The 115,343-nt window shown below is 51.5% G+C and carries 113 protein-coding genes and 1 other annotated feature (2 of these 114 running past the window's edge); of the genes, 21 read left to right on the forward strand and 92 right to left on the reverse strand.

Annotated elements, in window-relative coordinates; genetic code table 11:
- Nucleotides 1–1,250, reverse strand: partial view of a tagaturonate epimerase family protein gene (locus DVH26_RS26720; RefSeq protein WP_239627333.1) — the 5' portion only. It extends 250 nt beyond the left edge of the window; the window shows 1,250 of its 1,500 coding nt (coding positions 1–1,250); its start codon is at nucleotides 1,248–1,250; its stop codon lies off the left edge, out of view.
- A 230-nt stretch (nucleotides 1,251–1,480) separates the two neighbouring features.
- Between DVH26_RS26720 and DVH26_RS26725 the strand changes: the two genes are divergently transcribed.
- Entirely contained in the window at nucleotides 1,481–2,329 is an 849-nt protein-coding gene (locus DVH26_RS26725; RefSeq protein ID WP_239627336.1) for a helix-turn-helix domain-containing protein, read from the forward strand.
- A 2-nt stretch (nucleotides 2,330–2,331) separates the two neighbouring features.
- Here DVH26_RS26725 and DVH26_RS26730 read toward each other — a convergent pair whose 3' ends face one another.
- The gene (locus tag DVH26_RS26730; protein ID WP_239627338.1) at nucleotides 2,332–3,456 is read right to left on the reverse strand and encodes an AbrB family transcriptional regulator; all 1,125 of its coding nucleotides are present in this window, start codon (nucleotides 3,454–3,456) and stop codon (nucleotides 2,332–2,334) included.
- 135 nt (nucleotides 3,457–3,591) lie between these two features.
- On the opposite strand from DVH26_RS26730, the gene DVH26_RS26735 reads away from it, so the two are divergent.
- Nucleotides 3,592–4,092, forward strand: a complete 501-nt coding sequence (locus tag DVH26_RS26735; RefSeq protein ID WP_239627341.1) for a hypothetical protein — start codon at nucleotides 3,592–3,594, stop codon at nucleotides 4,090–4,092.
- Here DVH26_RS26735 and DVH26_RS26740 read toward each other — a convergent pair.
- The 4 genes from DVH26_RS26740 to DVH26_RS26755 form a co-directional block, all read right to left on the reverse strand.
- Complete coding sequence (locus tag DVH26_RS26740) at nucleotides 4,077–4,454, reverse strand: PH domain-containing protein (protein ID WP_239627344.1); 378 nt, start codon at nucleotides 4,452–4,454, stop codon at nucleotides 4,077–4,079. The two genes, DVH26_RS26735 and DVH26_RS26740, sit on opposite strands and share 16 nt — an antisense overlap.
- 32 nt (nucleotides 4,455–4,486) lie before the next feature.
- Entirely contained in the window at nucleotides 4,487–4,708 is a 222-nt protein-coding gene (locus DVH26_RS26745; protein ID WP_239627346.1) for a hypothetical protein, read from the reverse strand.
- Nucleotides 4,709–4,742: 34 nt separating this feature from the next.
- Entirely contained in the window at nucleotides 4,743–5,486 is a 744-nt protein-coding gene (locus DVH26_RS26750; protein WP_239627349.1) for a peptidylprolyl isomerase, read from the reverse strand.
- A 250-nt stretch (nucleotides 5,487–5,736) separates the two neighbouring features.
- Nucleotides 5,737–7,023, reverse strand: a complete 1,287-nt coding sequence (locus DVH26_RS26755; protein ID WP_239627350.1) for a Gfo/Idh/MocA family protein — start codon at nucleotides 7,021–7,023, stop codon at nucleotides 5,737–5,739.
- Nucleotides 7,024–7,161: 138 nt separating this feature from the next.
- Here DVH26_RS26755 and DVH26_RS26760 point away from each other — a divergent pair, with 138 nt between their 5' ends.
- Nucleotides 7,162–8,040, forward strand: a complete 879-nt coding sequence (locus DVH26_RS26760) for a helix-turn-helix transcriptional regulator (RefSeq protein WP_239627351.1) — start codon at nucleotides 7,162–7,164, stop codon at nucleotides 8,038–8,040.
- A gap of 90 nt (nucleotides 8,041–8,130) precedes the next feature.
- Here DVH26_RS26760 and DVH26_RS26765 read toward each other — a convergent pair whose 3' ends face one another.
- The 5 genes from DVH26_RS26765 to ppdK form a co-directional block, all read right to left on the reverse strand.
- A complete protein-coding gene (locus DVH26_RS26765) occupies nucleotides 8,131–9,246 on the reverse strand; it encodes an aminopeptidase (RefSeq protein ID WP_239627352.1) in 1,116 nt (371 codons plus the stop codon).
- A gap of 114 nt (nucleotides 9,247–9,360) precedes the next feature.
- Nucleotides 9,361–9,660 carry a hypothetical protein gene (locus DVH26_RS26770; protein WP_239627353.1) on the reverse strand — a complete coding sequence of 100 codons (300 nt, stop codon included), beginning with the start codon at nucleotides 9,658–9,660 and terminating at the stop codon, nucleotides 9,361–9,363.
- Nucleotides 9,657–9,860: a helix-turn-helix transcriptional regulator gene (locus DVH26_RS26775; RefSeq protein WP_239627355.1), complete on the reverse strand. Its 204-nt coding sequence runs from the start codon at nucleotides 9,858–9,860 to the stop codon at nucleotides 9,657–9,659. The genes DVH26_RS26770 and DVH26_RS26775 overlap by 4 nt, the downstream gene beginning before the upstream one ends.
- Nucleotides 9,861–10,060: 200 nt before the next feature.
- Entirely contained in the window at nucleotides 10,061–10,504 is a 444-nt protein-coding gene (gene ndk / locus DVH26_RS26780) for a nucleoside-diphosphate kinase (RefSeq protein ID WP_239627358.1), read from the reverse strand.
- A gap of 100 nt (nucleotides 10,505–10,604) precedes the next feature.
- Nucleotides 10,605–13,295, reverse strand: coding sequence for a pyruvate, phosphate dikinase (ppdK, locus tag DVH26_RS26785; protein WP_239627360.1), 2,691 nt, complete (start codon nucleotides 13,293–13,295; stop codon nucleotides 10,605–10,607).
- 290 nt (nucleotides 13,296–13,585) lie between these two features.
- Between ppdK and DVH26_RS26790 the strand changes: the two genes are divergently transcribed.
- Nucleotides 13,586–14,305: a glycosyltransferase family 2 protein gene (locus DVH26_RS26790; protein WP_239627363.1), complete on the forward strand. Its 720-nt coding sequence runs from the start codon at nucleotides 13,586–13,588 to the stop codon at nucleotides 14,303–14,305.
- A 119-nt stretch (nucleotides 14,306–14,424) separates the two neighbouring features.
- On the opposite strand, the gene DVH26_RS26795 is transcribed toward DVH26_RS26790, so the two are convergent.
- On the reverse strand, nucleotides 14,425–16,260 hold the full coding sequence (locus DVH26_RS26795; RefSeq protein WP_239627365.1) for an ABC transporter substrate-binding protein: 1,836 nt from the start codon (nucleotides 16,258–16,260) through the stop codon (nucleotides 14,425–14,427).
- Nucleotides 16,261–16,367: 107 nt separating this feature from the next.
- On the opposite strand from DVH26_RS26795, the gene DVH26_RS26800 reads away from it, so the two are divergent.
- Nucleotides 16,368–16,517, forward strand: a complete 150-nt coding sequence (locus DVH26_RS26800; protein WP_239627367.1) for a hypothetical protein — start codon at nucleotides 16,368–16,370, stop codon at nucleotides 16,515–16,517.
- 273 nt (nucleotides 16,518–16,790) lie between these two features.
- On the opposite strand, the gene DVH26_RS26805 is transcribed toward DVH26_RS26800, so the two are convergent.
- From DVH26_RS26805 to DVH26_RS26835, 7 genes are all read right to left on the reverse strand, one after another.
- Entirely contained in the window at nucleotides 16,791–17,345 is a 555-nt protein-coding gene (locus DVH26_RS26805) for a DJ-1/PfpI family protein (protein ID WP_239627369.1), read from the reverse strand.
- A 116-nt stretch (nucleotides 17,346–17,461) separates the two neighbouring features.
- Nucleotides 17,462–18,058: a class I SAM-dependent methyltransferase gene (locus tag DVH26_RS26810; RefSeq protein ID WP_239627372.1), complete on the reverse strand. Its 597-nt coding sequence runs from the start codon at nucleotides 18,056–18,058 to the stop codon at nucleotides 17,462–17,464.
- Between the two features lie 50 nt (nucleotides 18,059–18,108).
- On the reverse strand, nucleotides 18,109–18,672 hold the full coding sequence (locus DVH26_RS26815; RefSeq protein WP_239627374.1) for an NADPH-dependent FMN reductase: 564 nt from the start codon (nucleotides 18,670–18,672) through the stop codon (nucleotides 18,109–18,111).
- A gap of 72 nt (nucleotides 18,673–18,744) precedes the next feature.
- Nucleotides 18,745–19,152, reverse strand: a complete 408-nt coding sequence (locus tag DVH26_RS26820) for a DoxX family protein (RefSeq protein WP_239627377.1) — start codon at nucleotides 19,150–19,152, stop codon at nucleotides 18,745–18,747.
- A gap of 64 nt (nucleotides 19,153–19,216) precedes the next feature.
- The gene (locus DVH26_RS26825; RefSeq protein WP_239627379.1) at nucleotides 19,217–19,441 is read right to left on the reverse strand and encodes a DUF896 domain-containing protein; all 225 of its coding nucleotides are present in this window, start codon (nucleotides 19,439–19,441) and stop codon (nucleotides 19,217–19,219) included.
- Nucleotides 19,442–19,663: 222 nt separating this feature from the next.
- Complete coding sequence (locus tag DVH26_RS26830) at nucleotides 19,664–20,272, reverse strand: histidine phosphatase family protein (RefSeq protein ID WP_239627382.1); 609 nt, start codon at nucleotides 20,270–20,272, stop codon at nucleotides 19,664–19,666.
- Between the two features lie 50 nt (nucleotides 20,273–20,322).
- Nucleotides 20,323–21,021, reverse strand: coding sequence for an HAD family hydrolase (locus DVH26_RS26835; protein ID WP_239627384.1), 699 nt, complete (start codon nucleotides 21,019–21,021; stop codon nucleotides 20,323–20,325).
- A gap of 123 nt (nucleotides 21,022–21,144) precedes the next feature.
- On the opposite strand from DVH26_RS26835, the gene DVH26_RS26840 reads away from it, so the two are divergent.
- Nucleotides 21,145–21,342, forward strand: a complete 198-nt coding sequence (locus tag DVH26_RS26840) for a hypothetical protein (RefSeq protein ID WP_239627387.1) — start codon at nucleotides 21,145–21,147, stop codon at nucleotides 21,340–21,342.
- Between the two features lie 17 nt (nucleotides 21,343–21,359).
- On the opposite strand, the gene DVH26_RS26845 is transcribed toward DVH26_RS26840, so the two are convergent.
- From DVH26_RS26845 to DVH26_RS26870, 6 genes are all read right to left on the reverse strand, one after another.
- Complete coding sequence (locus tag DVH26_RS26845) at nucleotides 21,360–21,797, reverse strand: NUDIX hydrolase (protein ID WP_239627389.1); 438 nt, start codon at nucleotides 21,795–21,797, stop codon at nucleotides 21,360–21,362.
- 126 nt (nucleotides 21,798–21,923) lie between these two features.
- Nucleotides 21,924–23,195 (reverse strand): ATP-binding protein, encoded by a 1,272-nt coding sequence (locus DVH26_RS26850; protein WP_239627392.1) that lies wholly within the window; start codon nucleotides 23,193–23,195, stop codon nucleotides 21,924–21,926.
- 110 nt (nucleotides 23,196–23,305) lie between these two features.
- The gene (locus DVH26_RS26855) at nucleotides 23,306–23,698 is read right to left on the reverse strand and encodes an MmcQ/YjbR family DNA-binding protein (protein WP_239627395.1); all 393 of its coding nucleotides are present in this window, start codon (nucleotides 23,696–23,698) and stop codon (nucleotides 23,306–23,308) included.
- Between the two features lie 57 nt (nucleotides 23,699–23,755).
- Complete coding sequence (locus DVH26_RS26860; RefSeq protein WP_239627397.1) at nucleotides 23,756–24,301, reverse strand: hypothetical protein; 546 nt, start codon at nucleotides 24,299–24,301, stop codon at nucleotides 23,756–23,758.
- Between the two features lie 35 nt (nucleotides 24,302–24,336).
- Entirely contained in the window at nucleotides 24,337–25,122 is a 786-nt protein-coding gene (locus DVH26_RS26865; RefSeq protein WP_239627400.1) for a DUF3891 family protein, read from the reverse strand.
- A gap of 140 nt (nucleotides 25,123–25,262) precedes the next feature.
- Nucleotides 25,263–25,697, reverse strand: coding sequence for an NUDIX domain-containing protein (locus DVH26_RS26870; protein WP_239627402.1), 435 nt, complete (start codon nucleotides 25,695–25,697; stop codon nucleotides 25,263–25,265).
- A 213-nt stretch (nucleotides 25,698–25,910) separates the two neighbouring features.
- Between DVH26_RS26870 and DVH26_RS26875 the strand changes: the two genes are divergently transcribed.
- Entirely contained in the window at nucleotides 25,911–26,369 is a 459-nt protein-coding gene (locus DVH26_RS26875) for a GNAT family N-acetyltransferase (protein ID WP_239627404.1), read from the forward strand.
- A gap of 88 nt (nucleotides 26,370–26,457) precedes the next feature.
- On the opposite strand, the gene DVH26_RS26880 is transcribed toward DVH26_RS26875, so the two are convergent.
- The 11 genes from DVH26_RS26880 to DVH26_RS26930 all read right to left on the reverse strand — a co-directional run bounded on the left by DVH26_RS26880 (nucleotide 26,458) and on the right by DVH26_RS26930 (nucleotide 34,269).
- A complete protein-coding gene (locus DVH26_RS26880; protein ID WP_239627407.1) occupies nucleotides 26,458–27,261 on the reverse strand; it encodes a phosphotransferase family protein in 804 nt (267 codons plus the stop codon).
- A gap of 81 nt (nucleotides 27,262–27,342) precedes the next feature.
- Nucleotides 27,343–27,828, reverse strand: a complete 486-nt coding sequence (gene coaD / locus DVH26_RS26885; protein ID WP_239627410.1) for a pantetheine-phosphate adenylyltransferase — start codon at nucleotides 27,826–27,828, stop codon at nucleotides 27,343–27,345.
- A 22-nt stretch (nucleotides 27,829–27,850) separates the two neighbouring features.
- The gene (locus DVH26_RS26890; protein WP_239627413.1) at nucleotides 27,851–28,315 is read right to left on the reverse strand and encodes a GNAT family N-acetyltransferase; all 465 of its coding nucleotides are present in this window, start codon (nucleotides 28,313–28,315) and stop codon (nucleotides 27,851–27,853) included.
- A 9-nt stretch (nucleotides 28,316–28,324) separates the two neighbouring features.
- Nucleotides 28,325–28,744, reverse strand: a complete 420-nt coding sequence (locus DVH26_RS26895; RefSeq protein WP_239627415.1) for a protease complex subunit PrcB family protein — start codon at nucleotides 28,742–28,744, stop codon at nucleotides 28,325–28,327.
- A 12-nt stretch (nucleotides 28,745–28,756) separates the two neighbouring features.
- Nucleotides 28,757–29,236 carry a GNAT family N-acetyltransferase gene (locus DVH26_RS26900; protein ID WP_239627418.1) on the reverse strand — a complete coding sequence of 160 codons (480 nt, stop codon included), beginning with the start codon at nucleotides 29,234–29,236 and terminating at the stop codon, nucleotides 28,757–28,759.
- A gap of 14 nt (nucleotides 29,237–29,250) precedes the next feature.
- Complete coding sequence (locus tag DVH26_RS26905; RefSeq protein WP_239627420.1) at nucleotides 29,251–29,421, reverse strand: hypothetical protein; 171 nt, start codon at nucleotides 29,419–29,421, stop codon at nucleotides 29,251–29,253.
- Between the two features lie 596 nt (nucleotides 29,422–30,017).
- Nucleotides 30,018–30,770 (reverse strand): CAP domain-containing protein, encoded by a 753-nt coding sequence (locus DVH26_RS26910; RefSeq protein ID WP_239627422.1) that lies wholly within the window; start codon nucleotides 30,768–30,770, stop codon nucleotides 30,018–30,020.
- A 101-nt stretch (nucleotides 30,771–30,871) separates the two neighbouring features.
- Nucleotides 30,872–31,249 carry a VOC family protein gene (locus DVH26_RS26915; protein ID WP_239627425.1) on the reverse strand — a complete coding sequence of 126 codons (378 nt, stop codon included), beginning with the start codon at nucleotides 31,247–31,249 and terminating at the stop codon, nucleotides 30,872–30,874.
- A gap of 207 nt (nucleotides 31,250–31,456) precedes the next feature.
- Entirely contained in the window at nucleotides 31,457–32,026 is a 570-nt protein-coding gene (locus tag DVH26_RS26920) for a histidine phosphatase family protein (protein WP_239627429.1), read from the reverse strand.
- 358 nt (nucleotides 32,027–32,384) lie between these two features.
- Nucleotides 32,385–33,245: a GNAT family N-acetyltransferase gene (locus tag DVH26_RS26925; RefSeq protein WP_239627431.1), complete on the reverse strand. Its 861-nt coding sequence runs from the start codon at nucleotides 33,243–33,245 to the stop codon at nucleotides 32,385–32,387.
- 253 nt (nucleotides 33,246–33,498) lie between these two features.
- Nucleotides 33,499–34,269 carry a DeoR/GlpR family DNA-binding transcription regulator gene (locus tag DVH26_RS26930; RefSeq protein WP_239627434.1) on the reverse strand — a complete coding sequence of 257 codons (771 nt, stop codon included), beginning with the start codon at nucleotides 34,267–34,269 and terminating at the stop codon, nucleotides 33,499–33,501.
- 328 nt (nucleotides 34,270–34,597) lie between these two features.
- Here DVH26_RS26930 and DVH26_RS26935 point away from each other — a divergent pair, with 328 nt between their 5' ends.
- Nucleotides 34,598–35,485 (forward strand): sugar phosphate isomerase/epimerase family protein, encoded by an 888-nt coding sequence (locus DVH26_RS26935; protein WP_239627437.1) that lies wholly within the window; start codon nucleotides 34,598–34,600, stop codon nucleotides 35,483–35,485.
- A gap of 99 nt (nucleotides 35,486–35,584) precedes the next feature.
- Here the strand turns inward: DVH26_RS26935 and DVH26_RS26940 are convergent, their stop codons facing one another.
- Together DVH26_RS26940 and DVH26_RS26945 are read right to left on the reverse strand one after the other, a co-directional pair.
- The gene (locus DVH26_RS26940; RefSeq protein WP_239627440.1) at nucleotides 35,585–36,508 is read right to left on the reverse strand and encodes a pectinesterase family protein; all 924 of its coding nucleotides are present in this window, start codon (nucleotides 36,506–36,508) and stop codon (nucleotides 35,585–35,587) included.
- A 205-nt stretch (nucleotides 36,509–36,713) separates the two neighbouring features.
- Nucleotides 36,714–38,600 carry a heparinase II/III domain-containing protein gene (locus DVH26_RS26945; protein WP_239627442.1) on the reverse strand — a complete coding sequence of 629 codons (1,887 nt, stop codon included), beginning with the start codon at nucleotides 38,598–38,600 and terminating at the stop codon, nucleotides 36,714–36,716.
- 321 nt (nucleotides 38,601–38,921) lie between these two features.
- Between DVH26_RS26945 and DVH26_RS26950 the strand changes: the two genes are divergently transcribed.
- From DVH26_RS26950 to DVH26_RS26965, 4 genes are all read left to right on the forward strand, one after another.
- Nucleotides 38,922–39,881, forward strand: a complete 960-nt coding sequence (locus DVH26_RS26950) for an ABC transporter permease (RefSeq protein WP_379454679.1) — start codon at nucleotides 38,922–38,924, stop codon at nucleotides 39,879–39,881.
- Nucleotides 39,882–39,911: 30 nt separating this feature from the next.
- On the forward strand, nucleotides 39,912–40,784 hold the full coding sequence (locus tag DVH26_RS26955; RefSeq protein ID WP_239627445.1) for a carbohydrate ABC transporter permease: 873 nt from the start codon (nucleotides 39,912–39,914) through the stop codon (nucleotides 40,782–40,784).
- 111 nt (nucleotides 40,785–40,895) lie between these two features.
- Nucleotides 40,896–42,416 carry an extracellular solute-binding protein gene (locus DVH26_RS26960; RefSeq protein ID WP_239627447.1) on the forward strand — a complete coding sequence of 507 codons (1,521 nt, stop codon included), beginning with the start codon at nucleotides 40,896–40,898 and terminating at the stop codon, nucleotides 42,414–42,416.
- 178 nt (nucleotides 42,417–42,594) lie between these two features.
- On the forward strand, nucleotides 42,595–44,931 hold the full coding sequence (locus tag DVH26_RS26965) for a helix-turn-helix domain-containing protein (protein ID WP_239627450.1): 2,337 nt from the start codon (nucleotides 42,595–42,597) through the stop codon (nucleotides 44,929–44,931).
- Between the two features lie 76 nt (nucleotides 44,932–45,007).
- On the opposite strand, the gene DVH26_RS26970 is transcribed toward DVH26_RS26965, so the two are convergent.
- Together DVH26_RS26970 and DVH26_RS26975 are read right to left on the reverse strand one after the other, a co-directional pair.
- Entirely contained in the window at nucleotides 45,008–46,159 is a 1,152-nt protein-coding gene (locus DVH26_RS26970) for a DUF2087 domain-containing protein (RefSeq protein ID WP_239627453.1), read from the reverse strand.
- A gap of 256 nt (nucleotides 46,160–46,415) precedes the next feature.
- Entirely contained in the window at nucleotides 46,416–48,440 is a 2,025-nt protein-coding gene (locus tag DVH26_RS26975) for a heparinase II/III domain-containing protein (protein ID WP_239627456.1), read from the reverse strand.
- Nucleotides 48,441–48,693: 253 nt separating this feature from the next.
- On the opposite strand from DVH26_RS26975, the gene DVH26_RS26980 reads away from it, so the two are divergent.
- Nucleotides 48,694–49,311, forward strand: coding sequence for an MmyB family transcriptional regulator (locus DVH26_RS26980; RefSeq protein WP_239627459.1), 618 nt, complete (start codon nucleotides 48,694–48,696; stop codon nucleotides 49,309–49,311).
- Between the two features lie 6 nt (nucleotides 49,312–49,317).
- Here the strand turns inward: DVH26_RS26980 and DVH26_RS26985 are convergent, their stop codons facing one another.
- From DVH26_RS26985 to DVH26_RS26995, 3 genes are all read right to left on the reverse strand, one after another.
- Nucleotides 49,318–50,370, reverse strand: coding sequence for a Gfo/Idh/MocA family protein (locus DVH26_RS26985; protein ID WP_239627462.1), 1,053 nt, complete (start codon nucleotides 50,368–50,370; stop codon nucleotides 49,318–49,320).
- A 379-nt stretch (nucleotides 50,371–50,749) separates the two neighbouring features.
- Nucleotides 50,750–52,534: an ABC transporter ATP-binding protein gene (locus DVH26_RS26990; RefSeq protein ID WP_239627464.1), complete on the reverse strand. Its 1,785-nt coding sequence runs from the start codon at nucleotides 52,532–52,534 to the stop codon at nucleotides 50,750–50,752.
- Nucleotides 52,531–54,282, reverse strand: coding sequence for an ABC transporter ATP-binding protein (locus tag DVH26_RS26995; RefSeq protein WP_239627467.1), 1,752 nt, complete (start codon nucleotides 54,280–54,282; stop codon nucleotides 52,531–52,533). The genes DVH26_RS26990 and DVH26_RS26995 overlap by 4 nt, the downstream gene beginning before the upstream one ends.
- A gap of 253 nt (nucleotides 54,283–54,535) precedes the next feature.
- On the opposite strand from DVH26_RS26995, the gene DVH26_RS27000 reads away from it, so the two are divergent.
- A complete protein-coding gene (locus tag DVH26_RS27000) occupies nucleotides 54,536–56,164 on the forward strand; it encodes an LTA synthase family protein (RefSeq protein WP_239627469.1) in 1,629 nt (542 codons plus the stop codon).
- Nucleotides 56,165–56,384: 220 nt separating this feature from the next.
- Here the strand turns inward: DVH26_RS27000 and DVH26_RS27005 are convergent, their stop codons facing one another.
- A complete protein-coding gene (locus DVH26_RS27005) occupies nucleotides 56,385–57,287 on the reverse strand; it encodes an AraC family transcriptional regulator (RefSeq protein WP_239627471.1) in 903 nt (300 codons plus the stop codon).
- Between the two features lie 191 nt (nucleotides 57,288–57,478).
- On the opposite strand from DVH26_RS27005, the gene DVH26_RS27010 reads away from it, so the two are divergent.
- Both DVH26_RS27010 and DVH26_RS27015 read left to right on the forward strand, forming a co-directional pair.
- Nucleotides 57,479–58,558, forward strand: a complete 1,080-nt coding sequence (locus tag DVH26_RS27010) for a Gfo/Idh/MocA family protein (protein WP_239635495.1) — start codon at nucleotides 57,479–57,481, stop codon at nucleotides 58,556–58,558.
- 34 nt (nucleotides 58,559–58,592) lie between these two features.
- Nucleotides 58,593–59,441, forward strand: a complete 849-nt coding sequence (locus tag DVH26_RS27015; protein WP_239627473.1) for a sugar phosphate isomerase/epimerase family protein — start codon at nucleotides 58,593–58,595, stop codon at nucleotides 59,439–59,441.
- A gap of 120 nt (nucleotides 59,442–59,561) precedes the next feature.
- Here DVH26_RS27015 and DVH26_RS27020 read toward each other — a convergent pair whose 3' ends face one another.
- From DVH26_RS27020 to DVH26_RS27045, 6 genes are all read right to left on the reverse strand, one after another.
- Nucleotides 59,562–60,197 carry an SGNH/GDSL hydrolase family protein gene (locus tag DVH26_RS27020; RefSeq protein ID WP_239627476.1) on the reverse strand — a complete coding sequence of 212 codons (636 nt, stop codon included), beginning with the start codon at nucleotides 60,195–60,197 and terminating at the stop codon, nucleotides 59,562–59,564.
- Nucleotides 60,198–60,438: 241 nt separating this feature from the next.
- The gene (locus DVH26_RS27025; protein ID WP_239627479.1) at nucleotides 60,439–62,544 is read right to left on the reverse strand and encodes a glycoside hydrolase family 31 protein; all 2,106 of its coding nucleotides are present in this window, start codon (nucleotides 62,542–62,544) and stop codon (nucleotides 60,439–60,441) included.
- A gap of 58 nt (nucleotides 62,545–62,602) precedes the next feature.
- On the reverse strand, nucleotides 62,603–63,625 hold the full coding sequence (locus tag DVH26_RS27030; protein ID WP_239627481.1) for a response regulator: 1,023 nt from the start codon (nucleotides 63,623–63,625) through the stop codon (nucleotides 62,603–62,605).
- 425 nt (nucleotides 63,626–64,050) lie between these two features.
- Nucleotides 64,051–65,304: a DUF445 domain-containing protein gene (locus tag DVH26_RS27035; protein ID WP_239627482.1), complete on the reverse strand. Its 1,254-nt coding sequence runs from the start codon at nucleotides 65,302–65,304 to the stop codon at nucleotides 64,051–64,053.
- A gap of 197 nt (nucleotides 65,305–65,501) precedes the next feature.
- Complete coding sequence (locus DVH26_RS27040; protein ID WP_345774014.1) at nucleotides 65,502–66,464, reverse strand: bile acid:sodium symporter family protein; 963 nt, start codon at nucleotides 66,462–66,464, stop codon at nucleotides 65,502–65,504.
- Between the two features lie 124 nt (nucleotides 66,465–66,588).
- Complete coding sequence (locus DVH26_RS27045) at nucleotides 66,589–67,203, reverse strand: fumarylacetoacetate hydrolase family protein (protein WP_239627483.1); 615 nt, start codon at nucleotides 67,201–67,203, stop codon at nucleotides 66,589–66,591.
- 135 nt (nucleotides 67,204–67,338) lie between these two features.
- Here DVH26_RS27045 and mraY point away from each other — a divergent pair, with 135 nt between their 5' ends.
- Nucleotides 67,339–68,286, forward strand: coding sequence for a phospho-N-acetylmuramoyl-pentapeptide-transferase (mraY, locus tag DVH26_RS27050; protein WP_239627484.1), 948 nt, complete (start codon nucleotides 67,339–67,341; stop codon nucleotides 68,284–68,286).
- A 60-nt stretch (nucleotides 68,287–68,346) separates the two neighbouring features.
- Here the strand turns inward: mraY and DVH26_RS27055 are convergent, their stop codons facing one another.
- The 6 genes from DVH26_RS27055 to DVH26_RS37180 form a co-directional block, all read right to left on the reverse strand.
- Nucleotides 68,347–68,859, reverse strand: a complete 513-nt coding sequence (locus DVH26_RS27055) for an adenine phosphoribosyltransferase (RefSeq protein WP_239627485.1) — start codon at nucleotides 68,857–68,859, stop codon at nucleotides 68,347–68,349.
- A complete protein-coding gene (gene recJ, locus DVH26_RS27060) occupies nucleotides 68,856–71,300 on the reverse strand; it encodes a single-stranded-DNA-specific exonuclease RecJ (protein WP_239627487.1) in 2,445 nt (814 codons plus the stop codon). The genes DVH26_RS27055 and recJ overlap by 4 nt, the downstream gene beginning before the upstream one ends.
- A gap of 96 nt (nucleotides 71,301–71,396) precedes the next feature.
- A complete protein-coding gene (locus DVH26_RS27065; RefSeq protein WP_239627491.1) occupies nucleotides 71,397–72,350 on the reverse strand; it encodes a cation diffusion facilitator family transporter in 954 nt (317 codons plus the stop codon).
- A gap of 63 nt (nucleotides 72,351–72,413) precedes the next feature.
- Nucleotides 72,414–73,325 carry a protein translocase subunit SecF gene (gene secF, locus DVH26_RS27070; protein WP_239627493.1) on the reverse strand — a complete coding sequence of 304 codons (912 nt, stop codon included), beginning with the start codon at nucleotides 73,323–73,325 and terminating at the stop codon, nucleotides 72,414–72,416.
- Nucleotides 73,315–74,541, reverse strand: a complete 1,227-nt coding sequence (gene secD, locus DVH26_RS27075) for a protein translocase subunit SecD (protein ID WP_239627496.1) — start codon at nucleotides 74,539–74,541, stop codon at nucleotides 73,315–73,317. The genes secF and secD overlap by 11 nt, the downstream gene beginning before the upstream one ends.
- Before the next feature lie 121 nt (nucleotides 74,542–74,662).
- Entirely contained in the window at nucleotides 74,663–75,193 is a 531-nt protein-coding gene (locus tag DVH26_RS37180) for a post-transcriptional regulator (RefSeq protein ID WP_345774015.1), read from the reverse strand.
- A 158-nt stretch (nucleotides 75,194–75,351) separates the two neighbouring features.
- On the opposite strand from DVH26_RS37180, the gene spoVB reads away from it, so the two are divergent.
- On the forward strand, nucleotides 75,352–76,920 hold the full coding sequence (gene spoVB, locus DVH26_RS27085; RefSeq protein ID WP_239627498.1) for a stage V sporulation protein B: 1,569 nt from the start codon (nucleotides 75,352–75,354) through the stop codon (nucleotides 76,918–76,920).
- On the opposite strand, the gene DVH26_RS27090 is transcribed toward spoVB, so the two are convergent.
- A complete protein-coding gene (locus DVH26_RS27090) occupies nucleotides 76,921–77,601 on the reverse strand; it encodes a DUF421 domain-containing protein (RefSeq protein WP_239627501.1) in 681 nt (226 codons plus the stop codon). It lies immediately after the preceding gene.
- 117 nt (nucleotides 77,602–77,718) lie between these two features.
- On the reverse strand, nucleotides 77,719–79,041 hold the full coding sequence (locus tag DVH26_RS27095; RefSeq protein WP_239627503.1) for an SLC13 family permease: 1,323 nt from the start codon (nucleotides 79,039–79,041) through the stop codon (nucleotides 77,719–77,721).
- A 188-nt stretch (nucleotides 79,042–79,229) separates the two neighbouring features.
- Between DVH26_RS27095 and DVH26_RS27100 the strand changes: the two genes are divergently transcribed.
- Nucleotides 79,230–79,589 carry a TIGR04086 family membrane protein gene (locus DVH26_RS27100; protein WP_239627506.1) on the forward strand — a complete coding sequence of 120 codons (360 nt, stop codon included), beginning with the start codon at nucleotides 79,230–79,232 and terminating at the stop codon, nucleotides 79,587–79,589.
- Between the two features lie 89 nt (nucleotides 79,590–79,678).
- On the opposite strand, the gene yajC is transcribed toward DVH26_RS27100, so the two are convergent.
- The 14 genes from yajC to DVH26_RS27170 form a co-directional block, all read right to left on the reverse strand.
- Nucleotides 79,679–80,002: a preprotein translocase subunit YajC gene (yajC, locus tag DVH26_RS27105; RefSeq protein WP_239627508.1), complete on the reverse strand. Its 324-nt coding sequence runs from the start codon at nucleotides 80,000–80,002 to the stop codon at nucleotides 79,679–79,681.
- A gap of 41 nt (nucleotides 80,003–80,043) precedes the next feature.
- Complete coding sequence (gene tgt / locus DVH26_RS27110; protein WP_239627510.1) at nucleotides 80,044–81,186, reverse strand: tRNA guanosine(34) transglycosylase Tgt; 1,143 nt, start codon at nucleotides 81,184–81,186, stop codon at nucleotides 80,044–80,046.
- Between the two features lie 22 nt (nucleotides 81,187–81,208).
- Nucleotides 81,209–82,252, reverse strand: a complete 1,044-nt coding sequence (gene queA / locus DVH26_RS27115; protein ID WP_239627513.1) for a tRNA preQ1(34) S-adenosylmethionine ribosyltransferase-isomerase QueA — start codon at nucleotides 82,250–82,252, stop codon at nucleotides 81,209–81,211.
- Nucleotides 82,253–82,259: 7 nt separating this feature from the next.
- Complete coding sequence (locus DVH26_RS27120) at nucleotides 82,260–84,389, reverse strand: SpoIID/LytB domain-containing protein (RefSeq protein WP_239627515.1); 2,130 nt, start codon at nucleotides 84,387–84,389, stop codon at nucleotides 82,260–82,262.
- 56 nt (nucleotides 84,390–84,445) lie between these two features.
- Nucleotides 84,446–85,450, reverse strand: a complete 1,005-nt coding sequence (gene ruvB / locus DVH26_RS27125; protein ID WP_239627518.1) for a Holliday junction branch migration DNA helicase RuvB — start codon at nucleotides 85,448–85,450, stop codon at nucleotides 84,446–84,448.
- Between the two features lie 52 nt (nucleotides 85,451–85,502).
- A complete protein-coding gene (ruvA, locus tag DVH26_RS27130) occupies nucleotides 85,503–86,141 on the reverse strand; it encodes a Holliday junction branch migration protein RuvA (protein ID WP_239627521.1) in 639 nt (212 codons plus the stop codon).
- A complete protein-coding gene (gene ruvC / locus DVH26_RS27135) occupies nucleotides 86,138–86,641 on the reverse strand; it encodes a crossover junction endodeoxyribonuclease RuvC (protein ID WP_239627524.1) in 504 nt (167 codons plus the stop codon). Before ruvC ends, ruvA begins: the two co-directional genes overlap by 4 nt.
- A 181-nt stretch (nucleotides 86,642–86,822) precedes the next feature.
- On the reverse strand, nucleotides 86,823–87,482 hold the full coding sequence (locus DVH26_RS27140) for a BofC C-terminal domain-containing protein (RefSeq protein ID WP_239627526.1): 660 nt from the start codon (nucleotides 87,480–87,482) through the stop codon (nucleotides 86,823–86,825).
- Between the two features lie 255 nt (nucleotides 87,483–87,737).
- Nucleotides 87,738–89,624 carry a chondroitinase-B domain-containing protein gene (locus DVH26_RS27145; protein ID WP_239627529.1) on the reverse strand — a complete coding sequence of 629 codons (1,887 nt, stop codon included), beginning with the start codon at nucleotides 89,622–89,624 and terminating at the stop codon, nucleotides 87,738–87,740.
- Between the two features lie 221 nt (nucleotides 89,625–89,845).
- Nucleotides 89,846–91,660: a LysM peptidoglycan-binding domain-containing protein gene (locus tag DVH26_RS27150; protein WP_239627531.1), complete on the reverse strand. Its 1,815-nt coding sequence runs from the start codon at nucleotides 91,658–91,660 to the stop codon at nucleotides 89,846–89,848.
- Between the two features lie 319 nt (nucleotides 91,661–91,979).
- On the reverse strand, nucleotides 91,980–92,867 hold the full coding sequence (pheA, locus tag DVH26_RS27155; protein WP_239627533.1) for a prephenate dehydratase: 888 nt from the start codon (nucleotides 92,865–92,867) through the stop codon (nucleotides 91,980–91,982).
- Nucleotides 92,864–93,838 (reverse strand): homoserine kinase, encoded by a 975-nt coding sequence (thrB, locus tag DVH26_RS27160; RefSeq protein WP_239627535.1) that lies wholly within the window; start codon nucleotides 93,836–93,838, stop codon nucleotides 92,864–92,866. The genes pheA and thrB overlap by 4 nt, the downstream gene beginning before the upstream one ends.
- 91 nt (nucleotides 93,839–93,929) lie before the next feature.
- Nucleotides 93,930–95,216, reverse strand: coding sequence for a homoserine dehydrogenase (locus DVH26_RS27165; RefSeq protein WP_239627537.1), 1,287 nt, complete (start codon nucleotides 95,214–95,216; stop codon nucleotides 93,930–93,932).
- Nucleotides 95,217–95,291: 75 nt separating this feature from the next.
- A complete protein-coding gene (locus DVH26_RS27170; protein WP_239635498.1) occupies nucleotides 95,292–95,762 on the reverse strand; it encodes an ACT domain-containing protein in 471 nt (156 codons plus the stop codon).
- 221 nt (nucleotides 95,763–95,983) lie between these two features.
- Between DVH26_RS27170 and DVH26_RS27175 the strand changes: the two genes are divergently transcribed.
- Complete coding sequence (locus tag DVH26_RS27175) at nucleotides 95,984–96,487, forward strand: NUDIX domain-containing protein (protein WP_239627539.1); 504 nt, start codon at nucleotides 95,984–95,986, stop codon at nucleotides 96,485–96,487.
- A 79-nt stretch (nucleotides 96,488–96,566) separates the two neighbouring features.
- Here the strand turns inward: DVH26_RS27175 and DVH26_RS27180 are convergent, their stop codons facing one another.
- From DVH26_RS27180 to DVH26_RS27270, 19 genes are all read right to left on the reverse strand, one after another.
- Nucleotides 96,567–97,619 (reverse strand): anthranilate phosphoribosyltransferase, encoded by a 1,053-nt coding sequence (locus DVH26_RS27180; RefSeq protein WP_239627541.1) that lies wholly within the window; start codon nucleotides 97,617–97,619, stop codon nucleotides 96,567–96,569.
- A 77-nt stretch (nucleotides 97,620–97,696) separates the two neighbouring features.
- Complete coding sequence (locus DVH26_RS27185) at nucleotides 97,697–98,929, reverse strand: MFS transporter (RefSeq protein ID WP_239627543.1); 1,233 nt, start codon at nucleotides 98,927–98,929, stop codon at nucleotides 97,697–97,699.
- Nucleotides 98,930–99,252: 323 nt separating this feature from the next.
- Nucleotides 99,253–100,554, reverse strand: coding sequence for a GTPase ObgE (obgE, locus tag DVH26_RS27190; RefSeq protein ID WP_239627545.1), 1,302 nt, complete (start codon nucleotides 100,552–100,554; stop codon nucleotides 99,253–99,255).
- Between the two features lie 13 nt (nucleotides 100,555–100,567).
- Nucleotides 100,568–101,194, reverse strand: a complete 627-nt coding sequence (locus tag DVH26_RS27195) for a Spo0B domain-containing protein (protein ID WP_239627548.1) — start codon at nucleotides 101,192–101,194, stop codon at nucleotides 100,568–100,570.
- 162 nt (nucleotides 101,195–101,356) lie between these two features.
- Nucleotides 101,357–101,668, reverse strand: a complete 312-nt coding sequence (gene rpmA, locus DVH26_RS27200; protein ID WP_028547689.1) for a 50S ribosomal protein L27 — start codon at nucleotides 101,666–101,668, stop codon at nucleotides 101,357–101,359.
- A 21-nt stretch (nucleotides 101,669–101,689) separates the two neighbouring features.
- Nucleotides 101,690–102,019 carry a ribosomal-processing cysteine protease Prp gene (locus tag DVH26_RS27205; RefSeq protein ID WP_239627550.1) on the reverse strand — a complete coding sequence of 110 codons (330 nt, stop codon included), beginning with the start codon at nucleotides 102,017–102,019 and terminating at the stop codon, nucleotides 101,690–101,692.
- 11 nt (nucleotides 102,020–102,030) lie between these two features.
- Entirely contained in the window at nucleotides 102,031–102,342 is a 312-nt protein-coding gene (gene rplU, locus DVH26_RS27210) for a 50S ribosomal protein L21 (protein ID WP_239627552.1), read from the reverse strand.
- Nucleotides 102,343–102,356: 14 nt separating this feature from the next.
- Nucleotides 102,357–102,442, reverse strand: a sequence feature (ribosomal protein L21 leader region).
- 68 nt (nucleotides 102,443–102,510) lie between these two features.
- Nucleotides 102,511–103,752: an Rne/Rng family ribonuclease gene (locus DVH26_RS27215; protein ID WP_239627554.1), complete on the reverse strand. Its 1,242-nt coding sequence runs from the start codon at nucleotides 103,750–103,752 to the stop codon at nucleotides 102,511–102,513.
- Between the two features lie 24 nt (nucleotides 103,753–103,776).
- Complete coding sequence (locus DVH26_RS27220) at nucleotides 103,777–104,661, reverse strand: M50 family metallopeptidase (protein ID WP_239627556.1); 885 nt, start codon at nucleotides 104,659–104,661, stop codon at nucleotides 103,777–103,779.
- Nucleotides 104,654–105,529, reverse strand: a complete 876-nt coding sequence (locus tag DVH26_RS27225) for a M23 family metallopeptidase (protein ID WP_239627558.1) — start codon at nucleotides 105,527–105,529, stop codon at nucleotides 104,654–104,656. Before DVH26_RS27225 ends, DVH26_RS27220 begins: the two co-directional genes overlap by 8 nt.
- Before the next feature lie 269 nt (nucleotides 105,530–105,798).
- On the reverse strand, nucleotides 105,799–106,944 hold the full coding sequence (locus tag DVH26_RS27230) for an FtsW/RodA/SpoVE family cell cycle protein (RefSeq protein WP_239627561.1): 1,146 nt from the start codon (nucleotides 106,942–106,944) through the stop codon (nucleotides 105,799–105,801).
- Between the two features lie 9 nt (nucleotides 106,945–106,953).
- Nucleotides 106,954–107,748 carry a septum site-determining protein MinD gene (gene minD, locus DVH26_RS27235; protein ID WP_239627563.1) on the reverse strand — a complete coding sequence of 265 codons (795 nt, stop codon included), beginning with the start codon at nucleotides 107,746–107,748 and terminating at the stop codon, nucleotides 106,954–106,956.
- Between the two features lie 18 nt (nucleotides 107,749–107,766).
- A complete protein-coding gene (locus tag DVH26_RS27240) occupies nucleotides 107,767–108,417 on the reverse strand; it encodes a septum site-determining protein MinC (RefSeq protein ID WP_239627565.1) in 651 nt (216 codons plus the stop codon).
- A 70-nt stretch (nucleotides 108,418–108,487) separates the two neighbouring features.
- The gene (gene mreD, locus DVH26_RS27245) at nucleotides 108,488–109,015 is read right to left on the reverse strand and encodes a rod shape-determining protein MreD (protein ID WP_239627567.1); all 528 of its coding nucleotides are present in this window, start codon (nucleotides 109,013–109,015) and stop codon (nucleotides 108,488–108,490) included.
- Between the two features lie 4 nt (nucleotides 109,016–109,019).
- On the reverse strand, nucleotides 109,020–109,880 hold the full coding sequence (gene mreC / locus DVH26_RS27250; protein WP_239627569.1) for a rod shape-determining protein MreC: 861 nt from the start codon (nucleotides 109,878–109,880) through the stop codon (nucleotides 109,020–109,022).
- Nucleotides 109,881–109,915: 35 nt separating this feature from the next.
- The gene (locus DVH26_RS27255) at nucleotides 109,916–110,950 is read right to left on the reverse strand and encodes a rod shape-determining protein (protein ID WP_239627572.1); all 1,035 of its coding nucleotides are present in this window, start codon (nucleotides 110,948–110,950) and stop codon (nucleotides 109,916–109,918) included.
- Nucleotides 110,951–111,268: 318 nt separating this feature from the next.
- Complete coding sequence (gene radC / locus DVH26_RS27260) at nucleotides 111,269–111,958, reverse strand: RadC family protein (RefSeq protein WP_239627574.1); 690 nt, start codon at nucleotides 111,956–111,958, stop codon at nucleotides 111,269–111,271.
- A 56-nt stretch (nucleotides 111,959–112,014) separates the two neighbouring features.
- Nucleotides 112,015–112,620, reverse strand: coding sequence for a Maf family protein (locus tag DVH26_RS27265; RefSeq protein WP_239627576.1), 606 nt, complete (start codon nucleotides 112,618–112,620; stop codon nucleotides 112,015–112,017).
- 62 nt (nucleotides 112,621–112,682) lie between these two features.
- A complete protein-coding gene (locus tag DVH26_RS27270; RefSeq protein ID WP_239627577.1) occupies nucleotides 112,683–112,925 on the reverse strand; it encodes a DUF4321 domain-containing protein in 243 nt (80 codons plus the stop codon).
- A gap of 136 nt (nucleotides 112,926–113,061) precedes the next feature.
- Here DVH26_RS27270 and DVH26_RS27275 point away from each other — a divergent pair, with 136 nt between their 5' ends.
- A complete protein-coding gene (locus DVH26_RS27275) occupies nucleotides 113,062–114,357 on the forward strand; it encodes an N-acetylmuramoyl-L-alanine amidase (RefSeq protein WP_239627579.1) in 1,296 nt (431 codons plus the stop codon).
- Between the two features lie 94 nt (nucleotides 114,358–114,451).
- Here the strand turns inward: DVH26_RS27275 and DVH26_RS27280 are convergent, their stop codons facing one another.
- Nucleotides 114,452–115,343, reverse strand: the 3' portion of a protein-coding gene (locus DVH26_RS27280; RefSeq protein WP_239627581.1) for an SPOR domain-containing protein. It continues 488 nt past the right edge of the window; only the last 892 of its 1,380 coding nucleotides appear in the window; the start codon falls outside the window, past its right edge; it ends in the stop codon at nucleotides 114,452–114,454.

A 115,343-nucleotide genomic window follows, 5' to 3' on the forward strand; every position in this document is an offset into this window, starting at 1 on the left:
GTGACATGGTAGTAAACCGTAGCTTCTTCAAAATGCTCCAACGCATACGCATGCATTTTGCGGTACAGACCCGGATTTACTTTGGCAACCGTTCTTACCGCTTCGAGCCAGTTCGTTCCGGCTGTTTTCACGTGGAAGCGGCCCTTCGTATATTTGCCGATAATCGGGAATACGCTGAACTTGTCGCTTCCGGAGTGAATGCTGAGCTTGTAGCCGAAATCGTCCGCAATCGCGGCGTGGATAATGAGCTCTTGCTCGAACTGCGCGATGTCTCCGATGTAGTCGATCCCCTTCTGGAACTCGCCGATGAAACGAGGTGCCATGCTGTAGATCGTCAAACCGCGGGCATACAGCTCTTTGGCAACGAGGAAGTGGGATTCCGGAGCTGTAGGCGTAGCCGTCTCGTCGATGGAAATTTCAAAATCGATTTCACGGCCGGCGGTTTTAATATATTTGTTGTAAATGTGCTCCATGAAGTTGATGGCCGGTCCGTAGATCAGCACGTTTTTCGCCAATGTTTCTTGGTCGAACGTAATGGAAGTGCCGGCTACCTCGAACGTTTGGTTCAAGTAGCGGGACTCATAATGATTGCGGATGTCTGCGGATAGCGCGTTATATTTGGCAGCCTGCTCGGCAGCAGTCAAGCCTTCGATAGTGTTATCGATATATTCGGAGCAATCGAGCGTCAGCATCGTGAAGCCAAGTCCGAGCGCCAGCTCGATGTCCGCTTCCACCTTCAGATGGTCGCCGTCTGCGCCGAAGCCGTCTTTGTAGCCTTCCTGGAATACGGCGAAGCACGCTGCATCGACCACTTGCTTGTAATCGCGGCCTGTCAGGTTCAGCTCGCGGATACTTTGTTGGGCCAGAATCGGACGAACGTTTCTTCCGCGGATCGTCTGGATATGTCCTGGGGAAGCGATACCGAGACGGTCGCCGAGACCGATCGTCGCCACTTGCGTTCCGAATGCGCGCGGCACGGTGTAATCGAAATATTTATTTAAAACCAAACGGTTTTCATGCGTCAGCGGGCATGCTTTGATACCGCCTTCAACAGAGCCTTGCAGCTCGTCGAACAAAGAGCCTTCGCCCACGGCCAAGATCAGCTTCGTCTGCTTGTCCTTCACCATAATGAGCTTCACATTGCCTGATTCCGCCAATGAATGCGGATACACTTTAACTCCTTCGGAAGAACCGAGGCCGCTTACGCTGCCTTCTTTCACAGCTTGGGCGATCGCTTGAAACTTGCTCATGAAAAAAGCCTCCTTATATAGGAACAATTTAATATACTGATCATAGCGCAAAATCATATTAGTTTCTTTACGGATTTTGCTTGATTTCCTATTTTCTATGCGTATCTTGCTATGAAAAAGGTTCAATCTCTGTTACAATCAAGGCAAGTTGGACTCTGCCGCTCTCCTTTGAAGGAAGTGCAGCAGATGTTGTAGACGAAATCAAACAGGCAGGATGTGACGCAATCTCCATGAGCGAGACGGTTTCCCTCACCTACGGTGCGGAAGAAGGAGACTTTTATATACAGCATATTAAACGGACGGAGCCGTTCGAGAGGACGAATCATTTTCACGGCACGTACGAAATTTATTATTTGATGTCGGGACAGCGGGCGTATTTCATCAAGGACCGCTCTTACATGATCTCGCCCGGAGATCTGGTATTCATCAACAAGCATGATGTTCATAAAACTACCGATATCGGACAGCCCGGTCACGAAAGAATCGTCATTAATTTCAGCGATACGTTCGTTGGAACGGATCACCCTCTCTACCATCCTTCGGTATTCGGAGTGTTTCAGCAGCCCGCTCATGTGCTCAGCTTGAATTTGCAGGACCAGATTTTCGTGCAGACCATCATGAACAAGATGACCCGAGAGCTTAATGACAAGCAAACCGGCTTTGAAACGTACGTGAAGCTGCTGCTCGTCGAGCTGCTCCTGTTCTCAAGCCGTTACGCCGAGCGCATTGAAAGCGTGCCTTTCGAGCATGCCAGCCCTCTGCACAAAAAAATATCCGAGATCGTCCAGCACATCAACATCCATTATCAGGAGCCAATGACGCTGTCCGGCATCTCGGAGCTATTTTTCATGAGTCCGTATTATATGAGCCGTGCATTCAAGGAAATTACCGGCTTCTCGTTCATCGAGTACGTCAATATGACGCGCATTCGCGAAGCGCAAAAGCTGCTGAGGGAGACGAGCTACAAAATTATCGATATCGCCGATGCCGTCGGCTTCGAGAATATCGCCCATTTCGGCCGCATGTTCAAAAAGCTCACGAAAATGACGCCTCACGAATACCGCAAGCACCAGCGCTAAAATCAGCCGCGGCTAGGCCGCGAGCTCGCTCCGCCGCTGAAGCGGCGGAATCCCCAGCGCAGCATGTAAGGGACGATGAACAAAATAAACAAAATGCGAAACATTTGATACGCGACCACCATCGATACATCCGCTCCCACCATCGAAGCCGTAACCGCCATCTCCGTCATTCCTCCAGGAGACGTGCTCAAAAAAGCAGTCAGCAGCGACATCGGATGCACCTTGCTGAACAAGTACGACAGGCCGAGCGAAAAAGCGACGACCGCAATGCTTCCCGCGATAGAATAGGGCAGCAGCTTTTTCCAGTTGGACAGGCTGCTCAGCTTAATGCCAAGCCCCATGTAAATGCCCAGACTCCATTGCGCCAGCAAGGTGAATAACGGAGGCAAATGCGGCGGCTCGTACCCCGCGACGGTAATAATTCCCGCAGCCAGGATCGGCCCGAGAAAAAACGGCGTCGGAAACCGCAGCCGGACGGCGATCCATGCCGATGCCAGCACGATAACGACGATTAAGCCGAAAAACACCGGCCTTGCCGCTATGACCGCTCCCCAATCGACCAGGGAGGAGAACAAGCCGGTGCTTGTACTTGAGCTGCCCGTAGGGGGCACGCCGGCGGCGGCGGTTACCGCTCCGCCCGCAAGGCCATGGACGGCCAAAAACGGGACGGCGAAGATGACCGTAAGCAGGCGGATCGTCTGCATAAAGGCGACGACCGCCGTCTCCGCTCCCTCGATTTCTTCGCTCAGCACCACCATTTGCGACAGACCGCCGGGGATGCTTCCTATCGCGCTGCTGGCCATGCTGACCCCGGTATAGCGGGCCGTCAGAAACGCTGCGCCTAGACTGAAGGCAACCGTCAGGATGGTTGCGATAAGCATCGACGGCAGCTGCGACGAGATTTGTCTCGCGCTCTCCATCGTGAACGAGAGCCCCATGCCGTAGCCGAGCAGCGCTAAGCCGGCGTTGCGCATCCCTGCCGGCCACGTCAGGCGCCGCTTGGTGAACGACGTCCACAGCAGCACAGCCGTGAGCGGCCCGAGCATCCAGCTGAGCGGGACGTGCAACAGCGTGAACAGCACGCCGCCTGCAAATGTGACGAGGATCGTTTCCAGGATCCGTTTCATGTTGCATTCCTCTTTTCCGAACTGGCTTTAGATTCATTATAGCATCAACGGACGACTGTAATCGTTAAAAGCGAGTTAAAAATGAGCAGCACCTCGCCTGAACTTGGCGAGCGTGCTGCTTTGTGATGTGCGAGCGTGAAGCGGCCGCAGCAGAGGCTGGCGCGGCTAATACCGGCCACGGTAAAGCGGGTTTTCCGCTTTACAGGCGTGGGCTGCGCCTCCGGCGCTTCTGTAACGCGGTTTTTCCGCGTTATCGTTGCAGCTAGGACGGCTGGCGCGGCTAATACCGGCCACGTAAAGCGGATTTTCCGCTTTACAGGCGTGGGCTGCGCCTCCGGCGCTTCTATAACGCGGTTTTTCCGAGTTATCGTTGCAGCTAGGACGGCTGGCGCGGCTAAAACAGGCCACGTAAAGCGGATTTTCCGCTTTACAGGCGTGGGCTGCGCCTCCGCCGCTTCTGTAACGCGGTTTTTCCGCGTTATCGTAGCTGCTCGGACGGCTGGCGCGGCTAAAACAGGCCACGTAAAGCGGGTTTTCCGCTTTACGGGCGCGGGCTGCGCCTCCGCCGCTTCTCTAACGCGGTTGTTCCGCGTTACTCCTCCGCTCCTGCACTATGCGTGCTACCTCACCGCATAGGATGCGAGCACCGCTTGAACCTCGTAGATGTTCAAGCTTTTGTTGAATCTCTTCTGCAGCGGCGCAGCGCTGCCGGAAATATAAATCTTCAATTCGGCGTCCAGATCGAAATGCCCCGCCGTCTCCACGCTGAAATGCGTAATCGATTTGTACGGAACCGAGTGATACTCCACTTTTTTGCCGGTTAATCCTTGCTTATCGACCAAGATCAGCCGTTTGTCCGTGAATATAAACATGTCGCGGATCAGTTTATAAGCCTTTTCCACTCGCTCGCCGTTCGCCAATATATGAGCATACTCCTTCTGGACTTCCGCCAAGCTGACCTCGGAAGCGTTCCCCATCAAACCGTCAAACAATCCCATAACCCGAATCCCCTCCTACCAAGAATCAAGAACTAGTCTTTAATCCCGGGCATGCGCTCTTCCAGTCTGCGAATCAGCTCCCCATACACATCCTTGAGCTCGGCGATAGTCATAAGCTCTGGCACGGAAGCCCTCTCCTCGGCAGAATGCTGCTGCAGTACGCCGTCCATGCCGTTATAATTGAACAACAAATCCTTGTACGTTTGATCCAGCTTCTCCAATATGACACCGATTAGTGTTGAATATTGCTCCACCTTACCCTTACCTCCTGACCGGGACTCTATTTGTTTATTCCGGTTTCCCTTCCATAATGTCAATAGAGAGAATGACGACCTCCTCGGTCGGCGAACTTTTCTCTCCCGCAAACTTGCTGCTGGTAACCGGCGTACCTGCGATGTTCAGAACGGTGTCCATCCCGTCCGTCACTTTTCCGAAAATCGTATAATTCGGCATCTGATTCAAATAGCTGCTATCCTCGCCGGTACAGATGAAAAACTGGCTGCCGTTCGTATTCGGCCCCGAATTCGCCATAGCCACAATTCCAGGCTCATACTTGTAGGGAGAATTCAGCTCATCCTCAAACCGGTACCCCGGACCGCCGCTGCCAGAGCCAGTCGGATCGCCGGTTTGTACCATGAACGATTGAATGATACGGTGAAACACAACATCGTCATAAAACCCTTCCCTCGCCAAAAACACAAAATTGTTCACCGTAACCGGGGCTGATTGCGGGAACAGCTCCATCGTAAAATCTCCCTTGTTCGTATGTATAACGGCCTGGTACGCGGCTGCGGCGTTAATGGTCATCTCCGGCGGTTTAGCATATGTCTTCGATTTGGCGGCTGCTTCCCTATCCTTCGCCGGTTCCGCTGACTTCGATTCCACCGGTGCCATTGTTTCCGAGCTGCTTGAAGATGGCACAGAAACACTTCCTCCTCCCTGCAATTTGGCAGCTGTCTGATCATCCGATACGCTCACCCAGTGGATCATACCGGCCAAGACAAGAAAAACAACGATCAAGCTTTGACCCATAAACACGCACTCCTTAAACTATGTAAGATTGATGATTAAGCCGGGTAAGCAACATTGCTCACAGATAAAACAGAAATCGCATGAATCAACGCAAATCAACGCAATTCCATTCCTTTATGGTAAAATAGAAGCATACCCGCTTTCTTCAAAATAACAAATTTCGCCAGCAAAGTATATGTTACCGGTCTGGTGAATCGAAAAAAAGAGCGCCAGGCCGCTCAATCAGCGTACCTTGCGCTCTCGTACGATATTAGAATTGGACCAGGCTCGCCACTTGAACAGGCAGACCGGTTTTGATCGAATGATTACCGGCAATCCCTGTAAGGATCGACATCGCTCCGTCCACATGGGAAGCCGCACGGTTGAAGCGATCAGGCGTTTTCTCGCCGAACAGGTCGTTCAGCAATACAGGATCGCCGCCGCCATGGCCGCCTTTCGTCTCTTCGACCTTCACCTCATACGGCGCGTCGAACATTGGGAATACGGTGATCTTCTTGCCTTTTACCGCGCCCTCCAACGCTTGCTCGCCGCCGGAGTTCACATAAGAGGCTTCAACTACGTTCATTTCGATGCGGCCTTTGCTGCCGTTGAAGCATACGCGGAAGCCTTCCCATGGAGCATAAGCGTACAGGGAATAAGTCAAAATCGCATTGTTGCGGTATTTGACCATAACGCCCATCGTATCTTCGATGTTGATTCCGTCGCCGAACACGCTTTGGTCGCGGAAATAACCGTCTTCCTTCTCGGCATCCAGGTACATGGCTTTCAAATTCTCGTTTTGGTCCAGGTGAAGCGCGAACGGATCGTTCTTCGCCGCTTCGGCTCCGTGGGCACGGGAGTAAAACTCGGTAACGCCGCGTTTTTCGGCATTTTCGCGTCCGTAGAACATCAAGTCTCCCAATGCGAATACCGTCTTAGGCTGAGTGCCGAGCCAGAAGTTCACCAGATCGAAATGGTGCGTCGATTTGTGTACGAGAAGGCCTCCGCTGTTGCGCTTGTCGCGGTGCCAACGGCGGAAATAGTCCGCGCCGTGCTTCGTGTTGAGCAGCCATTCGAAGTGAACGGAATGAACGTCTCCGATCGCTCCATCCATGATCAGCTCGCGGATTTTCGTATTGTGCGGAGAATAACGGTAGTTGAAGGTCACGCGCAAATTGCGGCCCGTTCTTTTGATAGCATCAAGAATCTCTTGGCATTTCACTTCATCCACAGTCATCGGCTTCTCGGAGATAACATCGCAGCCAAGCTCCATTGCACGGATAATATACGTATGATGAGTGCGGTCCACCGTAGTGACGATAACGAAATCCGGCTTCGTCTCTTCGATCATCCGTTCGAAATCTTGGGATTTATAAGTAGGCACCGGACCTGCGCCGAACGGCTCGATCTTTTTGTTCGCTACATCCATCCGGGTTTGGTTAATATCGCAAAATGCTACAAGCTCGGATGTTTCTTTATAATCGCGGACAATGGAAGTATAGAAGAACCCTGCTCTTCCACCTGTACCTACGAGTGCATAACGTTTACGACCTGACATCTATATTTCCTCCCTTGTCTGTGTTATTGTGAGTATAGCGCAATAAAGAGATGAAAACAGCACATTAATTGCTTAGATTTTAATTTTTCAACGTTTTTTGCACACCTACTTATCACCATGTACAGGAGGCCGCGTTGGATGAAAATTCCGCCAAACCAGCCGAAGCTAGAAGAAAAGCCGTTTACATTCCTGGAAAAGGACGGCTTCCATTTGAATCATTCCATAAGAACGGACACGTTCAATATGAAGCAGAACCACTCGCACGATTCCTACGAAATCTACTATATGCGGGCGGGGGAACGGTTTTATTTCATTAAGGACCGCTCATATCACGTGAAAAAAGGGGACCTTGTGCTGATCCAGCCGCATATTTTGCACAAGACGACGGAAGCCAATTCCCCTTATCACGAGAGAATATTGATTAATTTCAAAGAGCCTTTCATGGAGCCGATCCAGCACACGATCTTAGACGGCCTATACACGGCGTTCGAGGAAGGGCCTATCCTGCATCCCGATGCGAGAGAGCTGATGCTAATCGAATCGATTACGGAAAAAATGCTGCGGGAGCAAAAGCAGCCCGGACCCGGAACGGAAGGCTATGTCCGCATGCTGCTCGGCGAGCTGCTGCTCATGATTTACCGGCACGTACAGCAGGCCGAGGGCAAAGGCAAAACGACCGACCACCCGACGACGCTGCACCGCAAGGTGTCCGACATCGTGAAATACATTAACGAGCATTTCCGCGAACCGATGTCGCTGAAAGGCTTATCGTCGCATTTTCACATCAGCCCTTATTATTTGTGCCGTATTTATAAAGAAGTGACCGGCTTCGGCGTGATTGAGTACGTCAACAGTCTGCGCGTGCAGGAAGCGCAAAAGCTGCTCAAATCGTCACGGCTGTCCGTGACGGATATTACGGAGAAGGTCGGCTTTGACAGCAGCACGCATTTCGGACGCATCTTCAAGTCAGTGTGCGGCATGTCGCCGCTGCAGTACCGTAAATGGACAGGAAAATAATACGAATGTAGTAAAAACAGAGACGACCCAAAGGAATCGAAATCCCTCGGGTCGTCTTTTTATCGCTCCATTTTAATAGCAATACTTGGATTACATTAAATTTTCCGGGTTCAGCTGCTCCAGCTCCGGAATGACGAACCTTCCGTCCTTGCGGATCAGCACATCGTCGAAGTACAGCTCGCCGCCGCCGAATTCCGGCCGCTGTATAAGCACCATATCCCAATGTACCGAAGAACGGTTGCCGTTATCGGCATCCTCGTAAGCTTTGCCCGGCGTAAAATGAATACTGCCGTCGATTTTCTCGTCGAACAAAATATCCTTCATCGGCTGCTTAATATAAGGATTTACACCGATGGCGAATTCGCCTATGTATCTTGCCCCTTCATCCGTATCCAAAATTTCGTTCAGCTTCTTCGTATTATTGGCGGTCGCTTCAACGATTTTGCCGTTCTCAAAATGGAGCACGACATTCTCGAAGGAGGTTCCTTGATAAATCGTCGGCGTGTTATAGGAAAGAGTGCCGTTGACGGAATTTTTGACCGGTGCCGTGAACACTTCCCCGTCGGGAATGTTGTTTTTCCCTGCGCAGGCGATAGCCGGAATCTCTTTTATGGAGAACGTCAAATCGGTACCCTGGGACACGAGCCGAACCTTGTCGGTACGGTTCATCAATTGAACGAGCGCTTCCATAGCCTTGCCCATTTTGCTGTAATCCAGATTGCATACCTGGAAGTAGAAATCCTCGAACGCCTCGGTGCTAGTGTTGGCCAATTGGGCCATCGACGGATTCGGATAGCGCATCACGCACCATTTCGTATGATCGACCCGCTGGTCGGTAACCGGACGCATGTATTCCGTCACATACAGCTTCATCTTCTCATCAGGCACATCGGACGTTTCGGTAATGTTATCACCGCTGCGCACTCCGATGTAAGCTTGCATCTTCTTCATCCGCTCGAGCTCCAGCTCCATGAGAGTCCGGAATTGCTCCTTTGTGCCATGCATAATCAGACTGCGGGTTACAGCCGGATTGCGCAGCTCGATAAACGGATGGCCTCCTGCCGCGTGCACCTCTTCAATTAGACACTTGGTCAATTCCTGATCGTTCAGGCCGATCATTTCGATCAAAATATTTTCACCGGGTTGAAGGTTTACGGAATAGCGGATTAAATTGGCCGCAAGCTGTTTGAGTCTCGGATCTCTCATTGATATAATCTCCTTCGTTTTACCAATTTCATTTCCTTATATTGCATGCTTAGAACGATGCCTATTACCAATGTAACGAATTTTGCCCCAAACATCAAACAAGGCTTATATACGTCAACTCCGGATAATGTAATAAACACCAAAAAGAGCCCAGCTGAGCATATGGATCATCAGCAAAATACTGAGGACGACCGGAGCGGATAGGGGTAAGCCAAGGAATAAAGCCACGAATAAGGCAAATATGGCGAACAATGAGCAAAGCCACCCTTTGGCGCGTGCTTGCTGCCATGCCAGTAAGTATCGCTCGTCCAAACCGCGGCTGCCTTTGATCATGTACCTGCCCCACCACCAGCCGAGCAATCCCATCGCAGCCCCTCCAAGCAAACCAACCCAAGCCAACCAGCTTGCTATCATTGTGCATCCTCCTCATAAATAAAGATGTCTTCAATCCGGCAATCGAATGCCTTGGCGATCTTGAACGCCAAATCCAACGACGGATTATATCGGCCGTTCTCGATGGAGATAACCGTTTGCCTCGATACGTTGATCCGTTCGGACAGCTGCTCCTGCGTCCAATTGAGCTTGGCCCGGAGTTCCCTTATTTTGTTCTTCATACGGCTCCTCCCGGTTCCTTAGCATAGGTGACTAATGCGACCTAACGCACCGGCCTTTGCTTGTATAACTTCAAATTGTAAAGCTACCTTTACTTTATGTAAAGTTTACTTTACTTCAATATATATGTCAAGGTTCCTTTACATGAAGTCAAAAAAATAACCTCCCGTCTTTACGACGAGAGGCATTAGATAAGACAGCATCAAATCCACTTTTGAATAGCATGCTCGTAGGTCAGCAGCTCTTCCGGCTTGAAAAAGATCGCAATTTCCCGCTCCGCGCTTTCCGGCGAATCGGCGCCGTGAATAATATTGCACTCCGTACGGACCGCGAAGTCGCCGCGTATCGTTCCCGGCATCGCTTCCAGCGGCCTTGTTTTGCCCATCATGGCACGCGATAGCGCGACGACCTGGTCGCCCTGCCATACCATGGCGAAGACAGGTCCCGAAGTAATGAAATCTACCAGCTCTCCGTAAAAAGGCTTGTGGGCATGCTCCGCATAATGGACTTGCGCCTGTTCCTTCGTTATATGCATTAATTTGGCTCCGATGAGCTGGAACCCCTTGTCTTCAAATCGCTGCACCAGCTTCCCGATCAATCCGCGCTGTACGGCATCGGGTTTAATCATTAAATACGTTCGCTCCATCCGGCTACACTCCGTCCTGCCATCATTCTAGTTTCAATGGATTACCCATTATTTCCAATTTGTAAACAATTTAACATGTTACATTTGAAAAAAATGATGTTTATGCCGACTGGACAGGCTCAGCCGGCCGTACTGGTGGGGCGTCACCAAGAGCCAGGGCCGCTTGAGCTGCAGCAATACGGGCCAAAGGCACGCGGTACGGCGAGCAGCTGACGTAATCCAATCCTTCCGCATGGCAGAAGAAGATGGACTCCTTATCGCCGCCATGCTCGCCGCAAACGCCCGTCTTGAGCTGCGGTTTGACCGCCTTGCCCTGCTCCGCCGCCCAGCGGATGAGCATACCGACTCCTTCGCGGTCAAGCACCTGGAACGGATTGGACGGCAGCAGCTTCGACTCCACGTAGTGCGACAAAAATTTGCCTTCGGCGTCGTCCCTGCTGTAGCCGAGCGTCATTTGCGTCAAATCATTCGTGCCGAATGAGAAGAAATCGGCATGGTTCGCAATACTGCCGGCCGTGATCGCCGCTCTCGGAACCTCGATCATCGTCCCGACCCGGTAGTGAAGGGCATGCTGCTGTTCGCCCAGTACCTCCGCCGCCACGCGATCCACCAGCTCGCGCATCAGCTTCAGCTCGGCTGCGTGACCAACGAGCGGGATCATGATGTCGGGACGGACATCGATTTGCTCGTTCAGACATTGCAAGGCGGCGCGGAATATCGCTTCGACTTGCATTTCATAGATTTCGGGATGAATGAGCCCAAGGCGGCAGCCACGGGTTCCCAGCATCGGGTTCATTTCATGCAAGCTGCGCACCTTGCGCAGCAGCTTCTCCACCTGCTGGCGCTCCGCGGAGTCCGCCGCTTGCTGCAGCATCATCTGGGCGTGCTGCACAGCCAGCTCCTCCACGTTCGGCAAAAACTCGTGCAGCGGCGGGTCGAGCAGACGGATCGTCACCGGCAGCCCCTCCATCGCGCGGAAGATGCCCTCGAAGTCGCCCTGCTGCATCGGCAGCAGCTGCGCCAGCGCGGATGCCCGCTCCTCGGGCGTATCCGCCAAAATCATCCCCCGGACGACCGGCATCCGGTCCGGGGACATAAACATATGCTCGGTGCGGCATAATCCTATGCCTTCCGCACCGAAGCCGCGCGCCTTGACGGCATCCTCCGGCGTGTCGGCGTTCGTGTACACCTGCAGGCGGCGGATGTCGTCCGCCCACCCGAGCAGCTCCTCGAGCTCCGCGGTCATCTCCGGCTCGCGCAGCTGCACAACCCCGCGAATGACGCGCCCTGTGGCGCCGTCAATCGAGATCCACTCGCCTTCGGCTATCGTCGCCGTCACCTTGTCGGCGGCAGCGACTTCGAAGGCGCGATCGCGCAAGCGGATGGGCTCGCAGCCGCAGACGCACGGTTTGCCCATCCCGCGGGCCACCACTGCGGCGTGGCTCGTCATTCCGCCACGGCTCGTAAGCACGCCCTCGGCCGCGAGCACGCCGTGGATATCCTCGGGCGTCGTCTCCGACCGCACGAGGATCACCTTCTTGCCGGCGCGCGACCACGCCTCAGCCGTGTCGGCGTCGAACACCGCTTGCCCCGTCGCCGCTCCTGGCGACGCCGGCAGCCCTGCCGCGAGCACATCCGGCCGGCTTGCCGGGTCGATCGCGCGGTGCAGCAGCTGATCGAGATGGAACGGCTCGATGCGCTGAATCGCCTCCTCCTTCGTGATGGTGCCCTCCTTCACGAAGACTACCGCAAGCTGGACCGCCGCTTGCGCCGTACGCTTGCCGTTACGGGTTTGCAGCAGGTACAGCTTGCCCTTTTCGACCGTAAATTCAATATCCTGCATATCCCGGTAATGACGCTCGAGCTTCATCGCAGCCGAAACCAGCTGCTTGTAGACTTCAGGCTGCTCCTCTTCCAGCTTGGCAATCGGCATCGGAGTCCGTACTCCCGCCACAACATCCTCGCCCTGAGCGTTCATCAGAAACTCGCCATAGAGCACATTCTCACCTGTAGAAGGATTTCTCGTGAATACGACACCGGTTCCGCAATCCGCCCCCATATTGCCGAACACCATCGATTGAATGTTGACGGCCGTTCCCTGTTCATCCGGAATGTGATGAATGCTCCGGTAAATGCGGGCGCGGTGATTGTTCCACGAGCGGAACACCGCCTCGATAGCCAGCTTCAGCTGCTCCTCCGCCTGCTGCGGGAAGGAAAGCCCCGTATGCTTCACGATTACCGCCTTGTATTCATCAATTAGCGCGGACCATGCATCCGCCGTCATCTGGTGATCCTGCTCGATCCCGAGCCGCTGCTTCGCCCGCTGAAGCAGGAACTCGAAGTGAAAGCTTTCCAGATCGAACACGACATTGCCGAACATTTGTATCAGCCGGCGGTAGCAATCATAGGCAAACCTGGCATCGCCGGTTGCACGGGCAAGGCCTTCCACCGTCTCATCGCTCAAGCCCAAATTCAGAATCGTATCCATCATGCCGGGCATCGACGTAACGGACCCGGACCGGACCGAAACAAGCAGCGGCTTGGATGGATCGCCAAACCTCTCGCCCTTGGCTTCCTCCAGCCCGCGCATCGCGGTCATCGTCTCCTCGAACAATCCATCGGGCAGCTGCCCTCCTGCCGCATAATATGCACGGCAAACATCCGTGGTGATGGTAAAACCCGGAGGCACCGGCAGTCCGACCTTGGTCATCTCCGCCAAATTGGCGCCTTTCCCTCCTAACCGTTGCTTCATAGAAGCGCTGCCTTGCTCGAACGGCACTACTCGCAGCATACTGTTCCCCCCGTCAAATTGGATAGTACTAATGTGGAATGATGTGGTATAAATTCGCTACAAACAAGATATCATACATACTATTTGTTTTCAATAGTGCGTTATAATGCGAATTATTGCATACTATATAGGGCAACCCGCTGACGATTCTTGTCCTTTATGCATCCTTTATTTCGGAGAGCTCCACAATTGTGTACAACCAAACTGTGGATATGCCGTGCCGCAGTTGTCCACGTGACATATTGTAGAAGGAGACATTTTCAATACCAAGCGATAGAGGGGGTGATTGAATGCGTATTAGACGATATCGCTCCAGGGCACGGTATGGCATTTCCGTCGTTACTTGTACGAATCGGGCGGACTTCCTCCACAATCTGATCGACAATTACAAACGGCAGCGGTTTAAAAGAAAGGAACTCATCATCGTGGTCAACAGCAACGACATCCCGCTTGAGCCCTATATACGGTTCGCGAGAGGGAACAGAAATGTCAAGGTGTTCCGGCTTCCCGCCCATTACACGCTTGGCGCGTGTCTCAACTTCGCGGTAAGACAGAGCAAGTATCGCTTCATTGCCAAATTCGACGACGACGATTACTACGCTCCGCGTTATTTGAGGGACAGCCTGCGGTCGTTGAAAAGAAAGCACGCCGACATCGTCGGGAAACGTGCTCATTATATGTTTTTGAGCGGGTCCAATACGATGCTTCTCCGGTTTGCGGAGGACGAACAACAGTATGTCACAAGACTGCCCGGAGCCACGCTGATGTTTAGAAAAAAAGTATGGAGAAAGGTCAAATTTCCTAACCGGAGCTTAGGTGAGGACGATTCCTTTTGTACCAGAAGCAAGCGGAGAGGGTACAGGGTGTATTCAGGAGGAAAATACAATTTTCTGGCTATACGCAGAGCGGATCCAACCAGCCATACATGGAAAATGGGCGATGAAGAGCTTATCAAGCACCATAGGGTTGTTCCGGATGTGCAAAATATCCAGGAGTTCGTGCAAAGATAACGACGTTTCTCCCGCTATGCATAGGAAAAATCGTTCTTCCGAGTGCGCGTAAATAACTTCATAGCCGTTGTAAGCGGATACCATATCAAAAAACACCAGGGCAAAGCCCCGGTGTTTTATTATTTAGCTTCCGGACCGGAGGGCTTCACCACCGGCTCGAACCATACCTCCCCGAACGGCAGCCAGCCCAGCGCGTTTAACGTTACTCCTTTTAACGATGGATGATAAGTTGTTTTTTGCTGACAATGATAGAGGAAAAATACGGCCGCATGCTTCTTCACCAGCCGTTCGAGCTGTTCGATTCCGGCCAGCTGTCCGGAAGGTCCGTGCATGGAATCCGCCGTATAAATTTGCCGGATAATCGGTTTCATTTCCGTCATGAACTCGTCGTTCAGATGTACGTTCACGAAGCTGTTGCCGGCCAGAAACACTTCCAGAATCGACAAAATCAAGTCGTCATCCATGGTGATGTTATACCAGCAAATATGGCTTCTTTCAACCTGCATCATTCGTTCTGCCGGGTCTTCCCCTGTAATCTCCAGCTGGATCCGGATTCCCATTTCTCCGAGCAGCTTCTGAAGTGCTTTGCCGTCTTCAGCGCTTGCCTCATTAATCGCCAATAGCAGTGTCTCTCCATGGTACCCCGAATCCTTCAGAAGCTGCTTGGCGTGTTCCGGATCATACAATTCCTCCTGTGCTGCGGCCCCATGCTCCTTAGGCACAAACCAGTCCGCTAGCATGGATTCGAGCGGAGACGTCAGCAGCTCCAGCCTTTTTCGGTCGACGCCATGAATTAGCGCCTGCCGGAAGGCTAGCCGCTGCTGCGGCCCTTCCATTTTCAAATTGAACGTAAGCATCTTGCTGCAGCCGTTGGACAGGATCTCCACATGGTTGGTTTGCTCCATAGTCTCTTCACTGTCCGGTGTACGGATCCGGTGTACCGTCCGTTCCACCCAGCTCGATTTGCAATTCAGCTCCGGTGTAAACCAGATTTCAATCCGGTCCAGATGAGCCCGCTTATCGAAATATCGGGTGAACGCTTCACACACCAGCATATTGTTGTCATGCTGCGTGATTTGAAACGGCCCCGTTCCGACCGGAGTCCGTTTGAACAGCTCGCCCATCGACTGAACCAAATCCTCCGGAACGATGGAGGCACGGTCGAAGCTCAAGCAATTGAGAAACAGCGAATTCGGGCGGGCCAGCTCGATCCGTACCGTATACCGGTTAATGACTTCAACCCGCTCCACGTCCTCGAACATCCAATAGTACGGGCTGTCCCCGGCATCGCGGCATATACGATCCAGCGTAAACTTGACATCATGAGATGTCATTTCTCTTCCATGATGGAACAGCACTCCTTTACGCAAGTAAAAAATCCATTCCGTTCCCGCTTCGTTCCGGCACCAATGATGCGCAAGCTGCGGCTCGATCGTTTTCGTATGCTTGTTATAACGGACCAGATTGTCGAACAGCTGCTTGGCCATGTGGGATTCGACAACAAATGTAATGTAGGGCGGATCCAGACATTGGATCGGTTTGTTATAGGGAATACGAAGCGTATCCGTCCGGTCCTCCTCCGTTTCCTCGGGCCGGTAGCCGAAATGTCTATCCAGCCACAGAACGAATTGATCCCTGAGCGCAGGCAAATAGGCATGCTCGTCGATCCAGGCAAATGCCAGCTGCAAGTCGCCTTTTCCTACATAGTCCTGCGCCAGCCTCATGGCTACCGATTCACGCGTTATCCGAAAGACGATTTTCGACCGGTGCCCTCTCCCGCGGCCGGGCAGCCAGCGAATCCACGATTCTTCCTCCATCTTTTTCAATACGAGATTGACATTGCGGCTTGAAAAATGCAGCCATTCGGTCAATTGAGGCAGCGTGACCTCAACCTCCTCCCCTTCCATTACGTTGGGAAGCTGCTTTCTAATCGTCAAATAATATTGCTCCAGCATAGGGCGCTCCTCCGGAAATAAAAGATGAAGAGTTATTCTCACATTCTACACTTTTTATTCATCTTTATCCATATATAATGAACTTACAAAGAAAGGAGAGATTTCCCATGATGAACCTATTCGACCTGGAATTGCAAATGAAAGAACGGCAGCAGGAAATGGAGAAGCAAGGTATGAGCGTATGGGCTGTACAAATCCCGATGCTGGATTGGCTGTTAGGAACAGCCGCCGTCTGCACTTTTATATCCATCCTGTAAAGAAAGACGACCATGCTCATCTGATCCGGACGCAGCAAAAACGCCGTGGCTGGAAAGGCTTCATCCTCCCTGTCCCGAACTGCACGGTTACCGGAATTGCTATCACCTTACGACGCTTCAGCAGCGCTTCGGACGCCGGCAAAGGCGCTGTTCTACTTGCCGAATCTCTCCTGGATCGAGGCTATAACTAATACGCCAAAAAGCGGGTATCCCCGTAATGCCGGGAACCCGCCTTATATTTTGCCTATACAATTAGGATTGGACTATCTTACATCAACCGAGCTGCTTCAAAAACTCGCGCATAAAGCCCGGCAAATCGGGCCAAGCATGGCCGGAAACAATATTGCCGTCCACATGCAGCGTCTCCTCGGTATATTTCGCCCCCAGCTGCTCTACGTCAAACCGGCAAGCCGTATAAGCCGTCATCGTACGACCTTCAAAGAACGATTTATCCTTCAGAGCCCCGAGAACCAAGGCAGCATGGCAGATGGCTCCTACCGGCTTGTTGTTTTCCAGAAAATGGGTCAATATGCGGGGCACGTTCTCGTCGAGACGAATATATTCCGGCGCTCTTCCACCCGGGATCACTAGTCCATCGAACTGCGACGGATCCACTTCCGCGAACGAAACGTGCGATTCCAGCTGGTACCCCGGCTTCTCCGTATACGTATCCCAGCCTACAAAATCGTGGACGACCGTATGGAGCGTCTTTTTCTTCGGCGACGCAATGACGGCTTCATAGCCTGCTTCCAGTAAGCGATAATACGGATAGTACACTTCTAATGCTTCAACGGCATCGCCGGTCAGTAGGAGAACTTTTTTGGACAACGTAATCCCTCCCGCATTTTGGTTTCCTTCTCATTGTGAGTCAAGCTCCGCAAAATGTAAACGGGTGGAATTTGACGTATTTTGTAGAAAGAAATTAAGCTTTGCTTACGGCGGGATCAGCCGATCTGTTTCAATGCTTTCATTATGTAAAAAGATTGTCTTTCATATCTTGTATATTGCCGTAAATCATCCGTTACAAGGCCGAATCGCAAGCCTGACTCGTTAAACTGCTGATGAGGGTGATAGCTGCAAAAATCCATGTACAGAAGCTGCCCCATTGGTTTCAATAGCGCTGAGCATTGAGCCAATGTACTCTCGTAATCCCCAATCTCCTTCATCGTTGAGCCAATGATGGTTACAAGATCGAATTGTTCCTCCGGTGTATAGCTTAAGATGTCCGAACAAACGACGTGAGCCGGATTAGGATGCCCTTCTCTCGACTGCCTGTATTGGTACAGATTGCATATCCGTTCGTCGATATCTACGCTCATCAAGGTCCCTGCCCCATCCAGCCAAAACCCTAGAAAGTCATCCCAATCCCCGGTTCCTATGCCAATATTGAGCACCCTGATTCCGGGCCGCTTATCCAGACTGGAATTGACATAGTCCCTTGTCTCCAGCTCAACGTACAGGGAGGCCGGGGATAGATTCCACTTTCCCGCTTCCCGGTCGCGCAGCGAAAGGTAATGGTGAAGGAGCGTCGAATCATCCATCGGTATATCTGCCTCCCGTTGTCGCCTAGATCAATATTGGTGATTAGCGCCTACTCATTCAATTGCTGCACCTGGTCTATCCATTGGATAAACGTTTGTACATAGCGCCCCAAATATTTGCGGGTCGTTTCATCTGTGAGCTTATGAGTATTGGCATCAATTTTATCCATAACTTGAGAGATGTACATTTTTTGAAACGGCATCACATACGACTGCGTGGCATCCAACGTCTGCCTGATTTGCTGCTGCGACAGAATCGTTCCTTTGACACCAGGCGTTGCACCTATCACTCCTGCAGGCTTATGGATTAAGACTGCAGTTTTGGTAGGCGTCGATGCCCAATCGAGCGCATTTTTCAGTACGCCCGGTATTCCTGAATTATACTCCGGACTAACGATGAGGATGCCATCCGCTTCTTGAATCGCCTCACGATACTGTTTTACCGGATCCGGCCCTTCTCCGCGATCCAAATCCGCGTTATACAAGGGCAGATTCGCAATGGATATCAATTCATATTGTGCGGAATCTACGAGATCAGGGATCGTATTCGCAATCATTCGATTAAACGAATGCTCCCTCAAGCTGCCTACAATAATCCCAATTTTTTTCGACATCAGCTTGCCTCCTAATGTTCATTCTTTTACCATTTTACATTACTTTCCACATCTTTTGTGAAAATGATTCATTTACCAGAACAAATGGAACACAGCATCGAGCGAGTACGCCCCAGCCCCCGTAAAAGCCAAAGCGACAACCGAGGCAATAATAACCAGCGGATATTCATAGCCGTTAGCCGTAGCCCACAGCCCATTCGGACCATGAACTTTGACGATGGCGCCAACCATAGTCGCGGCAATCAACGCCGCAGCAACCGGTGTCAACAACCCCGCTGTCAGCATGATTCCGCCTGCCAATTCCATTAGTCCGGCAAACACTGCCATCGCTACACCCGGCCGAATACCGACCGATTCCATCCAGCTCCCTGTCCCCTTAGGTCCATAGCCGCCAAACAGCCCGAACAATTTCTGAGCCCCATGACCGATAAACAATACACCAATAACTACCCGAATAATTAATAATCCAAAATGCATCATAAAAAACATCTCCTTTTTTTCTCAATTTGTATTTTCTTAATTTTAAGATATATGGGATGAAAAATTACTGAGACTTATGTTCCTTCATATCTACAAGCTTTTTAGGAGTAACATCATTCCCTAACTCATCCATTACAGAAACGTTCAATAGCGTCGACATGACTTGACCGCGTAAAATCTCTAAATATTGCTTGCGGAGTGCAGCTTGCTCCGCTCTCTCGGGATCCGATAATCCTGTGCTGTGTTCAATTCTGCTCAATTCATTAATGCGGTTTAAAATCGGTATCATTTCCTTCGCCTCCTTGAATTTGTATATCTCAATTTCGTTTATCTTAATTTTAAGATATATTAATTTGAGATAAATGTCAATAACTTTTTTTTACTTTTCACACAAACAGCTGCGGCGTAGTAAAAAAATGATGAACTGCACCCCAATGACAGCTCACAACTTGACATTGGAGGTACAGCTCAGTTTCAATTCTAATAAACAGCCTCACGCAATGTTGAAGAATCATTCAGCGGCATTCTCACTATGCTGCAAATGGCTCGTACAATTGTACAGCTCACAGCTCCATGCATTCTCTTCGCTACCGCTTCTATGCAGTACGGTCACTGATGTATTATCTAAATGCGCCTCCGCCTCCAGAGCCGGAATCATTTTTTTTAATGTATGCTTCAAAATCGCTCCATGGCTAACGACCAGAACCCGTTTTCCCGAGTAGGTGCGGGCAATTTCCTTCAGGCATTCGCTGCCCCTCTCCATCGCCTGCTCCGCCGTCTCGAACCCGATATCGTCGAGCTGCCGCCAGTCCGCTCCCCAGAGGGCAATCCGTTCATCCTCGGTAGTTCCTTCCGCTTTGCCGCGGCCTAGTTCCCGCAATCGCTCATCCAAAGCTTCGATCGGCATGCCCAGCTTGTCGCTAATAATTTCCGCCGTTTGTCTCGCCCTGAGCAGATCGCTCGCGATAATAACGTCCCACTTCTCTTCGCTTAATCTTTCGGCTACTTTGTGGGCCTGTTGTATCCCTTCATCATCCAACGGATTGTGCGAATGCCCTTGAGTTCGTTTTTCCTTATTCCATGAAGTTACTCCATGTCTTACTAAAACGATGCGGGTCATTGTGCTCCCTTCTTTCTACTTTTATTTAAATAGTCATATGAATCTGTTTACTATGCGCCTTCTACCCAGCTTATAACTTCCGTCAAGCACTGACAACGTCTGCTTGCTCTTGCGTCTTCGCTTCTCACCAATATAGCACGGATTCCGGCGGCTTCTGCACCGAAATAGTCGGCTTCTATATTATCCCCTATCATCCATACTTCCGGCGGATGGCCGGACATCTGCAGCGCGAAGTTGAATATCGCGGGATTGGGCTTCTCGTACCCCACCTCTGCGGAGTTGATGAAACCATCGATATGCTCCCATAGCTGAAGCGATTGCACAATCTGTTTTAGCTCCGGTATATGATTCGATACGATAGCGTGCTTCCAGCCCTTTTGACTTAATTGAGTTAAAGTGGGAATGGTATCGTCAAACAATGCCCAGCGTGCCAAGTCGATGAAAATTTCTCTAGCCGTTCGCGCCAATGCAAGGGATAATTCCTTTTCAATTCCGCAATGCTCATATCCTCGAGCAAATTGGTTTAGAATGGGTGCCCACCATGCTGAGGGCGATAGGTTCGGCGGGTTCGAAATGTTCGGTTGGTGCCAAGGAAAGCCGGTCGTTAGAAACGGTTTGAAATCCGGCGCCGTTATCTTCGTATCCGGATCATGCTTTTGTAGCGCCTCCAGCATCGATGCTCCCCACATCCCGTCTCTACGGTAACCAAGCGTTCCGTCAAAATCCCAAAATATCATCTTTGGATTCACGACAAGATTCTCCTGTCTGTTCGGATTTTCGACAACTTTTTCATTAATGTGATATTCTTAACAGAATATTGACAGGCGAAATGCTACAATAGAAATAACATATAGGAAAAGGAAGTTGTTGGAATGCCAAAGAAAGTTCTTAGGAGTCAATCGGTTCATTATCCGTTTTCCGTTCTGTTGAATAAGACCAAAGTATTGACGCGGGAAGGCAAGGGCGTTGTAGTCGATAAACAGACCGAATGGATTTATGTACGTTTGGATAAGAATGGCGCGATCATCAAAACCAGCATTTTTTTAACGGAGCTCATCGAAACCGCGTAATGCGGTTTTTTAGTTTATTAGCCTTGTTTCATCCGCGAAGAGATCCATTCCTGGACAAATGGAGTTACTTCCATCCGTCCAAGCTCCTCCAACCGAATCCAGCGTGCCCCTAAAGAATCCTGTCCGTCTCCATCCGATCTCAGCTTTTCCAACCCGCTCGAAGCCTCCACATCATAAATGATTCCTATATGGTGCAAATGCTCTAGCTCTGTTTCCCTTGAGGGATAAATCAACGTGTAGGAGGAAGCCTTCCTGATGATGCCGGCAATATCCGTTAAACCGGTCTCTTCGGCAAATTCTCTCTTTAAAGTCTCATACGGCTCCTCGCCGAACTCGATGGATCCCCCAGGGAAATCCCACTTGTGAATATGAGGTCCCCTTGCTTTTTGCACAAGCAGAACCTGATGATCTCTTACTAGAATGCCGTACACTCCAATATGCGTATAAGTTTGCATAATTACTACCCACGTCCCCCTTCTATCCAACCATATAAAAAAACATGCTTATTTCCACAAAAGAAACAAACATGCATATTTATGGAAAATATTAGCATACGAAGGTCACCCCGGCAATACCTTTATTCATGCACTTTCTTTTTGCGGGAATCTCAGCTCAAACTTCGTGCCTCTTCCCACTTCGCTTTGAATATCGATTTTACCGTTCATCTTCTTAATAATTCCGAACGAAACCATGGTGCCAAGCCCTGTTCCCTTATCCTTGGTCGAATAGTAAGGAGTGCCTAGCCGTCTAATTTGCTCTTCCGTCATCCCCACGCCCGAATCACTAATGAGAATAACAACCTGTTCATCCCGACTGCTAGCATGAATTTCCAGGACCCCTCCGTTATGCATCGCTTCAATGGCATTTTTGCCGATATTGATTAATGCCTGTCGGAACTTGTGCTTGTCGCCATCGATATAAATAGACTCCTCATCCGTCACGTTGCCGACTATTTGGATATTGTAGTAATTCGCATAGGTTAACAAAATATTCGACAAATACCGGACTTCGTCCTGAATATGTATAGGCTCGATCACTTCGGGATCGGGTTTGGCGAGGGAGAGATAGTCGGTAATGATCACCTGGGCGCGATCCAGCTCTTCAAGACAAAGCTTTTGATAGTACCGCTTCTTCTCCTGGTCGAGCGACTCGGCCCCCAGCAATTGAATAAAGCCTCTTACGGTCGTTAGCGGATTGCGAATCTCATGAGCCACCGCAGCAGCCATATCGCTGACGATTTTTACCTTCTCGCTGCTGACGACCTCTTCCTGCATGTGAAAATAAGAAATGAGAAACTCAATTAAATAAACGCATAACCCGACAATAAATCCTTGAACCAAGTAGGTTTCCAACGTGATGATTGGCCGTACGAACAAGAGCTGAATTTGCGCCGTCAATGTCAAATAGATCGCAAATGTCATGAATTTGATAAGGAAGCTGAGAAAGATAGCCGCAGCGATTTTCGACCACAAGCTAAGCAGGTGATACTTTCTCAAATAAAGGACGACCAGAAGAAAGCTGGGACATAACGAGATGATATAAATCAATTGGTTGGGGCTATCCATGAAATAACGGCATGCGAATACAATGAAATACAACATCGCGGATACGGGCAACCCTCCGTACAAGGAGCCGATGGCAAGAGGAATGGCGCGAAAATCATACGTAAGCCCGCTTAAATGAATGGGAAAGGACATCGTTACGACTAAGGCAACGGAAAACAGGACGAACAGCAAGAAACAGTACAATCGGGGCTTGCTCTTGGTACGATAAATATACGGATAAAAAACCAGCGGAGAAAAGATCATAAAGATGTTAAGCAAGTAATCTTTAAAATAGCTCAGGCTTATCATACGTTTCTCCCGGAAAGGTTTTTGGACAGCTAGAAGGCCTCTGTACATTTCGACAATTCTTATCGGTTTCCTGCTCATTATAAGTACTTTTCCATCAAAAAAAATAAGCCTTACGGCTCATGATGGTGCAGTGCACGAAGCAGTCTTTTTGGTGCTGTCCGGCCGTAGCCTTCCTCTATTAAATCCTTGACTTCTTCCCAGTTTATGTCGGTCACACTTCGGAGAGAGACCCAGCCGTGCTGTCCTATATAGCGAGTTTTGCTATAGTTGCCGTCCTCTTGCTGAAGCAGAAACTCCTGTGTAGACGGGGCCGTCTTAATTGACATCGTAGGGATATCGTCCTTCTCTCCCATCATCACGAACGGCTTGTCGTTCACGCGAAAGGAGATATGACCGAAGAGATCCGTGCTTTCCGTTACTTCAGGATACTGTGTGCATATCGTTCTGACTTTGTCCAGCAAAAGCAAGCTTTGTTCCGATTCGAGCGTCTTCCCGTGGCTCATGTACAGTTCCTCCTATTTCACTTCTATTATTGCTATCCTTATTCTGATTGTCGGCGTTTAAGGAGACGGATATACTCTGCTTCCGCTATAATCGAATGCTTCGATGACAGCAGACGCTTCTCTCTTTTTGAATAAAAGATACCATACGGCCTTTCCTTCGGCTCCGGGATATGGCAAGTATTTATCTATCGGAATTATGGCCGCACGGGTCCCGTTGACGCGCACTTCCTGTACTAGATTCGCATTGGCTAATCCGTAGATAAGCTCATTGTCCTTGATGGTTCCCCCGCCAAGCGGCTTTTGCAGCTCTGAGGTCAATTCCATGCCGGTACCGGTTGTCCGGGACTTGACTCTCCACCCGAACATTGTTTTTGTCAAATAAACCCCTACTATGCTCTGCGACGAATTGACTCCAAAATACAACGCATGATCTCTGCTCTGGAAAGCCGGTACAAGCTCTTGTACCTGCAATGTCTCGCTAACGCCTGCTTGATTGCGAATCGCTTCCTCGATCGTATCGAACGAACCGCGATATTGCTCCGCTAATGCAATGATACTATACAAGATTAGTATAACCGCAACCGCTGCTAACCGATCTTTCATCCTGATTCTATAAGCACCCCGCTTCATATAGATTCTTACGGATTTGCCGCCTCTGCAAAAGCAATCTTCTGCTCCAGCAAGTCAGCTTGGCGGTAAGCTTCATTCAGTCCCAGCTGCCGGATGGAACGCTTGTCGATCCGCTTGTATCGCAGAGCAGCCGTGAATGGCGTGCGAAAAGGAAACGGAGACAATTGAACGGTCTCCTCGTCGGTCCATTGAGCCATAAGCTTGCGGTCATCCGTAGGGTCAAAAAGCTTCTCCGAACCGTTAATGCCGTTTCGATACCATGGATGCTCCTGCTCTTTGCTGACGCCTGGCTCATTCAAGCAAATATACAAGGACAAGCTGTCGCAAAGCTGAAGCAGCCGGAAATGCCGATTCACCAACGAGTCACTCGTTAGCCGAAGCTTGTTAATAATGCGCTGCTGTCTTGCCTGCTCGTACTGAACGAACTCACCGTACTCCTTCGCCATCGTAGCCGCTTGCGGATAAAACGATGCGAAATGACGGCTGCACAGCAAGGCTGCATATTCATTCTTTTGCTCAATTTCATCGACGCCAAACCGGTACAAAACCAGCTTGGGCAGCTCAGGATAATCCATGAACGAATACGGAGCCGCTGCTCGATCATTCCAGATGGGAGTGTCGTCCAGCCTCAGCCAGCTGCGATCGTGCTCGTAAATGGCGTACAACACGTCTTCCACACAGGAATCATCCCCGAAGACGGAAGGGACAAAATGCGACGCCATATCACCCGACAAAGCCGCATGGTCAACCTGCGTTATCATAATAAAATGCTGTTCCGTTTCCCGAACGATCATCGTTCTCACTCCTTGTTTGAGCTTGCGACGCTACTTTTTCCGGACCGCAGAAGAAAAGTACCTGTCAGGTGGGCAATATCATAGATTTCTTTAGCCAAAATCGCATGAGTCATGGTTTTCATTTCTTCCCTGTATTGTATTCACAGCCTGCCTGTCAGCTGACCTGCCTTGGTCAATATTCGGCTTCGTTCGCCTTCGCCTTCCAGTTTTGTTACGAGTCCGACAGCGGTTGGGAAGTTCATTACAACATAGCCGGTTTTCTCGAAGCCTTGAGGCATATCCAGGAAGCTTTCCACTCGGGTCAACAACCAGACGGTGTAGCTGTTCGTTTCCTGCCAGTACCAGCAGGCGAAAGGGATTCTTTCCTTGCCCAATACGACTCCAGCCTCTTCCAGTGCTTCTCTATCGAGCGCTTCATCCAATGTTTCGCCTCGCTCAACCCGTCCTCCAATTGTAGTCAAGGCTTGCTCATCGCGATCCCATACCATAATCAGGTTGCCGTTATCAAGTACAGGCACGCTGTGTACGCCTGCAATCGGCTTGTCTTGCGGCAGCTCGGAAATAAATCTCAGCATCGGTATCTCCTCCGTAGGTTCGATAAATCCTTTATAGGCTACCACAAAATGGAAGTCTATGAAACTAGCTTTTCTTCGATTAGACAAAATTTCCGATTACATATTCATCTATTAGCCCCATATTTGTCAAAAACAGTTATACTCAACCTTTATCGTTACTTACGAATCAACACGTAGTAGCATTATCCATATCAGACGGTAAAGGAGTGCCCTATGTCCATCACTTTAAAAACAATCGACGCCGCGAATTGGCAGAATATCATCCAATTGTCCGTAAGGGCGGATCAGAAATCTTTTGTCGCCAGTAATTCGTTTTCCCTGCTGCAGTCACATTACGAGTCCGATAAAGTCCCTCTTGCGGTTTATTTGGGGGAGGAGGCCATCGGCTTCATGATGTACGGCAAAGATCCTGAAGACGGAAAGTACTGGATTGTCAGATTCATGATCGACCATAGGCATCAGGGGAAAGGATATGGAAGAACTGCCTTGCTGGAAGCAATCCACTGGATCCGAGGTCTTTCAGACTGCAGTCCCACGATCACGATCAGCTACAAACCCGATAACCTAATCGCGGAAGCTTTGTATGAAAGTGTCGGGTTCAAAAAAACAGGGGAAATGACCTCCGATCATCCCGACAAATGGGAAGTGATTTCGGAGCTGTATGTGAAGTGAACACCTCGTTAAGGAGCCCGCTCCCTATGAAAAAACACACAGATCCTCCCTATGAACAGGCTCTCTGTGTGTTTATCGTTTCATGACTCTATTCAACTCGTCTTGACAGTCTTGAAATTATTTTCAACAAACGAAGCCGTTCCGAAGGTATATGATCCCCCAGTCTTGCGACTGCTACGGGAAAAATCCAAGGGACGATCTCTTGCATAGATGCCGGGTAGTGCTGCAAATACGTCTTCGTATAAGCTTTGAATAATTCGGTTCTTCCATGGTTAAATAAATCCGCATTCGGTATAAAGTCCGGTACTTCGGCAACTTTTAAAATAAGTGCGCTGAAGACAAAATCGGCCATTCGATTGCCTCTCGTTGCATTGACCCAATCCAGTATGACCGGCCCCCGCGGCGAAAGAAGCACATTATCCGGGTGAAAATCGCCATGGCAAACCTCATTGGATTCCGGCAGCGATTCCAACGCGTGCAACGCCTTGTCCCGAATGGCTTCCTCTATCTGTGCCGAGCGGATGCGCCTCTCCAACGAGGCCTTCTGCGATGGCAGACGGTCGCTGCGGCAAGCATGCATTTTAGAGTGAAGCTCGGCGCTCAGCTCCCCTGCCCAAGCCATTTTGGACGCGTCGGCAAGCAGCACCTTCAGCAGCGTCGGGCCCTCCACTTTCTCGTAAACGATGCCGTCTCTTCCTTGGTCTTGAACCAATTCATAGGTTCGTGGCGTCGGCAAATCAAATTCGTTAATCACTCTGGAAACATTGCGCTCATGCTCCACGACATGTAACGCTGTACCGGGATAAAACAATTTGAGCGCTTTTTGGTCCCCATATTCAAACACTTCCGCCTGTCTTCCTTGCCCCAGCTTCGCTCTGGCGGGCTCTCCCATGTTCCGCTGCCCCTCTCGCTTAAAATTATCTTAATATTACTTATGCACAGCCCCATTCCGATCGGGTCGAACACACTCGACTTAGCCGCCGCTTAACAATGATTGTATGTACTCCTGGGCATGCTCCGTCAAATATTCGGCTGCCAATTCATATTTTTTCGTTTGCAAAAACATTTTGACCAGTGTGCTGCTCGTATTCAAATGCTTGGTCGTCGGGGTTAAATAAACAGTTTCAGCCAAGCACGCCTTACGGTTGTACTGCTCCAGCTTAATCTCGTAATCCAGATCGGTAGAGCCTCTGATCCCTCTTATGATGACGTCGATGCTGCGCTCCGCAATGTAATCGGCGATGACTCCGCCGTGATGAACGATGCTTACGGATTGGCTCACATGGAGTGTGGATAGCCGGATGATTTCGCACCGTTGCTCCGGTGTAAACAAATACGTCTTGCTGCTGTTGCCCGCTACTACAACATCAATATGCTCGAACAGCCGTGTCGCCCGCTCCAAAATATTCAAATGCCCCAGCGTAAAAGGATCGAACGATCCGGGATAAATGGCTCTCAAACGGATACACCTCCTGGTGAAATCACAATTCCTTATAGACGAATTCCCTATAAATGGTATACCCGTTTTTGGCATAAAAATCCCTGGCCATTGCGTTAGCCGCCCAATAATCGAGTTCAACCTTGACTGCTTCGTTATTGCGTGCGAATTCGTCGATTGTCTCGAGCAGACGAGAGCCGTAGCCTTGGGAGCGATGAGACTGCGAGATGCTGATTTGGTGGATGAATACTGAACGATATGGTTTCATAAAGGCATTCCCGGCATAAGCCTTCAGTTCGATCCAGGCATACCCGACAGGCTCACCCTGCACTCCCGCAAGAAAAAATACATGCGAAGGCTTCGTTACCATAGCAGCAAAAAACTGTTTGATCGGCTCATACTCGTATTCCTTAAAATAGTCCGGGTACAACCGGACATGGACCTCATGAACGTGCCGATTCAATCGAGCAATCGTTTCATAGTCTGTTGTTTGTACGATTTGCATCATTTTCAATCCTCACTTAACCCAGCGTAAGCGGATCGGCAATTCCGTTTTATCCATGACAAGTAAAATGGCAGGGTAGTCATACACTGCCAGAGTAGCGCCTGATCGGGGCTTCACATCCTCCGCTTCGATTAGAAGATAGCCCTCTCTATCCTTCACATCATGAACTTTAATACTATAACCACTGCTAGATTTGGTTCCGCTGGTCAGGATAATGTACTGTTTATTGTCCAAGGTAATCGTATCGAAACCGGAGTACGGATGCAGCCTTGCAACCGCCTCGTTCCAAAACTGATTCAATCGGGCGTTTTCTTGGAGAGTGTTCGGAAGTGATTGCCCCTCCAGTATTTCATAAGCCGGTCTTCCCATGGAGCATCCAACAATAAGGAATACGAGACATACGGCAGCAGCATACAGAACTCGTCTTATCATTAGAACCCAACCTTAATTAGCCAGTAGAAGCTTCAGCTTGCAGCCGCCGGTGATTAGGAAACCTTCCCTTTCATAAAAGGCTAAGCTTCGTTCAAACTCAGGCAGCTGAGGCGTTGCGACCTCCAGCCGTTTCCAATCTTTGGATCTGGCAAAATTAACTGCGAACGCGATCAAGCTTTTTCCAGTCCCGTGCGAGCGAAATTCCTCGCGCACATACAGCTCCTGAATCACACCGTAGCTCCCGTTCGCATATAGCGAGAAGCTTTCACACATCGATAAAAAACCGACAATGCCAGCGGATTCAAGGTCTACTGCCTTAAGCACAGTGTACTGCCCTGAGGAGATCAGTTGTCTGCACAATGGTGCAGCATCTTTCTTAGGAACAAGCTGTTCATCTCCAACGGTCTTCACGATAATCTCGGTCATCAGCTCTTTGTATAACGCTGCAATGGGTATTGCGTCCATTTCATTGCAAATTAGAATATCAATCACGGATGCTCTACCTCTCATTCCACGTCGAATTTCCCCTGCTCGATCTGCTCTTTCATCAGCTCCAGTGTTTTCAGGCTGCCGAGCAAATAGTGCTGCTTTTCCTTCGTATCTACAACGCTGACAGGCGTATCCTTAATCTGTGCAATCTTATCATCCAGCCAAGCAATGAACAGCTGTTTATTCATCGGTATACCCCCATTTTTAAGTCGGTCCTATTCGAGAATTGGAATAATATAGAATTCGGTACTATTGTAAAAATCCCTTCCTCAGCCTTGCTAGATCTGAAGGTTGACCATTAAATTTTTGCGAGATTCTGGCAAAGTGATAAATTAGAAAAAAGTTTTAGGAATATTATTATTGAAAGCGCATTCTATTTAATTAATAAAAAAATGTAAAAGCTACTGCTGCTTTAAAACGAGATGGTCGATTGGAGTTGAGTAGTTCATTGGGATGAAGGGCGGAACGGAGCGTTCCATTTGGGGTAATAGCAAGTTTAACGGGACGATAGTACCCAGTTTATTGCCCCTAACTTGCAGGGTACTGGGCATTTACGAGCAGATAGCCGTACTACTGGCCCATGGAAGTGGCGAATGAATTGACTACTAGGATACCGTGCAGCTATTGCTCATGACCTAGCATTGGCCTTATTTTATTAAAGCAAATAATAAAGCATGTCAGCTAACCTCACGAATTTAGTATGTCCCCTCTCAAGGAAGCCATTCATAAAATGAAAAAAAGAAGCCCTTTAATTGCGGCTTCTTTTCCTGAGGACGGAACGGTATTACCCTGTGAATTCTTGCACCCAAGCATTGTTATAGAAACCAACGCCGATTTTGGTAAAGGATCCGTTAAGAATGTTGGCTCTATGCCCCGGACTGTTCATCCAATCGTTCATAACCTGTGAAGGGCTGGTTTGCCCCTTGGCAATATTTTCACCGGCTGAATTGTAGGTAATGCCAAATTCATTCATCATATCGAACGGAGAGCCGTGTGATGGAGAATTGTGATCAAAGTAGTTATTGTTTATCATATCCTGCGCCTTGACCAAAGCCATATTGGCTAACTCAGGACTCATTGTAAGTGCCCCTAAACCCGCTTTGCTTCTTTCTTGATTAACCAAATCCAGTACCTGCTGAGCATATTCCGAGCTGCCTTGTGGAGCTTGCCCAGTCGGCGAAGGTGTGGCCGGTGTCGGATACGCTGGATTGGATGGAGCCTGGTAGGTTGGATTGGTAGGTGCCTGATAATTTGGAGGAACTTGATAAGACGGATTCGAAGGTACCTGTGTTATCGGATTTCCCGCCGGTGGTTGTATCAAGTCCCATATATTAGAAGGAATTCCATTAGGAGCTCCTTTCATGGTGACTGATCCTTGATACGGAGTCGATGTTGACGTTGATGACGCCTGTGGGGTGCCAGGAGTCGGTGCAGCTGATTGAGACTTCATGGAAGGAGTCTTTTGCGCCGCATTGTTGTTGCTGGCTGTACAGCCTGATACAAGTAATATTACTGCCAAAACAATATATTTAACCATGACACTGTCTCCTCCGTTCGATAAAGTTATGAAGGTACGCCATTAACTTTTCCGGAGACAGCTTGAATTATTCGCATTGATCTGTGTGATGCTAAATCACATCAAATATCCATAGTAAACAGCTTATTGCCTTCCGGATCCCAAAATTCGAAGGCATGCTTGTCATGGGCAAGCTCTCCGACTTGGACACCGCGTTCGATCAAATAATCTCGGGCGGCAGCCGCATCGGTGCATCGGAAATGAAACGCTGCATAAGGCAGCGGTGCTACCGGCTCCGGCATTCCTACCAGAATGAATCCGACACGATTTTCCATATTGAACCCGGCCAAAGGCTTTTTGGGATCGTCATTCGTCCACGCAGGGACCAGGCCCAGCGTCTTCGTATAGAAATCGTATGCTTTTCCGAAGTTATACACGTGGATATAACAATTGCCAATATCTTGAGTAAACGGAATCGCGCTTACTTTGCTTTCGCTCATTATTGATTGCCCCTTCGAGTTATGATATGGATCAGAACCATGACAGCGCTTCTCTGTGCTGCACTTTCGATCCTATTCTTGATCGGCAAACCCGATATCTTCCTTTTCGGCAATAGGCTCTCATTTTTTTACATTTTAAAAGAGAAAAACATATTATTTAAGTTTATTACTAATGAGTCTGTCTGGAGACATCTCAAACAGAATAACTTACTCCCAAAGTCTCTTCACGCTCTTAAGCTGTTCCTCTTCAAATTCCAGCCTGTAAATATCCGGCTTGGACGTGCTTTTCCAAAAAGCAAAGCCATAATCGCTGTCAAAGTAGTTCATTATGATGGTCATAATATTGCCGTGCGTACCGACAGCTATTTTGCTGCCCGCATGTTTCTTAAGGAGCTGCTTGATGACCGGAACAGCCCGTTCCTGAGCCTCCCGTGTACTCTCTCCGCCTTCCAGCTTGAAATCGAGATCCGTGAATGACTGCTCCACAGCATCCAGCAGCTCCAGCTCGGTGATACTCACATCCAAGCTTGCAATTGGGCGCTCACGCAGCTCCTCGTACTCAAGTATCGTTTGGCCGTAAGCTTCTGCCAGCAGAAGAATCGTATCTATAGCGCGGGTATACGGGCTGGATACGAAGACATCGATGCCTTCGTGACGAAGTATTTGGTCTATTTGGCGGGCATCCTGCTTTCCTTTAACGGATAACCCTCGTAATCTCTCATTTCCTGCAACATATGGAGATTCCGCATGCCGGATCATATAAAGAAACGTTGTCATATAGCAGCTCCTGCCTTCATAAGGGAATTAGTTGTTCCGGTTCGAATACACATGAAGCGCCTGGACGGCTGCATCACGGCTCAGTCCGGTCCTCTGATGGATACGTTCAGCCCATTGCTCGTTGGTATCCTGCTTGCTTTCTTGCCTGGGAAGCCTGTCCGGCAGCGAAGACCGTCAAAGTTTCCATCGGATACCGAGAATGTATTCCAGACTTGCCCATTTCCCACATTCTACCATATTATATACATTAGTAGCTATTATTTTCAAAAGGACAGGGCTCATAAATCGATAGAGAGGACAAAAAAGCAGCCCGCTAATTAGCAGACTGCCCGGAGATTATCCAAAACATTGTTGTACATCAAAGCAAAGACTGTTTATAGTAATCGATCACATTCGTCCGGCGAAAGCCGCAAGACTCATACAATCCAAGTGCCCGTTCATTGCTTGCGGCAACCTCCAATTCAAACGTATCCATGTTCCGTTCACGCTGCAGCCGCTCCATCACCGCAGCCAGTGCCGCTCTCCCGATGCCGCGCCCCCGTTCCTCCGGCCTCATGCAAAATCCGAAGATGAACGCAGTCGATCCCTCCGTGAGCACCCCCAGCTTGCCAACGGCACGGCCGTCCACTTCAATAAGGTAGATGAGCTCCTGCGGCAATAACCGGGAGCTAGCCAAGGAATCGGCGTCCGCTGCCGGCATATTAAAGCCTGCCTGGTTAAGCTCAGCGATCGTCTTCGCATCCCGCTCCTCCGCGATGCGCAGGGTGAACTCGGGGTATCTCCCTTGACTAGGCGGCAAGACCTCCGCATGCGCAGCGCGCTCCATGCCATATTCGGAAAAAGCATAGGGCTGCCCACGCTGCTTCATAAAGGCTGTCCCTGAGATCGAATCTCGCGGGCAAATATAAATGAGCTCAGGAGGACCGCTAACGGCGAGCAGTCGAATCGCCGCCTCCATCATCTCGGTAAAGATCCCCTGTCTGCGGAAATCAGGGTGAACCATCCCGCTTAGCTCCGCCGCCGACGGGATGATGATATAAATACCAAGGAATCCTGCCAGCTTACCGTCCTTATAGTATAAAAGATCGTTCGTTCTTCCCTCCTGCCGATCCTGCAGCATCTCCCAATTCAATTTTAATCGGATGCCCTCATGCTCCTCGCAAGCCTCGGCCAATCGTCGAATGTCAGCCAGCTCTTGTTCGTCTAATGTTTGTTTCATAACGATTCCCTGTACCAGACACGTCACAACCTTTCCTCACTTTTGCTAAGTTTACTCAATTCCTCCCGTGTGTATTAAGGAGCTGATTGTTGTTTACGAAAACCACCTTCTTTTTTGCCAGTGTACCACAGCGCTTGGTCCGCTTCTCGATAATAAATGACTAGGATAAAAAGTTTATCTAGCAGCATGGTGCCAAAAAAATACTCCTCCTCAGATTATCTTCATGAGAAGGAGCACTTAATAACGATTTCGCTCAGGAAACGCTTGGAATTTGAATGACATTCACCGAGAGCTCGGAGAGCTGCTCGATGACCCCGGCATCCGTTTTCTCGTCGGTAATGACATGATGGATTTGTTCCCACGATGCGACGTGGGCTAGCGATTGCTGGCCGAACTTGCTGAAGTCGGCCAGTACGTAGGCGGTATCGGCAATGCCGATCATCTTTTGCTTGATCAGCGCCTGCAGCTCGTTCGACTCGCTCAAGCCTCTTTGCAGATGCAGCCCTTTGCAAGATATGAACGCTTTATCCACATAGTAGGTGCTTAAGGAGCGCTCGGCCAAAGGTCCTACGTAAGAGAGTGAACGAGAGGAGAGCAGTCCACCCGTGGAGATCACCTTGATCTTCTCCTTCGTGCTCAGCTCCATCGCGACTTTGATTGAATTGGTCAGCACCGTAAGCGCTATGTCCGGCAGCAGCTGGGCCATGTTCCAAGCCGTAGAGCTCGCATCCAAAATAATTCGGTCATGCTCGTTCACATGACGAACGGCTTCTTGCGCAATACGGCGCTTCTCGTCGGCGTTCGTCGTTTCGCGTTCCATATATGGCGTTTCCGCCTGTGAGGCAGGGATGCTGATTGCTCCGCCATGGCTGCGCAGCAGCTTGCCTTCACTCTCCAGCTTATCCAAATCGCGGCGGATCGTTTCTTCCGTCACTTCACATATTGTGCTTAATTCCGTCACCCGGATACTGCCCCGCTCGTTGACGAGCTGTACGATTTTTTGCCATCTTTGGGCTACCAACATCCTGATCCCTCATTCGATTCTAGTTATTGATTTGCTTCCTGCATTTGTTTGCAAAATGTCCCAGTGCCCTATATTGTACAACAAGTTGGCCGATAGCACTAGCTCCGCAGGCTTTACAGGAATGTTGTTTTGTTTCTGAATAGGCTTGTTTTCAATGCAACACTTTTTTCATTCAAAAACATTCAAATCCGTCTTCAGAGGCATTTCACACGGCAGATTTCTTTTATATAATGGAGGGGCACCTGGGGACAACTCACATTCGATTCTGTTACATGCTCTTTATGCTATCCATCACATTTCACCACAATAAGGAGGGATATCGAACAACATGGCAGCGATACATAAGATTAATGACGGCTCCGGCGGCAAGCCCCGGCTGGATATTCAACAAGCCTGGTGGGGCATGGTAGGACTCGGCAATGGAGAACGGGAATGGACCGTCGAGGAGAAATTTGAAAAGATTGCCGAAGCCGGCTTCACCGGCATATTCGGAGCGATCCCCGCACCGGAAGATCAGGAACGATGGCACCGGCTCCTGGAGCAATACAAATTCAGCTTCGGAACGCATTCGTTTCCATATAAAAGGGAAGATATCAAGCCTGTGCTTCAGGCGGCCAAGCAATTCGGAGCGCAGTATGTCAATTCGCAGGTTATGGATTCGTTCGTTATCGGCGACGATGCGGTCACGCTGCTCCACGGCTTAGTAGAGGAAGCGGAAGCGGCGGGCATGCCGTTCATGGTCGAAACCCATCGTGCCCGGGTGACACAGGATTTGCACCGCACCGTCGATTATGTGAAAGCGCTGCCCAAGCTGCGCTTGACTATCGACTTCTCCCATTATGTCGTTGCGGGTGAAATGGGACACAGCAGCCTGATCGAAAAGGCCGAGCCTTTCTTCGACGAGCTTTTGCGCCGGACCTCTGGGCTCCACGGACGTGTATCCAACGGTGAGCAGGTGCAGGTGGACATCGGGCCGGATGGCCAGCATGGCATGGTGGAGCATTATTTGCGCTGGTGGACGAAAGGAATGGCTTACTGGCTTCTAGACGCTCAGCCCGGTGACGTGCTGCCGTTCGTGAGCGAGCTCGGCCCTCCAGGCTATGCGATTACTTTGGAGAGCTACCGAGGCGGCAAAGCCGAGATTTCGGACCGCTGGCAGCAGGCTATAGTATTCAAGCGGCTGGCCGAGGAAGCTTGGCGGGGCGCTGTTCGTTAATTAATAATAAATCCACGCCAGGACCGTGAAGCTGCGGACCGGGCGTGGATTTTCTTTAGGTAGCGTAACAGCTTGCAAAGGACGGGAACTCTGGATCGCTCACCGTAACCGTTCTTCGAACTGTACGGCGGACGGGTCCCAGCCATCCTCCCCTGCCAATACATTAGCAACGGTGTAAGCTGCCGCCTCATCCGGAGCTAGCTGGCAAGACCAAGATACTCTCGCTTCCGGGTTCGCCCCGGGTCCCCGGCTGCCGTATTCACCATAACGAGATGTCGCTTCCCGGGCAGGGTCGCTCCAGTTATGCCAGCCTTCCGGCTTGACGGATGCGTCCATCTCGGTACGGATCCATACGACATGGGCAAAAGGACGCCATGGCCTGCCGAGATACACATCGGTCATACCGGGATCCGCCATCAGCGTACAATCGAGGAATACGTATCCGAAAGGCTTATCCTCAGGCGTCGATGCGGCGGTCACATATCCGCCCTTTCGCTTGCTGTGAATGCGGCACCGGTTAAATACGGCTGTCGCCGGCCCGAATATATAATCGACATCGCCTTCAATGCGGCAGTCTTCATAATACTGCCGGCTTTCTCCCGTATACAGCGTGTCCTGAAATCCAAGGAACGTGACGCTGCGGAATACGGCCCGATCGCTCGTTACGAATGCGGCTACCGCTTGGCCTGTGCCCTGACCGGATGCATTGCGTATGGTCAACTGCTCTGCTGTGAAGTCGTCTCCATGAAAAAAAGCGCTGGCACTGCGAAACGTTCCCAGCGGCTCACCGTCGGGACCAAGGGTCTTGGTATTGTCCGAATACGTCAGCACGACCCCGTCCCGGCTTTCCCCCAGGAAATGCAAGTTCCGTTTTTCCTTTGGAACGAGCAGTTTTTCTTCGTAAGTGCCGTTCTTGATGAATATCGTCACTTTCTCTCTGCTTCCATCCGGCGCGGCATCAACCGCCTCCTGTACCGTACGGAAATCCCCGCTTCCTGCAGCATCAACAATACATTTAAGCATCCTCTTCCCCTTCTCTCCTTCTTAATCCTCTAGCCTATCTGACTTCTCGTGCCTTCAAGATACTACAAAAAAATGGAATAATCTTTATTCTTTCATGCTGAAATGGATCAATAATTCATTATATTTGTCGGCATGGAAATAAGAGCAGCAAAAAGAAAGCATTCGTCCGCGTCTCCACGAATCGAATGCTTTTTATCATTGCTTTTTACAGCTGCTTAGAAGCCGTGACGGTCACAACAACCCTCTCCTCCGCTGCCGGCTCAACCGCCTGCAAACGGATTCGATGCAGCGTATCGCCCCATACCGGCTTCATCCGTGCATCGTTGACGGGAACAGCCTCTGCGGACGCTTTCCACCGCGAAGCGTCATAACGCAGCCGGAGCCGCTCCCCCTGCTCGTTGACGAGTTCAATCGTGCCGTCGTCAAGCAGTACGGGCGATTGCAGGCACAAATAGTTTTGCACGATATCCGCGGATGCTTCGCGAAGCCGGTACATATCCGTTATCTCCACCGCAGCTTCCGTTCCTCTTCCGCGCAGCAGCGCGCAGGTCCGCTTCCAGCTGACAATACCGGCTTCCTCCGGATAAGCCTTTGAAAGCTCCATTTCCACCTGCGCCCGCTCCTCGTTAGCCGCATACGTGACGTTTGTCGCCCGGTAGTCTTCCCCCGCTTCCTGCTGCATCCCGTTTACGGTAGGCAGACTATGGAAAGCGGACTGCATCGTCCATATTTCATAACGCTGGGGACTGAACGTTTTGGCGGTGTAGCTCTCGACACCTGCGTCGATGAGGAACGGCCTTCCATTATAATAAACGATAAAATGACCGACATCGTTATGGTTGTGGCTTTCGTTGTTATGCCCGCCTTTGGCGGCCAAGTACAGCCCTGCTGCGCTTCCCTCATGCTCCCTTGCGGCAAAAATATGCGTATCCTTCAGCCATACGTCACGCTCGTAAGGAGGTGAGACCGGCTCGCCCGTCAGCAGCGCCGCATGATTCAGCTCGCCTAATATACGCATCAGAGAAGCGATCCGGTCTCGCTTAAAGCCGTTGCTCCGGAATGCATACGCCCCAAGCCGGCTCATCTTGGCATCGCCGATCCGCTCCCCGTATCGATAGACAAGATCTCCGGATATAGAGAGCTTCGCGTCCCCATCGGCAAAGTTGACGAAGTCATTGCCGTCGATATGCGCCCGATATATGTATTTGCCGATCTCCTGAACGAGCGGTTCTCCATAAAAATCGATCTTCCCGTTCGAAGCCAAATACAGCAGCTCCAGACAATCAAACAAGGAAGCGCCGGCACGTCCCCAATAGCTGGGGCCTTCATCGCAGCCTCCATCCGGGTGATATACCTCCAGAAAATAATCAAGACTTAACGCCGCTTTGGCAACCGCCCGGCTTCGGATGAACGAGTCGTCCTCAGTCAGAAGAAACACAGTCAAACAATTGGAATGAATCCACGGATTCCAGTTGTTGACTTTGCGGCCTGCGAAGCCCATCCACCAGAAATCCTCCCGGTCTAGATAAGGCTCCATAATGCGTCTCCGCAATTCATGGCGGATTCGTTTCCCTATCATCGGACATTCCGCATCCAATCGATTCTGAAGCAAGTATGACGTCCATGCCAGCAGCGCTCCGGTCTCTGCAGCGAACAAATCGATAACCTGCTCGGTCACATCCGGCAGCGCATAGCCTTTACTTTGCGGGGATAACGACATATGGGCCGGGACTACCCAGAACGATTCCTCGCACAGGCACCAAATACCGTTAGCGATTTGCTCCATGAACCGGCCATTCCCTTCGATGCATTCGCCGATGACCAGATCGGTCAACGCTCTTCGGCGCTCGAAATATACCGTCTCATACCGCGTTCGGTTCCCGTTGCGCACGAAATCCATATAGCGGGAAGCCGGGAGTGCCGGCCAAGTAAACTCAAGCCGTTCCTCCGCCCATCCGATCCATATCGTACGGACATCCTCCTGAAGCGACTCCCACATCGACCTGTTTTCCGCATCGGGATAAGGTCGAAATGCATGGACAGGAACAATACGTTCTGCTGCAGCCTCCTGCGAAATAGCTTGACCAAACATAGTTACATCATCCTCTCAAGGTTAGAGTAGGTAGCGGACAGCTAAGTTCATTGTATAACCAGCGAATGGCAATTCCTACGATCAAATGAAAAGATCATCGTAATCACTTCCTGTTCAACCCTTTTTTTCATAATCAGAAGAAATGATTATCGGCGCAAAAAAGCGCTGTTTATGCGGCTCCGACGGCTTTCCGGGTGTCAGATGAAATGATTGTTTCTTTTTCGTGCACCGTCCCCTACAATGATCGCAAAGAGGCGGATCTTCCAAAGCGCCGCTGCCTTATCCATTAGAGCATCGAATGAACAAGGAGTGTGATGGGTTATGAAAGCGGATACCGTTAAGGCAAGCGCATCGGTTCCCGAAACCGCTGGAAAGCTGAATCGTGGCTTCAAGCGCAATTTGATGGACTGGGACTTGTATTTGCTCCTGGCTCCGGGCGTGCTCTATTTTCTTATTTTTAAATACTTGCCCATGTGGGGAGTCGTTATCGCCTTTCAGGATTACAGTCCTTTCAAAGGCATCCTTCATAGTAACTGGGTCGGCTTCGATCACTTTATCCGATTGTTCCAGTACGACAAGTTTTGGCAAATCTTTCGCAATACCATCTTAATCAGCTTGTACAATCTTGTTTTCTTTTTCCCGGCACCGATCGTTATCGCCCTGCTCCTTAATGAAATCAGAATTTCCTGGTTCAAGCGTTCCGTTCAAACCGTCATTTATTTGCCGCATTTCATTTCCTGGGTTGTCGTTGCAGGCATAACTTACTTGCTGTTGGGAACTCAGGGAGGGATGGTTAACGAGCTGATAGTCGCGTCGGGAGGCCAGCCTCTTCCCTTTCTTACTACGCCGGATTGGTTCCGTACGCTGCTCGTATCGCAAAGCATCTGGAAGGAAGCAGGCTGGGGAACGATTATATTCCTCGCCGCTCTATCGGGAGTGGACACGCAGCTGTACGAGGCTTCCATTGTCGACGGTGCAGGCCGCTGGCGCCAGCTGTGGCACATTACGCTTCCGGCGATTCGCAGCACGATCTTCATCCTGTTGATCCTGCGTCTCGGCAACATTCTCGATGTCGGGTTCGAGCACATTTTCCTTATGTTGAATTCGACGGTCAATAGCGTAGGGGATGTATTCGAAACGTATGTTTACCGGGAAGGCTTAATCGGAGGCAAATTCAGCTATACTACGGCTGTCGGTCTGTTCAAGTCGCTGATCGGACTGATTCTTGTCGTCGGAGCCAATTGGCTGACCAAAAAATTCGGCGAGGAAGGCGTTTTTTAACAAAACAGCCGAAATGAAAGGAGCAGAACTATGCACATCAAACCAACCTTCGGCAGCCGTCTGTTCGATGTCGCCAATGTGGTCATTCTAACGTTATGCGCACTTCTGACGCTGTTTCCTTTTCTCTATATATTGGCTACATCGCTTGCTCCTCTGCAGCAGGTGCTCCGGGGCGGGGTCATTCTTTGGCCGGAGAAATTTACATGGGATGCGTACCAGACGATTTTTAGCAACACGCATTTCGTCCGTTCGCTGTACACGACCTTTTTCATTACGGTAGTCGGCACGGTCACCAATCTGGTGCTGACGACCTTCATGGCGTACCCGCTGGCCAAAAAAAGGCTCAAGGGCCGCCGGATCATTATGTTTCTCGTCGTCTTCTCGATTCTTTTCAACGGGGGTCTCATCCCCTCCTACATGATCGTCAAATCGCTCGGCCTCATTAACACCGTCTGGTCGCTCATTATTCCCGGCGCTATCAGCGCCTTCAACCTGATCATCATGAAAAACTTTTTTCAGGCGATTCCCGAAGAGCTCGAGGAGGCGGCGCGGATCGACGGCTGCAAAAATTTGGGCGTGCTGTTCCGTATCGTGCTTCCTCTATCGATGCCGGCTCTCGCGACCTTCACGCTGTTTTACGCTGTCGGGCACTGGAACCAGTTTTTTGCGGCCGTCATGTACGTGACCAAGCCGAATTTATGGCCGATCCAGGTCGTCCTGCGGCAAATGATAATCGAGGGCTCGACACAGGATTTCGAAGTGGCCATGGGTGAATTGAAGATCGTTCCGACCACGATCAAAATGGCCGCCATCATAGTTGCCACGGTTCCTATTTTGTTCGTATATCCGTTCCTGCAAAAGCATTTCGCCAAAGGGGTACTGCTCGGATCCGTAAAAGGCTAACCGCCGGTCCGTCTGACCGCCTTGCATTTCATGAATTGTTGCCATATCGAGGCATGCCGGGCGGCCAACCCGCCCTATCCATATGCACAAGAAATAAGGAGGTCTTTATCGATGACTAAACGATGGTCCAAATGGATTTCCGTATCTGCCGTAACCGCCCTTACCGCAACGTCATTGCTTGGTTGTTCCATGGTCCCTGGTGCGGAGGATAAGCCGTCCTCAGACAGCGGTAGCGGCAACAGCTCCAAACGAATGAAGATCAGCATGATGTTCCCGCTGTATAACGAGCCGCCTCAGAAGAATGAAGTATGGAAGCTTATCGAGGACAAATTCAACATCGAATTCGAGCCGATGGCTGTACCAAACAACAGCTATGAGGACAAGCTCAAGGTGACGCTCGCTTCAGGCGACATGCCCGATATCATCCTGTGGACCAAATATCCGGACCCCGAGCTTAACAAATACGTTGAGCAAGGCGCCTTCGCGCAGCTGGACGACCTTATTAAAGCATCGCCCAACATCATGAAAACCCCGCAAGCCGTGTTCGATAACGTCAAAATCAACAGCAAGCTGTACGGTGTACCCCGGACCCGGGCTCTGAACCGTTCCGCCGTCATGATCCGCAAGGACTGGCTCGATAATTTGGGACTGCCCGTTCCGAAAACGATGGACGATGTCTACAAAACCGCGGTCAAGTTTACGAACGACGACCCGGATAAGAACGGCAAGGCCGACACCTTCGGCATCGCGTTCGGCGAGAACGTATCCCATATGGACCCGCTCTATATGGCCTTCGACTCCGGCGCTGGCTGGCGCGTGATGGAAGACGGGACACTGATGAATGACGCCATTACTCCGGGTAAAAAGCAGGCGCTCGAATGGCTGCGCAAGCTGTACGCGGACGGCGGCCTGGATAAAGATTTCGCGGTGCTCAAGAACACGCAGGTTTGGGAAAAGCTCGAAGGCGGCAAAGCCGGCATTCTGCTGGGCGGACAAACGAGCGACTATGCGCGCTATGTCGAGAACCTGTCCAAGGTGGATCCAAAGGCCAACCTCATCATGATCGCACCGCCTGCCGGCCCTTCCGGCAAGTCCGGGTACAGTGAAACCTCCGGCTTCTTCGGCCAATGGGTCGTTCCTGCCAAGACGGACAAGGAGAAGCTTAAGCGCATCATGGAGCTGCTGGATTGGCAGGCCGGCGACGAAGCGTATAACCTGAAACGATACGGAGTGGAAGGCATTCACTCTACCAAGAACGCCGATGGAACGTACAAAATTAACGTCGAGAAATATAAGGCCGATGGTGTAGACGCCGTAATTGCCCATAATCCGTTCGATCCTTACAGCTACGTTGTCTCCTCCGCCCCGGCGGCCGTACAGAAAGCCCAGAAGGAAAATCTCGACCTCGTTAAGGATATGGGGATCAAAAACCCTGCACTCGCCTTCGTAGCGCCGTCCGCTCCGGATAAACAGAGCGATCTGAACAAGCTGCGAGACGAGGAATACGTGAAGCTCGTAATGGGTAAAGCGCCGATGGACGATTTTGACCGTTTCGCGAAGGAATGGCTGGATAAAGGCGGCAGTCAAATTACGAAGGAAACCAACGACTGGTACAAATCGCAAAAAAAATAACGTCATGAACGCCCCTCCTGAGAAATTTTTCCCGCGAGGGGCCTTTTTCTATAGCCTTGACTCTTCTGCCGTGAAATCAGCTACGAAGGAATTTGCCTCCGACGGAAGGGAAATTCGGTATTGACACGAACATATATAATATCGAGGATAAAACGCTTTCAAAAAGGTGGTGGCAATTGTGCTCACCCTCTGGGTCCAGCGAATACGCACCTTCGGTCCCGTGAAGCTGAAAGTTATTATAGCCGCCTGTCTCCTGGCCGTTGTTCCTATAGCCATCCTGGGCACGGTCACTTATTTGCTGGCCAGCCACAGCTTATATAAGGAAATCGGCAAGGCGAACCGGGAAACGATCAAGCAGGTGCAGGAGCGAATCGACGAGAAACTTATTAATTTGGATAAGGTTGTGCTGCAGCATGCGTTCAATCCGGTTTTCAAAGAGTTCCTGTCGCTTCCGAACCCGTATGAAGACCCGCAGCGGTTCCGCTCCGTAATGGCGATATTGACTTCGATGGAGGGCTTGATTAACGATTCGGACGGCGTTTACCTGTATATGACGCAGCAAAATCTGATCGTCAATCCGAGCCAGGGCATGGCGGAATCAAGCCTGCTCCATCCCAGCGTCCTCGAAGCGATAAAGAATCATGACGAAGCTTTCTTCTGGTTTGACCGCAAGAGGTCCCAGCCGAGCGTTCCCCGGGGCGGCACCCATGTCGTGACCTTGGTGCGCAAGCTCCCTGTGTCCGTAGATAAGCCCCTCGGCTATCTGATCATTGAGCTGAACGATCGGGCGTTTTTCGATGTATTTTCCCATATGGAATTCGGGCAAAGCGGCGAAATGCTAATCGCTACCCCGTCAGGAAATATTTTATCCGACTGGAATAAGCAGCTGCTGAAGCCGGACTTCAACGATCCCGTCATCCATCGGATGGTATCGTCGGACAGCCCGGAGGAAATGTTCACCCAGCCTATCGACCATCAGGACATCCTGTTCAATTATGTAAAATCCGACTATAACGGGTGGAGATACATCTCCGCCGTCCCTTTGAAGGAGCTTGCTTCCAGCATTCAATGGATCAAAGGCGCAACGCTGGCGGTCAGTCTGCTGCTGGTTCTCGTCAGCCTAATAGCTGCGATTATTTTGTCCGGCTCGTTCATCCGCAGGCTCCAAGCGATTATCGACGTCGTTCGCAAACGGCTGCCGACGTCATTGCCGTCCCAGACGAATATGAATGAGTTCGGCCTGCTCCATCACTACATGGATTCCCTCCACTCGGCCAATCGCCATTTGGAGCAGCAGGTTATGGAGTCGCTGCCTATGCTGCGCGCGAGCTTCCTGCAGCGCCTTATCACGGAGACGATGAAGCCGGATGAAATCGAAGAGAAGCTGCACTACTACGAAATTGAGATGCCTGCTCCCTACTGCACCGTATTGTGCATGGAGCTCGACCAGATCCGCGGCCAAACGGAACAGGATGCTCATTTATTCACTTATGCCGCTATGAATATAGCCCGCGAGCTGCTTAACCGGTGCGCCCATGGCGTCGTGTTCCAAACGCCGACGGACCACATCGCCATCGTGCTGAATCATGGCACGGACGAAGTGTCCCAGCATGATCTGCAAGCAGCGGCGTTCAGTCTGGCCGAGGAGCTGCGCAGTGTCACTCACCGCTTCCTGAACATTACAGTCACGGTCGGGATCGGCCATTGTTACCCCGGTACGGGGCATATCAAGCAATCCGGCAAAGAAGCGATGGAGGCGCTGCAGCATCAAATGATCCACGGCAGCGGGAACGTATTCTACATCGGTGCGGTGCAGCCGCAAACCAGCTCGTACGAATATCCGATTGAGCAGGAGCAGCATATATTGACCGGCATCAAGCTGGGGCAGCTTGAGCAAGTGTGCTACCAGGTGGATGAGTTCGCTAACCGGTTGACCGATTCCAACGGCAACGGCAACTACGACCATGTGCAGCAGGCGTTCGTCCAGCTGGTAGCCGCCTCGTTGAAAACGCTGTTCGAGCTGGATCCCGAAGAGGGCCCTAAGCTGTTCCGCTATCACGTATACCATCGGATCGGACGCATGAAAACGAGCGGAGCCATTGTCAAATGGTTAAAAGAGGAGCTGTATCCGACGCTGCTGCAGCACATTACCGAACGGCGAAGCCTTCGCCAAAAAAATACGATGGAGAAGGTTCTCGACTACATCCATGAGCATTACGACCAGGATTTGTCCCAGCCGGCTTTGGCTGACCTGGTATCGATGCCGACCTCGCAATTCAGCCATTTGTTCAAGGTGGAAACCGGTATGACGCTCACGGATTATATCATTGCCTACCGGATGGAAAAGGCCAAAGAATGGCTTCGCGAAACGGAGTGGAAAGTCTCCGATATCGCGGAGCGGCTCAGCTACAACAATCCGCAAAACTTCATCCGCTCCTTCAAGCGGCTGTGCGGCATGACTCCAGGCGAATACAGAACGAAGCACATGCTGAAGCATCAGAGCATCGCGGAATAATTGCCACCACTTTTATCGGCAAAAAAACGGCAAAGAGCCTCCGGTCTGACACCGTGCGGGCTTCCTTGCCGTTTTCTCATTCGTGGTATCCCTTATCCCCGAAGGGCTGCAGCTTCCCGATCCATTTGGCTTCCATCGCCTTCAGCTCATCCGCCGTATCCTTGCGGCTGCCTTTCGGTTCCTTCAGCTCCTCGAGCACCTCAAATTCAAAGGCTTCGCTGCCATATTCGTCCCAATCGTTTTGCAGCGGCTTGCTTCGGCCATTTTTCATGCTCAGCTCGAACCGGGTCCGATTCCACATTGCTTCCATGTTGGCGCTGCTGCCGATCCAGCTTTTGCCGTTGAGCTTGTTGCGAATCCGGTACACGCCCATGGGCCGCTTTATTTCGTTGTAGGCGCGCACAAGCTCCTTGCGGCGTTCTTCGGTCATCGCCGTTGCTCCCTCTTGAACCCAGTAGGCGCTGCCGTCATCCTCACGGTCCAACAGTCCGAACTCGATCATATACCGGCGCAGGGTTACATAATCGTGATAAGCCTCCCGGAGAATCGCATTGACCTCCTTCTCGGTATATCGGACCCCCGGCTCGAAACGCCCGATCAAATGGCGCAGTACGGCCAGCTTGCGCTTTGCTTTGGTCGGGAACGTGCTTAGCGGCCCGTCTAGCCCCTCCTTAAAGTACGTCAGCACCAGGTTCTGGTACTCTTCCTCCGTCGTATCGTAGCTTTTGCTGCCTGCTGCCGCCGTCTTTTGAACCGGTGCCGAAGTCTTTCTGGACGTTGGCTTGTCCTGCCCTTTCGCTTCGTAGTTTTTTTGCTCCAAAAGCTCCATAATGGCCAGGAACAGTCTTGCCTGCTTTTCCTTCTCGCGCAGGGCGAAGCGGTGATTGCGAATGGTCGAAGCGCTTCCGCCATCGAGCTTCTTTACAATTTCGTTATCGCTGTAGCCGTCGTAGAACAGTCGGAGCAAGCTTTTTTGCAGATCGGACAACCCTGTCAGCTTTTTGTTCAAGCCTAGAAAAAAGTCGAACATGGAGCCGTGCTCACGGGCAACATGCCGCTCCGCAAACTTCCCCGCCTCATAAAACGTGCCTTCATCGGAATAAATGATCCCTTTCTCGAAGGTTTGGCCGCATACAAGGCAGATGTATTCCCCAGTAGGCTCCTGATAATAATAGCCTTGCTTCAAGTCCTTGAGCGGTACCTTCCAAAATAATTCGGTATGATCCATCAACCAAACACCTTCCCGATCCATTTATAAATATATAGATATTTTATGGTTCCGTTTGGTTCATGTCAACAGTCCTAAGGCTTTCATGAGAAAAACGTCTATCGACGTCCTTTCACAGAGGAGCGGCCGCGTTAAGAGGTTGTTTTTATCGCCAAATAGAATTTTTACATCCGATGACCTCGGAATCTTATAAATTCTATTGTGGTGAGAAAGCCAGCCTTTTCATTAAAAAGGCTGGCTGCATAATGAGACTCGCTTATTCGAAGCTTGCCGATAGCACTACCGGCTCCTTGCCTCCAATATGGACAACGACTTGTCCGGTTTGGGCGTCGTATTCCGCCTTCACCGGGATCGCCGATTCATCGCCTTTCGTCGCACGGAACAAAGAGACAAAGACGGTTTCCTTAACTCCGGTTCTTCTTCGGATCAATGTGCTTCGCTTGCCGACGGACGGCATCGCCATGGTTTCCGCCATGAATACCTGTTCTCCCTCTTGCACATCGAGCGCTATCAACTGCAGCCGGTCTCCGGCCGCATCCTGCTTATTCCATTGCCAATCAGCACGCCACTGCCCCCCTTCGGGAGAAGCCGTCTGCAGCTTCTGTAAGTAAGAGTACCCGTCTTCGCTCCCAAGGCTTCCTTCCGCAGCTTCCCTCCAAGAGAGCCGCGCCGCCTCATCCGCATCGCTGCCATCCGGAAGGAATGGTTTCCCTTGGGTATGAATGATCCAATCCACCGTCTGCTCTTCGTCGCAGCGAATTTGAAAAGCATCGAGCAGCACATCGCCGGTCAGGACGATTTTCCGCCGCAGCCTTGCTCCAGGGTATGCCTCTCCTGCATCCATGACGGCTTCCAGCGTTCCGTCCGGCCGCCTTTGCATGAGCTCGATCGAGCCTTCGGCTTCAGCCTGCGACCTGCCTCCGACAGCTACCGTATTGTGCGCGACCGTTTGTTTGAAGTATTCGAAGTGTATCGGGTTTCCGTAAGGAAGCATCCCTGCATCCTCGAGCCACGGATGTCCTCCGGCGTAGAACAGCAGGTTGAGCTTATCCTGATGCCCATGCCATCCGCCGTGCTCCCCGTAATCGACCATAGCAACCTGCCCTTGATCAGGCGCCCCGGCGTCCCGCTTCAGAAACAGCATGCCCGCCTTTTTCAAATGGACAAACCGGCTATCCGGTTCGTCCATTGCCAATGGCTGCAGATCAGCGCTCCCCTCTTGCTCTTCTTCAAAGCCGAACAGAAAGCTGTACAGTGAATCTCTTGCAGCGCCTTCCAGCACCTCGCTGCCGATCCCGATGTATTTGGCGGCAAATTCGTACAGATGGAAGTACTTTTGGATCGGCACCACGCCGGAATCGTGAATCGCGGACAGTGTTCCGTCCGGCTGCATGCACTCCAGCGGCGCACGGTACATCGATTGAAACCGCGGTTCCTCGTACAGGCGAAGGTTAAAGCTTTGCGCTGCCAGCACGATTAAGGTTTGGGCCTCCAATGTGTAGAAATGGTAGCCCCACGCTCCCTCGTACCAGAACCCGTCCTCGCCAAGACTATTTTCCATTTGGAAGTAAAAACCGTTCTCCGGATCATGAAGCACCTGATCCATCAGATCTCTGTCGCCCACAGCGGCGGCTGTTAAAGCTTTGGCTGCATTATGATACGTTTGCCAGTTCGAAATGCCTGCCGGGTTGTTATTGATAACCTCAATCGCCGGATATAGAAGCTTGTCCGCTATATGCCGGCATTCTTCGGGCGACAATACTCCTTGCTCCTTCAAAATATGGTAGGCCTGCGCAAGCAAGCATAGCCAGCTCGCCTCCGACAGCGTCTGGCACATCACTTTGCCCGATGTTTTACTGGCGCCGCCATACCGGTCGTGCAGCTCGAATCCTTCATAATGATCCGCGTAGGACATCAGCACCTGCTTCGACCATTCGGCCCATTGCCCGTTGCCCTCGATAGCGGATACGACGCTTGCGTTGCGGCACGTTCTCGCATAGTTCCAATGCTCGTTGGCTACGGCTACATCATCCCATGGCTTGCCGCTCCAAACCTCGTTACAGGTCGGACAGCGGTGATGATGCCGGTCGATTAGAATCAGACGGTCGCCGTCGTTGGGACAGTTGTAATCGTGACTCCATCCGCCCTCCAAGAGCGGAATGGCCACTCTCTGAGACACCAGTCTCTCCTGATCGCTGCGAAAACGGTCGTATGCTGCGCGCGCCTGCGGATAACGCTTACATTTATCGCTTATTGCTTCTAACCATGATTGGGTCCACATGTCCATTACCCCTTCCAGTATTTGTTCGTCAAAATGGAACAACGTCGAGCGAAGTTCGACAAAGCTTTCAATTCTCTGTTCATCCTACCAGAATCCGAGCTGGGAAAGTTACGGTACATTTCGAAAAAATGTCGTTACTTTACGCTTCCGTCACAAGACGTACAAGATTTTAAATTGGTGCTCGACAAAATATTGTGTTTTGCTCACGTATATTTTATAATCACATGTACGATTTAATATTGGAGTGACCAAAGTGACTGTTATAGACGCCTGTCGTATCGAAGACGAAAGTTTACATACTATGCCCGCCTTTTCGCCATTATCGCTCGCCTTCGCCCCGGAATCCGACGTTATCAATCCTACGCTGCAGCGCATTTTGGACTATCTCTGTCCTTGCCCTGCCTTTATTGCCGACCGCAGATGCAACATTGTCGGATGGAATAAGGCGGCCAGCGCCATTATGGGCAGCATCGGACCTATCCGCGAAGAGGAACGCAATATCGTCTGGCTTTCTTTTATGAAGCAGGAGATGCGCGACCTGGTGGTGAACTGGGAAGATTTCGCACACGATTTTCTTACTATATTCCGCAACTATTACGGCCAATACGCAGGCGACCCTTGGTACGACGAATTCACCGACCATTGCGCCAAAATCAATCCGCAGTTTACACAGCTGTGGCAGCAGGGAGATCACAGAACGGAGCCTAAAACCGTAAGGGAGTTGAACCACCCTCTCGCCGGCAACATGAGATTCGAGATTACCTCGTTTCAAGTATATGCCAACGCCGATCTTCGCTGCTGCGTCTATACCCCGCTGCCGGATTCCGAAACGGAATTGAAGATGCGGCAGCTGCTCGGATCCGTGTCCTGAAGCTTTCTATAAGAGTCCGTTATCGGCGGCAAACTGCCGGACCCGGACAGGCATTCCCAGCTTGCTGCTTTCGATAGCCGCAAACAGTAGCGTCATGGAGTTCAAATTCGCTTCCGCGTTCGTTTCCATTGCCGGTCCGCCATGGACCCATTGAAGGAACGATTCCAGCAAGTAATCATTGCCCCATTTGGCATTTTCTTTGAGCGGGACCGGCATACCTGTCGGACCGCTCTTTATGTTGTCCTCCTCGGGAAACACTTCAACGGCTCCCCGATTCAATACGACCGTAGCATGCTCGAATTCCGCGCGGATATATTCCTGCTCCCAGCTGTTTTGGGCCGATGCATTGCACCAGGCGGTTTCGTAAGAGGCGCGGACCGCGTTCTCGAACTTCAAAGCAAGCATTGCCTGTGCACTGCCCGTGAAGTTGCCCCATTTCGGAGTCCACGAATCCATATACACGGTTTCACAGCGTGCACCCGCCAAGTGCTCCAGCAAGTCCAGCTGATGGATAGCGCCTTCGATCAGCATTGTATTGTCCATTTTAGCCTGTCTGTCCTTAAGGCCGTCTCTGCGGTTCCAGTTAAAATTGAAAACGAGGTAGTCCAGCGCACCGTAATTACCGGATCGAACCAGCTCGCGAAACGTCCAGATCGGCTGTCTGAACCGGTGCGTCATCGTAACGCCAACCTTCCTCCCGAGCTCGCGCGCTTTTTGTACGATCTTGCAGCTGGCCTCCAGCGTATCGGCAAGCGGCTTCTCGCACAACACGTCACAGCCGTTCTCCATTGCAAAAACTGCGATATGCTCTCGGGTATGAGGCGGAGATGCTATAATGCACACTTGCGGGGCAGTCGCTGCAAAGGCCTGCTCCAATTCTGTAAAGCACCGGTCAGAGCTCAACCCCAAACATTGCTCCGCCAGCTTCAGACTGTCCGGATTCACATCAACGGCTGCCGCCACTTCCAGCTGCCCTTCCTGAACGGCTTTGGGGAGCGTCTGCGTAACCCACGTTTTGCCCCAACCGCCCGTTCCTATGATAATAGCTTTCAAAGTCATCTCATCATCCCTCTTCTGATTTCTAGTCTCTATTCGCCATCCCGCCCCTAAGGAACCCGGTTCCTTCTAAGCACAGTTTCATTATAGCAACCGGGATGCCGATTCCTATGTATTCAGGTTGCTATTGTATGGCATGATGTCTTCTCGTAACATAACCCCACAAAGTGGAGATTGGGTCTCGAGGCCAATCAGATACTTTGCGGGGAGCCATGATAATAAATTCTATATACGTAAAAAAACGCTCCCGGCAGCCTGATAGCAGGCCGGCGGGAACGGTTGTATGATGACTTGACTCGCACTGAGACAGCGGGCGCCAGTTGGTGTTATAGCCATGTGCTCGCGTATTCACATCGTGAAAAGCATGGGGACTCTCAGGACTCTAGCCCGCGTTCTCGCTGCTGTCCTCCCGAAGCCACAGATGGCGGAGCTCCTCACTCGTCTCCAGCAGCTCCTCCAGCGTTCCTTCGGCTTCAATCCGGCCGTCCTTCAGCACGATGATATGATCCGCATGGGCCAACGCCGTCTTGCGGTGCGAAATGACGAGGCAGGTAGCCTCCCCCTGCCGCTGCTCATAGATACGCTCCCACAGCTTGCGCTCGGTTTCGACGTCGAGGGCGCTCGACAGGTCGTCGAAGACGAGCAGCTCCGCATCGCGAACGAACATGCGGGCGGCCGCCGTACGCTGCGCCTGGCCGCCGGACAGCTTCACTCCGCGCGGGCCGATCACCGTATCCATTCCATGCTGCAAATGGCTTATATCGGGCTCCAGCACGGCGGAGTGAACGGCTTTTTGCAGCTCCCCGCCTTCGCTTTTCATCCCGAGCAGGATATTGTTGCGAAGCGTGTCGCTGTACAGCCGCGGAACCTGCGGCGTATAGGCGCTGTGGGGCGGAACGAAGAAGTCCCCGGGATGGTCGACCCGCTGCCCGTTCCAGCGGATATCTCCGCTATCCATCGGAAGCAGCCCGAGCAGCGTCCGCACCAGCGTCGTCTTGCCGGAGCCGATGCGCCCCGTGATGACGGTGAACGATCCCCGCGGGATGCGGAACGTAACATCCTCGATTCCTCTACCGGTTTCGGGATAGCGGTAGGTCAGCCCGCGCACATCCATCGCTTGCAGCCGATCCTGTTCCTTAATCGCAGCATCTAAGCTTCCCGGGTCGATCGGGTTCGAGCGCAAATACAACGGATGATGCTCGGTCGCTACAGCGAGGTCGGCTCCTTGAAGCAGATGCTCCAGCCGGTCCTTGGCTACGGTGCTTTGCTTGAAATAGGTCAAAAACTTGCCGAAGTTTTGAATGAACTGCGTGACGAACGTCAAGTAATAAACGAACAAAGCGAAGTCGCCGACGGTAAAGCTGCCGTTTCGCATCGACTGCGCTCCCAGCAGCAGAATAAAGCCGGTTCCCAGGTTGACCGTATTGGAGAATACGGAGTCGAGCATCTGGTTCAGCAGCTTATCCTTCAGCATCGCCTGCCTGCGGTTGTCGTTCAGCTGGCGGAACCGGCTGATAACCCGCTCCTCAGCGCCTGCCACCTGAATGGATTGCACTGTGCTGAACATTTCGCTGATGGCGCCGGTAACCTGGCTTGTCGCCTCCCGGCTTGCCGCCCTGTATTTTTGCAGCAGCGTCGTAGACAGCTGGGCTATGGTCACTACGACGACCAGCGGCAGAAATACCCATAGCGTCATCCTCGGATCGATGCCGTACAAGATGTAGAAGGATACTACAGCAAAGCAGGTCATCCCGAAGGCGTCCACCGACCAGCTGATCGTCTCCTCGAGCTGATCGACATCATCGCGGAAGCTGCTGATCGCCTCCCCCGGAGAGCATGGAATCGCCTTCGCTCCCGGCTCCTTCAATACGTGCTTCAGCATATTTCTGCGCAGCAAAGCGCCGATTCGAAAACGGAAGCTGATGTCCGTAATAAAGCCCAGAACAATGAGAACCGATTTGCCGAGTGCAGCCGCAATCAGCAGGACGATCAGCGTCCAAATGCTGAACCCGTACACGGCGCCGCCCGACAACGTATCGAAAAATTCCTTCGTAATCCAGCCCGGTATGATAGGGGCCAAATAAATAAGCGACCAGGCTATTGCATTAAGGATATATAAGAGCGGCCGGTACTTCGTAATCCGCCACAAAAACGTAAAGGTGCTCACGCCAGCATCTCCTCCATTCCGACTTGAAGCATCCGGCTGTAACGGGACCGGTGATCGGCGGCGAGCACCGTACGGTCACCGAATTCGATCATTTCTCCCTGCTCCAGGATTAGAATTTGATCCGCACGCTGAATCGTCGCCAGCCGGTGGGCGATGATAATGCAGGTCCGGTTCACCAGAAGCCGGTTGATCGCCTGTTCGATCTTCTGCTCGGTGGCAGGATCCAGACGCGACGACGCTTCATCCAGAATGATAAGCCCCGGATCCGACAAGAATACGCGGGCGAACGAAATGAGCTGCGCTTCCCCGGCCGAGAGGCCGCCGCCCCCGGACTCCAGCTGGCTGTCGAGTCCCGCAGGCATTGAACGGAACCACTCCTTCAAGCCGAGCTCCTCCAGCACCTCGACGATTTTGCTATCGGGGATATCGTCGCGGAAGAACGTCAGATTATCGCGCACCGTCCCTTGGAATATTTCGATATTTTGCGTCACCATCCCGACTTTGCCGCGCAGAACGCTTAGCTTGGCGTCGCGCAGATCGACCTGCTCCAGCAAAATTCCTCCGGCGCTCACATCGTAAAACCGCAGCAGCAGACGCGCCATCGTCGTTTTGCCGCTTCCCGTCCGGCCCAGTACCCCGAGCACCTTGCCCTTTTCCAGCCGGAAATCGATGTCGTTCAAGGTTAACGTATCATCCTCGTATCCAAACATGACATGGTTAAACGTAACGGACAACGGCCCTTCCGGCAGCGGCACTCCTTTACCGTCGCGAATTTTGGGCTCTGTAGCGAGCAGCTCGCGGATTCGGATAATGCTCGCGTCCGCTTTTTGCAAATCTTCCATTTGCGTGCGGATTTTCTCGATAGGTTTAGCCATCAGTTCCGTGTAATAGAAGATCATATAGACGGTACCGAGCGTAATCGCCCCCTGCTTCCAGTAATAAGCGCTGAGGCCGAAAGCTACCGCATTGCCGATGGCAAATACGACCAGCGTCGTAATCCACATGCTGGCCCAGCCCATAAAGGCTTTCATACGCAGCGGCAGCCATTCCCGGATCAAGGTGAAGAAGCGGAACATGACATAATCAGTCGCACCGTTTGCGCGCGTATCCTCCGTCCCTTCCAGATGCTCGCCTAGAAAGCCGTAAAAGCGCGCACTCATCTGCCGCAAATTCCCCCAGTGAGGGACGGCGAATTTTCTAATATACTGGATGGCGTATATAGCGGCCACGACGAACAAGGTCATGCCGAGCCCGATAACCCACCCTTCCCGGTACAGCAGAACGAGCATGCCGGCAACCAGCACCAGATTGCTGAGCAGCGTCACGACGAAGTTGGAGAAGAAATTCGCCAGGTTGTTAATGTCGCCGTCGACGCGCTCGATAATGGCACCCGACGTGTGAGACTTATGGAACGACATATCCAGCTTCATGCAATGCTCCGCAACATCCCCGCGCAGCTTATTCGTGGCGATCCAGCCCACATTTTCCCCGATATAGGTCGCGATAATAGTAATGACCTGCTGCAGCAAAGATACTCCGATGAACAAAGCTGCCGCGTAGATGAGCGGTGCCGAGCTGTCTTCCGACTTGGCCGTATCGATGAAATAACGGATAATTTGCGGATTGATGAGCTGCATGACGATGCCGGCGCACAACAGCAGCGACAGCCATACAATCGCTTTGCGCTGCGGCCTTAAGTAGCTTTGCAGCAATCCGGCGTATTCCTTCACCGGTATTTTCTGTTTCATGATGGACTGCCCTCCTTACGGTGAATACCGCTCTTCCAAAAAGCGTACGTATGTTTGTTACTTTAGTGGATACCGATGGCGGCGTCAACGTATTTTTTGGATGAAATTAACTTCCCCCATAAGCAAGCCTCGGACTCAAACCGGCTCTAAGCTGCTGACGAAATCGACAAATTGGGATCGCTTACAAAATGGATGCGTTTCCTTTCCTATCCATGCTATAATTGAAATTATTGTTAATTTAGGAGACATGTCCATGCTATCAAAATTCCGTAAACCGTTTCGCAGCTACCCGGTATGGGCTCGCATGCTCGCCATACTTATCGTCATAGGCGTTATATCCATGATGCGGACATCTCCTCCCGTCGAGAAAGCTGCCAATCCGCGCAAGCCGCTGCAGCTGGACACCTCCTTAACCGATTGGACAAGCGAGGAGCTGAAACGCAATCCCAATATTATTATCGTTCTCAGCGAATCGTTCTGGGACCCTACTCTTATGAAAGATCTGTCTTTCAGCAGAGACCCGATACCCACCTTTCACGAGCTGAGCAAGAAATATACGAGCGGCTGGATGCTGTCACCCCAGTTCGGCGGCGGCACGGCCAATGTGGAGCTGGAGGTGCTTACGGGCAATTCCATGCGGTTTCTACCCGAAAATACGATAGCGTACGAGGAATTCGTCAAGCGCGATATCGAGTCGCTGGCGTCGATTTTGTCGTCCCGAAACTACACTCCTACCGCGATTACCCCGTTCTACGACTGGTATTTCGACAGCCGGAACGTGTATCGTCATTTTGGCTTTTCCCGCTATATCAGCTACGAGTTTTTTAATCCGGATGAATTCGTCGGGCCTTATATCGGCGATCATGCCGTAGCCAAACGGATTATTGAAGAAAGCGCTCGCACCGAAGGCGCCGATTTTATTTTCGCTAACACGATGGAAAATCATTACCATTATTATGCCAATAAATTCGAACGGAACACCATTCGAATCAAAGATAAGAAAGATACGATGGCAGGCGCAGCAATCGATATTTTGGAAACGTATGCACAAGGAGCGAATGGAGCGGACGCCATGCTGCAGGAGCTCGTAGAGCATTACAGCAAAGTGAAGGAGCCGACGATCGTTGTGTTTTTCGGCGACCATCTCCCTTTCTTTGAGGAAGATTATTACGTTTACCGCGAAGGCCATTATTTACAGGGCGAGGAGGATCCCGATTTTCTGCAGAAGACTCACAAGGTTCCTCTGCTTATATGGAACAACTACCTTCAGGAAGGCAGGGAAGACTTATACTTCAATCCTTCCTTTCTCGGACCTTACGTTCTTAATTTGGCCAAGATAAAAGGAAGCGATTACACCGATTTCCTGTCGCAGCTGTCCAAGAAAATCCCGATCATACCGCCTAAATCGTACTATGAAGCCATGAACATTAACGAGGCGGATTTGACTGAATACCAGTCACGCCAGCAGGTTATGATGTTCGGCGACGACAGGAATACCCCGGAGAGTATGGATGACCCGCCAATCCAACCTACATTAATAATGGGATACGGAGATCCTGTTATAACATCCGTTACTCCAGATTCGCTCAGTACGGTTGACGGCGCGCTCACCGATACGAAAAAGATGATACAGATCACTCTGACCGGCGGCCGCTACGGTATTGGGAGCGTCGTCTACGTGAACGGCAAGCCGATGCAAACGAAATGGGAAAGCGAACAGGAGCTTACGGCCGACCTGCCCAAATCTTTATTGGCGAAACCTGGCAATCTGGAGCTTCAGGTCAAGGTTGTCGACGAGAAGGAGAACATTCTGGCGCAATCGAAGCCGTATTTTCTGCCGGTATTGGTGAGAAAAACGTCTATCGACGATACCCGAAGATGAGCGACCGCGTTCAATCGAAGTTTTTAACGCCAAATGGAATTTTGCATCCGATGATCTCGGATAGCTTATCCATTCCATTGTGGAGAGAAAAACGTCTATCGACGATACCCGAAGATGAGCGGCCTTTACGAGTCTTACCTATTCTGATATGGCAAAAAGCCCTGACGTGCAAACGGTTCCTTGCGCAACCGAAGCTCTCAGGGGTATTTTTCATTCGTATTTACCTGTTGGAAATCAGTTCTACCGCTGCCGATTTCCGCTTCCGGTATTCGACAGGAGTCATTCCTTTGTGCTCTTTGAATATTCTGGAAAATGTATTGTAGGAGCCGTAGCCCGACTCCAGTGCAATATCGGAGACGTTCATATCCGTCGCAGCAAGAAGTCCGCACGCATGACGGATCCTAACTTCATGCACGAAGGTGAGGAAGTTTTGCCCCACCGTCTTTTTGAACAGCTCGCTCAAGTAAGGAACGCTGAAGCCGCACGTGTCGGCCACTCCCGATAATGTAAGATCATCCTGGTAATGAGCGTGTATATGCTGAATGACCCGCCAGATGCTGCTTGGCTGCTGCGAGTGTCCTCTCCCTTTGCGAAACGGCGCCGCCACGGTTTCTCCCGTCATGTTTCTGCGGAACCGGTCGAACCGGACGAGCACCTCCGTCAGCTTGGCTTTGAGCAGCGACTGCTTCCACAAGCTATCCCCTGCATATTCCTCCCGCATTTCCGCAAGAAGAGACCGCAGCCTCTCCTGCTCGCACTCCGGCAGCAGCACGAAGGAAGGCAGCAGGTCTTCGGCCTGATGCAGATCGATTCCCGGCAGCTGCTCTCCCGGCGCGTACAAGTGGATTCCGAAGTTGCAGTTATATAACGACAACGGAGCTCCCGGCTCCGAGATAATTTCATGATATTGATAAGGCATGACGAGCGTAAATGTCCCTGGAACCATCGGATGCTCCACACCGTTGATGATTTCCGTTCCGCGCCCTTCGATAACATAGGAAAACTCCAAAAAATCGTGCCGATGCGATGGGAAGCCGTTTTCCAGTCTGTGAATTTTTATGTGAAAAGGAAGCTCCGAGTCCATGTTGGGATAATGGGTCAAATATTTCGGAATGACGGCCATGCGACTATCTCTCCCCTGCTGAAATTTTGGGATACCGACCGGAAAAAGTGGGACGCAATTTCTTCAGTTCCATCTTACTATAAAAAAGAATACGGTTTCTTTCAACCGTTCGTTTTGAAATGATTCAATTTCATTAAAATCGGCCCAGATTACTTATCCGGCTGCAGGCAGCCACAAACCGTCAGGAGGACATTCAGATGAGCAACCCTATCCGCATCGGCGTCATCGGCGCCGGCAATATCGGCAACGTACATATTCAGACCTTCCAAAAGCTTCCTAGTGAAGAAGTCGTCATCACGGCTGTTACGGATTCCTACTTACCGTTGGCACAGCAGCGCGCAGCCCAATACGGCATTCCCAAATGCTATGAAACGGCAGATCAACTGATCGCCGACCCTGAGATCGATGCCGTTGTCATTGGCGTGCCGAATCAGTATCACGCACCCATTGCAGTACAGGCGCTTCAGGCAGGCAAACATGTATTGCTCGAGAAGCCTATGGCAATCAACGTGCCCTCAGCCAAAGAAATTGTCAAAGCCCAAAAGGCAAGCGGCAAAGTGCTGATGATTCCCCACCAAATGCGCTGGGAGTGGCTCCCTCTGCAAATCAAGCGGCAAGTGGATCAAGGGGCGCTCGGGCAAATATATAACGCCAAAGTCGGCTGGATGCGCCGCAAAGGGATTCCCGGCTGGGGAACGTGGTTTACAAAGCGTAACGAATCCGGTGGCGGACCGTTGATCGATATCGGCGTTCATATGCTGGATTTGGCTTTTTTCCTGATGAACAACCCTAAGCCGGTTTCCGTATACGGCTCAACCTATGCGGAATTCGGACCTAAAAAACGCGGCATCGGCACTTGGGGAACTCCCGATTGGAACGGCCGCTTCGACGTGGAGGATTTGGCTACGGCCCTGATCAAAATGGAAGACGGAAGCACACTCTCGCTTGAAGTGAGCTGGGCGGTTCATATGGATACGGACAGCGCTCATTTCGTCCATCTCATGGGCTCCGAGGGCGGCGCATCCATTCGCGGCAACCAAGGCAAGCTGCTTACGGAGCAATTCGACCGCCCCGTTGAAGTTTCCCTTTCCACCCCTGAAAAGGATGAAGGCGGGCGCATCCGGCTGAGCCGTCATTTTCTCGAATGTATCCGCGATGGTAAAGAGCCGGATACTTCGGCACTGACAGGGTTTACGAACAACCTGATCCTCGATGCGATCTACGAATCGTCCAGAACCGGTCACGAAGTCAAGCTGGACTGGAGCTTGTAACTAGCTCAAGCACATTTATAAAGGAGGCCACACCATGTTAAAAGGGTTAACCCGTGCAGGAATCGGCAGCGTCGGCACACTGGAGGACTTCATCCGGTCTGCATCCGCACATGGGTTCGAAGCTATTGCTGCAGACGGTAAAGAGCTGGAGCAATGGATCGACAGCAAAGGAATTGCCGGGGCACAATCGTTTCTGAAGGAATACGGAATTCAAATCGGAACCATCGGGCTGTCCGTGCAATGGCGTACAAGCGAAGAGGAATTCCGCGCCGGCTTGTCACGGTTGGTTCGCGACGCCGAAGCCGCCGCTGCCCTTGGGTGCACGGCATGCTGCACCTATGTGCTCCCATCAACCGACTACGAGTCCGCACCGTTCATGACGCTGGCCACCCGGCGTCTGCGTACATGCGCGCAGCTGTTGGCGCCGTTCGGCATCCGTCTCGGTCTCGAGTTCGTAGGGCCGCATCATCTTAGAACGCGATGGAAAAATCCCTTCATCTGGGGTTTGAAGGAGACGCTGGACTGGATTGACGCGATAGGAGAATCCAACGTTGGATTGCTGTTCGACAGCTACCATTGGTATACGAACGAGTTGGACGTTGAAGCTATTTTGCAGCTGGACCCGTCGCAAATCGTCCTGGTTCATATCAACGATGCACCTGCGGTACCGGTGCAGGACGTTTTGGATAATGACCGTCTGTTCCCAGGAGAAGGCGTAATCGACCTGGGAGGATTTCTTCGTGCATTGAACCAAATCGGCTATCGTGGCGTGATTGCCCAGGAAATATTGACGCCGAAGCCGCTTGAGGAACCGAGCGACGTGCTTTTGAAGCGTTCGCAGGAGGCATTCCATAAAGTGTATGCCGCTGCAGGTCTTGAATAAAAAAGCTCGGTAACAAGCAGCCGAATCTACTTTCAATAACAATAATCAATGCCCCGGCACAAGAGAGCTTAGCTGCAATTTCAGCAGCGGCTACCTCTCCTAACCGGGGCATTGTGCATGTTATTGTATAGCGCCGACGGCTTGCAGCCATGCTCTAGCTATCAGCGCATGTCCTGCCGGAGACGGGTGTACTCCGTCAGGAGCCCAGAAAGCCGATGGAGCCTTGGTTGACGCTTGAGCGAACAATCCGTCCAACGAGACAAGACGCGTGCCGTATTCGCGTGCCAGCTCGCGTACGACGTGAATTTTCGGATCGAGATCCTCTCTCCACAGCTTCCGGTCTTCCGGCACCGGCAGAACGAACGGCTCGATTAACACGAGCTTCGCGTCCAGCTGCCGGGTGCGGTTCAGCAGATCCCGGTACCCTTCTTCATACTGCTCCGCTGAAGTAGGATCGTTGCGGTCAAATCTTCTCCAAGTATCGTTGATGCCGATGTAAATCGATACGACATCGGGCTTCAAATCGAGACAGTCTTCCTGCCACCGGTTTTGCAAATCCTTGACTCTGTTGCCGCTGATGCCGCGGTTCAAAAAGGTAACCTGCTCCTCCGGATAAAGGGAGGAAAACTGGGCCGCCGCCATAAGTGCATATCCTTTGCCCAGATCGTTGCCATCCTCCCGAACACGCTTCGCATCCGTTATGCTGTCCCCTTGAAACAGCACCTTGTCGCCTTGCTTTATCCATGGTGTTGACATCTGTTTGCTGCCTCCCCAACGTATAGTAAATTTCCATTATTTCTTGCATGTATTGTGAGGCTCCAAGATCCTGACCGCCCTAGACTCAATCGCTGTTCCAGCTGTATGCGATACATTCTCGCTGGAGCAACCGGATCATCGTTGGATTCGAAACCGTCAGCCGAATACCGGACGAGCCGGCTTTGGCGAGCACCCTTGTCAAGTGCTCCGTTATATTGCAGCATCATGTCGTCCTGTCTCCCTACTGTGCCTGCAGGTTATGGAACACCCAAGTGAACGTACTGTAAGCCGACTGCCAGTCATCTCCGGCTTCCGACACTGTACCCGACAATGTACCGTCTGCGGTCTTCTTAACTTCGAGATTTCTCCAGCGGTAACCACCCGATTCGTACGCAAAGCTTTCCCCGTCGTCATCAAACAATTGAGAACGTCCCGGAGCGGTTCCATAATGATGAAGCTCCAGTTCTACGGCTTCTCCAGCTTTAGGAGCGTGCTGCAGCGCCGGCATCATCGGAATGATTGCGCCGTCCTTTACAAATACTGGAATGCGGTCGAGTCCTGCACTTACCCGGATCGTCCGTCCGCCCTCCCAGCGCTCGTAGGTTTCGAAATCGTACCATACGCCGGCTGGCAAATAGACATTGCGTTCCGATTCCCCTTCGAATAGCGGAGCTACAAGCAGGGAATCGCCGACCATAAACTGGTCATCCACTTCCGTTTCACTAACGCCGCCATAAGCAAAGTCCGTCGAATCCAGAGTATGCTCCTGCCCTTCAGCTGCACGTACCGAGCCTGCTTCCAACTGCATCGCACGAATAGGAGGTACACCTTCGAAGCAGTACTGTGCGAAGGCGGAATACAAATACGGGATCAGCCTCATCCGCAGATCGATATATTTCTTGACGATCGTCTCTACTTCAGGGAACGACCATGGCTTCGTTCCGTCAGCCCAAGCATTGACCATCGCGAGCGGCGAGAAGCACACAACCTGCATCCTGCGGACCCAATCCTCCGCATTTTTCGCTTTACGCACCTCCGGCGTCCAGAGCAGACCGCTGAAGCTGGAGCTGCACATGCCTCTTACGAATTGCCGGTGATCGTACAGATCGGAATAGAGCACATAAGGCAAAGAGGAGGCGGCTGACGACGAAGCGCGAGCCAAGCCGTACGTCCGGCGGTTTTTGCTTCGATACAGCTCGTCGGTCATCTTCTGGATCATCAAGCCGTACAATTGCCGGATTTGTTCCCCGTCCGCACCGGATGGGAACTGGGCATGCGCAGGATAAATCCACGAGTTGCGTGTCAGCTCGCTGCCATCGCACTCATCCAGCTTGTAGCCCGATACACCGATGTCGACATGATCCGTCTCATGCTGCTTCATATAAATATCGCGCGCTTCCGGCAGCGTGTAATCCGGTACAAGTCCATGCCATACCGTATGCGAGCCCGAAAGCGGCTCCAATGCCTCATAAATTCTCGCATCCGGAGACACATACGGATGCTCCCACAGATTGATCTGGAAGCCTTGCTCCGCCATCCCTTTAACGAAGCCTGCAGGATCAGGAAATTTTCCCTTATGCCACTCGTACGTTACAGGATAGCTCTTGCTGTGCCAGCCCGGCTCGAGACCGATGACATCACATGGAAAGCCGCGTTCGCGAAACGCCATAGCTTCATTCATAACCTCTTGGTCCGAGTACGATTTCGGTACGCGGTGCCAGAAGCCAAGCCCCCATTTCGGCGGAAGAGCGCCGCCCCCATGGAACAGATTGTACCTGCGTACCGCGTCCAATGGAGTCGGCCCGCCGAACACAAACAACTCCACACCGGGCTCGTTGATTACGATTTCGACCGTATCCGATACCGGAGTCGCTTTCCAGGTCCGATCGGAGTTCCGGTCCTTTGCATCGCCGCTAAGCCCGCTATCGGCTCTCACAGCGGAGCCGCAGTAGATCGAGACGATGCGCGATGTGTTTACCATCACGCCGTAGCCCCGGCTCGATACATAAAAAGGCACCGGTGCATGAGTCTCACCCGTATCCTGCTTCGGATCGCTGTTGACCCGCAAGTAACGGGTGCGTCCCCGATGATTCAGCTTCAACAGCTGCAGACCGAGCCCGTACAGGCTCTCCTCACGCTCCAGAGGAAGCGTAACGATCGTTTGGCGGGGAGTTACTTTGACGCTGATTTGGTTCGCATCCACCGGGAACGCTGCTGCCGTCATTGCCTCAAGCGCCGTCGATTTCGGAGCTTTCCCCATGACGGACATTGCGGATAACGGCGAGCTTTCCCCCTCCTGTACTTTCCATATGCCTGGCGCTGCTTGCTCCCATTTCAAATTGGCCATGTGAATACACTCTCCCTATCGGATTCAATCCTTTGTAAATTCGTTATAGTCGATCCCACTATTTGATTCCCAGCATTTGGCGGTATTCCGTAGGCGATATCCCCGTCATTTTTTTGAATATCTTCGAGAAATGAGGATAATTCTGATAACCGATCTCCATTCCGACGTCGACGATTTTGTAATGCGGCAGCTCCAGCAGCCTCTTGGCCATTTCGATCCTCTTCTTCATCCGGTATTGGACGAACGTCTCATTGGTCATCTTCTTGAAAAAATAGCTAAAGTAGGTCGGTGCAAGCCCTACCCTGTCGGCCACCGCTTCCAGACTGATTTCCTCGCTAATGTGCTCGTCTATGTAGGATTTGGCTTCCTCGAACAAATTTTTCTGGCTGCCTCTCCGCCAATGAATCAGCTGCTCGCACAGCCGAATCAGCTCGGCCTCCATGTAATCCTGCACCTCGTCCTGACTAGCCGATGAATCGAACAATGGCTCGCACTCAAAATGGTACAACTGCCGCGCATTCAGCTTCTTAACCAGTATCTTTAGCGCATCCTCAACCATCTGCTGAATTTGCTCGGTCTTGAGCCCTCCGCACAAGTCATCGCTCTTCCATCGTGCAAGCAAGTGCCGGATGCTTTCCATATTGGACGACCAAATGGCATGCTCGGCCTGATCCAGCCACTCTCCGTAAGCCGAAATCGAGATAGAAGGCGGCTTATCCATATGGAGCAGCCGATCCAGCACCGGGTACAGGTCCGTCTTGGTAACCGGCTTTAGCAAATATTCTTTGACGCCGTAGCTTAAGCATTGCTGAGCGTAGCTAAAGTCGCTGTGTCCCGAAATGACGACGGTACGGATATTCATATTCATTTCGGCAATCTGCTTGCACAACTCAAGCCCGTTCATTTTCGGCATGCGAATGTCCGTAAACACCATATCCGGCTTCTGCCTGCGAATTTCGGCAATGGCTTCCACTCCGTTCGGAACTGCGTGAACATGAACTGTCTCGCTGTATTGCTTGATCAACTTCAACAATCCGGCACGGATTATCGGTTCATCATCTACGATGAGGATATGTTTCATGCCATTCATCCCTTTCTTTGCGTAAGCTATTAGTCGTCGATCATGTGCACACGTTAACAACCGAAAATAGCGCTTACAACAATCAGAGAATATTTCTGGAATATTTCTATCCTATTTTACTACAAACTTGTCTGACAAGTCACCATATTTTATCAAATCAGCCGCAGACGATTATCGCAAAACGGATTCCCTCCTTCCCAAAGCTAGTAAACACATAGCCCGGTCTTTCCATCCCTATACCTGATCAAGCCGGCGGAACGAAAAAAAGCCCGCCCCGTTTCGGCTGTTTCGCCGATGGGAAGCAGGCTTGCTAAACTGCAAAATGGCTAGTGAGCTTAGTTGTTTGTTACACATCATTTCTGCACACGGACTGATGGATATTTCCTGCCGCCGCGTATAGGAAACCCCTGCTGCAGCAGTCTTTTTTAGCCGATAGCCCATTTAACGCCAGCCAGAACGATCCCGATCAGAAAGCCGCAGATCGCTCCGTTGACTCGAATCCATTGCAAATCTTTGCCAACCTTGTCTTCCATCAGCGAAATAAGCGTCTCGTCGTCAAACCGGTCGATGTTCTCCTGGATCAGGGCACCGATCTTATGATGGTTGCTTTCGATCCATTTGGCGATTTGCTCGCGCAAGGTCAATTCCAGCTTGTTCATCATCTCCGTATCGGCTTCCATCTTGCTTATGATTCCGGAAACGAAAGGAATTGCATACGCGTCGGCGAACGATTCGTCGCGTACCCATGCCAACGCTTTTTCTTGCAAGCGCTGCAGCAGCTCCAGCAGCTTCTCGTTCAAATTCCATTGCGACAGCAGCTGCTCCTTCCAATTATCAAGCTCGGACGTAATGCCGTCTTTGTTCGCAGGATTGTCCAGCCAAAAGCGCAGGGCATTCAACACGGCCTTCCGGTTCGGATTCTCCTTCATTCTCAAGCCTTCGATGCCGCTCAGTATGAATTGCTGAATTAACGAGCCCAGCTTGTCCTCGTTGAAATAACCTACGAAAGCATTCATCGCGAACTGCATGAAGCCGTTCGTTTTCAATTGCGACAACGCCTGGACCGCCATCAGCCCCATCCGGTCGCGGATCTCTTCCTTCATGACCAGCTGCTCCGCCAAGTCAAGGACAAAATCGAACACTTTTTCATCGTACTTGCGCGCATACGCATACTCAAGCACGTTGTTCAACATGCTTCGCATATCCAGAGTCTGGAGAAGCTTCTCTACTTCGCGCTCCCCAAGCTGCGCCAGCTTGTCCAAAGGAATTTGCAGGATGATGTATTCGCATAAAGACGCTATGCCCGCCTTGGCCCCATCCGTTCCGAGCTGCTCCTCCGCTCCTTTGAGCAGCCGCATAACCAACGGAACTTGCGACAGCTTATCCATAATGCTTTTTTTGCTCAGCAAATCGTCCTGAATGGTAGAAATAAAAGCTTTGGACACTTTATCGCGGTTTTTCGGCAATAACGCCGTGTGAGGTATCGGTATGCCTAACGGATGGCGGAACAGCGCCGTCACGGCAAACCAGTCCGCCAGGCCTCCCACCAGCCCTGCTTCAAAGCCGCTTTGCGCGAATCGCACCCACGTCTGCGATCCATCCAGAAATAAGGTTCCTGCGAAGCCAACTGCCATGACTCCGAGTGAAACAGTTGCCGTATGCTTCGAATTGCTGCTCACTTGTCTATCTCCCTTTATGTACAGCCGCACAATAAGTCGGCTTTTGTCTATTGCTTCTATTATAGAACATGTAAGGGGGAAAAAATCAATCCGCTGCGATTTTTTTGTAAGCCCATGAGAAAAGCGACGATCTCGGAGTCATATAAGTTCTATTGTGGCGAAAAAAAAGCAGCCTTATCGGCTGCTTAACATCACCGTCAAGCCGCTTGGGAAGGCTGGCTTTTTAGACGGTACTTTTTATCCAGATTATAGCCGTACAGAGCGGCTAACAGCTGCTGGAACAGCATGCCTGCGATAACCGGAAGCACCACGGGCGGCGGGAAGAAGCTGATGGCAAGCACAGCTCCTGCGCTAAGATTGCGCATCCCTGAGTTAAACGTAAGCGCAACCGTAACGTCCCGGTCCCACTTCATCGAACGGGAGACCAGCCAACCGGCAAGATAACCAAGCGTCGCGCACACTAAGGCGGTAACGATGATTTGTACCAGCTTCACGTTCATATCCCTCAGGTGAGGCGCTACAACCGAGCTGTTAATGGCTACGACGGCAAATAAGCCGATTTTCGTAAACGGTGCCAGCCGCGGCCCCCAGACGGTCTTAATTTGCCCCTTCGTCCAATGATTCAGCAGCATGCCGATGACCGAAGGAATCACAACCATCCAGAGCAGTCCGTTCATCATTCCCCACACATCCATGTGCACCTTGGCTCCTACGATCAGGGAAAGGCTGAGCGGTACAATAAATGGCGACAGCAGCGTATCCAGCAGGATCAATGCCAACGTCAGCGCAATGTTTCCTCCGTAGATCGTGACCCACACCAAGCTGACCACGCCGGTAGGAATGACGAATAAAAGCACGAAGCCGGTTTGCGTCAGATCGTCACCCGGGAAAATAAGCGTGCCTGCCGCCCATCCGATCAGAGGCATCACAAGGTGCAAAATAAGAAACACCGCGATAATGGGGAGCGGGTGCTTCATCACCTTGCCCAGATCTTTGAAGTTCGAGCCGATACTTCCTGCGAACGTCATGACCGCAAATATCCACGGCACAAGGAAGCTTAACGTGTGCAGCCACGAAGCACTAAGCAGCCCGACTCCGACTGCAGCCGGAGTGAGCACCGGCATAATCTTTTCCAATGTTTTATTCAGTTTTGTCAGCATCGTCAGCCCTCTTTACCGTCTTCCGCAGCCGTACGCAGAAAACATGAATTACGTTTTATTCTAGCATAAGACGGGACGATTAGGACCGGTTTCCGCTTTTTTTAGGCAAAATTTTTTTTCCTGCCTACGTCCCCTGATGCAGAACATGACGAATGCTTCCGAGCTGCGGGCTTCTCATCTCAATTCTGTCGCCCACCTTGCAAATATGCGGATTGGCCGGTGTACCCGTCAAAATGATATCGCCTTTGCGCAGCGTCATAATATCGGAAATATGCGCAACAAGCCAATGGGCGGAGAATATCATCTCGCTCGTATTGTCAAGCTGGATTTGCCGGTCGTTCACCCACATCTCCAGCTGCACGTTCGTTGGATCCGATACTTGCACCAGCTCGCCTATCGGCGTTGTCTGGTCATACATTTTAAACCGGCCCGATTCAAAGTGCGTGCTTGCCGTAATATCGTTGGCTATGGCATATCCGGCAATAATGGAGCGGACCTCGCTCTCGGCTACATGCTTCGCATCCTGACCGATGACGACAGCCATTTCCACTTCACAGAAAAACTCCGGCATTTGCGGAGATACATAAATGCTCGCCGAGGTAGTCAAGCTCTCCGGAGATTTTAACGACAGTGTCGGCGGCTCCTCATGAAAAATCCCCTTCTGATGCCGAAAAGCCCTGAAGTTCGGGCCTACACTAACTATTTTTTTTGTATCCGTAATCCATTCGTTTATGTTCATGTTATCCACATCCGATCTGATCATGATAAAGTTCAAAACAGGAAATCCGGTAGTCGTATTTTTCGCTTTTAATCTTGTCCTCTAGACATAAAAATAAGAATAGTCCTTATGCCAAAAAGGAAGTGATCCCTGTTAATGAATCGTCTTATGCTATTCGGTCTAACGTTTTTCATTGTAGCCGCTCTTAGTCCGGTAATTATTTACGGCCTTAGAACACTGCACCTGACCCAGCCGATCCGTTCCCAGCTTCCGGCCAGCCACCAAGCCAAACGGGGCACGCCGCTCATGGCAGGCGTTGTACTTATTACCGGTACCGTCGTGCTGCTCATTTATCATCCGGGTGACATCGTTATGTTTCTCAGTATCGTCTTTTTAGCTTTCAGTTTGGTCGGCTGTATCGACGATATGAAGAAAGCCGTCCTTCAAGATCCAAACGGAATCAGCAGTATAACGAAGCTGCTCTTGCAGTGCTTTGTTACCGTCGTGCTCCTGTACTATTACAGCCGGCTCCATCCGATCCAATCCGGTATCGAGCTGTGGGGAAGCCGTTTTCTCGACCTCTCTTTGCCGTTATACCTGATACTGCTTCTTCTGTTCATCATCGGAACGGCCAATGCGGTGAATTTTACAGACGGTCTGGACGGACTGCTTATTTTCACATCCATTCCTACTTACTTATTCTTCCTGGCCATAACCGAATCAGTGGAGGTTCAGCTGTTTTGTCTCGTGATGATTGCCGGCCTGCTCGGCTTACTCCTATACAACATGTATCCGGCCAAAGCCTTCATGGGCGATACCGGCTCCCTGGCCATAGGCGGCTCCTTATCGTTTCTTACTGTGATGGAGAAGGTTGAAATCCTTATTCCGCTTCTTTTCTTTGTCTTTTTCGCCGAGCAGATTTCCGTTATTTTACAGGTGTGGTATTACAAAAAAACAAGACTCCGCTTGTTCCGGATGTCTCCGATTCATTACCATTACAGCTTGAAGTACGGCTGGAGCGAGACGAAGATCGTATGGGTGTTCGGAATCGTGTCGGCGTTCTGCTCCGTACTAAGCTGGTTGTTGTGGAAATACGCGATGTAATTGACAAAGCTCCCGATCCGTTGCCGGGTCAGGAGCTGTTTATTTAAATATTGAAGTGGCTTAATACTGGACAAGAGAAATAATATCGATATTTCCCAGCTTGTCCCGGCCGTTCAGTTCTTCAAGCTCAATCAAAAATGCCGCTCCGACAACCTCTCCGCCCAGCTGCTTCACCAAATTAATCGATGTTGCAATGGTTCCGCCAGTTGCAAGCAGATCGTCGGCGATCAATACTTTTTGTCCCGGCTGGATGGCATCGTCGTGCATAGCCAGCTTGTCTTTGCCATATTCCAGCGCATAATCCGCTTCAATCGTTCGGCCTGGAAGCTTACCGCTTTTGCGAATCGGCACGAAGCCAACTCCCAATTGAACGGCAAGCGGCGCGCCGATTACGAACCCTCTCGCCTCCGGTCCGGCGATAACGTCAATTTGCTTATCCTTCAGCTGACGCGCCAGTTCGGCAATGACTTCTCTATAGACAGGGCCATTGTTGAGCAATGTCGTAATGTCCTTGAAGCTGATCCCCGGCTGCGGAAAATCATCGATCACGCGAATGTATTCTTTAAAATTCATATTATGTCCTCCAATGACGGTTTGGTTTGATTTTGACAGCCTTTCAGCAATTCATATAGCTGTTGTGCGCTGGAGTAAAGCAGCGTTTGCTCGACTTCGGCGCTATGTTTTCTTTGTTGGAACAGCCTTGACGATCCAAGCTCTTTTTTCACGGGATTAGCGACAGGCATGAAGCCTTCCGCCGTTTTCCGTACGAAGCCCAGCTCGGTGAATACATCAAGCATAAATTGAATCAGTTCCTTGGAATACCCGGACCTTCTCGATAATACATCCGTAAATGCGTTTCCTTGGAATGCCCGGTTTCCCTGCTGCTGAACTGCTCCATATACCGTTTTGAACATGTCCCGCGACGGAATCGTCCCCTGATCAAATAATTTCCCGGAAAATAATGCGTACCATCTCTGAGCATGAGCGGCGTTGGCAACGGCTTGCTCAAGCAAAGATAAGCGCGGCGGCATATCGTAAAATACCACGTCCGTTACGTCAGACCATGTGAGTCCACGCGCGAGATCATTCGCAGGTATGCATTCGCCTGTCGCTGTATCTACTTTCCAGACGGGGTATGACTTGATAAGCTGGAACCTCACCTGCTTATCGTCCGGATGAAACGTTAACAGCGCGGGCAATTTTCGCCCTTCCTGGACTTTACCATACAGCTGCTCCAGACATCTCGCCAGCTCCTGAAGCTTGTTCTCGGGCTTGGCAGCCCCTCGCCAATCGAACAGCTGAACATCGGGAACGCTAACGTCCTGAATCATCATTTGCGGCTTGCGGACCCCGTTCCACTCATTGATGGAGAGCTCGCCAAGCACATTAAGCGTAGCAGTGGAAGAAATCCACGGAAGCACCGTTCCCTTGTTGAATCCGATCGCATCGAGGGCAACCGACGCTTCTTCAGTACCCTTGCATAGCATCATCTTAATATGCTGCTGCTCTCTGCCGATCGTCCGAAGCTCCTGACAGCGCACATCGGTAAACACAAATTTCGGAACGGGATTGCCCATGCCGAAGGGCCCCAGCTGATCCAGCTGTTGAATGGTATCGATTCCGACCTCATCTAACGAGCATTCCAGGTCCGCTTGCAAAATCGGGATGAAATCGTCCGGGCTGAGCCACTCATCCGCCAGTACGTTAAGTCTGCGTTCCAGCTCCGGCAGGTTTTCCTTGGGCAAAGTCATTCCGGCGGCTGCTTGGTGACCTCCGAAATGATCCATTAAATCGTGGCAATGCGTCAGCGCCTGATACAGATCGAATCCGGCTATGGACCGTGCCGATCCTTTGGCCATTCCCGACTCTTTATCGATTCCAAGAATCAGTGTAGGACGATAATATTTATCGAGCAGCTTGGACGCTACTATTCCGATCACACCGACATTCCAGTCCACTTGAGCTAGCACAATCACTTTGTTCAAGCCGGAGGACATGCGTTCCTCTACCATGGCCATCGCCTGTTTGGTCATTTCATCAACAATCCGCTGCCGTTCCTTGTTCAATGAATCCAGGTCGTACGCCAGATGCTCCGCTTCCTGCTCGCTGTCCGTAATAAGCAGCCTCACGGCATCGTCTGCATTGTTAAGTCTGCCGCTGGCATTGATGCGCGGTGCCAGGGCAAAGCCGATATGCGTAGCATTGACATCCTTCAGCTTGACTCCGGCTACGTCGAGGAGCGAGCGGATGCCCCAGTTCTTGGTGCTCTGCATTTTCTTAATGCCTTGCCTGACGATAACACGATTCTCGCCAAGTAAAGGCATCAAATCGGCGACGGTTCCGATGGCTGCGAATTCCAGCAGCTCTTCAGGCCACCGGCCTAGCAGTGCCTGCGCCAGCTTTAACGCCACGCCGACTCCCGCCAGCGATTTGAACGGATACGGACAATCCGGCTTCTTCGGGTTAATGACCGAGTAGGCATCCGGCAGCAGCTCGGGAGGCTCATGATGGTCCGTTACGATGACATCCATACCGAGCTCGGTGGCATAAGCGATTTCCTCAACCGCACTGATACCCGTATCGACCGTAATCAGAAGCTGTACTCCCTGTTGACGGGCCAAATCCAGAGCCGGCTTGTTCAATCCGTAGCCTTCATGGACACGGTGCGGAATATAATAATCGAATGTTGCATTCAACTGCTTAAGCAAATGGACCATCAAGGTCGTACTGCTCACTCCGTCCGCATCGTAATCGCCATACACGCGGATTTTTTCGCCGCGTTCCAATGCCTGACGGATTCGCTCCACCGCTTTCTGCATTCCACTTAAAAGGAACGGATCGTGGACATGATCCGTTCCCCCATGTAAAAAAGCGGCAGCATGCTCTTTGTCAGTTATTCCCCGGCTTATAAGCAGACGGGCTACCAAAGTAGAAACTTGCAGTTCGTTAGCAAATTCCTCCACTTGCCGGGCATCCGTTTTGCTTATTTTCCATTTGGCTCTTGCTTTTAGCATGCTGTCCCTCCTAAAAGTTTTCCGTAGGAAAACTTACTTCGTAAGCATTTACTGGGCTTTCCGCGGGAAAGCCTTCTTCGAACTGAGTTTCTATCATCAGTGCAGCATGGATGACAGGTCATTCTGATCCGAATCCATATTGTTTTTGTACGGATAGCCCGCATCATACGGATTGACATGAATAACAACATCGGCCACATGCGTAAACCGTTTCATTAATGCCTGCTTCGCCTGTTTGGCGATGTCCTGTCCCTCATGCACGGTTATACGTGGATTCACGCTAATTTTCACATCGACTATAACATAATGCCCTTGCTCTCGCGCCCTCAAGCCATCAACGGCAATAACGCCTTTAATCTCCTGAACCGTCTCGATCAGCTCAGCGGAATCTTCCTCGTACAGCACACGATCCATGGTGTTGCGGATGGATTCCTTAACTAACGTATATCCCGTTCTCAGAACAAGTCCCGCTACAAACAACCCGGCGATAGGATCCAAATAGTACAAATATGTATATCCCGGATAATTGCCTGCCAGAGCTCCGACTATGCCGGCCAAGGCGGCCAGAGATGAATACAAGTCTGAGCGATGCTCCCTGCTGCTGGCCATGAATTCCGGGCTGTTAAGCTGCTTACTTACACGATATTTGTATTGAAACAGAGCTTCTTTAACAACGATAACTATGCCTATAGCAACTAGAGCAATGGGCTTGGGTGAAGCATCCACTCCATTGTATATCGCTCTGGCTGACGAGATGGCGATTTCCAATCCAACGACCAGGAGCAGCACCGGTACGATAATCGTCGATATCGACTCTGCTTTGTCATGTCCATACGGATGATCTTTATCCGAAGGAAGCGGGGCTGTCCGCAATCCCGTGAATACCGCTGCCGATCGAATCACATTCGATACAGAATGAAATGCATCGGCAATAAGCGCCGTACTGCCGGATAGGATGCCGATCGCACCCGTCACCATGGCCAGCGCCATATTTCCGGTTATTCCGATCCAGGCGCCGAACCGCGCCTTCTGATACCGCTCATCTGACATGGGACAACTCCTCATGTGAATTGTATAGAAAGGCCGCGGAAACGAATGTCTCGCGGCCAGCTATTATTCTTTTACTGCAGTTGCTCTTGCTTTAGAACCTAGTGATTTATTCTTCAACACATACCACAATGGCGTTGCGATACATATGGAGGAATAGGCACCGGACGTCAACCCGATGATTTTGGCCAAAGCGAACAGCTTGATCGATTCACTTCCGAAAATAAACAAGCATAGCGCCGCGATTAAAACGGTAATAACCGTATTAATATTCCGCGACATCGTCTGCCAAATACTTGCATTCAGCATGTTGGCAACGTCTTCGCTAGATTTAAGACGGGAGAAGCGCATGTTTTCGCGGACCCGGTCGAAAATAACGATCTTATCGTTGATCGAATAACCGATGGTGGTCAATACCGCGGCAAGGAATGGCAGGCTGACCTCCAGACGGAAGATCGCAAACATAGCAATAACGATAAATGCGTCATGCAAAATTGCAATAATAGCAGCCAACGCAAAACGCCATTCAAAGCGGAAGCTTACATATATACAAATCGCTACGCTTGCAATAGCAACGGCGATCATCCCCTTATATCCCATTTCCTTGGCAATATCGGGAGATACGGTGTTGACTTCCTGGGACACCTTGTCCCCGAAAGCCTCAACCATTTTCGCATTGACCAGCTTGATCTCGTCATCGGTCAATATCGTATCAAAACGTGCCGAGACATGATCGTTATTGCCGCTTATCGTCAAGACGGCCGGCTCCAATTTGGCATTATTGAATGCTTGCTCTACTTTTTCTTTGGTTACGGCTTGTCCCATATTAATATCGAGAGATGTCCCTGCTTTAAAATCGACACCGTAATTCAGGTTCATAGTAACCAGCACGATCAATCCGATCAACAGGATGGCGATGGAGGCGATAAAAAACTTATTACGGTTTTTAATGAAGTCAAAGTGATTTTTATAGTCCACGGATTTCCGACTCCTTTACACCGAAATAAGCAGATTTCTTAAACAAATTGCTCTTGATGATCAAATGAATGTACCAGCGGGATAGGAATACGTTCGTCAGTACGCTCAGAATAATACTCATAATCGTTGTCAATGCAAATCCGCGGATGGCTCCGTTACCGACATAATAAAGAACGGCGGCGGCGATCAGGTTCGTAATGTTGGCATCCATGATCGTGCGGAACGAATGCTTGGAGCCGGATTTCAAAGAGGAGAGCAGGCTCTTGCCGCTGCGGATTTCTTCCTTGATCCGTTCATAAGTAATGATGTTGGCGTCGACGGCCATACCGATACCCAGCACGAAGGCTGCAATACCCGGAAGTGTCAACGTAGCGTTCATCAGCCAGAATGCTCCCAGGAGCAAGAAGGTATAAGTGATCAGCGTAATCGCCGCGACAATACCTGGCAGACGGTAGAACGCCAGCATGAAAACAAGGATCAGTATCGCACCGATCAGGCCGGCTTGTACCGTTTGATGCAGAGACAGCTGTCCAAGCGATGCTCCTACTACCTGCGTATATTTCTCCGTAAGCTTCAACGGAAGCGCACCGAGGTTAATCGTATTTGCCAGATTCGTAGCTTCATCGAACGTGTAATTGCCGGAGATGCTAGCATTTCCGTCACTAATAACGTTGTTGACGATTGGCGCCGACAATTGAGTTTCGTCCAAGTAAATGGCCAGAGGCTGACCGAGCAGCTTCTCCGTTACTTTTTTAAACTTGTCTGCGTCCTTCACCTTGATGTTGATCATCGGACGATTTGCCTGGTCAAAGCCTACTTTCGCTCCGCCCTCGACGAAATCGCTTCCGAGCATTTCTTTCGTGCCGTCAGGGCCGCGGAAGGTCAGATCCGCAGGCTTCTTAATGATTTTGCGGACTTCTTCTTCGTTCTTTACATCCGCAAGGCGAACGCGAATACGGTCTTTGCCCTCTGTAGTAATCTCGGGCTCGGCAATACCTAGGCTATCGGCCCGTTTCATCAGGCTGTTAGCGGTTTGCTTCAACGAATCCATCGTGACGGGCTTGCCTGCTTCTACCGGCTCGGCCACGTACAATATTTCAAAACCACCCTTGAGATCCAAACCGAGTTTAATGTTCTGGACTAATCCCGGAGTGAAGAAGGCAATGCAGCCAAAGCTGATGACCACGACTGCCAAAAATGCGATAATCCGTTTCATGTCGTTAACGTTCTCCTTCCATACTCAATATTCCTATTATACCTACGTGTGAAAAACGAGTCAATTTGACGATGCTTCCAAACTATCGACAACGGCATTTAGAAAACAAACAACCCTTCCGTCATTGGAAAGGGTTGGTCTTATAGATGCTCATCGTCATCCAGTTCATGAATTGAGTTACCTTCAGCGACAAAATATCATTGACCACTTTGTACAGCGGCGGAGTACCCGTCTTCTGATACTTTTCGCTGACACATTCCCATATTTCCCTGCCCGTCACATGCTCATACCCGATCATTCGGAATTCATCCGCTTTGCTGTTGCACATCTCCTCTATCATCTCGTTCAGCTCTTGATCGGATAGCGGCTCAGCATACTCGGAAGGAGCGATCTCATCCTCGTTCTGAAGCTGGTCTTCGAATAATTCATCATCCCCCGGACGATCTCCCAGCCTATCTGTCTCGGCCGGATCCGCTGCAGCAAGCTCGACTGCCGCAGCCTGCTCGCTCTTCGCATCGTCCTCTAACGTTTCCCCTTCTTCCTCCGGATATGGATACTCTACAGGCTCCCCCGGCTCGGGCATTTCCGCTTTCTCCGCTTCCGTCAACGCTTCCGCCTGCTGCTGCTTTTTATCAAGCCCGTCTTGATCCACGTCCATCATCCTCCTGCAGTACAGCATCGTTTATACAATAATTCGCTGCGGTCCGCTTATTTCCTTCCCGGCAGCCCGTTCTATTCAGAAAAAATGTCTGACTTGGACAGGTTCAGCATATTCATTAAGTAAACCATAAGGGAGGAAGAACAATCCAAGTGACCAAACAATCGTTCATCCAAGGCACGCTCATTTTGCTTGCTGCCGGCATCATCAACCGCATCCTCGGCTTCATCCCCAGGATTACGCTTCCGCGCGTTATCGGAGCAGAAGGCATTGGGCTGTACCAGATGGGCTACCCGTTTCTTATCGTTATTTTGACGATAATAACGGGAGGCATTCCCATTGCCGTAGCCAAGCTTGTTGCAGAAGCCGAGGCAGCGGAAGACGAAGCCCGGATACGACGCATTTTCCGCTTGTCGCTTCTTCTGTCCATATCCCTTAGCACCGTGTTCACTCTGGTCAGCTTGCTTGCCGCGCGCTGGATATCCACCCATTTGCTTACCGATTCGCGGGTATATTATACGTTTCTTGTCATGACTCCGATCATTCTCATCGTCGGCATCGGCTCCGTCTATCGCGGTTATTTCCAGGGACGGCAAAATATGATCCCCACCGCGCTGTCGCAGGTCATCGAGACGCTGGTCCGAATCGTCACCGTTCTTGTATTTGCTTACCTCATGCTTCCTTACGGCCTCGAGTATGCCGCGGCAGGGGCAATGGCAGGCGTTCTTGTAGGGGAAATATCCGCATTGCTGGTTTTGTATATTATGTTTCGTACAAGCCGCACCCGTTCTCGCACCGTGCCTTTTACCGGTAATAAAGCTGCTGAAGCAACCGCAGGACCCTGGGAACATTTAAAGCAGCTGCTTAAGCTGGCTACACCCATTACCGGCAGCAAGCTGGTCGGTTCCTGCTCCTATTTCTTCGAGTCGATTATCACCGTAAGGAGCCTTGCCTCGGCCGGAGTAGCCACCAAACTCGCGACAGCGCAGTACGGAGCGCTCCAAGGGATGGTTATGCCTATTCTCATGCTGCCCAGCGCGCTAACCTATTCGTTGTCCGTGTCACTGGTTCCCTCTTTATCGGAAGCAGCTGCGCAAAATGACATGAAGACCATTCACTCCCGCCTTCATCAATCGCTGAGACTGGCATTGGTCACGGGTGCTCCGTTCGCGATGATCATGTTCGTGCTTGCCGAGCCGCTGTGCCAGTTGTTTTACGGCCAAAGCCAGGTCGCCTCAATGCTCAAAATGATGGCGCCCGTTGCCTTGTTTATTTATTTTCAGGCGCCTCTTCAAGCAACGCTGCAGGCATTGGAGAGACCCGGCAGCGCTTTGGTGAACACCTTGACCGGCTCGATCGTCAAGCTGTCGCTTATCTACTGGCTGGCGAGCAAGCCCGAATTCGGCATTCTCGGTGCGGTAATGGCGATTAATGTGAATATTATGCTCGTAACCATTTTGCATTGGCTCAGTGTGTCCAAGCTTCTCAAGTTTCATATGGAAATGCTCGACTTTGCCAAAGTCGGCATGGCCATGGCCGTATCGGGGCTCGCTAGCCACTTTATCATGTATACCGAATGGCTCTCTAATGAAACCGTACGCTTTTTCGTTTCCTGTTCGGCGGGTCTTCTGTTGTATTTGCTTAGCGCGGTTATGATGAGATTGATCGACCGCAACGATCTGCTGCGCTTGGTTTGGTTAAGTAAGAAATGGCTGAAGTGATTATCGTTTCCGGTCGATAAACCATTTCCCCCGATGATCGATCGTACAGAAGAACACCTCTTTAAAATCGTGAACGCCCTTCAATTGCAGCTCATTCTTCAGCCAAAACCGGGTTTTCCCCAGCTTCCCCAAGCTGTCATCCTGCACTTTTCCGTCCATGATGAGCGGTAACGGCAGTCCTTCATAGCGAATCGTAGCCTGTTGCTTGGCAGCAGGCTTCTTTGCCTCGTTTTCTTCCCTCTCTACGACGGTCAGCTTGCCCGAGGGCTCCAATATGGCAAATTCGACATCCGCGACGTCAACGACTTTATTTTGCCTTAGCTGCAGCAATAAATCGTCCAGATTGTACCTGTGCCGTTTCATGACATCCCGGTTCAGCTTGCCATTATGGATGACGACGGCCGGTCTTCCCTCAAACACGCGGCGGAGCTTTTCATTTTTCAAGGACAAGTAGGCGATAAACAGCTGCACCAGCACCAAAGTGAACATCGGAACAATGCCTTCCAGCAGCGGCTTATGTAAATCCTCGAGCACGAACACGGCAATTTCCGCAATCATGATCGATATAACCAGATCAAACAGCGACAGCTTGCCGATCTCGCGCTTTCCCATGATCCGGAGCGTCAGGAACACGATGAAATAGACAAGCAGGGTACGCAAAAAAAGAGCCAAAATCTCCATGGTCTCGCTATCCCCCCATCAGCTTTGCAAAGCGAAGTCAGGACGTTTCCATGGGTATTTTGACCTTTAGCCATTGCCGTCATGCAGTTTGATGAACTACGAATTGCTGGGAAATCCTTAATCGAAGTACATCAATACGATATATAGTGTTGATATAAGAAGCACCAGAAGGGTCAAGGGAACGGCTACCTTCACATATCGCTTCAACGAAAGCTCGTGCCCTTCCTTCAAAGCTAGTCCTGCTGCTACGAGGCTGGCTTGAGAACCTAGCCATGTCGCCATTCCCCCAAGGCTTGCCCCGATGGACAACGACCACCAAACCGGATTCAGCTGCCAGTAGGTGGTTATCTCCAATTGAATCCCCCATTGCTTGACCAAAGGAATCAACGAAGCAGCGACAATCGCTTGATCTACAACCGCGGAGCCGATTGCCGACACCCATAAAACCAGCAGCGCTAGTAGCATTGGATTTCCCGAGGTCAGCTCCATTCCTTTCAGCGCGATTGCTTCCATGATACCCGTATCCGCCAAGCCGCCGACCAGTATGAACAAGCCTGCCAGCCACCCCAGCGTCCCCCATTCCACCGAATGTCCTATTTCTACCAGATCCTCTTTCTTTCTGACGCTAATAAGAACTAGCACAAGCGCTCCCGCCAAAGCTATGAATCCTATCGGAATACGAAGCTGAAGCTGGAATAGGAATCCCAGCAGGGTCAATCCCCACACTGCGCAAGCTTTGACAAGCAAGGTTCGGTTGCTGAGAAAAGAGGACGCATCGAGAGCCATAAGCTCCGATATGTGTGCCGGATCCGGTTTCCATTCCTTGGCGTACAACCGATACAGCACAAGCACAATTACAGCAAAACAAAGGACGGAGAGAGGCGCGACATGAACCAAAAACCCGTTAAACGTCAGCCCGGCAGCCTGAGACGAGCCGATCATCATATTCGGGATAGAGCCGATCATCGTTGCCGATCCGCCTATCGTTCCGCTAGCCATGACCGTAACCAACAAGGAGAACGGATTCGCATTCAACCGTTTGGCCAATCGAATCGTCATCGGAATCATCACCATCATGGTCGTGACGGCATCCAGAGCCGCGGAGCCGACTGCCGCGATAACGGCCAAAGCCACGAGCAGCAGGAAGTACCTCCCTCCCGTTTTTTGCGCACAGCGTATCGTTATGTACTCATACAATCCCGTCTTGCCTGTGATGCCGGACAATACCATGATCCCTATCATTAGAAATATCGTTTGCCAGCCGATATGAGTCTGAACCACCTCGGTCCCGCTGACGAGTCCCAGCAACAGCATAAGCAATGCGCCGGCCCAGACGACCAGCAATCGATTGAAGAGTCCTGTAATCATCAATCCGAAACATACGATAAAAATAAGTGCTGCGGCGACAACCTGCCACAGGGCATGTGCAGAAACATCCATAAGTAAGTTACCATCCTTTCTATTCGTATCCTGTTGCTCCGTTGATTCATTTAATAGACAGGTGATATCGACGCATTCGACACGATCCTGCTGAATTCCTTTGTATGGCGTCCAGAACAACATGTACTATTTTTATGTACGTGCCCATACAATAATGATAGATAGCGTTGAAATGGAGGAGGTCGGCCATGAAACAGTCGCCTTTATTATCCGGATTACTATACTCCATGATTTTCATGCTGATAGGAACGTTCCTGATCTCTCTTTTGATGATGGCTACGAATTTGCAGGAAACATCGTTATTCGGTTATACGATGTCCGTACACGGAGTGGCTATGTTTATCGGGGGCATCGTTTCCGGCAAGCGGAGCGGTACAAGAGGCTGGTATCACGGAGGAATGCTGGGGATATTCTATTGTCTCATCGTGTGGATGATAGGATTTCTTGCTTATGATACAGGCCTATCGGTGGAAACCTTGTATTTGCTCGGACTGACCTTTGGCTCCGGCGCTCTGGGCGGGATACTGGGAATTAATATGAAGAAATAGAGAGCATACCGAAGGACATATCAATGAACGATTATCAGAACAAAAAAATGCGAGTCCATCCGGTGAAGGAGGCTCGCATTTTCCATTGCTTACTTCTTGTCTTCGCTTGCAGGGCTTGGCGTTACTGCATTGACAGCAGAGCGCTCGAACGTAAGCTTGGTTACATCATTGACACGCAAAATGACCGTATCGTCTGTAATTTCCAAGATCGTTCCGTGAAGTCCGCCGATCGTTACAACCTTGTCCCCTTTTTTCAAATTGCCCAACATCATGTTGCGGGTTTTTTGACGTTTTTGCTGAGGACGAATCAATAAGAAATACAATACTACAAACATCAATACCAATGGACCGTATGTATACAAATATCCTTCAATCCCGGCCGCTTGTGCCGGTTCGGCTGCCGCTAACCACATACCTTTTTCCCCCCTTTCCTTATACTATACGTTATATACGTTTAAAAACCTCTTCCGTTTTCATCCATACCGTATTTTTCGAAAAATTCATCACGGAAATCAAGAAGCCGGTCTTCCCGGATCGCTTGCCGCACTTGACGCATCAGCTCCAGCAGGAAGTGCAGGTTATGATACGTCGTAAGCCGGATTCCGAACGTTTCGTCCGCTTTGATCAAATGCCGTATATATGCGCGCGAGTAATTTTGGCAAGTATAGCAGGAGCATTCCGGATCCAGAGGCCCGAAATCTTCGGCAAACTTGGCGTTCCGGACTACAAGGCGTCCCGAGCTCGTCATGCATGTACCATTGCGAGCTATACGCGTCGGCAGAACGCAATCGAACATATCGATTCCGCGGATCGATCCTTCCACGAGAGCATCCGGCGATCCTACTCCCATTAAATAGCGCGGCTTATTGGCAGGCAGAATCGGAACCGTATAATTCAATACCTCATACATCAAATGCTTCGGCTCGCCTACGCTGAGTCCACCAATAGCATACCCCGGGAAATCCATGGAAGTCAACTCGGCAGCGCTCTGTTTGCGCAAATCCTCGTACATGCCTCCCTGAACGATCGCGAATAGCGCTTGATCCTGTGGACGGGCATGCGCCTGCAGGCAGCGTTCCGCCCAACGGGTGGTCCGCTCGAGCGATTGCTTGGCGTAGCTGTGCTCTGCGGGGAACGGAGGGCACTCGTCGAACGCCATCATAATATCGGAGCCGAGAGCATTCTGAATCTCTATCGATTTCTCGGGAGAGATGAACAGCTTGTCGCCGTTCAAGTGAGAGCGGAAAGCCACTCCCTCTTCCGTAATTTTTCTCATCTCGCTCAAGCTGAATACTTGAAAGCCGCCGCTGTCCGTCAAGATCGGGCGGTCCCAATTCATAAAGCGGTGAAGCCCGCCGGCCTTCTTCACAATCTCATGGCCGGGACGCAAGAACAAATGGTACGTATTGCTCAAAATAATATGAGCATCCATCTGCTTCAGCTCTTCCGGAGCCATCGTTTTCACCGTCGCTTGAGTACCTACCGGCATAAATGCGGGAGTCTCGATGACGCCGTGAGGCGTATGAACCCGACCGAGCCTTGCTCCGGATTGCTTACATGTTTTTATATGTTCATAAGTTACTGCTGCCAATGACATTCACTTCTTTCTATCCTGCTGATTAATAAATAAACATCGCATCGCCGAAGCTGAAAAACCGGTATTCCCGCTCCACAGCCTCCCGATAAGCCGCCATTACGTTCTCTCTGCCGGCCAACGCGCTGATCAGCATCAGCAAGGTCGACTTCGGCAAATGAAAATTCGTAAGCAGCGCATCGACGATTAGGAATTCAAATCCAGGAAAAATAAAAATATCCGTCCAGCCGCTGCAAGGCTGCAGCTTGCCAGGCTCTGCGCTCATCCGGGCAGCGGTTTCCAGCGTTCTTGCGGATGTCGTCCCGATAGCAACGACTCTGCGTCCATTCGCTTTCGCTCCGTTGATTAGCTGCGCGGCTTCTTCGCCGACTTCATAGTATTCCTCATGCATTTTGTGCGACTCGACGTCCTCAACCGCCACGGGACGGAATGTTCCGAGTCCGACATGAAGGGTTATATAGGCTAATTGTATACCTTTTTGTTCCAGCCTATTCAAATACTCCTGTGTAAAATGAAGCCCCGCCGTAGGAGCCGCAGCCGATCCTTCGTGCTTCGCATAGACGGTCTGGTAACGCTCGCGCTCCGGGAGCTGCTCCTTAATATAAGGAGGCAGCGGCATTTGGCCCAGCTTGTCCAGCAGCTCCGTAAAAATACCCTGGTAGGAAAAGCGGAGCACTCTTCCGCCCATATCGCTTTCTTCTTCAATGGTCGCAGTAAGAAGCGTACCGCCTTCCTCTCCAAAGAGGATGGTTGCGCCCTTCTTGAGGCGCTTGCCGGGTTTAACCAACGCCTCCCAGCGGTCCTCCTCCAGCTGCTTGAGCAGCAGCACCTCGGCTTTGGCGCCGGTGTCCGCCTTCACGCCAAAAAGCCGGGCTGGCAGCACCCGCGTATCGTTCAACACGAGTACATCCCCGGCTTCCAAATACTCGATCAATTGCTCAAACGTTTGATGGGCTATCGCTCCGGTCGATTTGTCCAGCGTCAGCAATCTGGACGAAGTCCGGTCTTTCAAAGGAGTTTGTGCGATCAGCGACTCCGGTAATTCGTAATCAAACCATTCTACCTGCATGTTTTCGTCATTCCTTGATTATCGAGACTCCTACGTAGTAGGTCTGCAATATTTTTTTGTAATCATAGCCTAATTCAGCGTAGCCTCGCGCACCCCATTGGGACATGCCCAAGCCGTGGCCGAAGCCTGTGCCTCTGAACACGAACCGGGATTCATTATCGGCTACCCAAGCTTTGCTATCGCCGTTCATAATATAAAGCTCGGAAGGCGCCGTCGCGGGCTTCTCGCTTCCTGCCGCAACAGTAACGGGCGAGGATGAGGAAGATTGGGTACGCAATGTACCATCCGCTCCCAGTATAGTATACCTTCCTGTTTCTTCAATTTCAAACCGGGTGCTCGGCAGCCCGTTAAATACCGTACGCAGAGCGTCCGGATTCGCCGGCTTCATCACTTGCCCGTTCGCTTTCATCTCGGTAACTCTGCCGGATTCGCCCCGTTTGGATATTTCCAATTGGTTGAGTGCGCCTGCAATAGGCTTGGCCAATACGGCATTGATCTTCTCCCTCAATTTATCGCCGTCAAAAGGACCGCGAATCCAGGAGTATGCGTTCGACTCAATCTCCTGTCCGAACACGATGAACCGGTCTCCGATATCGACCTTGAAACCGGCAGGATTGGCGGCATTGTCTACATAAGGCGCCGGCCGAACGGCTACACCCGTTCCCGTCGACTCATAGTAAGGGAACCCGGCCGCATTCTTTTGCCCCGTGTCACGGGCATAGGAAGAATGAATGTATCCGGAATTGCCGTTAGGAAGCACGATCCGATACCATACCGCCTTGCCCTTTTGCGCACCGTCGTCAGGGCTCGGCACGCTCTTCAGGTAATCCACCTTATTGCCCCAAACCTCGGTCGATTCCGCGGTTTTCCCGCCGGCGTTGGAATAAAATAACGGGGAGATCAGCCCGTTCTTATCGGCCAGCACTTCTCCGGCCGTGGCTTGGACAGCCGATAAAGCTGCCGGAAATTCGGCTCCCGCCCCGTAATAAGCCTGATCCACCGTGGAATCCGATGCATGGGCGATTTGATATTTAAGCCCCTGCTTCAGAGCGTACGTCCGCGCTGCAACCGCCTGAGCCTTCAGCGCCTCGAGCGGCCAATCCTTGTTCAGCTCGGAGCTGATGACAGAGGCCACATATTGCTCGAAGGGAACTTCATTGATAACGGCAAGCTTGCCGTTGCTCTGCGTTACCTCCAGCACGCCGCGATAAGCCCGTTCGGATCGCTCCTTCACCGTAACCGGTTCGGCAGCCTCACCCGAGCTCACGGTCAGTTTGGCGCTGCTGCCGCCGACCATAAAGTGCGGAATCGCGGCATTGCTCCCGCCCGAAGCATCCAGCTGCGCTCGCTTCAACACGTACGATGCCGTCGTCCCGACAGGCTGCTGCGCGGCCCCCGGCAATACCGCCGCAAGCTGCTGCTTCGCCGTCGCAAGCTCCGTAGCATCTGAAGCTGACGCCACCAATACGGCGTAAGCGGGAGCGCCGGCCGCCGCGTCCATATACGCGACCTCGGCCTCCAGCCCGGCCGCACGAATTGCAGCCGCCTGCTGAGCGGCTTCCGCCTCCGTAGCGTAGACGCCCGCATTCAAGTGAAGCGGTCCGTGCACGGCAGGCGTAGAGCCTTTCAAGAGCCCGCTTACTGCGGGCATTGCGGATACTTTGGCCATGGCGGCCGCAGCGGCTTCCTTGGATGCATAAGGCCCAAGCTGTACCTGAAACATCATCACGGTACCGGCCTGCTGGAAAATAACCGGATCCTCGTTGACCGCGGTCAGCTTGTCCGCAATCGCTTTCGCCTGTGCAGCATCGACACCCTCCCATAAGGATATGCGATAGCCGTCCAACGAAACGGCGGCAGCAGCTTTGTCCGCTAAGGCAAACGCCGTCTTGCCGGCTCCTTGAGCGCCCGCCAGCTTGAACTCCAAGCCTTTGGCGGATGACAGCGTGGCGAACGATGTGTTCACGCTGTATTTGCCCGTATCGATAAATAAAGCGACCCGAATCTTATCCATCTTAGGCACGGCTGCATACGCCTGCTCTGCAGGCCAAACCGCCGCCGTCAGGCTGGAACTGAATACACAAACGCTTAAAACCAATGGCTGGATGCAGCCAAGTGAAAGCCGAAGCCTCCTCATATCCGGCATTCCCCTCTCTCTAGTTGATGAGCTCGCTATTCTCTCACTGCGATCCGCTAGTTGCCGTTCGGTATCGGCAGCCCGAGGTGCTGATACGCCATGTGCGTTGCCACGCGCCCCCGGGGAGTTCTTTGCAAAAATCCGATTTGCAGCAAATAAGGCTCGTAGACGTCCTCAATCGTCTGACTCTCTTCGCCGATCGTTGCGGCAATCGTATCCAGTCCCACTGGCCCGCCTTGGAAGCTAAGAATGATCCCCCGCAGCATTTTATGGTCGATCTCGTCCAAGCCGAGATGATCGATCTGAATACCGAGCAATGCCCGCTTTGCAATCTCGAGCGTAATAATCCCGTCTCCCTTGACCTGCGCGTAGTCTCGCACGCGCTTCAGCAGACGGTTAGCTATCCGCGGAGTTCCCCGCGAACGCTTGCCGATCTCTTCGGATGCCTCGCCGACGATGTGCACTCCCAATATGTCGGCCGTCCGGCTGACAATATAAGCCAGCTCGTCGACCGTATAATATTCCAGCCGGCTTACGACCCCGAACCGGTCGCGCAGCGGTGCCGATAGCAGCCCGGCGCGCGTAGTAGCGCCTACCAGGGTGAATTTGGGAAGATCGAGCCGGACGGAGCGCGCGCTCGGCCCCTTGCCGATGATGATGTCCAGCGCATAATCCTCCATAGCGGGATACAGCACCTCTTCGACCGTACGGTGGAGCCGGTGGATTTCATCGATAAACAAGACGTCGCCTTCCTGCAAATTCGTCAAAATGGCGGCCAAATCTCCGGGACGCTCTATCGCTGGACCGGAGGTTGTCCGCAGGTTAACGCCCAGCTCGTTGGCAATGATGTTCGACAGCGTCGTCTTACCAAGTCCCGGCGGTCCGTACAAGAGCACGTGATCGAGCGCTTCCTTGCGCATTTTGGCGGCTTCTATGTAAATTTTCAAATTTTCCTTCGCTTGTGTCTGTCCGATATATTCCGCCAAATATCTGGGACGCAAGCTCAGCTCCATAACCTGATCTTCCATCATCAGGTTGGCGGATATGATCCGATCTTCCATGGTGGTCCTCCTCAGAATGTTGAGTATTGCCGTAAGCGTAAGCCCATACAGCCTATCTCATCGACTGCTGATACAGCGCCTGCAGCGCCAGCTTCATTACGGCATCGACCGTCTCTACGCCTTGAAGCTTCGGCTTGATCGCCTGACCGGCACGGTCTGCCTCCGCCTCGGTATAGCCGAGGGACATCAGCGCCGCCTTGGCTTCGTTCCAAGCGGAGCCTCCGCCCTGCGCCGGTGTAAACAAATCCGCTTGCCCTGTAAACGAGGACAAGGAGTCCACGCTGGAAGGGATCGCGCCGAGCTTATCCTTCAAATCAAGAATCATCCGCTGCGCCGTCTTGCGGCCGATCCCCGGCAGCTTCGTCAGGAAGCTGATGTTCTCCTGCTGTATCGATGCTGCGATAACCTCCGGCTTGCCTCCGGCCAGAACGCCGATCGCCACTTTAGGCCCGATTCCGTTAACCTCCAGCAGCAGCCGGAACAGTGACTGCTCTTCTCTTGTCGTAAAGCCGAACAATAAATGCGCATCCTCGCGCACGTGGTAATGGATGTAGAGGGTCGTCTCCTCATCCTCCTTGATTTGCACCGAGAAAGGGTTGGCGCAAAACACGCGGTAGCCTACCCCTCGGACGTCCATGACCACATATTCGGTTTCTCTATGTACAATGCTTCCCCGTAAATAATCGATCATCGCTTCGTTACCTCGTTCATTTTTTGTAATAGCGTCGAGGAATGAGCATGGCAAATCGCCACAGCGAGCGCATCCGCCACATCGTCGGGCTTCGGAACAGCCGAAAGGTTTAAAAACATCCGCACCATTTCCTGCACCTGCTTCTTCTCCGCTTTCCCATAGCCAACCACGGCCTGCTTCACCTGAAGCGGCGTATATTCCGCAATGGCGATCTCCCGTTGAACCGCAGCCAGCATCATAACGCCTCTTGCCTGACCTACCGTGAAGGCGGTCGTCACATTGCGGTTAAAAAACAGCTTTTCAATAGCAACCGCATCGGGCTTGTATTTCTCGATCAGCTGCACCGTAGCGTCATAGACCATCTTCAGCCTTAACGCTCCGTCCGTGTGCGCCTCTGTCTGAATGCTGCCGTACTGCACCGGCACTAGCTTGGAGCCTTGCTTATCAATAAACCCGAAGCCGACAATCGCAATCCCCGGGTCAATCCCCATAATCCGCAACCTACCGCACTCTCCCATCTTAAACAAAACCCGAACATATGTGTTCACCTGCCATTATAGCAGATATTGCCCTCCCTGAACACGCCCTAAAAGACTCAAGTACTTTGAAAAACAAAAGACGACCCCGCTCTTATACGAGCGAAGCCGCCTTGCTGCCATACCTTTTATTCCGTTTTCAAAGTCATCGTTTACTCGCTTCTTCCACCGCAAAATCGGCGAACGTAGACAGCACGCTGTTGTATTCCTCTAAATTGCTGACCGGAATGCCCCGGTACAGCTGCTTCACCGTTTCCTTAGGCAGGCTGCTTTCCAGAAACTCAATGTTCAATTGGAAAAAGGTCCGGATCACCTGATTTCCTTCCGGCACTCCCTCGAACAAGGACAGATTTCCTTTGGCGTCGAGGCCGAAATACGCATTGTTCTTGCATTGCGGCGACAAGTCGTCCACCTGCTCCGTAAAATACACGTCTCCGCCCTCACCAAGAACAACGGTCAGAGCCGGATGCTCCTTGTGATACTGCATCATTTGCGACGACGTCATCGTTCCCAGCAGCTGCAGCTCTTCCCCGCATACATAAGCTTTCTTGACAAAAGCTTGCCGTGCTCCGTCCAGCTTCCCGATCATCGCCTGCACTTCCTGCTCCGGCTGCGACGATACGGCTAAATTTCTGCCCAGCACGGACTGATCCAACGGCTCTCCGTCCCATTTGGACGATATCGGATGGTTTTGCAATAGAACGATTGTGACCGAGCTTATTCCTGCAAGCAGTAAAAGCACCGCCAACGTTAACCAACGGCGCTTCCAGCGCAGCTTCTTTTTAATTTTTTTTAGCAAACCCAAGAAGTATCCCCCCGAATCCCCTTTGAAATCAATAGTTGTTTTACTATTTTTCCCATGGTTGTTCAGGATTATACCGCAGCCTATTGGGGCAGCCAATTGGCCGAACCGGGTCCAATCGAAAACGAGCGTGCCCCGAAGAAATTGCGACTCTGCCGTCTCATAAGATGGGACCCAATACTAGCTGGGGGACGAAAAAAACCCGTATCAGCCGATAAAGCTTGCCGACACGGGCTTTCCGATCACAAAGTGAACTGACTATGGAGCGTTAGGACCTACATCCTCTGTGGTTAAAGGCTTGCGGTTGATGGTGGAAGTCGAATATTCATCCGCCCCTACATCCTTCACCGATCTGGTCTGACCGTCCATATCGTCCGTGACGAACGAGAACGTTCCTACCGCAGCGTCGATAGCCGGGCTGGAGGAGGTCAGCTTTTGCAGTCCGTTCGATGCAGCAAGCAGCGGATCGACATTTCGGATTTCAGACGATGTTCTGGACACGTTGCTGATGGTCGAGCCGAAGCCGATGTTCCCTTGGTACACGGTGTTGGAGGTTTTGTATTCGTTGAACAAAACCCCGCTGGAACTCTTCGCAATATTGTTGGCGATCTTGGTGTCTACCGGCGCGTAGGTGTAGCTGGTTCCGGTAGCAATGCTGGTTCCAGTGCTGTTGACGACGGTATTGTTAGTTACCTGAACGCGGTACGCTCTCCAATGAGCGGTCAAATCCGCACTCGTGTAATTCGCACCGTTCGGGCCGGCATCGAAATCTCCGCCGTCAATGTTGATAGCTGCGGTGGTTAAGTTTTCGAAGTAGTTGTTGTAAATTTTGTGATCGTTGCCGTAAATGCGGAAGCCGCCGATGCCGGAAGTCGTACCGTCGCCAAAGAAGAAGTTACCGTAGAAGTTGTCATTGTGCCCGTGTCTTGCCGTTACGGTCGCTTTGTTGTTCCGGAACGTATTGTAGCGGACGTCGTTGCTCTTGCTCTTCACCGAAATAACCTCGGGATCGCTGTGCAGATTGACGAACAGATTGTACTGGATCACATTGAAGCCGTCGGACATGGACAAGCCGGATAAGCCGACCCGGATCGTCTCTCCGCCATTGGACGTTTGTGCTGCGGCGTCATGGAAGTAGTTATATTCGATCGTGTTATACTGCGCGACCTGACCTCCCGATCCGTCGATCGAAATCATTTGCCCCAGATCGGTTCTCGGACCGAATTCATTACGGTCTATTTGGTTGTAGTTGCTTCCCGAGCCATTGAGCACGATCCATTTTGTTGCGGCCGTATTCGTTGCAAGCACCAGCTTGTTTCGGGTAATGCGGACATGATCTGTGGATGCAAGAGAAATAGCCGTTCCGCTGTTCGTAAATTTCATGCCCTGGATCGTAATGTAAGAGGAATCGCTCAGTTTAAAGCCGCCGGTGCCTGCGATCGTAGCCGAGCCCTGATTTGCCGCTTTGATCACGATGGGACTGGCTGCCGTGCCGTTTTTGGACGTAATATTGAACGGCCCGTTATAAGTCCCGTTGGCAAGCACGATCGTCGTGCCCGGAGTGGCTGCATTTATCGCGGAGGTCAAGGCGGATGCGGTAGACACATTGACGATCGTCCCTCCGCTGCCTCCAGAGGAAGCATCCCCGAAGATTTCCACCTCGGTATAGCTGTTCCAGGCGTTGAGAGAATTGCCATGGCCTACAATACGGACATAGCGTGCAGGATCCACATCAGGGAAATCAAACGTCTGCAGTCCGTCAACCAAAGCGCTTGTTACATTGGATTGCACCGTTGAGAAATTGGTATTGTCTACGGAGGTTTGAATATCGAAGGAGGATGTTCTTGCGGTGCTGTTCAAAAATGCTATTTTGATGAAGGAAACCTTTTTGTTCGAGCCCAGATCATACTTGATCCATTGGCCGTCTCCGCTGGCGGACCAACGGGTGTTCAAATCGCCGTCCACCGTGTTGCCCGGCACGTTCCCGTCGTCGGCGCTGGCGCTTACGGCCGAGGACGTCAGATTGAACTTCGCGTCTGCCGCGAATCCAACCCCGGGCAGCAGGGTTGCCAGCATGCAAATAACCATCGCAATACCCATCATTTTGTTGCGGATCAACATCATTCGCCACCATCCTTTATTCATTTTTCATACCTTCCCTCAAAATGAAAACGCTTTATCACCTCCTTTCCATCAATGTATCACACCTCACAATTGGAAGAATATAGCGATTATTCAGGTGTAATAGGCTTAAATTCATATTCTCAACAATGCTTGTCTCCGTTCGGTTCATCCAAAGGTCAAAAACAAAAAAACCGGAAACGGGACGCTTCCGGCTTAGGTCTACCATAACCAAGGAACTGGGTTTAAACGTTAATCCACGGACTTCTTTTCGCTTTCGGCTTCAACGAGCCGGTGCGTGCGCGGCGCTGACTTTGAATCAACCGGTTGAGGGCTACTTCAGCGGAAGAGCGTTTTTTTTTACTGACTCGTTTTGCGGGTTTTTCCGTTTTTTGCGAAACGCCGGCCGTCAAATCGCCATTTTCCTGCTGATCCTGCTCCAGATCACGGAACGAGTTCTCTTGCCCTGCATCATGAATTCCGGCATAAGGATCGCCATATGGAGACATCGGATGCCCGTACATAGGGTATACCGGACCCGGATAAGCTGCTCCGAACAGCCTTGGATCATAGCCATATGGATAACAAGGCTCTTCGCCTGCAGGACCTACGGCAGTTGGATATGGCACGTTCGAGTACGGCATAGACATAGGCATAGACATTGGCATGTAAGGCTGTTGAGCCGCCTGAGCCATAAACGGGCTTTCCATCTGCTGAGCATACGGAAATGGCTTGCCGTGATCGTGAGCTGGCGATACTTGAGCAGGCGATACATAGCCGCCGCAGCCGCAGCCTCCAGCGTGATGAATCGGATATGGAGTTACCGGGGCAAAGTTCTGATACGGCATATGAGAAGCCATAGGCATTTGAGCCATATGCGGCATTTCCGGCTCGTTCTGCGGCCACATGCTCATCGGCTGATGGTCGAAGGACATAACCTCGGCTGCAGGAACCTGGAACTGCTCGAACAGATTGGCCGATGGCTGCTGGCCAAACGGCATGTTAGGAGAAGCTTCCTGGCCGGCTCCGAATACATTATCGCCGAAAGGCATTGCACTGAAAGGATGCGCTTCGTGCTCCGCCGAGTATGGCATGAACGGCTGTTGGTTCATATTCGGCATTGTTGGCATTGTTGGCGTTGTTGGCATTGTTGGCATTGTTGGCGTTGTTGGCATTGTTGGCATTGTTGGCATCATAGGCATTTGCGGCATTTGGGGCATGCTCTGAGCTTCGGAAACAAACGGATGCTCATTCATATTCGGCATAGCCGGCATTTGAGGAATGCTTTGAATTTCGGGAGTATACGGCTGCTGGTTCATATTCGGCATGGCCGGCATCTGAGGAATGCTCTGAATTTCGGGAGTATACGGCTGCTGGTTTACATTGGGCATAGCCGGCATCTGAGGGATGCTTTGAATCTCAGGGACGAAAGGCTGCTGATTCACGTTCGGCATAACAGGCATCGGCTGCTGCGGAATGCTTTGAATTTCAGGAACGAACGGCTGTTGATTTACGTTCGGCATTACCGGCATCGGCTGTTCTGGGATGCTCTGAATTTCGGGAACGGACGGCTGCTGGTTTACGTTCGGCATTACCGGCATCTCGACATTAGGCTCAGGCATTTCCGGTACGGGAGCTGGAAGCGGAGTCGGTACCTCTTGGATCGGCGCCGTGCTCTTTTTGCCATGTTGACCCGGATTCATATGGTGTCCGCCTTGATGATGCGAATGCGATTTTGGAATGTAGACAATATCGCCCGTCATCAGCACGTTCGGATTTTTCAGCTGCGGGTTGGCTGCGATCAAATCATTTAACGGGATGTTCCATGCTTTGGACAGCTTCCACAGCGTATCACCTTGTACTACGGTATGTTTGTAAAGATAGTCCGTTGGGGGCTCCACCGGTTTGGGAGCATTCGGGATTTTCACCTTCATGCCCACATCAATAACATTCGGGTCGGCGATTTGCGGGTTCATTTCGATCAACTTATCCAGATCAACGTGGTATTTTTGCGCGATTTGGTAGAGCGACTCGCCTTTCTTGACCATATGGATTTTCACTGCATAAACCTCCTCAGCATTTTCTTTGAACCGCCCTCCTTTCTGCAACCGGTAAAGGTCACATGGAGAAGACCGCTCGCTTTCGCATAGCACGATACTGCCCAAGAAGCTCTAAATCCGCTGCTGACGGGTGCTGCTTCAACGCCACACGTGCCAAAACAAAATGACAATACAGTTTATGCAGGATAGTGGGCATTTGACCATGAACCCGGGAAAAAAACATAACAGAACCCGGCAAAAGCAAAAAAGCAGGAAATCACCGGGCCGTTCTTGGAGACGGCGGTTCTTCCTGCTCATAAATATGCATCTGCGATGCAAGTTATTCGAATGTACCCGATTTCACTGGTTCGTAAGCGTACGTCGGGTAGCTGCCCATGATTCTCACCTGGCATCCGATCGCTTCAATCTCTTGAAGGGCGGCGGGCAGCAGAACGGAATCCATGGAAGCTTCAATATCGATATAAAAGAAATAAGTACCGAGCTTCTTCTTCGTTGGCCTCGACTCGATCTTGGACAAGTTGATGCGCCTCCAGGCGAACGCGGACAACAGCTGATGCAATCCGCCCGGATAATCGTCGGGCAGCGTCACGGTTATCGTCGTCTTGGTCATAGCGGCATCGTGGCCGCTCAGCCGGATCGGTTCCGGACCGACGAGAACGAAGCGGGTATAGTTGTTATGGTGGTCCTGAACGCCTTGCGCCCAGGTGTTCAGGCCATACAGAGCGCCTGCGCCCGCTGGAGATAGAGCGGCAACCTCAGGGCTTCCCAGCTCTTTCACCATCCGGGCGGCCTCGCCGTTGCTGCCTACCTGCTCCAGCTCGACATGCGGCAAATATTTACGAAGAAACTGACGGCATTGCGTCAACGTAACGCCGTGGGAGACGATCTTCTTGAGCCTGCTGCAGCCGGCTTCAAGAGACGGCCCCAAGCTTTCCGTACTAAGCAAATTGATCGAGATCGGATACACCCATTCGGCCTGCATAGGCAGGTCCACTTCATGGACCAGCCAGTCCAGATGGAGGCTTACGGAGCCGTCGAACGTATTCTCGATTGGAATGACACTATAATCGGTTTGGCCGTTGACTGTAGACATGAACACGTCGTCAATCAGCTTGCAGTTCACGTATTCAAAGGCGCTCTCGCCCAAATAGTGAATCGCCGATTCCGAGGTGAACGTGCCCGGACCTAATAGCGCAATACGCTTCATGCGCGGACATCTCCTTTGATGTTTTCGAATAATGTACACTGTTCATCAAAGTGTGTCAACACCTGTACGCCGCCGCGATCCGGCTTAAGCCACATGAGCGTGGCTTCGATCTGCTCGTCCTTCAGCGTGCCGAGCAGAAACTGCTCCAGCTCCGCCTTGCGGGAGCTGTTCTTGTCCACGAGCGCGAGCATCGTCGGCCCCGCGCCGCTCAATGCCACGCCGAGGGCGCCGTGATCCGTCGCCTCGGCCAAAATCTTGGCCAGGCCCGGCACGAGCGCGGCCCGGTAAGGCTGATGCAGCGCGTCCTTCATCGCGCTGGCAATCATGTCGAGCCGCCCCGTGCAGAAGGCGGCTACGAGCACGGACGAATGCCCGACGTTGAACACGGCATTCGACAGGCTCTGCTCGCGCGGCAGCACATGCCGCGCTTTCTCCGTCGACAGCTGGAAGTGGGGGATCGCCACCAGCACTTCCAGCCTGTCGTCAGGCTCGACGCGGATATACTCCGCGCGCTGGCCGTCCCAGAAGGCGACGACGAGGCCGCCGAACAACGCCGCCCCGACATTGTCGGGGTGGTGCTCCAGCGCCGTCGCCATCTGGAAGAGCGCATCATCGGACAGCGGGCAGCCGATGAGTGCATTCGCGGCCGCCAGGGCGCCCACGATGGCCGACGCGCTGCTGCCGAGCCCGCGCGTGAGCGGAATGTCGCTGTACATGGAAATTTCCAGTTCCGGGTGATGAACCCCGGCTTTCTCGAACACCATCTGCGCGACTTTATAGATCAGGTTCGACTTGTCCGTTGGAATGCCGTTCATTTGATCCCCGATCAAATGAATCCGCGTTTCTTCCGCCAAGCTCATTTCAATCCAAGCATAGAGGTCAAGCGCCATCCCCAGCGTATCGAAGCCGGGGCCCAGGTTGGCCGTGCTGGCCGGTACCTTGACGCGTACTTTGTTATTGCTGCTATTCATACATCGTCCCTTACCCTTCGAGCTTTATCAATCGATCCGGTATTGCTGTGCAGCTGCCGCTGTCGTACCGGCTGCATATGGAGCCGGCGCGTTAGCCTTCGACACGGTACACGCTCTTGATCGCATGCACGACATCCATCGATTCAAACTGCTTAAGCACTTTATTCATAGCGGCCTTATTGGCATCATGTGTGATAATGATAATTTCCGCCTTCGGATTCGCCTGGTTCGGATGCTGAAGAACGGACTCCAGGCTCACCTCATGCTCGGCGAACACTTGCGTAATTTGCGCCAGCACGCCCGCTTTATCTTCTACATGAAGCAAGATAAAGTTTTTGGAGGCGATTTGCTCATCGGTCTTCAGCTTCTTCTCTTTATATGGAGTAAAGCCGCGCTGGCCGTTGATGCCGAGCTTCAGGTTACGCACGACGGCAACGAGATCCGCTACGATCGATGTGGCCGTCGGCATTTCTCCCGCTCCCGGTCCGTAGAACATCGTTTCCCCTACCGCTTCCCCGTAGACGTAAACTGCGTTGAACACGCCGTTGACCGATGCGAGCGGATGGGAATGCTTCACCATCGTAGGCTGGACGCTGATGCTGATATGATCGTCCTGGCGCTCTGCAATACCGAGCAGCTTCACTTCGTAGCCGAGACGCTTGCCGTAGGCGATATCTTCCTTGGATACTTGGCTGATGCCGCGCACTTCCACATCGCTCAGAGCGACATTCGCATGGAAGCCGAGCGTTCCGAGAATCGTCATTTTGCGGGCGGCATCGAAGCCTTCCACGTCGGATGTCGGATCCGCTTCAGCATAGCCGAGCTGTTGGGCTTCCTTAAGCACGTCCGCATACGCGGCGCCTTCCTGGCTCATTTTCGTCAATATATAGTTGGTCGTCCCGTTGACGATCCCCATAATTTTCGTAATGCGGTCCGAAGAGAAGCCTTCGATCAAAGTGCGGATGATCGGAATGCCGCCCGCCACGCTCGCCTCGTAGAATACGTCGCAGCCCTTCTCGGACGCTTTGGCCATAATCTCCTGACCGTGCAGCGCCATCAAATCTTTGTTCGCCGTGACGATATGCTTGCCTTTCTCCAAAGCTTCCAATATATATTGCTTCGCCAGATCGATCCCGCCCATCACTTCGACGACGATATTGATTTCCGGATCATCTAGAACATCCCAAGGATTTTCCGTCAGCTTATCCGGATGAATGGCAATGCTGCGGGGCTTGTTTTTATCCTGCACCACAATCTTGGCAATCTCAATAGTCGCGCCCGTCTGACTTGACAAGTCCTGCTGATGCCCTTCCACGATGCGGACCACACCTGTACCCACCGTTCCTAATCCAAGTAAACCTACCTTGATTGATTTCATACTCAAGCTCCTCCTTTATCTGATCGCACTCAATGTGCATGAACATGTGCAAAATGGAATAAACTGCTGTTAAGACTACCCTTGTCCTACCAGAACGGCTCTGCTGACCCCATCCTGATTCCTCAATCGCTCCAGCATCGTTACGACCGTCTCGATCATCAACGACGTCTCGACGGAAATGACGACATTCGCGACTCCCTGCAGCGGAATGGTCTGGTGAATGGTCAGTACGTTCCCTTCCAGCCCGGCTATCATAGCAAGCACGCGGGATAATATACCCGAACGGTGCTCCAGATCCATCGAGATCGTCACGATCCTCTCCCGCTCCAGCTTGCTGAGTGGAAAGATGCCGTCCTTATACTTGTAAAAAGCGCTGCGGCTAAGCTCCACCTGCTCGACCGCTTCGTGAATCGTCTTCACTTCTCCCCGGGCAAGCAGCTCCTTGGCATGCACGGTCTTGACCAGCGCTTCGGGCAAAATATCTTCCCTCACCAGATAATACCGTTCGCTGCCGTCCGGCCGGGTATCAGCCTCTTTTTTATCCAGCACGATAACAGTCCTCTCCAAAAAGACGATTGTTTCTTCATAGTGGACATTATATCGAAAATGGCCGCATACGGCAATAGGCTTTTTCAAAGCTTTTATGAAGGGATGTCCCGTTTTCATAAAGTCTCCACATCTGTTCGCCGTCGGCCGTCCCGTTTCATGATATGGTTTGAGAGGGAAGTCCTGTATTTATAATGCCCTGCAAAAGGAGAGATTTGCATTTGATCCGCACGCGACTTATGGCTACCGCCATGTTATTCAACGAGAATGACCTGTTGATGATGAAACGATCCCCTACGCGAACGCTGAATCCGGGGATGTGGGCCGCTGTCGGCGGACATCTGGAGCCTGAGGAACTAAACGACCCGCAGCAGGCTTGTCTGAGGGAGGTTTTCGAGGAGACCGGCCTTCGGGAAACGGACATCACCGATTTGCGCCTGCAATACATTCTCATCAGGCAGAACCAATTGGAGATTCGCCAGCAGTACATTTATACGGCCCATACTTTACGCAGAGACGTTCTGCAAACCGAAGAAGGCACATTGCACTGGATCCCCCGGGAGCAAGTGCTGCAGCGCGATATTCCGTTCATTTATCATAAGCTTCTGGAGCACTATTTTGCGAGCGGTCCGGCCGATCATATATGGGTGGGAATAGCCGGCTCCAAAGAGCGTAACATACCAACGGTTCATTGGACCATCATGGTGGATCCGATGAAGTTGTAACCCAAAAGAAAGAGGCCGTCTGAAGCCAGCAGGAGCATCTGGATTCGGACAACCTCTTTTTTCCTTTTTGGTTTGTGTATCAATTAGCCTGCCGGTGCTGCTTGAAGGTGCTCTTATTGCTGAGCTCCCGCCATCGATCCAGTATTTTCAGCGCTTCCTTGCGCTGCAGCAGCGACCGGGCAAGCTGGAAGCCTTCTTCATAGCTGCCTACCTTATCAAACCAGTACAGCCTCAGACCGGTATTGAAAATGACGTGCTCCCGTTCATTGCGGATATCCTCGGAATCGTCGCCTTGAATGACTCTGACGAGAAGCTTCAGCTGCTCGTCTTTTTCGCACTTCTCAAGCGGCTCACCATGGAAGCCGAACGTCGCGGGATCGACGCTGTTGGATTCGTCCCCCCAAGGCGTTACTTTGCGAATCGAGCTTGTTTTGTACAGCGGCAAATCCTCTGAGCCTTCAATCCCCTGAACGATGTAGGCCGTCTCGAAGCCGGACTTCGGCAGCAGCTGAATCAAATGCGTCATGGCGGTCTTGTGATTGACTCCGATGATGATATTTTGCGAATGGACAGGATTGATAACCTTCTCAACCGTATTCAAAAAGGTTCTCAAGCCCATCTGCTCTCTGACATGGCGAATGCGGCCGAACGGCGGACAGATCAGATCCGTCCAGATGAAACCGATATTCAATGCGGAAAATATCGATTCCCACTCCTGAGCTTCCATCTCGATCTGGACGCCGAGGCCTTCCAACAGCTCCTTAATCGACTGACCTAGCTTTGGAGGCAGCGAATTGCTTCCGTGCAGCACCTGCCGGAAGCCGACCGAGGCCATCAGCAGGCTGACCGGAATCGTTATCGGAAAATAATTGCGCCCGTCATACGGTCCCGCACAGTTCAAAGAATCCGAGAAGGACCGGTAAGGAAGAGAATATTTGCGAAACACATCAATGAAGCCCATCATCTCTTCATCGTCCTCGCCCTTCATTCGCATAGCCATCAAAAACGCCGCCGTCTGCGCATCGGTCGACTCTCCACGGGCGATAGCATGGGCCGCCGCAACCGCTTCATCATAAGTCAGGTGGCGTGAACCGACTTTGCCGGTGCCCACCGTTTTTATCCATTGCTTCATGATGTCACCTCGCTTCTGATCGCTGAAGAATCAAGCCGGATCAAACGTCCATTCTTTACCGGATATCGTTATTCCGTTTAATAGTTAACGCCGCTGTTCGAGGTAGCCCAAGCCTTCCTCCAGCTCCGGGTGACAACATAGAACGCCAAAGTGACCATCAGCACAATCGATGCCACTACAATGAAGCCGGTCACATGCGTACCCGTAGCTTGCTTTAACGGGCCGAGAATGTTATTCGGCAGCAGAAATCCTCCCAGCCCGCCAAAGGCGCCGACGATTCCCGTGACAACGCCGATTTCCTTGGAAAACCGCTGCGGCACCAGCTGAAAAATCGATCCGTTGCCCATCCCGAGACATGCCATCATCAAGCTTGTGATCGCGAGCATCACCATGAACGAACTAGGCATGGTTGATACGGCAAAGGCACAAACGGTAATAACGGAATACAAAACAAGCATAAATCGCATCCCGCCGATTTTATCCGCAATGTAACCGCCGATCGGCCGGAAAAAGCTTCCTGCAATAACGGTTATCGTTACAAGATAGCCGATCTGGATTTTGCTCAGACCGCCTGCCATCGCCTTATCTCCGTACACATCGTAGAAGAAGATGCTGAAATAGTTGGAAAACCCGACAAACCCGCCGAACGTAACGGCATAAAATAAGCTGAACCACCATGTATCCGCATTTTTGAAGGCAGATAAATAATCGACGATTTTTTTCGGCTCCGGCTGGTTCGGGCTATCCTTGGCCATGAGAGAGTAAGCAATCAATACTAGCACCAAAGGAATGATAGCCAGGCCGAATACATTGTGCCAGCCCATCGTTGTCGCCAGCTGCGGTCCGAAAAACGTGGCCAGCGCAGTGCCGCTGTTGCCTGCACCTGCGATTCCCATCGCCAGGCCTTGATATTGAGGCGGATACCAGCGGCTGGCAAGGGACAGCGAAACGGCGAAGCTTGCTCCCGCGATACCGAGCAAAAACCCTAACGACTGAATCTGGCTTAAGCTCGTTCCGCCGAGCCAGCCCCATAACAGCGGGATGATGGTCAGTACCATCCCGATTATGCCCGCTTTCTTGGAGCCGATCCGATCGGCCAGGATACCCATAGGAATACGGAAGATCGAGCCTCCCAAGGTCGGAATCGCTACCATCGTCGCTTTCTGGGCATCCGTCAAGCCGAAATCTTTCGTAATATACAAAGAAAGAGCCCCGCATAAAACCCAAATCATAAAGCTTACATCAAAATAGAGAAATGCTGACAATAAGCTTGGGAAATGCCCTGAGTTTTTGAAACTTTTAACATCCACGTCACACTACCTCCCGAAATTTTCTCTCTTTTCTTTGTATACGCTTATTTCATGTAAGTATTTATTACATATATACTATACATTCAAAATCCGAATTGTTCAATGGTCTTAACGAAAAAAGTTCATGTTTTGGCGAATGTTTTTCGTGATATTTCTTCCTTTTGCCCGTTAGGTTGATATAATCACGAATATTAATTAAACAATTAATAATTATTGTTCGTTTATTAATCGCTTTCAATGAAAAAAGCAAAAAGCACCAATCTCACATTACGATAACATGAGTATTGGTGCTTTATGCTTTATCGTACGGTTCCAGCAACGAACTATTCTCTTTCGACAAACTCGAACTCGAAATCGCCGATACGAACCGTATGTCCGTCCTTCGCGCCTTTTTCTCTCAACGCCTTATCGATGCCCTTTTTACGCAATATCCGTGCAAAACGCATTACCGCTTCTTCCGTGCTGAAGTTCGTCCTTTTGATCAGTTTCTCAATGCTCGGGCTTTCCACTACAAAGTCGTCATTTTCTCTGCGGATCGTAAAGTCATCGTCTTCTTTCGCTTCCAGACGGTATACTTTCCGCTCGGACAAGTCAACCAGCTCCTCCACGAGCGGCATCTCTGGAATCGTCTCCAGCAAGTCGGCGATTTTGTAGAGCAGCTCCTGAACTCCGGATTTCGTTACCGCAGAGATCGGAATGATTTGCGCGGAAGGATGAACCTCGCTCAAGCGCTCGCTGAACTCGGTCAAATACACTTCGGCATCCGGCATATCCATCTTGTTCGCTACGACAATTTGCGGCCGCTCTTCGAGCTTCGCATTATACAGCTTCAGCTCATCGTTAATTTTCACCCAATCATCGAACGGGTCTCTGCCTTCGGTCGCCGCCATATCGATAATATGCACGATGACTCTCGTCCGCTCGACATGCCGCAAAAACTCGTGTCCTAATCCAACTCCCTGATGAGCGCCCTCGATGAGACCCGGCAAATCGGCCATCACGAAGCTTCTGCCGTCCCCTACGTCAACCACTCCCAGGTTCGGAGTCAGCGTCGTAAAGTGATAGGCTCCGATCTTAGGCTGCGCTGCGGAAACAACCGACAGCAGGGTTGATTTGCCGACGCTCGGGAAGCCTACGAGACCGACGTCCGCCATTACCTTGAGCTCAAGTATGACCCAGCGCTCCTGTCCTTCTTCACCGTTCTCCGCGATTTCCGGAGCAGGATTGTTCGGCGTGGCAAACCGGATATTGCCCCGTCCGCCGCGTCCTCCTTTGGAAATAACGACCTGCTGATCGTGACGCGTCAAATCCGCAATGATCTCCTGCGTATCGTCATCAATAACAACCGTTCCAGGGGGAACCTTAACGATCATATCGTCCGCATTGGCGCCATGCTGACTTTTATTCCGTCCTTTCTCCCCGCGGTCTGCTTTAAAATGCTTCTGGTAACGAAAGTCCATCAGCGTACGCAGGCCTTCGTCCACCTTGAAAATAACGTCGCCGCCATCTCCGCCGTCGCCGCCTGCCGGTCCGCCTTCCGGCACATACTTCTCCCTGCGGAATGCTACGAGACCGTCGCCGCCGTCTCCGCCCTTCACGTATATCTTCGCTTTATCTACAAACATGAATCCACCTCAATTATGTATTCAATAACAGTGCGATACGTATCGCAGACTGGTTATGATCCGATTCAACGTGCTCCCATACCTCGTCCTTCTCTTGCTTCTGCCTTAGCCGCCCGATGAGGGAGGACCAACGCGCCGATTCCATCTCGCCGCTGTACTCGAATCCGAGTAAGAGCCGGTCCGCTTCCTGCGCAAAGCTTACATTCAGCGCGTGTTCTGCGTACGGAAACAGCCTCGCGTTCTCTTTGCAAGCTTCCATTATACCGGCAACAAGCCCCAGTAATCGATTCGTATCGACCGACAGCTCGTTGACCCGGATTTCTTGCTCCATCGAGATGCGGAGCGCAATTTCTTTAACCTCCGCTTGAAAGGAAAGCAGGTAAATGACCAGCTCGGGAACTCCCAGCTTGGCCAAATAGCTTTCCCGCTGGATCTTATCTTTTATTTTCTCCATAAGATCTTCTAATTTATCATACTTTTTTAACTTTACATAGCCGAACAGCACTTGAATTTCATTCATCCAGTCATGCCTGTAATGGTTAAGCAGCCGGATGAAGCGTTCGTTTTGCTCGGTATCCCGTACTTGAGCGTTCAAGGTGTTCTCCACCTGCCGCCCGTTATCAGGCCTTTTCGACGTCATTGCGTAACCTCTCCGTTCCGCACTTGATCCTAACTTTAACAGTATAGCATGTTGTTCGCAAAAGTTCACTTTTCTATCGGCAACTGCTGCTGGCCAACCTTCCTATTCTACGCAAAAAACCCCAGCGACACTGGATCGCCGGGGTTATCGTCGATGATGTTATTACACTTCTACAGCCGCAGCCACTGGAGCAGCATCCACAGGGTAGACGCTAACTTTCTTGCGATCGCGACCCAGACGCTCAAACTTCACAACGCCTTCAACCTTTGCAAACAGCGTATCATCGGAACCGATGCCTACGTTGTTACCAGGGTGAATTTTCGTTCCGCGTTGGCGAACCAGGATGCTTCCTGCCGTAACTTGCTGACCGTCTGCGCGTTTTACGCCAAGACGCTTAGCAATACTGTCACGACCGTTCTTGGTGGAACCTACACCTTTCTTGGAAGCGAACAACTGAAGATTTAATTGTAGCATGTTAGTCTACCTCCTTCTTCATTAATGTGTTTCTTTCAAAGCTATATATGCGCCATACGATTGTTGGATCGATTGCAGCATGACAACCATCGATTCCAGGATCAGCTGTACCTTCTCGTTCAATGCTTCATCCAGCTGACCGGGAACCTCCACCTCCAGCAAACCATGTTTCATGTTCGCCTTAAGCTCCAGCCCCAGTACGGCTTCTACCGCATTGACGGTACCCACGGTGACGGCGGAAACACCAGCACAAACGATATCTTTGCCTGGATCGCCATACAGAGCGTGGCCCTTCACCCGAAACGACTCAATCCGGCCGTCCGGCCTCCGTTTGATCGTTGCACGAATCATTGCCTTATCCCTTAAGCTTGGATTTTTTCAATCACAACTTTAGTGTAAGGTTGACGGTGACCTTGCTTGCGACGGTAGTTCTTTTTGGATTTGTATTTGTAAACGATGATTTTCTCACCTTTACCGTGCTTTTCCACTTTCGCGGATACAGAAGCACCGGAAACTACTGGAGCTCCCAATACCAAACCGCTTTCTTTGGAAACAGCCAATACTTTGTCAAAAGTAACGGCATCGCCTTCGCCAGCGTTCAGTTTCTCGATGTAAAGAACATCGCCTTCCTGAACTTTGTATTGCTTACCACCTGTTTCGATAATTGCGTACATTTCGTTGCACCTCCCTCATGTCTCAGACTCGCCTAAAGCCAGGTGACCCGTTCCGCAAGGAACTTGTACTTAAACCCGCTTCGTGCGGTTACAGCATGTTTTGCAACATACCCGAATATCATATCATAGCGGGCCTATGAATGCAATGCCTAAGTCGCTGGGAATCGCTTATTTATTCCAAATCCATCCGCTTCCTTCGCATACTTCACAGCGGGTCATTGTAATTTTATCTTTGCCGTCCCTTACTTTTTTACGTGTCATTTCCACAAGTCCGAGCCGGGTCCAGCCTTCGATCACCGTCTTCGTGCGATCCCGCTTCGCTTCCGACTCCAGCGTATCGAGGACCTGCTGCCGGTGAACCGCTGCATTCATATCAATAAAATCGATAATGATGAGTCCTCCGATGTCACGCAGCCTCAGCAGCCGGGATATTTCCTTGGCGGCCAGCAGATTCGTATCCTTCGCCGTCTGTTCCATATCGATGCTTCCCGTGTACCGTCCCGTGTTGACGTCAAAAACGGTCAATGCCTCGGTATGGTCGACGACGACATAGCCGCCGTTATCGAGCCATATTTTCCGCTTAAAGCCGTTCTCCAGCTGGGTGTTCGCTTGAAACCGGTCGAACAGCGTGCCCGTCTGAATAGGAATATGCCGGACCCGTCCGCAAAGCTCCGGAGAAACCTGACGGATCAGCGAGACGATAGTATCGTGAGCTTCCTTGTCATTGACCAGCAGCTCGCCAACATCGTCCCGGAACACATCGCGTATCCAGCGCGGCAGCAGTCCGAAGTCGGTATATACTTTCCGCGGCACAACGCCCTGCTGGCTTGATTGCACCTCGACAATCTGCCACCGTCTTCGCAGCTCATCGAGATCCGCGGTGATCATGGATTCCGATATGCCCTCTGCGGCCGTTCGGGCTATGAACCCTTCACCGGGCTGCAGCTGCCGTTCGGCTGCTTGCTTCAGCCGCTCTCGCTCCGCCTCGTTTTCAATTTTGCGGGAAACTCCCACATAATCGGCGCGCGGCATATAAACGCCCCACCGTCCGGGTATCGAGTAATGAGTCGTTACCCGCGCTCCCTTGGAGCCTACAGGCTCCTTGACCACCTGCACAAGCAGCGCTTGTCCTACGGTAACAAGCTCCGTAATTAACGGCTTCTGCTTGGGATGCTTCTCCAGATGAGCAGGCAGAATGTCATCAATATATAAAAATGCGTTTTTTTCCAGTCCAATATCCAAAAAAGCAGCCTGCATTCCTTGCAGCACATTCACTACGCGGCCTATGTACATATTGCCGGCCAGATGCTCAGCCCCGCGGAATTCACTGTCGTACTCTACCAATCTATCGTTTTCCATTACAGCCACTTCGATCTGGTCCTGTCCGCACTGAACGAGAATACGCTTCATGTTTTTTCCACCTCGGACTTCATTTTACATGAAAAGCTCGGAAATCGCACTTCCCCGCTTCGTTTCATTGAAATAGGATTGCAATAGCGGTTGTTCCGGAAGAACGAAACGTATCGTGCCGCGCTCATCCATGACATATACGAGATGGTACTTCTCCCGCATAAACAAGCGTACGATGTCGGTTACCTTTCTTTTGCCGTGAACCACTATAGGCTGGGCCAATGTTCCATTATGCATCAATCGGTTCAAGGTCATTTCCCTGTTAATCAAAAAGCGCATGAAATGATAGGATAACCCTTTATATAAATACCAATTTGAATACAGTAAAAACAGGCCTATAATTAGAATATTTAACTTCAAGCCTCCGCTAAAAACATTCACGATCGACGCCCCGGTCAAAAGGACGCTGAACAAGAGGCTAATGATGCAGCTGACTGCTATAACCCTATGATACGGCAGCCAGAAGCTTAATACCGATTGCATGAATTTCCCGCCGTCCAACGGCAAAATCGGAAGCAGATTGAACAAGCCGATCAGCATGTTCGCCTGGATAAAGTACACACTCCATTCTGCCGGGATCAGCCCCGCCGATTGCAGACCTAAAGCCGCTACTATCATAATACCATTTTGCAATGGTCCTGACATCGTAACAATAATTTCCTGCCAAACCGGTACATTTGCAACCTCTTCGACAACGACCTCGCCGCCAAACGGCAGCAGCTGCACCTCTTTGACACGCCAGCCGAAATTTTTGGCCGCCAATACGTGTCCCAGCTCATGAATGAATACGATACAGAACAACGTTGCCGTTTCAATAAAATAGCCGGCCAAAACCGAGAGAAGAATGACAATGGAGAACAGGGGATGAAACCGCAGCAGGATCCCGAATGGACGGAACGGTCTAATCAAAATTCACCACATCCGCCGGGTTGACAAACTTGCTGTCCTTGGAGACGGCAAAATACAAGTATCCCGATGGCTTGCTGCTGTTTTTGGATACTGTACCTATCGTCTCACCGCCCTTGATCCAATCGTTCAGCTCCACCCGTCCCTGCTCCACCCAGCCGTAAACCGATTGCAGACCGTTCGTATGACGAATGATAATCGTATAACCGGTATCTTCTTTATTGCCTACATACACGACCAAGCCTGTGTCCATTGCGGCAACCGGCGTATCGGAGCTTGTCTCCACAGTGACCCCGAGACGGCTCGCCTCATAAGGCGCGATAATCTTTCCTTTCACCGGAGCAAAATAATGCTTCGACACCACATCCACCTTTTGCGCTTCCTCCTGGTACAGCGTATTCAAAGCAGGAAGCAAGGACGGAGAGCCGCCGAACCGCTGCTCGTACCACAGAGCGACCGATTGGAATTGGAACGAATCGTTCAGCGCAGAGCTAATATAGGCTTTCCCCTTATTAGCCAAAGGATGGTCCCATTGAAACAGCCCCCATACGGCGGCAAAAAGAAAGCAGCTGACAATGAGCTTCGTCCGCAGCCGGTTCATCCCGGGTCTTTGACCGCTCCCTCCGTAGCGAAGGTCACCGTAACGATCGTCATGCAGCGTCATTTCGCGATTCCACTTCTGCTTCCAGACATATTCCGGATCCTCCCAGCGTACCGATTCATCGGCATCGGCTCTGCGGCGCTCGTCCAGCGGATAGCCGTGCGGAGGACGGGAATGCTCCGGCAGCGGAAAAGGCGGCCGTTCCGCCGATTCCTTAAGCGCTCGAAGCCGCTCCAGCCTTCTTTGGCGAATATTATCTTTGGTACTCATTTCCATTATACCCCCCAAGCGCCTTCCTCCAGGAAAGCTGTGATCATAGGCGTGCGGAAGCCTTTTATTACCGTTCGCTTCAGGGCGGCGTAGCCCTAAATAATCGATCTGTCCTAACGCTTCACTTCTATTTCATCTTATGAGCCTGTACACCCCTTTATGAAACTATATTCCTCACAGCATCCTGCAGCCCGTAGCCGAAGACAAGACAACGCAAAAAAGCACACTGCCGGGGGCAGCGTGCTCTTTACTTGGTTTCAACAGAGCTGTCAATAGCTCGGTTCTTTTTCCTGATGGACGCGAATGCTCATCACCAGGCCAATGCTCATCATATTGATCAATAGTGAAGTGCCTCCGTAGCTGATAAACGGCAAAGTAATACCGGTGAGCGGCATAATGCCGATGAGCATTCCCACGTTCTCGAAGATTTGAAACACGAACATGGAAACGACGCCGACAATGACAAAGATGCCCCCCTTATCCCTGCATTGGATAGAGATAAGGATCATTCGGTAAATAAGCACGAAATACAGCAGCAGAAGCACGGACGAGCCTACGAAGCCGAATTCCTCCGCCAGAACGACAAAGATGGAATCCGAGTAAGCATAAGGGATAAAGTGGCGATGAACCGACGACCCTTGCAGGTATTTCTCCCCGGTCAATCCACCTGAGCCGATAGCCTTAATGGAGTTGTCGACCTGGAATTTCTGGTCCTTGGTCGCACTCTCCGGATCCAGGAACGTATCGATTCTCGCAACCCAGTGGCCTTTGCCCTTCTCCGTAAAATACGTTTTGATCGGATCATGATAGTGCGTGAACAAATACGTAAATAATATCAGACCCGCTATCACGATCAAGACGCCGATAAGAAAGTGCACGTACTTCACGTTTCCGATCCACAGCATGCCGACGAAAATGACAAGAAATATAATGGCGTTCCCCAAGTCCGGCTGAATCAGCACCAGGACGAAAGGAATGAATACAATAAGACCTACCGGGAAAACATCCGTAAGAAACAACAGCGGCTCCCCTTGCCTCCTGGCAATAAAGGCAGCCACTGCGATGATCAGCATGAGCTTCATCAATTCCGCAGGCTGGAACAACAATCCGCCTGGAAGCTGGAACCAGCTTTTGGCGCCGTTGATTTCCATCCCGAACTTGTAAACCGCACCCAGCATCCCCAAACCGACAATATATAAATAAGGCGCGATTTTGAGCAATGCGCGAAAATCCATAAACGTAATGCCTATAAAAGCCAAGATGGTGATGACGTAAATGACGATCATTTTCTTCAAGTCGAATTCGATGTTGTGATCATCGATTGTCGCACTGTATACTAGCAGCGTGCTTATGACCATGAATGTTAACAGGATGACAACGATGGGGATATCGATTTTTTTCAATTTATGCAGCAAACCGAATCATCATCCTATCCCGATAAACTTCTTGAATTTGTGCAGCACGCCCTGCTTCTCGTCCATCGGCATCAAAGGCACGGTATCGCCCAGAATGCGCCGGGCAATGTTGCGGTAGGCGATGGCTGCCCGGGAATTCGGATTCATCACGGTCGGCTCGCCCATATTGGCCGCTTTGATGACATATTCGTCATCCGGTACGATGCCCAGCAGATCGATGGCCAGCACGGAGCAGATCTCATCGATATCGAGCATTTCACCCTTCTTGACCATGTTGGCGCGAATCCGGTTGATGACGAGCTTCGGCGATTCAATCCGCTCGTTCTCGAGCAAGCCGATGATCCGGTCCGCGTCACGCACCGCCGCATTTTCAGGTGTCGTAACGACAATCGCTTTGTCCGCTCCCGCCACCGCATTTTTGAAGCCCTGCTCGATGCCGGCAGGACAATCGATAATAACAAATTCGAAATCGCGTTTTAGCTCCAGTACGATATCCCGCACGGCTTCCGGGGAAACCGCATGCTTGTCCTTGGTCTGCGCCGCCGGCAGCATATACAGCTCGTCGAACCGCTTGTCCTTCACCAAAGCTTGCTGCAGCCGGCATCGTCCTTCCGCCACATCCACCAGATCATAAATGATACGGTTCTCGAGACCCATGACGACGTCCAGATTACGCAGGCCGATATCGGTATCGACCATACATACCTTCTTCCCCTGAAGCGCCAGCGCCGTACCAATATTAGCGGATGTGGTCGTCTTGCCGACGCCGCCTTTCCCCGAAGTAATGACGATTGCCTCTCCCATACGGTCCACTCCTTCTAGTTACTGCTTTGAAACCAATTTATGCATATGGTGTATTTTATCTATTTCCATCTTGCCTTCCTTCACATAGGCAAACTCCATGAACGCTTCATTAATTCCCCACTCGTCCGGCGGTCTGCTGATAATGGAGGCAATCCGGAGCTGCGTCGGCCTCAGATGGGAAGCGGCAATAATCGCTGTCTCGTCTCCATCGAAGCCGGCATGGGCCATTCCTCTTAAGGAGCCCATAATATAAATGCTGCCCGAGCTGATTATCGTCCCGCCCGGATTCACATCTCCGAGGAACAAAATATTGCCGTCCTCCGACAGCGTCTGACCGGAACGTACCATTCCTTTAAGCAGCTTGATATCCGGTATATTAAAAACGGACGCCGCAGGGTCCATGACTTGCGACTCAATGGATTGGATCAGCAAATTCCCCTTCTGGCCGATGATCGAGCGGATCTGCTCCTTCTCTTCATCCGAAGCGATTCGGGACCCTAGCTTTACGTGTACATGAATAATCGGGCCTGTCAATATTTGCTGATGGGTTTTCTCCAGCTTGTGCTGAAGCTCTCCGATCACTTCGCCGAACTCGCAAGTATCGTCCAGCAAAAATACGAGGCCGTCCTTAACGCCTTTAATGGTCACATGGTGCTTTGCTGCGGTCATACTGTCCTCCAACCTCCTAGCCTATACAATTCGGCTTTTTTCAGCGTTTTTCCTGCTTTCGCGCTGAAAATTATTCCTCTGAGGCGGAAACTCCGCTGTTCATGCTTTCGAACAGCTTCCTTACAGGTACATACACAGCCAGAGCAAACAATAGATTGATCAGCATGCTCGGAAGCATTTGATGGAAGAAAGCCCATTGCAGATCAAGATGCGTAGTTTGGAACAGACGGTACAGCCCATACAGCAGCCATTCGAAGAACAAATTGCCGACTGCAATGACCATCATGCTGACGATAATATTGGAATACAGCCGGCGATGCGTCAGCCCAGCCAAATACCCCGCCAATCCCATGGAAAAGGACAGAGGACCGAGCATCGGCGAGGAGTATAGAATATCCTGCAGCAATCCGAAAATAAGGCCGTACACCAACGCCGTATGCCGGTTAATATATAACCCGATATAAAGGACGATGACGAGAATAAAATGAGGGGCGACATATACCTTGGAGCGCCAGGCTTCGGGAATCATCCACTGCAGAAGAGTCCCTTCCAAGATAAACAATGCGGATAAAATGATCCACAGCCATTTCCGAGTCATTGGCTCACCCCTGCTCCGGAACGATAACGACGAACACTTCGCGGAGATGATCAAACGAAGCGAACGGCTGAACTACCGCTTCATGGGATATGCCGAAGTTGCCCGGCTCTCTGGATATGACTTTCCCGATCTCAATGCCTCTCGGGAAAATTTGTCCCAGCCCGGAGGTGATGACGACATCGCCGACCTCCAGCTTGTCGTTCGGATCTATCTTCGTCATGATCAGCTTCTGCTTATCCCTGTCATAGCTCTCGATAATGCCAAACGATTCGTTCTCCTTGTTCTTGACCGTGACGGCAATCGCCTTGGAATCGTTCGCGGTGTCGTCAATCCCTTTCAAGAGCTGGACATTGGAATAAAAGGACGATACCTGAACGACGCGCCCTACAAGACCCTCGACAGACATTACCGCCATGTTCGGCTTGACGCCGTCCTGCTCTCCCAGGTTGATGCGAACCGTATTGTTAAGCGAGTCCGGACTAATCGCGACTACCTCCGCTATGCGGAACGTGTAATTGTTCGCCTGCTTCTGACGCTCGGTAAAGCCGAGCGCGTCCTGCAGCCGTTTATTTTGCTGCTCCAAGTCATTCAGACGCGTCGTATCCCGCGCATACTTCGTCAAAGTCTGCTTCAGCACCTTGTTCTCGATAAAAATCGTACGCATTTGCTTCATATCCTCAAAGAAACCCGCTATATAGCCAGCGGGCTTATAAAACAGTCCTTGAGTCCAGGAAACCGTATCGGTAATAAACTTCTCGGGCCAGCTCATACGCTCGCGCTTCCCGAGCGTCAGTCCCATTAAAGCGATAAAAAAGATGAGGCCGAGCATCAATATCAACAGCCTCTTATTCCCCAACAATTTCAAAGCATACACACCTTCTAACTTTTACCGCATTTATGTTAGCGTCTGGATTTGCTTGTCGGACCCGACTTCATCTTAAACAGATGAATGTTCTCCAATGCTCTTCCCGTACCTATAGCTACGCAGTCCAACGGATTCTCCGCAACCAGCACCGGCATCCCTGTCTCGCGCGACAGCAGCTTGTCCAGGTTGCGAAGCAAACCGCCTCCGCCTGTAAGCACAATGCCGCGATCCATAATGTCCGCAGACAGCTCTGGAGGACATTTCTCCAGGGTAACCTTCACCGCATCGACGATGCTGTTCACCGTATCGGCCAGCGCTTCGGTAATTTCGGTTGAAGTTACCGTCATCGTCTTCGGAAGACCGCTTACGAGGTCCCGGCCGCGGATTTCGAATGTGACAGGGGATTCCATCGGCAGCGCCGAGCCGATCTCCATCTTGATCGATTCCGCCGTACGTTCTCCGATCATCAAATTGTACGTGCGTTTAATGTACTGCGTTATGGCGTCGTCCATCTCGTCTCCGGCCACCCGAATCGAACGGCTCGTTACGATACCGCCAAGTGAAATGACGGCAACCTCCGTCGTCCCGCCTCCGATATCGACGACCATGCTGCCTGTCGGCTCCCATACCGGCAGGTCCGCTCCGATCGCCGCTGCGAACGGCTCCTCAATGGTAAACGCGTCGCGCGCGCCCGCTTGACGGGTCGCATCCTCCACCGCGCGCTTCTCTACGGCCGTAATGCCGGACGGCACGCATACCATAACGCTCGGATGACGCTGAAACAGCCAGCGGTCCTTTTGCGCCTGGCGGATAAAATATTTGATCATCGTCGAGGTCGTGTCGAAATCGGCGATAACTCCGTCCTTCATCGGACGTACAGCCCGGATGTTGCCGGGGGTGCGGCCGATCATTTTTTTGGCATCGTTCCCGACGGCCTCTATCGATTTGGTGTCGGTGCGGAGCGCTACAACCGAAGGCTCGCGAACGACGATCCCTTTTCCTTTGACATAAACCAGTGTATTTGCTGTACCCAGATCGATTCCCAGGTCCTTTGTAAAACCACCGAACATGCTTGGTACTCCCTTCCTTTGGACGCTTGAATCTCCAGTTTCTTACGTAAAGAGGCTGTTCAAAAAGTCGTCTTTTGATCACGAAGCAGGTCATGAAGCTATTTCGACATCGAATCTTTCGTTCACCCTCGAAGAAGTAATGCTTCCGAAGCGAGTTTTCTACGAAAACTTGTACTTCTCGGTGCTGAAAACCCTACTTTTTGAACTCTCACTTAAATGTTACTTTTGCCACAATGGATTGTTCGCATTCTCTTAAGTCCTATATATCACCGGAAAAAGCATGCTCTATAAAGAATCGCCTGCTATATTCCGATTATATTACATCAAGCCTTGCTCCTTCAAACTTATGTACGTCCGGTCTCCGATCACGATATGATCAAGCACATCGATACCTATAATATCGCCTGCTTCGACGAGACGCTGCGTCATTTGAATATCCTCGGAGCTTGGGGTCGGATCGCCGCTCGGGTGGTTGTGAACGCAAATAATGGAGGCGCTGCTCCGTTTGATCGCCGCAAGAAATACTTCCCTCGGGTGAACGATCGACGCGTTCAAGCTTCCCATTGACAGCGTTTCCTGACCTATGACGTGATTTTTAGTATTTAAAAACAAGCATACAAAATGCTCTTTTTGCAAATAACGCATGTCCTCCATCAGCAAACTGGATACATCCTCGGGAGAACGAACCGTTACCGTCTCCTTCGTCCCGCTTCGCGCCAGCCTTCGGCCAAGCTCGATTCCAGCCTGGATCTGCAGCGCTTTGGCCGCACCGATCCCTTTGATTTCGGTTAGCTGCTGCAGGCTCATATCGACAAGACTCCGCAGCCCGCCGGATTGACTCAGCAGACGCTCGGCCAAACGTACAGCCGATTCCTGAACCGTTCCAGTGCGGAGTAGAATAGCTAACAATTCCGCGTTATTTAATGCTTGAGCCCCATACTGCATCATGCGTTCTCTAGGTCGTTCTTCGTTTGGGACATCGCGCAATGTCAAATTGGGCGATTCCATTCATTCCCCTCTTTCTTATAAAAGTCGTTGAACCCTAATTATATCATGACAGGAACTCAAATAACAGCAATGCCAAACTGCTGCAGCAGGTCGCTCAGCAGCGACACGGGAAGCCCCACGACATTGAAATAATCGCCTTCGATCCGCTCGACAATCGTCGCTCCCAGTCCCTGGATCCCATAAGAGCCGGCCTTGTCCATCGGTTCGCCCGTATCAATATAACGCTCAATCTGGGTCTTCGTCAACGGCTTCATGTAAACTAATGTAACCTGATGAGATACGATCTGCTTCCCCGTACTTAAATCGATGCACGCAACGCCAGAATATACGTAATGCTCCCTGCCCTGCAGTCCGTTCAGCATCCGGAACGCATCCGCTTTATCCTTCGGCTTGCCGAGAATTTCCCCGTTCAGCACAACAATCGTATCCGATCCGATGACGATTCCGTCATTTCGCTGCTGCTCCTTATACATTTCGCACACAGCCGCCGCTTTGCGACTGGATAATTGTTCCACGACCTCCGCAGGACTAAGACCCGGCTCGGTGTCTTCGCTGACATCGCTAACCTTGATTTCGAAAGGCAGCCGAAGCGAGGCTATCAGCTCTTGCCTTCTTGGCGATGAAGAAGCCAAAATCAGTTTTTTTTGCATAGTGATCGTCATATACAATCTCCTTATTCCGAATAGTATGGATGCATTGTTTACAAAGTTCGACAAGCTGCACGCTACAGCTTCCGATAAAGCCAGAACGATGCCGCAAGCCCGAGCAAGCTGATCAAGCTCAGCTTCAATTCGATGTGGAGATCATATTTCAGCACAAGCAGGTCGGCTTTCGGCTGCCAGACCAGCTGGACGGTTTTCGTCAAAAACGACAGCGCAGGCACCGGAGCTAACAGCTGACCTACCAGCGCTCCCGCTACTAGTCCTAGGATAAGCAATAAAATAAAAGTAAATGTATTTTTTTTCATGATAGTCCCATTCCTCTGCCCAAAGTATTGATCCGTAGATAACACAACTCGTATTATAGCACACATTTGGAGAATGTTACCTGCTTACAACACACATCGGAGGCTTGTACAATAACCTGAGGAGGGATTTGTTTCGATGCGCCGGCTTTATACCATCATGATGTTCATCCTAGCAATGCTGATAGCTTTTCCATCCTCATCCATGGCGGCCAAAATAGTCGTGGATGCCGGCCATGGCGGCTCGGACCCTGGAGCTATCGGAGTCAATGGACTCCAAGAAAAAACCGTAAACCTGGATATCGCACGCAAACTAAAAGATATGCTTGTTCAAAGCGGCTACGAGGTCGCTATGTCCCGAACCGACGACACTTATGTGTCGCTCAGCGATCGGGTAGCGTTCACGAACGCCCAAAATGCCGAACTGTTCGTCTCGGTCCATGCGAACTCTTACTCGAATCCGAATTCAAGAGGAGCTATGGTGCTTTATTACGACAACGCTTTTCCCCAAGCGGATTATCCCGCCAGCCCGGAGATGGCGGGATTGACGCCGCAAAGCCGCTTGCTGGCGCAAACCGTACTGGACAAGTTCGTTCAGTCTACCGGCTCCACTAATCTCGGACTTATGGAAAGCTCGGTCTACGTCGTGCGAATGGGCACGATTCCGAGCATCCTCGTGGAAACGGCCTTCTTGTCCAATGCGAAGGATGCCGAGCTGCTTGCGAACGACAGTGTCAGAACGCAAATGGCGAAGGCGATCCAGCAGGGCATTGAGGCTTACCTGCCGCCGGACTCGCAGGCGGAGGTATTCACCGACATTCGCGGACACTGGGCGCGCGAGGCGATCTTGAGGCTGAAGACGCAGGGGATTATCGACGGCGTCGGCAAGCTGTTTCAGCCGGACCGCGAGCTGACGCGAGCGGAGTGGGTTACGCTGCTGGACCGTGTCTTCGACTTGTCGAAGGTCCAGCCTGCTGCAGCCGCCGGCAAGTGCGAGAGCGCTTCGGTTGCCGGAGGGGTATACGGCGGCGGGGCGGTTTGCGCCCCTAAGACCGCCGTTGCCTTCAAGGACGTGCCGGCCGGCCATTGGGCCGGCGCGTCCTTGGCCGAAGCCGTCGCCGCAGGCGTGCTGAACGGGTACGAGGACGGGACGCTTCGTCCCGACCGGCCCGTAACGCGCGCCGAGGTGGCTGCGATGTTCCAGCGGCTGGCGCTGCCGCTGGCAAGCAATTCGGCTGCGCCAGCGCAGCAGCCGTTCAAGGATGTGCCGACCGACGCCTGGTCGGCACGGGCCATCGCCAGCCTGAAGCAAGCAGGCTGGATTGACGGCATGACGGCGGACCGGTTTATGCCGGACCGCCGCATGGCGAGAGGTGAAGCGGCCGCGCTGCTCGACCGCTATGTCCAAAGCAAACCGGCGAATCGCCAGCCTTAGAGCTGCTGGCGATTCGCCGGTTTTTTTGCAAAAGAAAAAGCCTGGTGGAGGACCACCAGGCTTTCTTGTATATTGCGCGCAATGCGCGATATTGCTATTGCACCGAAATCGCTTTGCGCAGCTCTTTTTCCGCCACCACATACTGCATCAGCGAGCTTTGAGCCTGCCACATCAGCGACGGTGCGGCATTTTTCTTAAATTCGTCCAAGGAGACGACAGCCGTATTCATGGCCTGATTCATCTTCTGAATCGCCGCCTTTGCGTCTTCCGCGAGCCCTTCGGACGCTGCCGAGGAAAGACCGGTCCAGGTCTGATGGGCCGTCTTGACCGACTGCAACGCCGCTGCATCCAGCGCAGCAGGCTTTGAGACCGACAATTGCTGAACGGTCAAGGGTGTCATCGACTGCAGCAGCTTGTCGCCCTGAACAATATAGTTAGGGAGCGCATCGGACGCCTTCCCGTTCCATTTCATTTTGGTAACGGCGGGCAGCTCCACATTTTTTACGAGTACCTCGACATTGCTTTGCTTGAACTTCTCCGTTAACCCGAGCGCTTCGTCGCGAGTCATGGTCATCCCTACATACACAGGGAATTTGTCGGTGCTGTCACGCACACCGGTGAAGCCTTTTTTCTTCAAATCGGCAATCGCCGCGTCTGCGCTTTGGACCGTGCTGAATACGCCGCCTTGCAAGAAGCTGTACGTTTTGGCCGGAATATTCACCGCACTGGCTGCCGCTGTTCCCGACTGGGCCGTCACCGGAGCTGCAACACCTGCATTGGCGCCTTGCTGTCCGGACACCGCACCCTGCGTCTGCGCCGTTCCCGCCGTACTGTTCTGGCCCGGAGGCACGACGTTGCTGCCTTTGTCCGTAGAATCCGAAGAGAACATCGAGAGCACGAAGAAACCGAATGCGATGCCCGTTACGATAGCTCCCGCTACCGACGTTGCAATTTTGATCCACGAGGTGGCGGGCTTTCTCGGATGC

This window comes from Paenibacillus sp. H1-7 (assembly GCF_022354825.1).
Lineage (GTDB): Bacteria > Bacillota > Bacilli > Paenibacillales > NBRC-103111 > Paenibacillus_S.

Coding starts and splice junctions, on each gene's coding strand:
- DVH26_RS26815 (WP_239627374.1), bottom strand. CDS start 18,672: ATGTCGAAAAAAATTGGGATTATTGTAGGCAGCTTGAGGGAGCATTCG.
- DVH26_RS27145 (WP_239627529.1), bottom strand. CDS start 89,624: ATGAATAAAGGATGGTGGCGAATGATGTTGATCCGCAACAAAATGATG.
- DVH26_RS26890 (WP_239627413.1), bottom strand. CDS start 28,315: ATGATGCAAATCGTACAAACAACAGACTATGAAACGATTGCTCGATTG.
- DVH26_RS26760 (WP_239627351.1), top strand. CDS start 7,162: ATGAAAATTCCGCCAAACCAGCCGAAGCTAGAAGAAAAGCCGTTTACA.
- rplU (WP_239627552.1), bottom strand. CDS start 102,342: ATGTACGCAATTATCGAAACAGGTGGTAAGCAATACAAAGTTCAGGAA.
- obgE (WP_239627545.1), bottom strand. CDS start 100,554: ATGTTTGTAGATAAAGCGAAGATATACGTGAAGGGCGGAGACGGCGGC.
- DVH26_RS26730 (WP_239627338.1), bottom strand. CDS start 3,456: ATGAAACGGATCCTGGAAACGATCCTCGTCACATTTGCAGGCGGCGTG.
- mreD (WP_239627567.1), bottom strand. CDS start 109,015: ATGACTCGGAAATGGCTGTGGATCATTTTATCCGCATTGTTTATCTTG.
- DVH26_RS27045 (WP_239627483.1), bottom strand. CDS start 67,203: ATGAACATAAACGAATGGATTACGGATACAAAAAAAATAGTTAGTGTA.
- DVH26_RS26800 (WP_239627367.1), top strand. CDS start 16,368: ATGATGAACCTATTCGACCTGGAATTGCAAATGAAAGAACGGCAGCAG.
- ruvB (WP_239627518.1), bottom strand. CDS start 85,450: ATGGAAGATCGGATCATATCCGCCAACCTGATGATGGAAGATCAGGTT.
- DVH26_RS27065 (WP_239627491.1), bottom strand. CDS start 72,350: ATGTCAGATGAGCGGTATCAGAAGGCGCGGTTCGGCGCCTGGATCGGA.
- DVH26_RS27100 (WP_239627506.1), top strand. CDS start 79,230: ATGAAACAGTCGCCTTTATTATCCGGATTACTATACTCCATGATTTTC.
- DVH26_RS26915 (WP_239627425.1), bottom strand. CDS start 31,249: ATGAGCGAAAGCAAAGTAAGCGCGATTCCGTTTACTCAAGATATTGGC.
- DVH26_RS26930 (WP_239627434.1), bottom strand. CDS start 34,269: ATGTTGGTAGCCCAAAGATGGCAAAAAATCGTACAGCTCGTCAACGAG.
- DVH26_RS26935 (WP_239627437.1), top strand. CDS start 34,598: ATGGCAGCGATACATAAGATTAATGACGGCTCCGGCGGCAAGCCCCGG.
- ppdK (WP_239627360.1), bottom strand. CDS start 13,295: ATGCTGCGAGTAGTGCCGTTCGAGCAAGGCAGCGCTTCTATGAAGCAA.
- DVH26_RS26970 (WP_239627453.1), bottom strand. CDS start 46,159: ATGGATCATACCGAATTATTTTGGAAGGTACCGCTCAAGGACTTGAAG.
- DVH26_RS27095 (WP_239627503.1), bottom strand. CDS start 79,041: ATGGATGTTTCTGCACATGCCCTGTGGCAGGTTGTCGCCGCAGCACTT.
- ndk (WP_239627358.1), bottom strand. CDS start 10,504: ATGGAGCGAACGTATTTAATGATTAAACCCGATGCCGTACAGCGCGGA.
- DVH26_RS26940 (WP_239627440.1), bottom strand. CDS start 36,508: ATGCTTAAATGTATTGTTGATGCTGCAGGAAGCGGGGATTTCCGTACG.
- thrB (WP_239627535.1), bottom strand. CDS start 93,838: ATGAATAGCAGCAATAACAAAGTACGCGTCAAGGTACCGGCCAGCACG.
- DVH26_RS26960 (WP_239627447.1), top strand. CDS start 40,896: ATGACTAAACGATGGTCCAAATGGATTTCCGTATCTGCCGTAACCGCC.
- recJ (WP_239627487.1), bottom strand. CDS start 71,300: ATGCTAAAAGCAAGAGCCAAATGGAAAATAAGCAAAACGGATGCCCGG.
- DVH26_RS26925 (WP_239627431.1), bottom strand. CDS start 33,245: ATGAAACAAACATTAGACGAACAAGAGCTGGCTGACATTCGACGATTG.
- ruvA (WP_239627521.1), bottom strand. CDS start 86,141: ATGATCGATTATTTACGGGGAAGCATTGTACATAGAGAAACCGAATAT.
- DVH26_RS26810 (WP_239627372.1), bottom strand. CDS start 18,058: ATGGATGATTCGACGCTCCTTCACCATTACCTTTCGCTGCGCGACCGG.
- secD (WP_239627496.1), bottom strand. CDS start 74,541: ATGAAACGGATTATCGCATTTTTGGCAGTCGTGGTCATCAGCTTTGGC.
- pheA (WP_239627533.1), bottom strand. CDS start 92,867: ATGAAGCGTATTGCGCTATTAGGTCCGGGCACGTTCACCTCGGAATCG.
- DVH26_RS26775 (WP_239627355.1), bottom strand. CDS start 9,860: ATGAAGAACAAAATAAGGGAACTCCGGGCCAAGCTCAATTGGACGCAG.
- DVH26_RS26765 (WP_239627352.1), bottom strand. CDS start 9,246: ATGAGAGATCCGAGACTCAAACAGCTTGCGGCCAATTTAATCCGCTAT.
- DVH26_RS26945 (WP_239627442.1), bottom strand. CDS start 38,600: ATGTTTGGTCAAGCTATTTCGCAGGAGGCTGCAGCAGAACGTATTGTT.
- DVH26_RS26850 (WP_239627392.1), bottom strand. CDS start 23,195: ATGATAAGCCTGAGCTATTTTAAAGATTACTTGCTTAACATCTTTATG.
- DVH26_RS26725 (WP_239627336.1), top strand. CDS start 1,481: ATGAGCGAGACGGTTTCCCTCACCTACGGTGCGGAAGAAGGAGACTTT.
- tgt (WP_239627510.1), bottom strand. CDS start 81,186: ATGTCATTGGCAGCAGTAACTTATGAACATATAAAAACATGTAAGCAA.
- DVH26_RS26905 (WP_239627420.1), bottom strand. CDS start 29,421: ATGAATAAACAGCTGTTCATTGCTTGGCTGGATGATAAGATTGCACAG.
- DVH26_RS27265 (WP_239627576.1), bottom strand. CDS start 112,620: ATGACGATCACTATGCAAAAAAAACTGATTTTGGCTTCTTCATCGCCA.
- DVH26_RS27000 (WP_239627469.1), top strand. CDS start 54,536: ATGCTATCAAAATTCCGTAAACCGTTTCGCAGCTACCCGGTATGGGCT.
- DVH26_RS26795 (WP_239627365.1), bottom strand. CDS start 16,260: ATGCTGGAGCAATATTATTTGACGATTAGAAAGCAGCTTCCCAACGTA.
- DVH26_RS27020 (WP_239627476.1), bottom strand. CDS start 60,197: ATGTCAACACCATGGATAAAGCAAGGCGACAAGGTGCTGTTTCAAGGG.
- DVH26_RS27240 (WP_239627565.1), bottom strand. CDS start 108,417: ATGACCGCAGCAAAGCACCATGTGACCATTAAAGGCGTTAAGGACGGC.
- DVH26_RS26880 (WP_239627407.1), bottom strand. CDS start 27,261: ATGGGAGAGCCCGCCAGAGCGAAGCTGGGGCAAGGAAGACAGGCGGAA.
- DVH26_RS27180 (WP_239627541.1), bottom strand. CDS start 97,619: ATGAAGCAATGGATAAAAACGGTGGGCACCGGCAAAGTCGGTTCACGC.
- DVH26_RS26825 (WP_239627379.1), bottom strand. CDS start 19,441: ATGATACCGATTTTAAACCGCATTAATGAATTGAGCAGAATTGAACAC.
- DVH26_RS27090 (WP_239627501.1), bottom strand. CDS start 77,601: ATGGAGATTTTGGCTCTTTTTTTGCGTACCCTGCTTGTCTATTTCATC.
- DVH26_RS26895 (WP_239627415.1), bottom strand. CDS start 28,744: ATGATAAGACGAGTTCTGTATGCTGCTGCCGTATGTCTCGTATTCCTT.
- mraY (WP_239627484.1), top strand. CDS start 67,339: ATGAATCGTCTTATGCTATTCGGTCTAACGTTTTTCATTGTAGCCGCT.
- DVH26_RS27040 (WP_345774014.1), bottom strand. CDS start 66,464: ATGCTGACAAAACTGAATAAAACATTGGAAAAGATTATGCCGGTGCTC.
- DVH26_RS26950 (WP_379454679.1), top strand. CDS start 38,922: ATGAAAGCGGATACCGTTAAGGCAAGCGCATCGGTTCCCGAAACCGCT.
- rpmA (WP_028547689.1), bottom strand. CDS start 101,668: ATGCTACAATTAAATCTTCAGTTGTTCGCTTCCAAGAAAGGTGTAGGT.
- DVH26_RS26750 (WP_239627349.1), bottom strand. CDS start 5,486: ATGGGTCAAAGCTTGATCGTTGTTTTTCTTGTCTTGGCCGGTATGATC.
- DVH26_RS27015 (WP_239627473.1), top strand. CDS start 58,593: ATGTTAAAAGGGTTAACCCGTGCAGGAATCGGCAGCGTCGGCACACTG.
- minD (WP_239627563.1), bottom strand. CDS start 107,748: ATGGGAGAGGCAATCGTCATTACTTCGGGGAAAGGCGGCGTCGGCAAG.
- DVH26_RS26855 (WP_239627395.1), bottom strand. CDS start 23,698: ATGAGCCACGGGAAGACGCTCGAATCGGAACAAAGCTTGCTTTTGCTG.
- DVH26_RS26875 (WP_239627404.1), top strand. CDS start 25,911: ATGTCCATCACTTTAAAAACAATCGACGCCGCGAATTGGCAGAATATC.
- DVH26_RS26995 (WP_239627467.1), bottom strand. CDS start 54,282: ATGAAACAGAAAATACCGGTGAAGGAATACGCCGGATTGCTGCAAAGC.
- DVH26_RS26920 (WP_239627429.1), bottom strand. CDS start 32,026: ATGACAACGTTTCTTTATATGATCCGGCATGCGGAATCTCCATATGTT.
- queA (WP_239627513.1), bottom strand. CDS start 82,252: ATGCAGGTAGAATGGTTTGATTACGAATTACCGGAGTCGCTGATCGCA.
- DVH26_RS27270 (WP_239627577.1), bottom strand. CDS start 112,925: ATGAAAAAAAATACATTTACTTTTATTTTATTGCTTATCCTAGGACTA.
- DVH26_RS26860 (WP_239627397.1), bottom strand. CDS start 24,301: ATGAAAGATCGGTTAGCAGCGGTTGCGGTTATACTAATCTTGTATAGT.
- DVH26_RS26790 (WP_239627363.1), top strand. CDS start 13,586: ATGCGTATTAGACGATATCGCTCCAGGGCACGGTATGGCATTTCCGTC.
- DVH26_RS27225 (WP_239627558.1), bottom strand. CDS start 105,529: ATGAGTACCAAAGATAATATTCGCCAAAGAAGGCTGGAGCGGCTTCGA.
- DVH26_RS27165 (WP_239627537.1), bottom strand. CDS start 95,216: ATGAAATCAATCAAGGTAGGTTTACTTGGATTAGGAACGGTGGGTACA.
- DVH26_RS26985 (WP_239627462.1), bottom strand. CDS start 50,370: ATGACTTTGAAAGCTATTATCATAGGAACGGGCGGTTGGGGCAAAACG.
- DVH26_RS26865 (WP_239627400.1), bottom strand. CDS start 25,122: ATGATCGTTCGGGAAACGGAACAGCATTTTATTATGATAACGCAGGTT.
- DVH26_RS26870 (WP_239627402.1), bottom strand. CDS start 25,697: ATGCTGAGATTTATTTCCGAGCTGCCGCAAGACAAGCCGATTGCAGGC.
- DVH26_RS27120 (WP_239627515.1), bottom strand. CDS start 84,389: ATGAGGAGGCTTCGGCTTTCACTTGGCTGCATCCAGCCATTGGTTTTA.
- DVH26_RS26975 (WP_239627456.1), bottom strand. CDS start 48,440: ATGTGGACCCAATCATGGTTAGAAGCAATAAGCGATAAATGTAAGCGT.
- DVH26_RS27205 (WP_239627550.1), bottom strand. CDS start 102,019: ATGATTCGTGCAACGATCAAACGGAGGCCGGACGGCCGGATTGAGTCG.
- DVH26_RS26910 (WP_239627422.1), bottom strand. CDS start 30,770: ATGGTTAAATATATTGTTTTGGCAGTAATATTACTTGTATCAGGCTGT.
- DVH26_RS27255 (WP_239627572.1), bottom strand. CDS start 110,950: ATGTTCGGTGGTTTTACAAAGGACCTGGGAATCGATCTGGGTACAGCA.
- DVH26_RS27195 (WP_239627548.1), bottom strand. CDS start 101,194: ATGACGTCGAAAAGGCCTGATAACGGGCGGCAGGTGGAGAACACCTTG.
- DVH26_RS26840 (WP_239627387.1), top strand. CDS start 21,145: ATGCCAAAGAAAGTTCTTAGGAGTCAATCGGTTCATTATCCGTTTTCC.
- DVH26_RS26770 (WP_239627353.1), bottom strand. CDS start 9,660: ATGATAGCAAGCTGGTTGGCTTGGGTTGGTTTGCTTGGAGGGGCTGCG.
- DVH26_RS26740 (WP_239627344.1), bottom strand. CDS start 4,454: ATGGGATTGTTTGACGGTTTGATGGGGAACGCTTCCGAGGTCAGCTTG.
- DVH26_RS26830 (WP_239627382.1), bottom strand. CDS start 20,272: ATGACCCGCATCGTTTTAGTAAGACATGGAGTAACTTCATGGAATAAG.
- DVH26_RS27055 (WP_239627485.1), bottom strand. CDS start 68,859: ATGAATTTTAAAGAATACATTCGCGTGATCGATGATTTTCCGCAGCCG.
- DVH26_RS27005 (WP_239627471.1), bottom strand. CDS start 57,287: ATGGCCGTCATTCCGAAATATTTGACCCATTATCCCAACATGGACTCG.
- radC (WP_239627574.1), bottom strand. CDS start 111,958: ATGGAATCGCCCAATTTGACATTGCGCGATGTCCCAAACGAAGAACGA.
- yajC (WP_239627508.1), bottom strand. CDS start 80,002: ATGTGGTTAGCGGCAGCCGAACCGGCACAAGCGGCCGGGATTGAAGGA.
- DVH26_RS26955 (WP_239627445.1), top strand. CDS start 39,912: ATGCACATCAAACCAACCTTCGGCAGCCGTCTGTTCGATGTCGCCAAT.
- DVH26_RS26845 (WP_239627389.1), bottom strand. CDS start 21,797: ATGCAAACTTATACGCATATTGGAGTGTACGGCATTCTAGTAAGAGAT.
- DVH26_RS26755 (WP_239627350.1), bottom strand. CDS start 7,023: ATGTCAGGTCGTAAACGTTATGCACTCGTAGGTACAGGTGGAAGAGCA.
- DVH26_RS26820 (WP_239627377.1), bottom strand. CDS start 19,152: ATGATGCATTTTGGATTATTAATTATTCGGGTAGTTATTGGTGTATTG.
- DVH26_RS27275 (WP_239627579.1), top strand. CDS start 113,062: ATGCGCCGGCTTTATACCATCATGATGTTCATCCTAGCAATGCTGATA.
- DVH26_RS27030 (WP_239627481.1), bottom strand. CDS start 63,625: ATGAAACATATCCTCATCGTAGATGATGAACCGATAATCCGTGCCGGA.
- DVH26_RS27215 (WP_239627554.1), bottom strand. CDS start 103,752: ATGAAGCGTATTCTCGTTCAGTGCGGACAGGACCAGATCGAAGTGGCT.
- DVH26_RS27025 (WP_239627479.1), bottom strand. CDS start 62,544: ATGGCCAATTTGAAATGGGAGCAAGCAGCGCCAGGCATATGGAAAGTA.